Here is a 111242-nt window from a genome sequence, read left to right as displayed (position 1 = left end):
CGCCGGCCCGACATCTCCGGACGCGACTGGTCGCTGCTCACCGGCGTGGTCACCGGCGCGCTGGCGCTGGGGCTGGCGGTCCCGGCGTTCGCGTTCGACCGCGACGTGCACGCAGCCGCGGACTGGACGCGGTTCTGGGGCATGGCGATGGTGCTGGCGGTGTTCGCTTCAGTGATCGGCAACGCCTGCTGGAACCGCGCCAGCCGGCTGCTGCCGTTGACCCTGGTCGGGCAGATGATCGTGCTCGAGACCGTGTTCGCGCTGCTGTACGGCTTCGCCTGGGCCGCGCGCTGGCCGACCGCGCTGGAGGCGGGGGCCATCGCCTGCCTGCTCGGCGGCGTGCTGTGGTGCGCCTCGGTGCACGTACAGCGGCGCCCGGCCGCGGCGCTGCCCGGGCCGTGAGCGCCGTGGCCGTGCCCGCCGCGAACGCCGGGCACGGCGGCACGGGCTATCCAAATCGCGCCGACAGGCCCTAGGATCGGCCAGCACCTCCATAGGAGTCCGCGATGAAACGCTTGGTCCTGCCCCTGCTGTTGCTGCTGGCCGCCTGTGCCGGCCCGATCCCGAGTTCCACCGCCAACCCGCCGGTCGCCGACACCGGCGCTCCCCCCGCCCGCGGCCTGCCGGTGAAGGTGGACGGCAGTTGCCGCAGCGACGCCGACTGCGCGGTCAAGAACGTCGGCAACTGCTGCGGCGCGATGCCGGCCTGCGTCAACCGCGACAGCCCGACCGACCCGCAGGGCGTGCTGGCGCAATGCCAGGCCAGCGGCCGCATGAGTGTGTGCGGCGCGCGCGCGATCGCCGGCTGCCAGTGCGTGGCCGGGCAATGCAGCGCCCGAGGCGCGCCAGCCGATACACTGCGCGCCCCCGCAGCTGCCGAACCCGTCCACTGAATGCTCTACGCGCAAGTCCACATCGCCCTGCCCGCCTGGATCCACGACGCGGTCGATCCGCAGGCCGTCTATCCCGACGACGCCGACAAAGTGGCGCTGGCCGTGGAACTGTCGCGGCTGAACGCGGAAGCCGGCAGCGGCGGTCCGTTCGGGGCGGCGGTGTTCGGGCCGGACCACCGGATCATCGCGGCCGGGGTGAACCGGGTGGTGCCGCAGACCACCTCGCTGGCGCATGCCGAGAACATGGCCTACATGCTCGCCCAGCAGCGCCTGCAGACCCCGCGGCTGAACGCGGTGCTGTCGCCGGTGACCCTGGCGACATCGGCGCAACCGTGCTGCCAGTGCTACGGCGCCACCATCTGGGCCGGCATCGATCGCCTGCTGATCGGCGCCAGCGCCGAAGACGTCATGGCCTTGACCGCGTTCGACGAAGGCCCGCTGCCGGTGGACTGGATCGGCGAACTCGAGCGCCGCGGCATCGCCGTGGTGCGCGGCCTGCATCGCGATGCCGCCTGCGCGGTGTTGCGCCGCTACGGCGAACTCGACCGCCCCCGCTACTGACGCCGCTGGCGAAGGCCGTTTCCGCATGTCCTCCCTGAACGGCTTGCTGTGCTATTGCCGGCAAGGCTTCGAGCCCGAACTGGCGGCCGAACTGAACGACCGCGCCGGGCGTGCCGGCCTGGCCGCCTACGCGCGCACCGAGCGCAACAGCGGCTACGCGCTGCTGGTCTGCGACGCGGCCTTGCCACCGCGCGCGCTGCCCTGGCGCGGGTTGATCTTCGCGCGGCAGAAGCTGCGCCTGCTGTGCGAACTGCACGACCTGGATCCGGCCGACCGGATCGGTCCGATGCTGCAGGCGCTGGCCGGGCGGGCGCGCTTCGGCGACCTGTGGGTCGAACACCCCGACTCGGACGAAGGCAAGCAGCTGTCCGGCCTGGCGCGCAGTTTCGGCAACGCGCTGCGCCCGGCGCTGCGCAGGGCCGGCCTGCTCAGCGACGAACCGCAGCCGAAGCTGCCGCGCCTGCACGTGTGCTTCCTCGCCGGCACCCACGCCTTGCTGGCCATCGCCGACAGCGACGACAGCGCGCCGTGGCCGCTGGGCATCCCGCGCCTGAAGCTGCTGTCGGAGGCGCCCTCGCGCTCGGCGCTGAAGCTGGAAGAGGCGCTGCTGGCGCTGCTGACCGCAAAGGAGCGCGAGGCGCTGCTCGTGCCCGGCATGCGCGCCGCCGACCTGGGCGCCGCGCCCGGCGGCTGGACCTGGGTGCTGACCCGCCAGCGCCTGCACGTGACCAGCGTCGACAACGGCCCGTTGCACCAGCGCGTGCTCGACAGCGGCCTGGTCGAGCACCTGCGCGCCGACGGCTTCCACTGGAGGCCGCCGCAGGCGCTGGACTGGATGGTCTGCGACATGGTCGAGCAGCCGCGCCGCGTCGCCGAACGCATGGGCACCTGGTTCCGCGAGGGCTGGTGCCGGCATGCGATCTTCAACCTCAAGCTGCCGATGAAGAAGCGCTGGGACGAGACCCGACTGTGCCTGGACCTGTTCGCCGAACGCGCCGACCGCCCGCTGCAGATCCGCGCCAAGCAGCTGTATCACGATCGCGAGGAGATCACCGTGCTGGCGATGCCGGCCTGAGATGGCGAGAGATCTCTGCGCCTGATGCCTTTGTAGAAAGCGACTTCAGTCGCGACGAACGCAGCGGCGGTCCCACCGGTATCGGACAGCGGTCGGGGCCGAAGCCCGTCCTACAAGGCATCCTGCCGGCTGACTGCAGTTCCCCCGCAGGCGCGATGCCGGGCCTCGGGCCAGCCAGCCTCACGCGCTGCTGTTCCCTATGCGCCCGACGCGCGCTTCCAGAACCCGTGCATGAGCATCGGCAGCCTACCGGCCAGGCCCAGCAGCGGGCCGCGCAGCAGGGTCAGGTGCATCTCGTCGTTGGAGAACAACCGGTTGATCGCATCGAACCCGTAGGCCGCCACGGTGTTGTCGCTGCGGCGGCCGCGCGCCCAGCGCGCCAGCCGGTGCGGCGCCGACCAGTCGACCCGCCGCGCCTGCGCCTGGCGCACCTGCGCGGCCAGCGCGGCGACGTCGCGCAGGCCGAGGTTGACGCCCTGCCCGGCCAGCGGATGCACCACGTGCGCGGCGTCGCCCAGCACCAACAGGCGGCCGCGGTGGTAGTCCTGGACCAGTTGCCGACGCAGCGGGAAGCCGATCCGCGGCGACAGTGCGCGCACCGCGCCCAGCCGCGCGCCGAAGGCCTGGGTCAGCTCGGCGCCGAACGCGGCATCGTCCAGCGCCAGCACCCGCGCCGCCTCGGCCTCCGGTAAGGTCCATACGATCGAACTGCGGCCGTCGGCGAACGGCAGGAACGCCAGCGGCCCGCCCGGCAGGAAGCGCTGCCAGGCGGCGTCCTGGTGCGGCAGCTCGGTATGCACGAAGGCGACCACGCCGCGCTGGCCGTAGTCGTGCGCCGGCGCGTCCAGCCCGGCCAGGCCGCGCAGCGTGGAATCGCCGCCATCGGCGGCGATGGCCAGGCGCGCATCGAGGCGGCTGCCGTCGTCCAGGCGCAGGCGCACACGCGCCTGCGCCGATTCCACCGCCTCGACCCGCGCCGGACAGTGCAGTTGCACCCCGGCCGCCGGCAACGCCGCCCACAGTTGTTCCACCAGCAACGCGTGCTCGACGATCCAGCCCAACTGGTCGCGGCCCAGCGCATCGGCGTCGAAGGCCAGCTCACCGCCGCCGCCGGCATCCCAGACGCGCATGCGCCGGTACGCACAGGCACGCCGCGCCAGCACCTGCGGCCACACGCCGAGCGTCTGCAGCAGCGCTGCATTGTCCGGGGCGAAGGCGTAGACGCGCAGGTCCGGCGCGGCCGGCGCCCAGCGCGGCGGCTCACGGCGCTCGACCAGCGCCACCGCCAAGCCTTCGCCGGCCAGCGCCAACGCGCAGGCGGCGCCGACCACGCCGGCGCCGGCCACCACCACGTCCAGCGGGCCGCGCCAGCTCATGGCCTCCCCTCCCGGCACAGTTGCGGTACTTCGCCGCGGAAGCCCATCGCGCCGCCGACCAGGAACGACTGCAGCGGCGCGGCCTGCGCCGCCGCCAGCAGGCCCAGGCTGCGCAGCGGGCGCAGCAGCGGCGCCGGATTGGCGGTCAGCCGCGCCAGCCCGCCGGAGAAGGCGACGGTGCGCTGGCGGTCCTGCTCGCGACGCTGCACGTACTGCTGCAGCAGCGCCGGCGCGCCCGGATCGGCGCGGTCGCGCTCGATCAGCTCGGCCAGGGTCAGCGCATCGCGCAGGCCCAGGTTGAAGCCTTGCGCGCCGAGCGGATGCAGGGTCTGCGCGGCGTTGCCGAGCAGCACCGCGCGCGCATCGGTCAGGCGCTCGGCCAGCACCTGCACGATCGGGTAGGCGCTGCGCTCGCCGCTGCCCAGCAGGCGGCCGACGCGCCAGCCCAGCGCGTCCTGCAGGCGCTGCAGCCAGGCGGCCTCGTCGAGCGCGGCCACCGCCTCGGCCTGCTCGGCGGCGACCGCGTGGACCGCGCCGTAGTGGCGGTCGCCGCGCGGCAGCAGCGCGGTCGGGCCGTCGTCGCGGAAACGCTCGTAGGCGGTCCCGTCGGGCTGGCGGCTGCCGCGCACCTGCGCCACGAACAGGGTCTGGCGGAAATCGTGGCGGCCCGCGTCGATGCCCAGCGCGCCGCGCACCACGCTGGCGCTGCCGTCGGCGCCGACCAGCAGGCGCGCCTGCAGCACCTGGGCGGCGCCGTCCTGGACGATGCGCAGATGTCGCAGCGACGGAGCGTCGCCGGCGTCCAGCGCCAGGAACTGCGCCGGCCGGTAACGGCGCACGTGGGCCGCCTCGGCCAGCCGCGTCTCCAGCGCCTCGCCGAAGTCGCGCGCCACCACCACCTGCCCGAACGCCTCGCGCCCGTAATCGGCCGCGGCCAGCGGCACGCGGCCGAAATCGCCGGCGCGGCTGACGTGGATGCGACGGATCGGCCCGGTCGGCGCACGCAGCCGCTGCATCACTCCCAGCGCGCCGAGCGCGTTGACCGTGGCCGCGGCGAAGCTGAGGTTGCGCTGGTCGAACACCGGCGGCAGCGCGCCCGGCGGCGCGGCCTCGACCAGACCCACGTCCACCGCCAGACGGTCCAGCGCGATGGCCAGGCTGGCGCCGACCAGGCCGCCGCCGACGATCACTACGTCGTGTGGTTTGCTCATCCGGTCATGATACGACCGGCACCCGCATCGCCGGTGATCGGACTGCGGCGCCCACGCCATCGGACCGGCACCAGCGCCGATCCGTCCATGATCGAGCGGAACGCCCAGCAATGGCCGGGCGACTGGCTGGCGACCAGGGAAGAGGTGCCGGGCTGGGCCTGACCCTGGCATCGACCGATCTCGAGAGCGACGTCGACCGGGCCCTGCTGTCGTATTGCGGACGCGCCACGCGTGCGCCGCGGCGCACGCGGCGCACGCGGACGCGCCGTCTCGCTTCCGTGCGCCGCGCTTCCAGTAGAATGGCGGTCTCCGCACCGGTGCCCGCCCGCCATGACGCCCTCCAGTCACCGCCTCCCCGCCCTGCTCCTGCTGGCATCGCTGCTGGCCGCGACCCGCATCAACCACTTCGGCGCGATTCCGGACGCCTCCTGGGCGGTGTTCTTCATCGGCGGCTTCTACCTGCGCGGCTGGACCCGCTGGGCGTTCCCGCTGCTGATGGCGCTGGCGGTGCTGGTCGACTACCTGGTGATCCGCGGCCAGGGCCTGAGCTTCTGGCAACACTATTGCGTGTCGCCAGCCTACTGGTGCCTGATCCCGGCCTATTTCGCGCTGTGGTCCGGCGGCAATTGGCTGGCACGGCGCTACCGTGGCGCCGACTGGCGCGCGCTGGGCCTGGCGGCGGCCAGCCTGGTGCTCGCGGTGGCGGTGTGCCACCTGATCGCGCAGGGCAGCTTCTATTGGATCAGCCGCAGCGTGCCGAACCCGACCGTGGCCGGCTGGTGGCGGAACTACAGCGACTGGCTGCCGCCGTATCTGGGCAGCGCGGCGCTGTACACCGCGCTGGCCGCGGCGATCCAGTCGGGCGTCGAACAACTGGCGCGGCTGGGCCAGCGCGGCCAGCCCGTCGGCCACTGAGCCGGGTCATCGCCGGCGATGGGCAACCGTCTTTCCAAGATCTATACCCGCACCGGCGACGACGGCAGCACCGGCCTGGGCGACGGCAACCGGGTCGGCAAGGATTCGGCGCGGGTGGCCGCCTACGGCACCGTCGACGAGGCCAACTCGGCGATCGGCGTGGTCCTGGCCAGCCCGCTCGCCGACGACGTGCGCAGCCTGCTGACCGCGATCCAACACCAGTTGTTCGACCTCGGCGGCGAGCTGTGCATCCCCGGCCACGCGGCGATCCACGACGCCGACGTCGACGCGCTGGAACGGCACCTGGACCGCTACAACGACACCTTGCCGGCGCTGCAGGACTTCATCCTGCCGGCCGGCGGCGACGCCGCGGCGCGCTGCCACTTGGCCCGCACGATCGTGCGCCGCGCCGAGCGCGAGACGGTGGCGCTGGCGCGCCAGGACACGGTACGGCCGCAGGCGGTGCGCTACCTCAACCGACTGTCCGACCTGCTGTTCGTCTTGGCGCGGGTACTGGCCAGGGCCGACGGCCAGGGCGAAGTGCTGTGGCGCCACGACCGCCGCCAGGCCTGAGCGACAGCGGCGGCGCGCGGACCGGGGGGGGCATGCTGATCTACACCCATCCCGCCTGCCTGGGCCATGAACCGGGCCCGGCGCATCCGGAGCGGCCGGAGCGGCTGCTGTCCATCACCGCCGCGCTGCGCGAGGCCTTTCCGGAACTGGAATGGCGCGAGGCGCCGCTGGCCAAGCGCGGCGACCTGGCCCGGGTCCACGAACGCGAGTTGATCGACAACGTCCTGGCCGATATCGACGGCAAGCGCATGCTCGACGTGGACACGGCGATCTCGCCGGGTTCGCGCGCCGCGGCGCTGCGTGCCGCCGGGGCCGGGTTGGCCGCGGTGGACGCGGTGATGCGCGGCGAGACCGACACCGCGTTCTGCGCGGTGCGCCCGCCCGGCCACCATGCCACCGCCGCCACCGCGATGGGCTTCTGCCTGTTCAACAACGTCGCCGTGGCCACCGCCCATGCCCGCGACACGCACGGACTGGAACGCATTGCCATCGTCGATTTCGATGTGCATCACGGCAACGGCACCCAGGCGATCTTCGAGCGCGACCCGCGCGTGCACTACCTCAGCACCCACCAGTCCGGACTGTTCCCGCATTCGGGCGGGGTCCACGACCGCGGCGTCGGCAACGTGCACAACGCGCTGCTGCCGCCGGGCAGCGGCGGCTTCCGCTTCCGCAACACCTGGGCCGACCAGATGCTGCCGCTACTGAACGCGTTCAAGCCGCAACTGCTGCTGATTTCGGCCGGCTTCGATGCGCACATGCGCGACCCACTGGCCGACCTGATGCTGGAAACCGAGGACTTCGTCTGGCTCACCGCGGAACTGCGCGCAGTGGCCGAACGGCATGCGCGGGGCCGGGTGGTGTCGTTGCTGGAGGGCGGCTACGACCTGCAGGCGCTGCGCGAATGCAGCATCGCCCACGTCGACGCGTTGCGCTGAACCCGCGCGGGGGGCGGGGGATGAATCCGGCCCGCTGCCCCGGGGCACGCCTTCATTGCCCCCATGCATGGGATGGGGCAAGCTAGCGGTCGTTTTAGCCCGATACCTGACGCGCGTGCGCCGAGCCCTCCGCCTGCTCCCCCTTCCGTTCAGCATCGCCCTCTGCCTGCCGGCGATGGCGGCCGACAAGCCGCCCAACTGGGGCCTGTGTCCGACCGCGGACGTGCTGCCCAAGTTCGACGATGCGCCGCGGATCGATCCAAAGCTCGCGGCGACCCGCGACCAGCAACCGACCGATATCGAGGGCGACCAGCTGTCGGGCACCACGACCGTCCCGAACTACACGGGCAACGTGGCACTCAAGCGCGGCGATCAGTTCATGGGCACCGACAGCCTGCGCGTGGACACCGAGACCGGCAACTACATCGCCGAGGGCCACGTGCGCTACCAGGACGCGTCGATCCGCTTGGTCGCCGACCGGGCTGAGGGCAACCAGGATACCGGCAGCCACAAGATCAGCAATATCCGCTACCAGCTGATCAACCGCCGCGGCAACGGCAAGGCCGACTCGGTCGACCTGCAGGGCGCGCTGGGGCAGATGCACAGCTCCACCTACACCACATGCGATCCCTCGCAGCGGGTGTGGGAACTCAATGCGCCGGAGATCGACGTCGACAACGACGAAGGCTTCGGCATCGCGCGCAACGCGATCCTGAGGATCGGCAACGTGCCGGTGCTGTACGCGCCATACTTCAAGTTCCCGATCGACGATCGCCGCACCAGCGGCTTCCTGTTCCCGGCGATCGGCTTTTCCGGGCGCAACGGCTTCGACTACCTGCAGCCCTACTATCTGAACCTGGCGCCGAACTACGACGCCACCCTGTATCCGCGCTACATGAGCAACCGCGGCTTCATGTTCGGCGGCGAGTTCCGCTATCTGTACGACGGCGGCAAGGGCGAGATCCAGGCCGCGTACCTGCCCAGCGACAAACTACGCGACAAGGACCGCGGCAAGTTCGAGTACCAGGGCTATCACAACCTGGGGACGCACTGGCAGGCGCGCGGCTCCATCGCCTGGGTCAGCGACGAGCGCTATACGGAAGACTTCTCCAGGCGCCTGCTCGGCAACTCGGTGTCCAACCTGCAGAGCACGGTCGGCGTCTACGGCACCGGCGAGACCTGGACCGGCGGGGTGATGGCCGACCGCTGGCAGCTGACCGACTACACGCTGACCGAGGACGCGCTGCCGTACAACCGTCAGCCGCGCGCGTTCTTCAATTGGGGCCAGCCGCTCGGCACTTTGTTCGAAACCGGTATCTACGCCGAAGCGGTGCGCTTCGTGCACGACGACATCCATGCCAAAACGCAAGACGGCACCTACGAGCGCACCGGCGTAATCACAGAGAAGCCCGGCGGCACGCGCCTGGACCTCAAGCCCTACATCGCGCTGCCGCTGGCCGGCGCCGCCTGGTTCCTGAGGCCGGCCCTGGCCTGGCGCTACACCGCCTACCAGTTGGACAAGGACCTGGCCGCGACCCTGAACGGCAGCACCACCCCGTCGCGCAGCCTGCCCATCACCACCGTCGATGCCGGCGTGTACTTCGACCGCGACACCGCGTTCCGCGGCACCCGCTACCTGCAGACCCTGGAACCGCGGCTGTTCTACCTGTACACGCCGTACCGCAACCAGAGCGACCTGCCGATCTTCGATACGCGCGAGTTCACCTTCAGCTGGGGCCAGCTGTTCCGCGATTCGCGCTATACCGGCGCAGATCGCCAGAACGACGCCAACCAGATGACGCTGGCGCTGAGTTCGCGCCTGCTGCGCGAGGACGACGGCAGGGAAAAACTGTCGGTCAGCGCCGGCCAGATCCTGTACTTCAGCGATTCCAGGACCAGCCTGCCGGGCAGCGACACCACCATCGAGCAGGGCAAGTCGGCCTGGGTCGCCGACGCCAACTATATGATCAACGATCGCTGGACGCTGGGCACCACCTACCAGTGGGATCCCAAGTACCGGCGCAAGGACCTGGCCAGCTTCCGCACCCGCTACCTGTTGCCGGGCGACGGCATCGTCAACCTGAGCTACCGCTTCCGCCGCGATCTGCTGGAGCAGACCGACCTGTCGTTCCTGTATCCGATCAACCCCACCTGGAGCGTGGTCGGCCGCCACTACTATTCGCTGGCGGACCACAAGCCGCTGGAAGTCATCGCCGGCGTGCAGTGGGACAGCTGCTGCCTGAGCGTGCGCGCGCTGGCGCGGCGCTACGTGCGCAACCGCGAAGGCGACCTGGACACCGCGCTCCAGCTCGAGTTCGTGCTGAAGGGACTTTCCTCGCTGGGCCAGGACACGAATCGCGTTTTGCGTCGTGCTATTCTCGGCTACAACCGCGACGATCTGTACTTGGTCCCGCCCGGCAACACCACGACCAATCCGGACGATTACGATCCGAACCTGATTCCATGACCGATACCCTTTCTGCTGTCCTCGCCGCCTTCCTGGCGATCGTCGGCGTATCCGCTCCGGCCGCTGCGCAACAAACCCAACCGCTGGACCGCATCGCCGCGGTCGTCGACGAAGATGTCGTGCTGCAGAGCGAGCTGGATCGTGCCGTTCGCAACGTGAAGGCGCAATATGCCGGCCGCGAAGCGCAGCTGCCGCCGGACAACGTGCTGCAACGGCAGGTGCTCGAGCGCCTGGTGCTGGTCAAGCTGCAGGTCGCCCGCGCCAACAGCACCGGCATCCGCGTCGGCGACGACGAGCTGAACCGGGCCATCGGCAGCATCGCCCAGCAGAACGGCGCCGACGTGGACGGCCTGCGCAAGAAGCTCGCCGCCGACGGCATGTCGTTCGACGATTTCCGCAATTCGGTGCGCGACGAGATCACCGTGCAGCGCCTGCGCCAGAGCTTCGCGCAGAGCCGCATCAACGTCAGCGAGAGCGAAGTGGACGCGGCGCTGGCGCAGCAGGCCGCCACCGGCACCCAGTACCACCTGGCGCACATCCTGGTCGGCCTGCCGGAAGGCGCCACCGCCGACCAGATCAAGACCGGCCAGGGCAAGATCGACGGGGTCAAGAGCCTGATCGACAAGGGCGAGATCGATTTCAGCGCGGCCGCGGTGCGCTATTCCGACAGCCCCAACGCGCTGGAAGGCGGCGACCTCGGCTGGCGCAGCCTGGACGAGATCCCGAACGCCTTCGCGCAGCTGATCCGCGACATGAAGCCGGGCCAGGTCGCCGGCCCGCTGCGTGGCCCCAGCGGCTTCCAGCTGCTGAAACTGGTCGAGGTCCGCGACGCGTCGGCCAACCCGGAAAAGAAGACAGTCACCGAATACCACGCCCGCCACATCCTGGTGCGCATCAACGAAGCGCAGCCGGACGCAGCCGCCAAGGCCAAGATCGACACCCTGCGCGCGCGCATCGCCGGCGGCGCCGACTTCCAGGCGGTGGCCAAGGAGTCCTCCGAGGACGCCAACAGCCGCGGCCAGGGCGGCGACCTGGGCTGGTTCCCTGCCGACGCGTTCGGCCCGGATTTCGGCCGCCAGATCGAAGGCCTGAACGACGGCCAGATCTCGCCGCCGTTCCGCACCGAGGCCGGCTGGCACATCGTGCAGCGCGTGGCCACGCGCCAGACCGACGTGACCAGCGACACCCAGCGCGCCCAGGTCCGCGAGACCATCGGCCGCCGCAAGCTCGAAGAAGAGTACAATCGCTTCCTGCAGGAAATGCGCGGCGAAGCCTATGTGAACCTGCGCGTCGGCGCCGACAATGCCGCCGCGCCGGCCGCGGACAGCACCGCGCCGGCCGCACCGGTGCCGGCCGCCACCAAGCCCTGAGCGGTGCCGCCCTCGCTCGCGCTGGTGCCGGGCGAGCCGGCCGGAATCGGCCCGGAACTGTGCGTGCGGCTGGCCCAACAGCCGCGACGCGATTGCCGGTTGCTGGCCTTCGCCGATCCCGCCACCCTGCGCGGCGCCGCCGCCGCGCTGGCGTTGCCGCTGCAGTTGCTGCCCGAATCCGCCCGCGCCCAGGTCCCCGGCGACCTGCGCCTGCGGCCCGTCGACAACCGCGTACCCAGCCGCTTCGGCCGCACCGAACCGGCCAACGCCGCCGCGGTGATCGACGCGCTGACCCAGGCCGCCGACGCCTGCCTGCGCGGCGAATTCGCCGGCCTGGTCACCGGCCCGGTGCACAAGGCCGCGATCAACGCCGGCGGCATCGCCTACACCGGCACCACCGAGCTGCTCGCCCGCCACGCCGGGCGCGAGGTGGTGATGATGCTGGCCAACGACGTCGTGCGCGTGGCCCTGGCCACCACCCACCTGCCGCTGCGCGCGGTTGCCGATGCGCTCACCCCCGCCTTGCTGGAACGCTGCCTGCGCATCACCCACGCCGCGCTGCGCACCGAGTTCGGCATCGCCGCACCGGCCATCGCGGTGCTCGGGCTGAATCCGCACGCCGGCGAGGACGGCCATCTCGGGCGCGAGGAGATCGATGTCATGCATCCGGTGCTCGACGCATTGCGCGCCGAAGGCATGCGCCTGCGCGGTCCGCTGCCGGCCGACACCGCGTTCCTGCCGCAGAAACTGGCCGGCGTCGATGCGGTGCTGGCGATGTACCACGACCAGGGCCTGCCGGTGCTCAAGTACAGCGGCTTCGAGCAGGCGGTGAACCTGACCCTGGGCCTGCCCTACCCGCGGGTGGCGGTCGACCACGGCACCGCGCTGGAGTTGGCCGGACACGGCGTTGCCGATCCGTCCAGCCTGTTCGCAGCGGTCGCGCTGTGCGCGCAGTTGGCCGCGCGCAGGTCGCTTCCGTAGGAGCGGCTCCGGGTGGCCTCGAGCCATCCCCGCCCCCCATCCCGATAAGATGCACGCATGACTTCCTCCCTCGGCTTCGACGCCCCGGCCAAGAAATCGCTCGGCCAGCACTTCCTCAGCGACCGCCACTACATCGACAGCATCGTGCGCGCGGTCAATCCCAAGGCGGGCGACCTGCTGGTCGAGATCGGCCCCGGCCAGGGCGCGATCACCTTCCCGCTACTGCGCCGCCATGGGCGCCTGACCGTGATCGAATTCGACCGCGACCTGATCGCGCCGCTGACCGCCGCGGCCGCCGGGGTCGGCGAACTCACCCTCCTCAACCGCGACGTGCTGTCGGTGGACTTCGCCGGACTGGCCGGCGCCGGCCGGATCCGCCTGCTCGGCAACCTGCCCTACAACATCTCCTCGCCGATCCTGTTCCATGCGCTGGACCACGCCGCGGCGATCGCCGACATGCACTTCATGCTGCAGAAGGAAGTGGTCGAGCGCATGGCCGCCGCGCCGGGCAACAAGGTCTACGGCCGGCTCAGCGTGATGCTGCAGGCGTACTGCGAGGTGACCGCGCTGTTCGTGGTGCCGCCGGGCGCGTTCCGGCCGCCGCCGAGGGTGGATTCGGCGGTGGTGCGGCTGGTGCCGCATGCGCCGCAGGACATCGGCATCGCCGATCCGCGGCGCTTCGCCGACGTGGTGCGCGCGGCCTTCGGGCAGCGCCGCAAGACCTTGCGCAATGCGCTGGGCGGGGTCTGCGATGCCGCCCAGTTCGAGGCGGCCGGGGTGCGCCCGGACGCGCGCGCCGAGCAGCTGGAGGTCGCCGATTTCGTGCGCCTGGCCAACGTGGCGCAGGCATGAAGCGCGCATCGCACCGGCGTCCGTGTGCGCCCCGACCGCCGCCACGAGACAGTCGATCCTGCGCAGGGTCGCCGCACGATCGAACGCGCTGCCGGACTGCGCCGCGCGCGTGGACGGCCGCAGGTCCCTTCCTGCGCCAGCTTTGCTTACACTGTGGGCATGAACGATGACGCCCCCTACCGGATCGAGGTCGAAGTCTCGCCCCGATTCCTCGACAACCAATCGGTGCCGGAGGACGGACGCTACGCGTTCGCCTACACCATCCGCATCCACAACCGCGGCCGCGTCGCTGCGCGGCTGATCGCCCGGCACTGGGAAATCACCGACGGCAACGGCCGCGTGGAACGCGTGGACGGCGACGGCGTGGTCGGCGAACAGCCGCGGCTGCGGCCCGGCGAGGACTTCCGCTACACCTCCGGGCTGATGCTGGAGACCGAGCACGGCACGATGCGCGGCCACTACGACATGCAAGCCGACGACGGCACCCATTTCGTCGCCCAGGTCGCGACATTCGTGCTGACCGTGCCGCGGACCCTGCACTGATGGCGTCGGCATGAGCGTGTGGGCCATCGGCGACCTGCAGGGTTGCTACGACATCACCCAGCGGCTGCTGGAGAAGATCCGCTTCGACCCGGCGGTGGACCGACTGTGGTTCTGCGGCGACCTGGTCAACCGCGGCGGGCAGTCGCTGGAAACCTTGCGCCTGGTGCACTCGCTGCGCGCGCACAGCGTCGTGGTGCTGGGCAACCACGACCTGTCGCTGCTGGCGATCGGCGAACGCAGCCCGGACGAGCAGCGCAAGGTCAATCCGGACCTGCAGCGCATCGTGCTGGCCGAGGACCGCGACGAGCTGCTGACCTGGCTGCGCATGCAGAAGCTGCTGCATGCCGACCGCGAACTGGGCTGGATGATGATCCACGCCGGCCTGGCGCCGAAGTGGACCACCACCCTGGCCGAGAAGCATGCGCGCGAGGTCGAGCAGCAGCTGCACGGCAGCGGCTACCGCAAGCTGTTCCGCAACATGTACGGCGACCGCCCGGCCTGGTCGCCGGGGCTAACCGGCTATGACCGCGCGCGCGCGATCATCAACCTGTTCACCCGGGCCCGCTACTGCACTCCGCGCGGACGTATCGCGTTCGAGGAGAAAGGCACCCCGGGCACCCAGGCGCAGGGCCTGTACCCCTGGTTCGAAGTGCCTGGCCGCGCCGAGCGCGACCTGAAGATCGTCTGCGGCCACTGGTCGACGCTGGGCCTGACCATCACCCAGAGCGTGCACGCGATCGACACCGGCGCGGTGTGGGGCGGCAAGCTCACCGCGCTGCGGCTGGACGGCGAAGACCTGCAGATCGTGCAGGTACCGGGACGCCCGGTCGAAGGCCCGCCGCCGGTGCCCCGCGCGCGGCCGCCGCGGCGTCGGCCCGGCCCCGGACGCGGCGCGGGTGCTGCGGCAGCCACACCGCCATCGCCCGCTCAGGACTAACAGCTGCTCGCGGCAAGCGGGCTGCGCATGACCACCGCACATTTCGGTCCAGATCCGACCTCTGCAGGAGCGGCTTCAGCCGCGACGGGCACTACCGGTAAAGCCCGTCGCGGCTGAAGCCGCTCCTACAAAACTCGGCTCAAGACTGCGCCGACGGCAAGAACCTGCCCCGGAAACTTCCTGCCGCTACTGCGATGCCAGCTGTGGCAGAAGCCCCGCAACAGCCTCACGGCCCTCCAAGCACCAACACGACTGCGCTACGGCGCGCCGCGCCGGCACCGGTAATCCACGAACTCGAACGCCAGCGCGTGCCTGGCATCGGCCGCGTGCGGCTGCCGCGCCACGACCTCCCACTGCGCCGGATCGAACGCCGGGAAATGCGCATCGGCGCGCTCGACCAGCGTGTCCACGTGGGTCAGGTACAGCATGTCGGCGCGCGGCAAGGCCAGGGCGAAGATGTCGCCACCGCCGATCACCGACAGTTCTTCCGCCCCGCTCGCCTGCGCCACCGCGATCGCCGCCTGCAGCGAAGCCACCGCCTGCATGCCCGCGAACGGCACCTGCCCCGAGCGCGTCATCACCAGGTTCAGGCGCCCCGGCAGCGCGCGCCCCAGCGACTGCGCGGTCTTGCGCCCCATCAGCACCGGCTTGCCCAGGGTCAGCGCCTTGAAGCGCTTCAGGTCGTCCGGCAAGCGCCACGGCAGGTCGTTGTCGCGGCCGATGGCGTTGCCGCGGTCGAGCGCGGCGATCAGGCTCACTCGGGCCCCGGGACCGGGGACCGGGGACTCGCACACATCCGTCTCTACCGAGACCGCGGCTTTTTCCGGGTCCCCAGTCCCCAGTCCCCAGTCCCGGCGACTCATACCGCCACCGGCGCCTTGATCGTCGGATGCGGGTCGTAACCCTCGATCGCGATGTCGTCGTAGGTGAATCCGAACAGGTCGGTGACCGCGGGATTCAGGCGCAGCGTCGGCAGCGGCCGCGGCGTGCGCGCCAGCTGCTCGCGCGCCTGCGCGACGTGGTTGGAATACAGGTGCGCGTCGCCCAGCGTGTGCACGAAATCGCCCACGCCCAGGCCGGTGGCCTGCGCCACCATGTGGGTCAGCAGCGCATAGCTGGCGATGTTGAACGGCACGCCGAGGAAGATGTCGCCGCTGCGCTGGTACAGCTGGCAGCTGAGCCTGCCGTCGGCCACGTAGAACTGGAACAGGCTGTGGCACGGCATCAGCGCCATCTGCGGCAATTCGGCCACGTTCCAGGCACTGACCACCAGCCGCCGCGAATCGGGATTGCGCTTGATCTCGTCCACCAGCCATTGCATCTGGTCGATCTCGCGGCCGTCCGCACCGGTCCAGCGCCTCCACTGCTTGCCGTACACCGGGCCGAGTTCGCCCTGCGCGTCGGCCCATTCGTCCCAGATGCCGACCTTGTTGTCCTTCAGGTAGGCGATATTGGTCTCGCCCTTCAGGAACCACAGCAGTTCATGCACGATCGAGCGCAGGTGCAGCTTCTTGGTGGTCACCAGCGGGAAGCCGGCGTCGAGGTCGAAGCGCAGCTGCCAACCGAACACGCTGCGCGTGCCGGTGCCGGTGCGGTCGGATTTCTCCGCGCCGTGGTCGAGCACGTGGCGCAGCAGGTCCAGGTAGGCCTTCATGCCTTGCCCTCCGCCGCCGTGGGCGCCGGCTGCAGCACCGGCGCGCGGCGCGAGCGCCACAACAGGAACAGGCCCAGCAGGATCAGCGGCGTGCTCAGGATCTGGCCCATGGTCAGCCACTGGAACGCCAGGTAGCCGATCGGCGCATCCGGCACGCGCACGAACTCCACCGCGAAGCGGAACACGCCGTACAGCAGCGCGAACAGGCCGGACACCGCATAGCGCGCGCGCGGCCGCAGCGAGAACGCCCACAGCACCGCAAACAGCACCAGACCTTCCAGCGCCGCCTCGTACAGCTGCGACGGATGCCGCGCGAACCTGTCGAGCGCGCCGCTCGCGTACTGCGCCTGGATCCGCGCCAGCGGCCAATCCTGCAGCTCCGGCGTCCGCGGGAAGATCACGCCCCAACCGGCCTCGGTGAACTTGCCCCACAGCTCGCCGCCGACGAAGTTGCCGACGCGGCCCAAGCCCAGCCCCAGCGGCACCAGCGGCGCGACGAAATCCATCGTGTCGAAGAAATGCAGGCGCGACTTGCGCGACCACCAGGCCGCGGCCGCCAGCACGCCGATCAGGCCGCCGTGGAAGCTCATGCCGCCGTCCCACACCTTGAAGATCAGCAGCGGGTTGGCGAGGAAATCGCCCAGCGCGTAGAACAGCATGTAGCCGATGCGCCCGCCCAGCACCACGCCGAGCATCGCGTAGAACAGCAGGTCGGAGAACCCCTCCATGTCCACGCCGGGCAGGCGGCCAGCACGGATGCGTCGGCGTCCCAGCCACCACGCCGACGCAAAGGCGGCCAGGTACATCAGTCCATACCAATGCACCTTCACCGGGCCGAGCGAGAAGGCGATGGGGTCGATCTGGTGGAGATAGGTCATGCGGGAACGTCGGCCGGGGGTGAAGGGCGTCTATTCTGCCATCGGCACCGGCCACTGCCGCGGTCGCGATCCACACGGGCGACGCTAGGCTTCATCTGCCGGCAGGCGCAAGCGTCTGCCATCGGCGCCGGCCACTGCCTCGATGGCGGCCGGCGCCGATGGCGCTGCGCTTCATCTGCCGGCATGCCCGGCCGCCGCCGGCGCGGCGCCATGCCGCGCCGGCACTCAATCCAGCCGTTGCGGTCGATTCGGCAGTTCGTCGCGCTCGGCCTGACCCGGTTGCGCCGGAAAATGCGCGGCCAGCAGCGCCGACACCGCCGCGACCCCGGCGATCACTGCCTGCTCGGGCTGGCCTGCGCGCATGTCGCGTTCGATCACCGCGCAGACCTGGCGCCATTGCGCCGCGTCGACGCATCCATGCAGGCCGCGGTCGGCCACGATCTCGATGCGATGCTCGGCCAGCAGCAGGTAGATCAACACGCCGTTGTTGGCCTGGGTGTCCCAGGTGCGCAACTGCGCGAAGGCTTGCTCGGCGCGGGTGCGCGGCGCCATGCCGCGCAGCGCCGCCGCCGGCGCCAGCGCCGATTCGACCGCGAACATCACCTGCCCGCGGTGCAGGCGCTCGCCGGCGGCGATCGCCGCGCCGATGCGCTCCAGGCTGGCGTCCGGGAACAGGGTGTGCGCCGGCGGCGCGAACAGATGGCGCAGCAGCCGCATCACCAGCTCCCCGAGGCGCCGCCGCCTCCCGAACTGCCGCCGCCACCGCCCCAGCCGCCGCCCGAACTGCCACCGCCGCCCCAACCGCTCCCACCCCAGCCGCCGAAGCCGCCACCGAAGCCACCGCGTCCCCAGCCACCGCCGCCGACCGAGCGGCCCGGGGACATGCCCGACAGCAGGCCCAGCACCAGCCCGATCGCGCCGGTCAGCACGCCGACGAACAGCGACAGGCTCAACAACAGGCCGACGCCGCCGCCGGCGACCGTGGCCAGCACGCCGCGCAGCGGCCGTGGCGCGCGTGCGAACAGCAGCTGCGCGACGAAGGCGGCGAACAGGCCACCGAAGAAACCGAGCGGCAGCCTGCTGTCCGAACCCGACGCGGGCGCATGCGTGCTCACCGGGGCCGGCAAATGCTCGCCGTCGATCAACTTGACCAGCATCGCGGTGGCCTCGGCGATGCCGCCGCCGTAGTCGCCGGCACGGAACCGCGGCGCCAGATACTCCTGGATGATGCGATTGGCGGTGGCATCGGGAATCGCGCCTTCCAGGCCGTAGCCGGGCTGGATGCGCACGCGCCGGTCCTCCTTGGCCACCACCAGCAGCACGCCGTCGTCCACGCCCTTGCGGCCGATCTGCCATTGGTCGAACACCCGCTGGGTGTACTGCTCGATCGTGTCCGGCGCGGTGCTGGCGACCACCAGCACCTGCAACTGGCTGCCCTTGCGTTGCTGCAACTGCAACGCCTGCTGCTCCAACTGCTGGCGCTGGGCCGGCTGCAGGGTCCCGGTGGTGTCGACCACCGGCGTGTCCAGCGGCGGGATCGCCGCCTCGCCGGCCGCCTGCGCCCAGGCCAGCAACGGCAGCAGCGCCAGCAGCAGCGTCCCGATCCAGGCGCGCCGGCCACGGCGCGCCTGGCGGAGGTGGATCGTCGCATCGCTCATTGCAGACTCCTGCCCCGGCATAGGCGCGCGGCGGCATCGAAGGGAAGAAACCGCCGCGGCGGCCAGCGCCGCGCTGCGGTGCCGGCCGCCGCGGCGTGCTGCGCCTACTGCGCCGGCGCCGGCTGCGGCGATGGCCGCAGTTGCGGCGGCGCCGGCCGGGGGCCGAAGTTCACCGCCGGCGCCTCGCTGATCTGCGCCTCGTTGGCCACGCTGAAGTTCGGCTTTTCCTTGTAGCCGAAGATCTTCGAGATGATGACCTGCGGGAACGAGCGGATGTAGGTGTTGTAGTCCTGCACCGTCTGGATGTAGCGGCCGCGGGCCACGGTGATGCGGTTCTCGGTACCCTCCAACTGCGCCTGCAGATCGCGGAACGACTGGTCGGACTTGAGGTTGGGATAGTTCTCGGTGACCACCAGCAGCCGCGACAGCGCGCCGGACAATTCGCCCTGCGCCTGCTGGAACCGCTGCAGCGAGGCTGCATCGTCGGCGTTGACCTGAACCTGGCCGACCCGCGCGCGCGCATTGGTCACGTCGGTCAGCACCTGGCGTTCCTGGTCGGCGTAGCCCTTGACCGTATTGACCAAGTTGGGGATCAGGTCGGCGCGGCGCTTGTACTGGTTCAGCACCTCCGACCAGCCGGCCTTGACCGCCTCATCCTTCTGCTGGATCGCGTTGTAGCCGCACCCGGACAGCAGCGCCGCGACGGCGGCGAGGAACAACGAGCGGGACAACAGGCGCATGGCGGTCTCCGGCAGCAAAGGGGCGCAGCTTGCCACGCCTGCCGTGAAAACGCAGCCGCCAGGCCGCGCCAGCGCTTACCGCGCACTACGCCGCCGGGCCGATCACCACTGGCCGGCGCCGGGCACGTCGTGCGCGGCGGCGCGGCGGCGCATCAGCAGGTTCAGCCACTCCACCAGCACCGAGAAGCCCATCGCCGCGTAGATGTACGGCTTGGGCACGTGCACGTCGAGGCCGTCCAGGACCAGCACCACGCCGATCATCAGGATGAACACCAGCGCCAGCATCTTCACCGTCGGGTTGGCGTCGATGAAGCGGCCCAGCGGGTTGGCCGCCAGCAACATCACCGCCACCGCCAGCAGCACCGCCGCCACCATCACCGGGATGTGCTGGGCCATGCCGACCGCGGTGATCACCGAGTCCAGCGAGAACACGATGTCGATCACCGCGATCTGCGCGATCACCCTCCAGAACACGCCCGAGGCCTTGCGGGTGGTCGGGTCGGCGTCTTCGCCGCCGGTGATCAGCTCGCGGATCTCCAGCGTGCCCTTCACCAGCAGGAACGCGCCGCCGACCATCAGCACCAGATCGCGCACCGAGATGCCCATGCCGGCGACGCTGAACAGTTCGCCCTGCATCCGCGCCAGGAACGCCAGCGACACCAGCAACGCGATACGGGTCAGGCACGCCACCGCGATGCCGAACTTGCGCGCCGCCGGGCGTTGCGCCTCCGGCAGCTTGCCCACCGCGATGGAGATGAACACCAGGTTGTCGATGCCCAGCACGATTTCCAACGCGCTCAGCGTCAGCAGCGTCAGCCAGGTGTTGGGGTCGGCAAGGAGCTCTAAAACCATGGAGTCGAATCCTTTAACGGTAAAAAAGACAGGCTGGCGTCACAGCAGGCGCGGCAGCAGGATCAGTCCCCAGCACAGCAGCACATTGGCCAGCATCAGCAGCACCGCGGCCGAGCCCATGTCCTTGGCGCGCCCGGCCAGTTCGTGGTGCTCCGGCCCGTAGCGCTCGATCACCGCCTCGATCGCGGAGTTGAGCAGTTCCACCGCCAGCACCAGCAGCAGCGAGCCGATCATCAGCGCCTGCTGCACCGGCCCCTGCCCCAGCCACAGCGCCAGCGGCGCCAGCACCGCGAACAGGCACACTTCCAGCCGGAACGAGGATTCGTGCAGCCAGGCGGCGCACAACCCCTGCCAGGACCAGCGCAGCGCCATCAGCATCCGGCGCGGACCGCGCGGCAGGTGTCCGAATTGGTCGGCCATGCGTCAGCCCCGGCCTGGGGAACGGGGACGCGACAGCGACGGCCGGAAGAGATCGGTCATGAGGGCGATGGCGAAGCGGGCTGAACGCCGATTTTGCCACAAGGCCCGGCGCGGCACTGCGCCGCCTCGGCGCGCCGGACGGACTTGCCTGCGGCGCATCGCCCGCGGCACCATCGCCGCTCCGTCGCACCCAGGAGGCATCCCATGTCCAGTCCGCCGTTGCGCGCCGCGCTGCTCGCCATCTTCCTGCTCCTGCTGGGCCTGCAGCCGGGCCTGGCGCGCACCCCGCCCACCACGCCGAAGATCCCCGAACAGGTCTCCAGCCCGGCCTGGGAAGCGGACATGCAGCGCTTCGCCCAGGCCGATGCCGCGCATCCGCCCAAGCCCGGCGGCGTACTGTTCGTCGGCAGTTCCTCGATCCGCTTCTGGCAGTCGCTGGGCAGCGACTTCCCCGGCGTGGACACGCTCAACCGCGGCTTCGGCGGCTCGGAGATCCGCGACAGCAGCTGGTATGCCGAGCGCATCGTGGTGCCGTACCGACCGCGCCTGATCGTGTTCTACGCCGGCGACAACGACCTCAACAGCGGGCGCAGCCCGCAGCGGCTGCGCGACGACTTCCTGGCCTTCGTGGCGCGGGTCCGGCGCGACCTGCCGGGCGTGCGCATCGCCTACATCTCGATCAAGCCCAGCCCGGCGCGCGCCGCGCTGCTGACGCAGGCGGCCGAAGCCAACGCGCTGATCCGCAAGGCCGCCGCCGGGCTGAAGCAGGTGGACTTCATCGACGTGTACACGCCGATGCTCGACGCCGACGGACAAGCGCGGGCCGAACTGTTCGGCAAGGACCGCCTGCACATGAACGCCGCCGGCTATGCGCTGTGGCGCGACATCGTGCGGCCGTACCTGAAGCGCTGAACCGCGGCGCGCGCGGCGGACGTCCGCGATTCAACCGGTCCGGCCACTCACCCGACCGGATCGAAGCGCACGGTGGCGGTGGTGCCGCCGCCCTCGGCGCTCTCCAGCCCGATCCGCCAGCCGAAGCGCTCGCACAGCCGACGCACGATCGACAGGCCCAACCCGGTGCCCTGTGGGCGATCCGGCTCGGCGCGGAAGAACGGCTCGAACGCGCGCCGCAAGGCATCGTCGGACATGCCGATGCCGGTATCGCGGATGCGGATGCGGTCGGCGGCGACCTCGACCTCGATGCTGCCCGCGTCGGTATAGTTGCAGGCGTTGCGCAGCAGATTGCTGACCACCACGTGCAGCACCCGCGGCGGCGCGTGCAGGCGCGCGGCGTCCAGTACCTTGACGGTCAGGGTCACCGGCTTGGCGACCAACAGCTCGCGCGCGTTCTCGGCCTCGTACTCGACCACGTCGGCGACCTCGAACGTCTCGCTCTGCGGCTCCACGTCGGCCTCGCGGGCCAGGATCAGGAACGCATCGATGACCGCCTCCATGTCGCGGCCGGCGCGCTGGATGCGCTGCAGGCTGCGGCCCAGCCGCGGCGGCAGGTCGGGGGCGGTCATCGCGATGTCGCTGGCGACACGGATCACGGTCAGCGGCGTGCGCAGCTCGTGGCTGGCGTCGCGGGTGAAGTTGCGCTCGCGCGAGACGTGGCCGGTGACGCGCAAGGCCAGCGCATGCAGCGCCGCGGCCAACTGCCGCGACTCGCCCTGCACATCGGCCGGCAGGTTCTCCGGCGCCAGGTCGGCGGCGCACGGATGCCGCGGGTCCCACTGCGACACGTGCCGCGCCAGCCAGTTCACCGGCGACAGCAGGCGCCGCGAGGCGCGGTGGGTCAGCCATCCCACCACCACTACCGCGATCAGGGTCAGCAGCGCCGGCACGATGCCGAACCAGAACGCCAAGCGCTGCGCCTGCGCGCGCAGGAACACCAGGTACAGCCGCCCGGCCTTGGTCTCGTCGACCAGCACCATCTCGCCGTCGGGGCGGTGCTCGTGCAGGCCCAGTTCCAAGCCGCGCAACTCCGCCGGCACCGCCGCCTCCAATCGCCCGGCCGGCACCAGATAGCCGCGCAAGGTGTGGCTGTTGGGCGGCGGCTGCGCCGGGGATTGCGCGTACAGGCGCCAATAGTGCGTGGCTTCCTGGCGCATCACCGAACCCACCAGCGAGTGCTGCACGACCGCCACCACCAGGTAGCTGCCAAGCGCGACGACGCATCCCGCAAATACGATGCGGGCAATCAGGGCGAGGCGGATTTTGCGCGGCAAACCGTGCGGCATTACAGCTTCCGTGTTTTTGCCGCCATTATAGAAATGCGGACGCTGAATCCGCCGTGCAAGCAGGCCCCGCTCCTGAGGCCCGCCTGCCACATGGCACGGACGGCGGCGCTCAGCCCATCGGCTGCGCGATGTCGGCGATGCGGTAACCGGCGCTCTGCACGGTGTGCAGCAGCGGCCGGTCGAACGGCTTGTCGATGATCTTGCGCAGGTTGTACAGATGGCTGCGCAGGGTGTCCGAATCCGGCAGGCCGTTGCCCCAGATCTCGCGCTCGATCTCCTGGCGGGTGACCACACGCGGCGACTCGCGCATCAGGATGGTCAGCAGGCGCAGGCCGATCGGCGACAACTGCAGTTCGGCGCCGGCGCGGGTCGCGCGCATGCTCACCGGATCCAGCACCAGATCGGCCACCTTCAGCACTTCCGAGCCCACTTGGCGGCGCTCGCGGCGGATCAGCGCACGCAGGCGCGCTTCCAGTTCCTGGATCGCGAACGGCTTGGTCAGGTAGTCGTCGGCGCCGAAGCCCAGGCCGGTGAGCTTGTCGTCGAGCGTGTCGCGCGCGGTCAGCATCAGCACCGGCGTGGACTTGCGTGCGTCGTTGCGCAAACGGCGACACACTTCGATGCCGTCCAGGCGTGGCAGCATCAGGTCCAGCACCACCACGTCGTAGCTGTTCTCTGCCGCCAGGCGGTAGCCGTCCAGGCCATCGCAAGCGTAATCCACTTCGAATCCGCGGCCTTCCAGGTACTCGCCGATCATTTCGGAGATGTTGCGGTTGTCCTCGACGACCAGAACGAGCCCGGAGGTTTCCTTGGTCTGACGCATAGAGCTTCCTCAGTCTTCAGCTTTGTGAAACATGCCGGAAACCGAGTGGTGACAGTGTGAAGAACGCTTCATGTGCCTGACCAGGGAAAAATCACTCGTCGATCAACGGCTTGAGCTTGGGCCACACGTTCTCCAGGACCTTCGGCTGGCCGGCGGCAGTGGGATGCAGGCCATCGTCCTGCATCAGTGCCGGATCGAGCGCCACGCCCTCCAGCAGGAACGGCAACAACCCGGTCCGGTACTGCTTGGCCAGGTCCGCATACACCGCGCGCAACCGCTGCCGGTAGGCCGGTCCGTAGTTCGGCGGCACGTCGATGCCGAGCAACAGCACCTTCGCGCCGGCGTCACGGCTGAGCACGATCATCTTCTCCAGGTTGCCGCGCAGTTCCGCCGGCGTCAGCCCGCGCAGCGCGTCGTTGCCGCCGAGTTCGATCACCACCACCGCGGGCCGGTGCTTGAGCAGCAACGCCGGCAGCCGGGTCAGCGCGCCGGAGGACGTCTCGCCGCTGATGCTGGCATTGACGACCGCCGGCGGCGCCTGCATCTGTTGTCGCAGGCGGCGCTCCAGCAGCGCCACCCAGCCGGACTGGACCGGGATGTTGTGCGCGGCACTGAGGCTGTCGCCGACCACCAGCACCGGCCCCGTCGCACCTTTGGCACAGGCGATGGCGGGCAGCAGCAGACACCATGCCAGACAGGCCAGGAGCCAGGCGCTGCGCGTCCAGGCAGGCGTTCCTTTCGTATCGTTGCCACGCATCCGGAGATTTCCTCATCGACAGTCTGGCCCCCACTCCGCGCACCGGCATCGCGATCGACGTACGCGATGTCGGCAAATCCGTCAGCGGACCGGAGGGCACGGTCCACATTCTCGACAAGGTCGGATTGACCATCGGTGAAGGCGACAGCGTCGCCATCGTCGGCGCCTCCGGTTCCGGCAAGACCACCCTGCTCGGCCTGCTCGCCGGCCTGGACCTGCCGACGCGCGGGGAGATCGTGCTCGCCGGGCAGTCGCTCAACGCGCTCGACGAAGAAGCGCGCGCCGCCCTGCGCGCGCGCGAAGTCGGCTTCGTGTTCCAGAGCTTCCACCTGCTGCCGTCGCTGACCGCCGCGGAGAACATCGCGCTGCCGCTGGAACTGGCCGGGCGCGAGGATCCGGTGCGGGTGCGCGAGGTGCTGGAGGCGGTGGGCCTGAGCGCGCGTGCGCGGCACTACCCGCGGCAGCTGTCCGGCGGCGAGCAGCAGCGCGTGGCGCTGGCGCGCGCGTTCGTGGCACGGCCGCGGATCCTGTTCGCCGACGAACCCACCGGCAGCCTCGACCAGGCCACCGGCCAGCAGATCGGCGACCTGCTGTTCGCGCTCAACGCCGGCAGCGACACCACGCTGGTGCTGGTCACCCACGACCTGCGTCTGGCGCAGCGCTGCGAGCATCGCTACCGGCTCGACCGCGGGCGCCTGCTCCAGGCCGAAGCGGTGGCCGACGCATGAACGTGCTGCGCCATGCCGCGCGCGCGCTGCGCCGCGAGCTGTTCGCCGGCGACCTGCTGACCGTGTTCGCCGCGCTGGTGCTGGGCGTGGCGGTGATGACCGCGGTCGGCACCCTGGTCGATCGCGTCACCCTGGCGCTGACCGGCAGCGCCGCCGAGGTGATCGGCGGCGACCTCGGCGTCACCGGACGCCAGGACATTCCTGCCGCATTCGCCGAGCAGGCGCAGCGTCGCGGCCTGCGCAGCGCGCGCCTGGTCAGCTTCTCCAGCGTGTTGTTCCATGGCGACGCCAGCCAGATGGCCAACATCAAGGCGGTCGGCGCGGGCTATCCGTTGCGCGGCGAACTGCTGGTGGCGCGCCACGCTGCCGGCGCCGGCAGCGAACGCGCCGGCCCACCGCCGCGCGGCCAGGCCTACGCCGATCCGCGGCTGCTCGAGGCGCTGGGCCTGAAGCTCGGCGATGCGCTGGAATTCGGCGCCGGCACGCTGCGCGTGACCCGGGTGCTGCGCGCCGAGCCGGACGCCTCCGGCGAACTGATGCAGCTGTCGCCGCCGCTGCTGGTCAATCGCGCCGACGTCGATGCCGCCGGCCTGCTCGGCCCCGGCAGCCGCGCCTCGTACCGGTTGATGTTCGCCGGTACGCCGGGCGAGATCGCGGCGCTGCGCAAATGGCTGGCGCCGCGCGCCAAGGCGTTCCGTCTGGTCGGCATCCAGGACACCCAGCGCGGCGTGCGCGGCGCCTTCGACCGCGCCGGCCGCTTCCTCGCCCTGACCGCGTTGCTGGCGGTGCTGCTGGCCGGCGTCGCCACCGCGCTGGCCGCCAACCGCTTCGCGCTGCGCCGCATCGACACGGTCGCCGTGCTGCGCTGCCTGGGCGCGCGCCAACGCGACATTCTCGGCGCGCTGGCGCTGCAATTGCTGCTGCTGGCGATCCCGGCCTGCGCGCTCGGCGTGGGCCTGGGCATGCTGGCGCAGATCGGCCTGGTCGAGGCGCTGGGCAGCCTGATCCCGAACCGGCTGCCGCTGCCGCAGGCGACCCCGGCGTTGGCCGGCGCCGGCATCGGCCTGTTGCTGCTGCTCGGCTTCGGCCTGCCGCCGCTGCTGCGGCTGCGCGACGTACCGCCGATGCGGGTGCTCAACCGCAGCTTCGCCGCGCTGCCGCCGACCTCGCTGCTGGTCTACGCCGCCGCGTTGCTGGCGACCGTGGTGCTGGCGGTGTACGCCACCGGCGACGGCGTGCTCGCGGCCTGGGTGCTGGGCGGGCTGACCCTGCTGGCGGCGCTCGCCGCGGTGGTCGGCAGCCTGCTGCTGGCGCTGCTGCGGCGCCTGCAGTCACGCCTGCGCGGACCGTGGAAGCTGGGCCTGGCCGCACTGACCCGGCGCCGCGCGCTGAGCGTGGTGCAACTGGTCGGCCTGTCGCTGTCGCTGTGCGCCTTGCTGCTGCTGGCGGTGATCGGTCCGGGCCTGCTCGGCCAGTGGCGCGACCGGCTGCCGGCGGACACGCCGAACTACTTCCTGATGAACATCCAGCCCGACCAGGCCGAGCACGTGCTCGGCACGCTGCGCGGGCTCGGCGTGACCGACCCGGCGGTGGAGCCGTTCAGCACCGGCAAGCTGGTGGCGATCAACGGCAAGCCGCCGCAACGCCAGGACCAGGGTCCGGAAAACGACGGCGAGGGCGACGCCGCCGACCGGCCGATCAACTTCTCCTGGCGGCATGCGTTTCCCGCCGCCAACCGCTTGCTGTCCGGGCGCTTCTGGGCGGCCGGCAGCACCACGGCGGAAGCCTCGGTGGAGGAAGCCTGGGCGCAGCGCTACGGGCTCAAGCTCGGCGACCGCATCACCCTGCTGCTCGGCGAGCAACAGCGCAGCTTCACCGTCACCAGCGTGCGCAAGGCCGACTGGGATTCGTTTCGGGTCAACTTCTTCCTGCTGCTGAACGCCGGCGCGGTGCAGGACGCGCCCTACAACCTGATCTCCGCGTTCCACCTGCCGCGCGGTTCCGCCGCGCAGCTCAGCGGCCTCAGCCGCACCTATCCGAACGTGTCGCTGCTGGACATCGACGCGATCCTGGGACGAGTGCGCGAGGTGATCGACCAGGTCGCGCAGGCGGTGCAACTGGTGATGGGCTTCAGCCTGCTGGCCGGCGCGCTGGTGCTGCTGGCGGCGCTGCAGGCCACCGCCGGCGAGCGCCGCTACGACAGCGCGGTGCTGCGCACGCTGGGCGCGCGCCGCGGCCAGCTGCACGGCGCGGTGCTGGTGGAATTCGGCGCGCTCGGCCTGCTCGCGGCGATCCTGGCGGTCGGTGCGGCGGCGGGGATCGGCGTGGTCGTGGCCAAGCAGGCATTCGACCTGGCGCTGGCACCGCCCTGGCCGGCACTGCTGCTGGGCGGGGCCGGCGGCGTGCTGCTGAGCCTGCTCGCCGGCTGGTCGGGCACGCGCCGCATCCTGCGCACGCCGCCGGCGCTGGCGCTGCACGAGCCGTGAGCGCGCCGGCACGGACACGGCGGGGGCGCTGATTCCGGTCGCCGCAGCGACCGGCTGCCTGCGATGCCGGTTGCGTTCACTGCGAAGGCCTTGTCGATCTGCGCAGCGGTCGCCGGCTTGCCCGGCCGCAACGCCTCGGCCGATCGCCGCTCCGGGGCTTCGCTCGCGGTTGCGCATTGCAATCGGCGACATGACCAGGCCGCATACGCAGGGCCTTGTTTGTGCGGACAGGGCGATGGATTCCGGCACTGCTGGACGCTGCATTTGCAATGCGGCGGTTCAGCCTGTCCGAACGCACACCCGGACGAAGGGTGCGTCGCCACGCGTGCCAACCTCGAGAGGCCAGCTGCATTTCAATGGCGACGACCAGCCATTGCGCGCGGAACATGGGCCTGCTTGCTTACCAGGGCATGCGATCGCTCGACCTGATCGGGCCGCTCGACGTCTTCGGCATGGCCAACAGTCCGGCCGCAGGCGAACTGTCTTATCAGCTGCATGTCGTCGGCCTGGATGCTGCCCCTGTTCGCGCTGAAAACAACCTCATCGTCCTGCCCACCTGCACGCTCGAGACGCGCCACCGCTGGACACCTTGCTCATCCCCGGCGGCATCGGCAGTCGCCGTTTGGACAGCGATACACGGCTGCTTGCATGGCGGCGCCAACGCGCCGCCACGACACGCCGCATGGTCAGTGTCTGTACGGGCATCTACATCCTCGCGGCGACCGGCCTGCTCGACGGCCGTCGCGTCACCACCCACTGGCGCTATGCCAGCGAAGTGGCACGCCGCTATCCGGCGCTGGATATCCAGCCGGATCCGTTGTTGCTCCGCGACGGCCGCTTTGCCACCTCCGGTGGATTGACTGCCGGCATGGACCTGGCGCTCGCCCTGGTCGAAGAGGATCTCGGTGCGGCCGTTGCGATGGAAGCGGCGCGCGACCTGGTCATGCACGTGAAACGCCCAGGCAATCAGGCGCCGTTCTCCATGCTACTGGCCGCGCAGATCCGCGGCGCCGGACGCATGGCCGGCTTGCTCGAATGGCTACTCGATCATCTCCCTGAAACGCTTAGCGTGGAGCGCATGGCCGAATTCTTGGCGATGAGCCCGCACAATTTCCGCCGCGTGTTTGCTGCCGCGTTTGCCACCACGCCGGCACGTTTCGTCGAACGGCTGCGCCTGGAACAGGCGCGTCTGCAGCTGACGTCCAGGGAGGGATCCATCCAACGCATCGCCAGGGTGGTCGGCTTCAACAGCGCGGACACGTTCCATCGTGCATTCCGCAATCGCTGCGCCATCACGCCTGGCGAGTATCGGCAACGCTTCGGCAGTGAAGCGATTGGCCGGATCTGTCGGCCATTTGGTTGCTCTCCGCCAAGCATGCCCCTAGACTCCTGCGCATGCATCCGACGCGCCGCGTCGTGGGGCGCGTGCGGGCGCATGGCGCCGTGCGGATGATTCCGCGGAACGACCAGGATGAATGAATGAAGTGGGTTCTCGCTTTTTGCCTCTTGGTGGTCTCGGCTGCGGCCGGCGCCGTGATCATCAGGGCGGACGTGGAGGATGCCGGCTATCGGGTCCCGACGTCGGCGTTGCCCGCCCTGGTCGACTTGCCTGGTGAGGGACAGGGCGTTCTGATCGCGCCGCAATGGGTGGTAACCGCCGCGCACGCGGCGCCCATGCAGAGGCAAGGCATGGACGAGCAAGTCTCCATCGGCGGCGCGGCACGCGAGGTCAAACGTGTCGTGACCTATCCCGGCTACGAGAAACTGCCCGACCGGCTGATCCAGGAGGCCCTGTCAACCGGCGACCTCTCCAAGTTGGCCGCCTTTCTCGCATCGTCCAACGATATCGCGCTGATCCAGCTCGCATCGCCGGTGACGGATGTGGCCCCCATCGCGCTCTATCGCGGCGACCAGGAAGTGGGAATGACCGCCGAACTGGTGGGCAAGGGCGCCTCGGGCAATGGCAGCGCGGGACAGGAACTCCGCAGCCCGCATCGCACCGTCCTGCGCCACGCCTTCAACGTGATCGTCGGCGCCGACCAGCGCTATGTCTGGTATCGGTTCGACTCGCCACCGTCCGCCCTGCCGCTCGAGGGCATCACCGGAAGCGGCGACAGCGGCGGTCCCCTGCTGATCGGCGACGGGAGTTCGAGGCGCCTGATCGGCCTGGCGTCCTGGAGCAAATACCCGCCGGATCATCCCTTCTGGAAGACATGGACACCGGATCGTCCATTCGTGGAAGGCCTCTACGGTCAGATTGTGCATGCCGTGCGCATCTCTCGCTACATCCCATGGATAGAAAGCGTGATCTCCGCATCTGCCGGTCCCCGTCCCCAGCAGCAGGCAGCGGAGGCCAACAGCCCATCCAGCGCAGTCGCTACGCGAACCCCTGATCTCTGACGCTGCAAACGACCTTCCAGAACGCTGCGGCCCGGCGCGCCGGGCGCGCTGCATATGCCGTTGCGTATAAGCATCATCCGAATCGTTGCTTCAGCGCGCGCCTGGCGCTGCCTGCAGTGAGATCGACGCCGCGTGCGATACACGCGGCGTCGCATCCTTCGTAGACCAGGCCAGAGCATGGCGCGCGCACCCACCGCAACACGGCCTGCCCCCGCCGCGGCGCCGGCGGTCCGCATCGAACCGTTCGCCGCGCCGTTGGGTGCGCAGGTGCTCGGCCTGGACCTGTCGCAGCCGCTGGATGCGGCCACGTACGCGCTGCTGCATCGCGCGCACCGGCACTACCACGTGCTGGTGTTCCGCGATCAGCGCATCACCCCCGGCGCAGCAGGTGGCCTTCAGTCGCCGCTTCGGCCCGCTGCAGCTCCACGTGCTGCGCCCGTTCCAGTTGCCCGAGCAACCGGAAGTGCTGGTGGCGTCCAACGTCAAGGAGAACGGCCAGCCGATCGGGCTGGGCGACGCCGGGCACTGCTGGCACTCGGACCTGTCGTACAAGCCGACCCCGAGCCTGGGCTCGATGCTGCTGGCGCAGGAGTTGCCAGCCGAGGGGGCGGCGACACCTCGTTCGTCAACCAGCACCTGGCCTGGGACACGCTGCCGCCGGAACTGCAGCGCGGTCGACGGGCGCCTGGCCAAGTACGAGGAACGGCGTGCGCGCAATCCGTGGCGCCCGGCGCTGACCCAGGCGCAGATCGACGCGGTGGCGCCGGTGCGCCACCCGGTCGTGCGCACCCATCCGCAAACCGGGCGCCGCGCGCTGTTCGTCGGCGAGCCTTTCACCACCCGCATCGTCGGCCTGCCGCAGCACGAAAGCGATGCGCTGCTGCAGGCGCTGTTGCACACACAGCGCCGATCCGCTGGTCTACCGGCATCGCTGGCAGGCGCACGACATGGTGTACTGGGACAACCGCTCGGCCACCCACCTGGCCGGCGGCACCCCGGACCAGCTGCGCCGGCGCCTGCACCGCACCACCATCGAAGGCGACGTGCCGTTCTAAGCCAACGCCTACACCAACACAGCGCATACGACGCTGTCCCGCAACGTCGCCCTCCCCCGCAACGGAGCGACGCATGACTGCTTTCGATTCGCCCGCTTTCCTGGCCGCCGCGCTGCTCGCCATCGCGCTGCTGCATGGCCAGCCCGTGCAGGCCGAAGACCGGCTGCGCATCGCCGAGCAATACGGCATCGTCTACCTGCTGCTGGACATGGCCCAGGCGCAGAAGCTGATCGAGAAGCACGGCAAGGCCGCCGGCATCGTCAGCGCAGTGGAGACCGTGCAGCTGTCCGGCGGCGCGGCCGCCAACGATGCGCTGCTGTCCGCTTCGATCGACGCGGCCGCCGCCGGCGTCGGCCCGCTGTTCACGCTGTGGGACCGCACCCGCGGCCGCCAGAACGTGCACGGCGTGGCCTGACTGGGCAACTTCCCCTACTCCCCGATCAGCAACGATCCGCGGATCAAGACCCTGAACGACTTCGGCCCGCGCGACCGCATCACGGTGCCGACGGTCGGCGTATCGGTGCAGCCGCGCGTGCTGCCGATGGACGAACCGTTCGCCGCGCTGGACGCGCTGCCCCGCCAGCCCATGCAGGAACAGGTGCTGGAGCTGTGGGACCAGGCCCGCTTCACCCTGCTGTGCGTGACCCACTCGATCGACGAGGCCTTGCTGGTCGGCAACCGCATCGTGTTGCTGTCGTCGCATCCGGGCCAGGTCCGTGCCGGACTCAACAGCCATGGCTTCGGCTCCGCCAGCGTCGGCAGTACGCCGTTCCGGCATGCCGCGCAGCGCATCCACCGGCTGTTGTTCGATCCGCCCGGCGACACCGGCAGCGAGGCCGATGCCGATGTCCAGGCAACGGCGGTCGCCAGCAACGTGGCGCTGTTGCGCCGGCGCGCGCCGTTGCGCGAGGCCGCGCCATGAGCGCAGCCGCCCGATCCGCACCGAATACGAACGCCCGTGGCGCCCTATGTCGCCGCCGCGCCGCGGCCGCTGGCGCGGCGGTAGTTGCCGGACGGGTTGCGCCAGACGCTGGTGCTGGCCGCGCTGGCCGGGCTGTGGGAAGCAGCCGCGCGCTGGCTCGGCGACGACCTGCTGCTGCCAGGCTTCGTGCAGACCGCGCGCGCGTTCGCCGAGGGCCTGTGGTCGGGCGAGTTACTGGGCTGCGTCGGCGCCTCGCTGCGCCTGCTCGCGCAAGGCTATGCGCTGGGCGTGGTGCTGGCACCGCGCTGGCGGTCTCGACCCGGATCGGCCGCGACCTGCCGGGCACGCTGACTGCGATGTTCAATCCGCCGCCGGCGATCGCCTTGCTGCCGCTGGCCTTGCTGTGGTTCGGCCTGGGCAACGGCAGCCTGGTGTTCGTGCTGGTGCACGCGGTACTGTGGCCGCTGGCGCTGAACACCTATGCCGGCTTCCAGGGCGTGCCGGAAACGCTGCGCATGGCCGGGCGCAACTACGGCCTGCGCGGCCTGCGCGGCCTGCGCTACGTGGTCGCGATCCTGGTGCCGGCCGCGCTGCCGGCGATCCTGTCCGGGCTGAAGATCGCCTGGGCCTTCGGCTGGCGCACGCTGATCGCCGCCGAACTGGTGTTCGGCGCCACCTCCGGCCAGGGCGGCCTGGGCTGGTACATCTTCCAGAACCGCAACGAGCTGTACACCGACCGCGTTTCGCCGGGCTGGCCATGGTGATCCTGCTCGGCCTGCTGATAGAGGGCGCCGGCTTCCGCGTGCTGGAACGGCTGACCGTGCGCCGCTGGGGCATGCAGCGCTGAAGCGGGGGACGACCCGCGCCGGCCCGATCCGTGCAGGCGCGCGGAACTTGACTGGCGGCGCCGGCTTCGCCCAGCATCGTGGCGACTGCCGCTGGCGCACCGTCGTGCCCAGGTCGGCCACCGCCCGGTCAGCATCGGCGAGCGCAAGAATCATGCCGGCGAGCGACAGCCCACTACAGAGCGTACCTGAGCGGTGAGCGAGATGCTCGCCCGCAACGGCGTGCCGTACCTGGCATGCATCCTGGCCGAGACCCGCAGCGACCCGTACTACATCGCCACCGCACCGACCCCGCAGGCGCTGGATGGGCTGGGCAGAAGCCTGCGCGAGCGCAACAACGTGCGCGGGCAAACGGAAGACCCGGTCGCGATTCTTGCGGTGTGGTACGAGGAGTGCGAGAACGAAGTCGCCGCGTTGCTGCGGGCCGCGGAGATCTCCCGGCTCAGCCACTGCTGGCAGCGCGGCCTGATCGAGTCGCGCAATCCGCAATGGTTGGACCTGAGCGGGCTGTCCATCGGCTTCCCGCTGATCGTCACCCTGCCCGAGCACAAGGGCTTGAGCTACCACCTGGTGACCGACCTGTAGGCCAATGCCGCAGCGCAATGCGTGCGTTGGGCAACGAAAAAGGAAAGGCGCCAATCCCGGCCGCCTTCCCACCCCCTGGCGCTGCGCCGGCAGCGGCGTTCAACGCTCGGCGGGCGCCGGCTCCACCCATTGCGCGAACACCGCGGCGACCCTGGCATCGGCCACCGGCTTGCCCTGCTGCACCGCCTCGGCCTGATCGAACAGCGGCACGATCATCGCCATGCCGTCGAGCTTGCTCTTCAGGTGCACGCCCGGCGGCTTGCCAAGGGACGCGTCCCAGTGCGCGCGCACCTTGGCCCAATAGCCCTGCGTCGCCTTCCAGTAGGCGTAGGCGGGTTTGAAGTCGACATCGCTGGTCTTGACGTAGTCGTTGAAGCCGAATTCGCGCGCGATCGGCTGCTGGCTGCCGTCCGGCTTGCGCAGCACCTTGGTGTTGAACTGTTCGTGGGTCCAGCCGGCCGGGGTCAGCGTATGCCGGTTGATCACCGCCAGCGCGTTGTAGTCGCTGCGCTTGGTGTATTCGCGCCGCGGCAGCGGACGCCAGCTCAGGTCGCTGGTCCAGGTCGGGTGGCCGTCGGCGTAGTCCCAGCGGCCGGTGCCGCAGTAGCGCGGCGCGTCGCTGACTTCGTACACGCACTGGGTCCAGGCGCCGCGGGTCGCCGCGGCGGCGAGCGGGCGCACCTGCCAGGTCTGGTCGGCGCTGAATTCGAACCGCTGAGGCGCCTCGTAGCTCCAGTCCTGGCGCCAGTGCTTGGTCACGTGGCCGCTCTTGCTGTCGACCAGCAGATGCTGCAGCACCACCTTGCGCGGGCGGTCCTCGACCACGATCACCACTTCGTTGGCGCCGCTGCGCATCGCCGGCGCGCGCTCGTAGCCGGGCTTGAGCAGCACGGTCTCGTCGAAGGCGAAATCGACCAGGTACTCGCCCTGCATCGCCAGGATGCTGGCGCGGTCGCGCTGCGGATCGGCGTCCTGGGCGTGGGCGAGGCGGGTACCGGCGAGCAGGAGCAGGAACAGGAGCGGTGATTTCATCGTCGTGGTTGGTTGCGGTGGCTGAGGAAGGAAGAAATATGCATTACAGGCGCAGCAGCGGCCATGGCCGCTCCGGATCGGGGCGCGCGGCGGGCCGGCCGGCGCGGGCGCAGCAGCAGTCGTCGACCAGCACTTCGCCTTCGGCCGCTTCCAGCCGCGCGATGCGCCGGGCGATGCTGGCGCCCAGCGGCGACACGCTGGCGACGCTGGCCGCCAGTTCGCCGTCGCTAGCGTGCAGGCGCAGCGCCCGCGCGCGCCAGTTGTCGCCGCTCAGGCGGCCGGCCACGCGCCGCCACAAGCGTTCGGCGACACCGGCATCGGCACTGCCGCCGTGGATCGCCGGCAGCGCCGACAGCAAGGCGTCCCAGGCCACGAAATCGCTGTCCGGCAGCAGGTACAGGCGCCAGCAGCAGCGCTCCTGGCGATCGTAGAAGCACAGGCTCTCGAGCAAGCCGTCGCTGTCCACGCCCAGTTGCGCGCCGACGCGCAGCGCGTGGTTCCAGCCCATCAGTTCCGCGCCCAGCTGGGCGCGGTACAGGCACAGCACGGTGCCCAGCGCCGCCAGCTGCGCCGGACGCGGCAGCGGCGCGGATGCGGCGATCCGGGTCGCGTCGGTACACGCTGGCGAGGCCCTGCGCATGCGCCGCTACCAGTCCAGCGCCAGGCTGACCGAGACGTTGCGCCCGGCGCCGGTATAGCGGTCGAGCACCGCGCTGCTGGCCAGGGTCGCGCTGGGCAGGTTGTTCCAGTCGATGTAGCGGCGATCGGCCAGGTTGAACACGCCGACGTTGAGCCTGGCGCCGGGGGTGAAGTTCCAGTGCGCGAGCAGGTCCAGCGTCGCGTAGCCGGCCGGCGCGTAGTAGCTCGCCAGCGCCGGGCGCTTCTTCTTGGCCACGAAGGTGCCGACCAGCTGCGCGCCCCAGCTGTCGCGATCGTAGGCCAGGCCGAACACGCCGCGCAGCGGATCGATCGAGTTCAACGGCGCGTCGTCGGTCTTGTTGTCGCCGCGCGCGTACGCGGCGCTGGAATGCAGCGACCAGCCGGCCCAGCGCGCGGCCAGCGCGCCCAAATCAACCCCGGCCTTGGCCTCCACGCCCTCGATCACCACGTGGTCGACGTTGCGCGACTGGTACAGCATCAGGCCGTCGGCGTTGTAGCCGACGAAGCTGTAGGACTCGATGAAGTCGCGGTAATCGTTGTAGTAGCCGCTCAGGCCGACATACCCGGCCGCGGCGGTGTAGCGCAGGCCGAGCTCGGCGCCCTTGCTGGTCTCCGGCTTCAGGTCCGGATTGGCGATCGCTGTGTAGCCGAACTGCAGGTTGGTGAAGCCGATGTTGACATCGTTGTACGGCGGCGCGCGGAAGCCGTGCGCATAGTTCGCGTACAGCGACCACGCGTCGTCGATGCGCCAGATCGCGCCGAGCTTGGGCGAGACGTTGCGGTCGGTGACCTTCTCCGCGGCCACGCCGGGGTTGTCGACCGCGAAGATCGCATCGACCTGCGGCGAGAGCCGGTAGTCATCCACGCGCAGCCCCGGGATCAGGCTGAAGCGGCCGTCGGCCAGGCGCATCTCGTCCTGCAGGTAGGCGCCGGCCTTGGTGGTCTCGGTGACCGGGAAATCGCGCACCGGGAACGTCTCCACGCCCACGGTCTTGCTGATCGCCCCGGTCTTCAGGTTCTGCGCGTAGCCGTCGCGCTTCTCGTGGGTGTCGCTCCACGACAGGTCGATGCCGTAGCTGACATCGTGGACCACGCTGCCCTGGTCCACCTGCTTGTGCAGGTTGGCCTGCAGCCCGTACAGGCGCTGGTCGAAGTCGTGTTCCATGTGCCGCAGGGTGTTGTTGCTGCGGCGCTCGTCGGTGCGCTGCAGGCTCTCGCTGTCCTGCCGGTACAGCTGCCACTGCAGGTCGTCGGCGAGCGGCGCGTCGAGCTGGTCGATCTCGTGCCCGAACGACACGCGGGCGCGGGTCTGGTGGTCGCGGCCGCGCTGCGACAGGATGCTGGCGGTGACGTTGCTCAGCGCATCGATGCTCGCGTAGTCCTCGTTGCCTTCCACGGTCAGCTTGAAGCGCTGGTTCGCACTTGGCGCATAGACCAGCTTGCTGAGCAGGCTGCGGCCGTTGCTGCCGAGCGGATTGGGCGCGGTGCGCGCCGCGCCGGTGCTGCGGTTGTCGCTCTGGTTCTCGGTTTCCTGGCCCTGGCGGTGGCTGACCGCGGCCATGCCGCTCCAGCGCTCGCCGCCGAACGCGACCAGCGCGCCAGCGGACAGGCCATCCCATTCGCTCTCGTAGCCGAACTTCAAGCCCACGTAGCTGTCCTTGCCCGGCGCCAGGTAGTCGGCCGGATCCTTGGTCACGTAGGCGACCACGCCGCCGAGCGCGTCCGAGCCGTACATCGCGCTGGCCGGGCCGCGCACGATCTCGACCCGCTTGAGCGTTTCCATGTCAACGAGGTTGCGGTTGGCGTTGAGATAGCCGCCGAAGCTGAAGGTGTCCGCGACCGGGATGCCGTCGGTCTGGATCAGCACGCGGTTGCCGTCCAGGCCGCGGATGCGGATGCCGCCGATGCCGCTGAAGCGGCCGCTGTTGCCGGTGACCGAGACGCCGGGGGTATAACGCAGCAGATCCTTCAGGTCGTACACCAGCTCCCGGTCCATCTGCTCGCGGTCGATCACATCGACGCTGCTGGGCACCTCGACGATGGCGCGCTGGGTGCGCGTGGCGGTGACCTGCAGCCGGTCGAAGTCGCGCGGCGTGGCGGAACTGCCGGCATCGGCGGCGGGGGCGGCGTGCGCGCAGCCAGCCAGGGCCAGCCACAGCGCGCCGGTGAGCGGAGCGGTACGGATCATGGAAGTCATCGGTCAGTGGCGAAAGACCACGGCCCGCGCCGGCACGCAGGCCGGCGCACGCGCCGAGGGGACAGAAAACGGTGGCGACTGCGGGCGGCCGCGGCGGACCCATCGGGTCCAGCCAGGTGGCGGCAGTGTCGAGCGGGTGGCCTGGCCGCGCGCTGCGCGGCCGGGCGGGTCACTTGGTCAGGATCAACTTGTCGTTGCTGGTATGGCGCAGGCGGTAGACGCGGTCGCCGTGCTGGATCAGCACCTCGCGGCGCCCTTTCAGCAGCGCCTCGCTGCCGATCGTCTCTTCGGCCGGGACCGCGCGCGGCAGCGCGCGCCCGCGCAGGCTCAGGGTTTCGGGGTGACGCAACAGGACGGGTTGATCGGTCATGGTCGAGCTCCGTACACAGGGGTCGATACGGATGATAATGATTCTCAATAATTGCGCAAGAGCCTTCTCGTTTGCGGCGATTCAAGATACGAATCGAACGGCAGATTTCGACAGTTACAACAAATGATATGTCGCACGCGCTTCGGCCAGCGGCGTTCCTCCCGCTCCCCACTCGCGCCTGGGCCAGCGCTGCGCTCAGGCCACCGCAGCCTCGACCTGCGCCCACCACGCCGGGTCCTCGCGCGCGCCCAGTTGCAGCGCATCAAGGTTCTCCAGCAACTGGGCGACGCGACTGGCGCCGAGGATCACCGTGGACACGTGCGGGTTGCGCAGACACCAGGCGATCGCCAGCGCCGCCGGCGCCACGCCCTGCGCGGCAGCCAATGCGGTGAAGCGGCGCGCGCGTTCCACGCGGCGCTGCGCCGGCGGCCCGATCACCTCGTCGTGCAGCCAGGCGTTGCTCGCCTGGCCCAGCCGCGATGCCGGGTCGATGCCGTCGTTGTACTTGCCGGTCAGCAGGCCCGAGGCCAGCGGCGACCAGATCGTGGCGCCCAGGCCGAGTTCGGCGTACAGCGGTGCGTATTCCTGCTCCACGCGCTGGCGGTGCAGCAGGTTGTACTGCGGCTGCTCCATCGACGGCCCCTGCAGGCCGAGCGCCTGCGCCACCCGCGCCGCCTCGCCGATGCGTTCGGCCGGCCACTCGGAGGTGCCCCAGTACAGCACCTTGCCCTGGCGGACCAGCGCGTCCATCGCACGCACGGTTTCCTCCACCGGTGTGTCGGCATCGGGGCGATGGCAGTAGTACAGGTCCAGATAGTCCACCCGCAGCCGCTTCAGCGCGGCATGGCAGGCATCGGTGACGTGCTTGCGCGACAGCCCGCGCTGGGTCGGACGCGGCGTGGCGACCGCGCCGAAGTACACCTTGCTGGACACGCAATAGCCATCGCGCGGCAGCCGCAGGTCGGCGATCACATCGCCCATCACCTGCTCGGCGCGGCCCTGCGCGTAGACCTCGGCGTTGTCGAAGAAGTTGACCCCGTGGTCCCAGGCGGCGGCGATCAGGTTGCGCGCTTCGTCGCGGCCGATCTGCCCGCCGAAGTTGATCCAGGCGCCGAACGACAGCGCCGACAGCTGCAATCCGGTGGCGCCGAGGCGACGGTAGTGCATGCGAGAACTCCTTCCTGCTGTATGGGCCGGCGCGCGGCCGGCGGAGGGCCACACAGTGTAGCGAGGTCGCCGCGACCGCAGCGGATCGGCGCAGCCCGTTGATCCGGCGCCGATTTCGCGCGTTCGACCGGTTTGCCTTGCCGCCCGTCACCCCCTGCACTAGGCTTCCTTCTCTTTGGTCCGGCGATCCAGGGGAAACAGATGGTCGAAGGTTTCGGAAGGATCGGCTTCGGCCTGTTCGGCTTGGCGGTGCTGATCGGGATCACCTGGCTGTTCTCGAGCAACAAGCGCGCGGTCGATTGGAAGCTGGTCGCGACCGGCCTGATCCTGCAGATCGGCTTCGCCTCGCTGGTGCTGCTGGTGCCGGGCGGGCGCCAGGTCTTCGACTGGCTGGGGCAGCTGTTCGTAAAGGTGCTGAGCTTCGTCAACGCAGGTTCCGGCTTCATCTTCGGCAGCCTGCTGGACGCCAACACCTACGGCTTCATCTTCGCCTTCCAGGTGCTGCCGACGATCATCTTCTTCTCCGCGCTGATGGGCGTGCTCTACCACCTGGGCGTGATGCAAGCGGTGGTGCGGACGATGGCCTGGGCGATCACCAAGGTGATGCGCGTGTCCGGCGCGGAAACCACCAGCGTCTGCGCCAGCGTGTTCATCGGCCAGACCGAGGCGCCGCTGACGGTGCGCCCGTACATCCCGAAGATGACCGAGTCCGAACTGCTGACGATGATGATCGGCGGCATGGCGCACATCGCCGGCGGCGTGCTGGCCGCCTACGTGGGCATGCTCGGCGGCACCGATCCGGTGGAACAGGCGTTCTACGCCAAGCACTTGCTGGCGGCGAGCATCATGGCCGCGCCGGCCACGCTGGTGGTGGCCAAGCTGCTGCTCCCGGAGACCGGCACGCCGCTGACCCGCGGCACGGTCAAGCTGGAAGTGGAGAAGACCACCAGCAACCTCATCGACGCCGCTGCCGCCGGCGCCGGCGATGGCCTGCGCCTGGCGCTGAACATCGGCGCGATGCTGCTGGCCTTCATCGCGCTGATCGCGCTGGTCAACGCGCCGCTGACCTGGATCGGCGAGGTCACCGGCCTGGCCGCGGCGATCGGCCGCCCGACCAACCTGTCGACCATCTTCGGCTACGTGCTGGCGCCGATCGCCTGGGTGATCGGCACGCCGTGGGCAGATGCGACCACGGTCGGTTCGCTGATCGGGCAGAAAGTCGTCATCAACGAATTCGTCGCCTACAGCGAACTGGCGCAGATCGTCAAAGGCCAGGTCCCGGGCATGCGCCTGAGCGACGAAGGCCGGCTGATCGCCACCTATGCGCTGTGCGGCTTCGCCAACTTCAGCTCGATCGCGATCCAGATCGGCGGCATCGGCGGCCTGGCCCCGGAGCGCCGTCACGACCTGGCGCGGTTCGGCCTGCGCGCGGTGCTGGGCGGTTCGATCGCCACCTTCATGACCGCCACCATCGCCGGCGTGCTGTCGCACTTCGGCTGATGCAGTTCCCCTTTCCCCAGTACCCGTTGAGAAGCAGCACATGCCTATGAGTTCGATCATCGTCGTCGGTTCGTTCAATGTCGATCACATCTGGCGCTGCGAAACCCTGCCCGCCCCGGGCGCGACCATCGCCGGGCGCTACAGCACCGGCCCCGGCGGCAAGGGCTTCAACCAGGCGGTGGCGGCGGCGCGCGCCGGCGCCGCCGCCACCTTCGTCTGCGCGCTCGGCGACGACGCCGGCGGCGCGATGGCGCGCGCGCTGGCGGCGCAGGACGGCATCGACCTGGCCGCCGAGGCCAGCACCGAACCGACCGGCACCGGCGGCATCTACGTCGATGGCCACGGCCGCAACACCATCGTCATCGGCGCCGGCGCCAACGCCGCGCTGAGCCTGGACTTCGTGCAGGCGCAGCGCGCGCTGCTGGGCGCGGCGCGGGTCCTGCTGGCCCAGTTGGAGTCGCCGATCGAGACCATCGAGGGCGCCCTGGCGCTGGCACGCGAGACCGGCCTGACCACGGTGCTCAATGCCGCGCCGGCGAATGCGCAGACCAGCATCGGCCTGCTCAAGCTGGCCGACGTGCTGACCCCGAACGAAACCGAGTTCGCCGCGCTGCTGGCGCGCCACGTCGGCGAGCGCGTGGACGCCGACGACGTCGCCGCCACCGACGGCGGCAGCCTGCACGCGCTGTGCCGCAAGCTGTTGCCCGGCGGCACCGTGGTGGTGACGCTGGGCGCGGTTGGCGCGTTCATCTCGCACCCCGACGAGCGCCTGCGCGGCGATGCCCAACCCTACTACCGCATCGGCGCCGAAGCGGCGCACACCGTGGACACCACCGGCGCCGGCGATGCGTTCAACGGCGCGCTGGCGGCCTCGCTGGCGCAATCGCCGAACGCCGGCTTCGCCAGCCACGTGCGCTTCGCCAACCACTACGCGGCGCGTTCGACCGAGGCCGAAGGCGCCGCGGCGTCGATGCCGCGGCTGGTGCCGGACATCAACTGAGCGGGCATGCCCGCGCGGGCGACAGCCACCGCCGTCGGCGCCACGGCGCCCGGCGCTGCGACCGGCGCGCATGCCGATACGGAAGTCGCGATGCGTCTTTCCTCGATCCCGTTCGCCGCGCTGTGCACGCTGCTGGCGCGGCCGTCCGCGGCCGCCGCACAGCGCGGCGACTGGAACAGCATCGCCGCCGCCGTCCGCGCGACGGCGACCGGACGAATCGCTGCTGATCCTGGACGGCAACGCCGACGGCTTCGAGCCGTACCAACTGGTCCGCTGATCCGGCGCGGCGCACGGTTGGCAGCGGCCGCGGCGGCGACGACAATGCGCGCATGCGCATCGGCCCCTACACGATTGAACCGAACGTGATCCTGGCGCCGATGGCCGGGGTCACCGACAAGCCGTTCCGGCTGCTGTGCAAGCGCCTGGGCGCCGGTCTGGCGGTGTCGGAAATGACCATTTCCGACCCGCGTTTCTGGCAGACCCGCAAGTCGCTGCAACGCATGGACCACGCCGGCGAACCGGACCCGGTCAGCGTGCAGATCGCCGGCACCGAACCGCGGCAGCTGGCCGAAGCGGCGCGCTACAACGCCGACCGCGGCGCGCAGCTGATCGACATCAACATGGGGTGCCCGGCGAAGAAGGTGTGCAATGCCTGGGCCGGCTCGGCGCTGATGCGCGACGAGGCGCTGGTGGCGCGCATCCTGAGCGCGGTGGTGCAGGCCTCGCCGGTGCCGGTGACGCTGAAGATCCGCAGCGGCTGGGACTGCGACCACCGCAATGGCCCGGCCATCGCGCGCATCGCCGAGGACTGCGGCATCGCCGCGCTGGCGGTGCATGGGCGCACCCGCGACCAGCACTACCGCGGCCAGGCCGAGTACGCGACGATCGCGCGGATCAAGGCCGCGCTGCGCATCCCGGTGATCGCCAACGGCGACATCGATTCGCCGCACAAGGCCGCGCAGGTGCTGGCGGCGACCGGCGCCGATGCGGTGATGGTCGGCCGCGCGGCGCAGGGCCGCCCGTGGATCTTCGGCGAGATCGCGCATTACCTCGCCCACGGCACCGTGCAGCCGGCGCCGTCGCTGACGTTCGTGCGCGACACCCTGCTCGGCCACCTGCACGCCCTGCACGATTTCTATGGCGAGGCGCAGGGCGTGCGCATCGCGCGCAAGCACCTGGGTTGGTACGCCAAGGACCGGCCGGAGAACGCCGCATTCTGCACCGTGGTCAACCGCGCCGAGAGCGCGCAGGCGCAACTGGCGCTGACCGCCGACTATTTCGACAGGCTGATGGAAAACGCGGCGCCGCCGCAGGCCGCCTGATCGCGGCGATTCACAACACGCAGCCGGCGACGTCCTAGTCATCGGGAATGGTCGGGAGCTGCCGGTCTGAAGACCAATACGATGCGCCTGCTATACCTGCTCGGCGCCCTGCACCGCCCCGATCCCGCTCGCGCTCGCCCAGCCCGGCCACCCATCGCCGCACCGGCTCCGGACGCGATCTTCCAACGCCGCAGCCAGGAGCAGCCCATGCCCAACGATCAGGATTTTCTCAGGAAACACGACAGCGCTGGCGATGCGGACGACGCAGTCCAGGCGGCGCTGGCGCGCCTGGCCGGCTCACCGTCGCACATCACCGCCAGCAGCGTGATCCACGGCATCGCCTGGACGGATCTGTTGAAGCGGATGTTCGTCGCGGTCATCAACGCCGACGTCGCTGCCGATCCGGATGGTATGGCCTATGCGATCAAGCTGTTTTCAAAGGAACACGGCGAACAGTGGAACATCGTGTTGACCGATCTCGACTATGTGGACGTGACCCGCCAGGCCACCGACTCCGGCGCGACGTACAAGACCGGCAAATACCGCAACGGCAACGTATTCATCACGGCCATTGCGGCGAAGAACGATCCGGGTCTGCTCGGCGAAGTCGTGCATCTGGTCACCGCTTTTGGTTCGCCAGCCGAGCTGTCGCCCTGAGTGACTGCCGCGGCAATGCGCCCGTCTGCAGGCGCCGGCCGGGCGTAGGCAGATCTCGCCTGACACGGTGGCCTACGTTGTTGTCGTCACTCCAGCATCCGGCGGCTGTTGCCAGATCCTGCGCCACATTCGCGCCAGCGCCACGCCGATCCGCCCGCGCGCCACCGGCGCGCGGTACGCTGCCTGCAACTGGCGCGGCGCGATCGCCTGCCAGCCGCCATCGTGCTGGCGGGCCACCGCGAAGTTGAAGTTGTAGTCCGGCTCCAGGCCCATGCGCAGGTCGCTGAGCACCAGTTCGCCGTCCTTGGCCTGGGCGCGCATGAAGCCGCGGTTGAACCAGGTCAGCCGCTGCACCGCCGGCAGCGCGCGCGCTTGGCCCAGCGCCTGGGTGTTGGACGCGAACCCCTGGAAGCGCATCGGCCCGCTGTCGGCGACCAGCGAACGTTCGCCGATCACGTAGCCGCGCGGCGTCATCGCCACCACCCGCCACAACAGCGTGTTGAACGGCATCGGCACCGAGAAGCGCGGCGCCTGCTGCAGGCCCATCGCCGCCAGTGCGCGGTCGGCCTGGCGATCGACCAAGTGCTTGGCCAGCAGCGACCAGCCCAGGTAGGCGCTGCTCAGGATCAGCCCGGCCAGCAGCGCCTGCTGCGCCAGGCGCCGCGCACGCCCCCACCAAGCGATGGCGCAGGCCAGGAGCAACCACAGGCTATAGCCCGGATCGATGATGAAGACGCTGGACCACATCGCCGGCGGCGGCCGCAGCGGCCACCACAGCTGGGTGCCGTAGACGGTGAACGCATCCAGCAGCGGATGGGTGACCAGGGCCAGCTGCATCGCCCAGAACCAGCGCTGCGGCGCTGCCGCCACGCGGCCATGGCCGCAGCGCCGGTACAGCCACCAGATCAGCCAGCCGAGCAACGGCAGCACGAACAGCGAATGGCTGAAGCTGCGGTGCACCGTCATCAGCGTGACCGGGTCGCGGGTCAACGGCATCAGGATCAGCGAATCGAGATCGGGCACGGTGCCCAGCACGGCGCCTGCGAGCAGCGCGGCGCGCCGATGCTGCGCAGGGGCGATAGCGGCGGCGACGGCGGCGCCGAGCACTATCTGGGTGAGGGAATCCATCGACCGATGCTAGCAGGCATGGCCGTCGCGGCCCTGTGCGCGGGCTTGGTCGCCGGGTGCGGTCGCGCCGCTGCTCATGCGAAGACGTCAGGGCATGCCGGTTTTCGCATGTGGGGCTTCAGCCGCGACACCATCCGAGCCCGGCGAACGCACCGCTTCGTTCGTTGCGACTGATGGCCCAAGGCCGCCCAGAGCCGCTCCCACAAGGGGTTTGCGGCGCGCTGGCTGGGTGCACTGTGGGAGTCAACCGTCATGCAGAAGCGAGCGTAGGAGGCGCGTACGTCGCTCGATCGCGCGCGATGGCATTGAGCCACCGCAGGTATTTGTGCATGCACGCGACGATGGCGACCTTGGCAGGCTTGCCGGCGGCAATCAGGCGCGCATAGGTGTGGGACAGCGGGGAGCCGGCGCGGATCCAGGCCCAGGTGGCCATGGACAACACCTGGCGCACGTCGGCGCGCCCGCCCTGGATGCGGCGTTGGCCGCGCCAGCGGCCGCTGGCGCGATTGAACGGGGCCAGCCCGACCAGGAGCGGCGATCTTGCGCAGGTGTACGGTGCCCAGTTCGGGAAGCCGGGCCGCCAGGGTGGCGCGCAGGATCGGGCCAAGCCCGGGTACCTTGGGTAGGCTGGAACACGCCGCTCCTGCCTGTGCGATCTGTCCGGACACTTCGCGGATGCGCTGTTGCAGCAGCGCGATCGCCTCGACCCACTGGCCGCGCACGGCCTGGCAGGTGACCTGTGCCAGGCAGCGGCGCTGCGCATCGCGCTGGGCGAGCAGGGTGCGGCACAGGTGACGCCGTTCGCGCCGCGCCTGCAACGGCGCAGGGAGCACGGCGGTGGGCGGGGCGTGGATGCACTGGGCCGCCATGGCCAGCAAGCGCGCTCCAGGGCATCGGTCTTGGTCTTCAGGCTCAACGCATGCGCCAGCGCCCGGGGGCGATGGGCAGGCAGCCGGACCGCGGGCAGGCCGACCTGCGCCAGCGCCTGCAGCACGGCCTGTTCGCCGCCGCCGCTGGCTTCCAGCACGATCGGCTGGCATTCCATCGGTGCCAGGCGTTCGACCAGCAAGGCATGCTCCTCGGGCGTAGTGGCCTGGATCCAGGCCAGGACGCCCGGCAAGACATGCGTGACGCGTTCGGCCTTGGCGACATCGATCCCGACAAAACGTGGCATGGACGTGGACGTCCTCCGCAGTCGACTCAGGGGCCAGAGATCTCCTGCCGATGCCCATGCTTGTCGGTTCGAACTCGAAGCTCAGGCAACGGTTCGGGCTTGTAGGGCAGGAGAAACGCAGTGCGGCGGTCCTGACTCCCACGCGTGCTCGCTTGGCACTGCGGCTTAACGGCCTGCCGCACTCCGCTCTCACCTCAACGATAGACCCGTATAAGACACAAGCGGCTTCAGCCGCGACACTTTTCTACGAGACCGAGTCGCGGCTAAAGCCGCTCCTACAACGTATCCGCCATCGCAATCGCAGAGCAACAGCAAAGCTTTCGCCTTGCGGCGAGTTACTTTTCTTTGCTTGTGCAAAGAAAAGTAACCAAAAGAAAGCACACCCTGCCTCCGCGCCCTCCGCGCTACGCGCTCCGGGTGCGCGAATAGGACGGGATTCGCGGAAGGGGCATCCTGCCCCTGCCGCGAACGGCGCACGTCCATGTGCGCCGCCCCTTCGGGGTTTTTCCCGCCCCATTCGCCGCTACGTAAGGGAACCCGGTGAATCAAAATCAACAACACAGCGACAGCGACAGCGACAGCGACGGAAGATTCATAGATGTCGGTAGCGACCGCCGCTTAGGGAACCCCTGAACAACGCGTCCAAGATGCGCGACACTGCAGGCTTACGTTGAGGAGGCATCCCCATGCAACTGACGTTCGGTGACGCTGAAGGTCTGGGCAAGCGCAAGCAAACCCGCCGCGAGATCTTCCTGGCCGAGATGGAGCGCATCGTTCCGTGGAAACAATTGCTCGCGCCGATCGAGGCGCACTATCGGGTGTCGGGGCGTCCCGGTCGGCAGCCCTATGCGTTGGCAACGATGTTGCGGATTCATCTGCTGCAGCAGTGGGACGCGTTGAGCGATCCGGTGATGGAAGAAGCGCTGCGCGAGATCCCGACCTTGCGCCGTTTCGTCCAGCTTGGCGGCCTGGACAGCATTCCCGACGAGACCAAGATTGTGAACTTCCGGCGTCTGCTGGAAACCCACGGCATTGCCGCGCGGATGTTGCAGGCGATCCATTCGCATCTGGCGCGCAAGGGGCACAAGGGGCACAAGCTGCGTACCGGAACGATTGTCGATGCGACCATCATCGCCGCGCCCCGCTCGACGAAAAATGCCGATCATGCGCGCGACCTTGAGATGCATCAGACCAAGAAGGGCAAGCAGTGGCATTTCGGCATGAAGGCGCATCGTGGGTGGATGAGTTTTCCGGGCTGGTCCACCACGTCCACTGCACGGCGGCCAACGCGGCTGACGTCACGGTGACGCATGCGTTGCTGCATGGGAAGCAAGACAGCGTGTTCGGCGACAGCGGCTACACCGGTGCGGACAAGCGCGAAGAACGGCAGGCCTGCCAAGCCGCCTTTTTCATCGCCGCCAAACGATCGACGATTCAAGCCATTGGCAACGAGCGCGAGCGTGCGCGGGAAGCGCGTTGGGAACGCTAAGGCCAGCGTGCGCGCGAAGGTGGCGCATCCATTCCGCGCGATCAAGCGCCAGTTCGGCTACACCAGGTCCGCTATCGTGGGTTGGCGAAGAACACGGCGCAGGTGCTGACGTTGTTTGCGCTGTCCAATCTGTGGACGGTACGCCGGCACTGGTTGCCGGCCAGGGGATAATGCTGCCTGCCGGCAGTCAAAGCGGCCAGGCGACAGGGGAAATCGCATCATACGCATCAATGTTGCGCGTTATTGAAACGCAGAGGCTGGAATTTGAGAGATCTGGTGGATTTTCAGACCTTCTTTAGAGACCACGGCGCTCGCCAGATCAAATCGCAACCAGCCAGCTCTGTTGCACCACTCACAGCCGCCATGCCGGCCTGCAATCGCACCACCACCCGCGCGTGCCGTCACCGCGCCGGCGGTCTGCGCACGACCGGCGCCGCGTGCCGGACAACTGCTGTAACGTTGCAACATTGCAGCACCCGCTCGACGTCGTGCGGGTGCCGCTGTCCGCACCACCCCTGACCGCCGCCAATGGGCGGCGAACCTGGAGCGGGTCCAACCCCTGCTCCAGGCCCGATCGCGACCGGAGATGCGCATGCCGAAGTTCCCATGGTTGTCCGCCCTGAGCCAGACCGGCGCCATCCGACGCACCTGGCTGGCGACGCTGACGCTGCTGTGTGCCACAGTCGCCGGCACCTGCCCGGCCGGCACCGGCAACACCGCACCGCCGGCACTGCAGCAGGCGCGCCAACTGATCCTGGTGCTGGCACCGGACTGGGACAGCCCGCGCGGGCAACTGCAAGCCTTCGTACGCACCGCGCAGGGCTGGCGCGCACACGGCCAGCGCTTCGACGTGGCGCTTGGCCGCAACGGCAACGCCTGGGGCCTCGGCCTGCACCCGGCGCAGACCGACGGCCCGCAGAAACGCGAAGGCGACGACCGCAGCCCGGCCGGAATCTTCGCCGTCGGCGAGGCCTTCGGCTACGCGCAGCGCATCGACAGCGCGCTGCCATACCAACCAATGCGGCAGAGCAGCTATTGCATCGACGTGCCGGATTCGCCGCTGTACAACCGCATCGTCGACGCCGAGCGGGTCGGCGCGGACGCCGTGGCCGGCGCGACCGAGCCGATGCGCCTGGACTTGCACCACGATGGCGACCGCCGTTACCGCGAGGGCTTCGTGATCGGCCACAACCCGCAGGCCCGGCCCGGCGCCGGCAGTTGCATCTTCGCCCACCTGTGGCGTATGCCGGGCGAAGCCACCGCCGGCTGCACCGCGATGGAACCGGTCGACATGCAGCGCCTGCTGGCATGGCTGCAGCCGGCCGCCGCGCCGCTGTTCGTGCTGCTGCCGCAAAGCGAGTACCAGCGCCTGCGCACGGCATGGTCGCTGCCCGCGGTGGAGCCGGCGCCATGAGCACCGCGCCCGAGCCGCGCCTGGTCCGCGCGGTCAGCCGCTGGCAGATCGTCGGGTTGTCGATCAACGATGTGATCGGCAGCGGCATCTACCTGCTGCCGGCCGCCACCGCCGCACTGCTCGGGCCGCTGAGCCTGTGGGCGGTGCTGCTGGCCGGGCTGGCGGTGGGGTTGCTGGTGCTGTGCTACGCGCAGGCGGCCAGCTACTTCGACGAGCCCGGCGGCAGCTACCTGTATGCGCGCGAGGCGTTCGGCCGCTTCGCCGGCTTCGAGATCGGCTGGATGATCTGGCTGACCCGGGTCAGCTCGGCGGCCGCGCTCGGCAATGGCCTGGCCGATGCGGTGGTGCGCTTCTGGCCGGCCGCGGCCGGCGGCGCCGCGCGCCTGGCGATCGTGATCGGCGCGCTCGGCCTGCTCACCACGATCAACGTGGTCGGGGTGAGGTCGGCCGCGCGCACCGGGGTGGCGCTGGTGATCGGCAAGCTGGTGCCGCTGCTGCTGTTCGTGGCCATCGGCCTGTTCTACGTGGACTGGTCGTGGGCATTCTCCGGCCAGGTGCCGGACCCGGGCGACGTCGGCAACATGGGCGAAGCGGCGCTGCTGTTGCTGTTCGCCTACGCCGGCTTCGAGAACATCCCCGCCGCCGCCGGCGAGTACTGCAATCCGCGCCGCGACGTGCCGTTCGCGCTGATCACGATGATCGTCACCGTCACCCTGATCTACGCCGCGGTGCAGGTGGTCGCGCAGGGCACTCTGGCGAACGTGGCGCAGTCGGCGACGCCGCTGGCCGACGCCGCCAGCGGCTTCGGCGGCGAGGCGCTGGCGCTGGTCCTCACCGTCGGCGCCACCATCTCCATCCTCGGCACCACCAGCAACACAGTAATGCTCGGGCCGCGCTTCCTGTTCGCGCTCGCGCAGGACGGCTACGGCCCGGCGTTCCTGGCGCAGGTGCATCCGCACTTCCGTACCCCGGCCGCGGCGATCGTGCTGCAGGGCGTACTGTCGCTGGCCCTGGCGCTGTCCGGCTCGTTCGTGCAGTTGGCGCTGCTGTCGATGGTCACCCGCCTGCTCGCCTACATCGGCACGGCCGCGGCGGTGCTGGTGCTGGCGCGGCGCTATCGCGACCGCTCCGGCGCGCTGCAACTGCCGGGCGGCCCGCTGATTCCGCTGGCGGCGCTGCTGCTCGCATCGGCGCTGCTGCTCAGCGCCAGCTGGCAGAACCTGGCCGCGGTGGGCGCGGCGCTGCTGGTCGGGGCGCTGTTCTACCGCTTCCCGCGCACGCCTGCGGCGTAGCGCCGGCCGCCATGCGCCGCGGACGCGCCCGGCGCGGCGCCGGCCGAACCCGGCCGGCCTGCCGCTTCATGCACCGATCACGCAATGCTGGAACGGCATTAACGGCGCCGCCGCTAAGGTCGCAACTACATCCACACGGGAAACGCGCATGAGCGTTCCATACCAGATTCCCGGCCGCGAACCCAACGACGACGACCGCCGCCTCGTCTCGCAGTATTGGCGCGAGCGCTTTATCGAAGAACCCTACTACAGCGAAGGCGAGCGCTTCGAGGACTACGAACCGGCGTATCACGCCGGGCACGAGGCGCGCGTGCGCAACGTCAACCGCGCCTACGAACAGGTCGAAGCCGAACTGCACCGCGACTGGGACAGCACCAAGGGCTCGCAGACGCTGAGCTGGAGCAAGGCGCGCCACGCGGCGCGGCGGGCGTGGGAGCGGGCGGGTCAGGACTGAGGTCCTGCATCGCCGGGGACCGCAGCTGCCGCCCTAGCGCATGCGCCGGCGCGCGCCTTCGGATTACCAAGGATGCCATTCGAATGGCCGGACATCGCGCTGGGTTCAGGCTCGCGCTGGATTCAAGCTGGTGTTGGTTGCCGGAGATTTCGCTCCCGACCATTGCGGACACCTCTGGTCGGGACTGAAGTCTCTCCTACAAGGTGCTTGGCGCAGGGGAACTTGGGCTGATCGGTCCAATCTCGTGTAGGAGCCGCGCTCCAGCCGCGACCAGCTTCGTACGAGCCGTCGGCGCGCCGAGCCGCCGGCGCGCCTTCGATCCGATCGCGCAGGCTCAGCCCTCCAGCGGCTGCAGCTTCAGCAGGCGCCCGCCATTGCCGTCTTCCAGCAGCCACAGCGCGCCGTCCGGCCCCTGCTCCACTTCGCGGATACGCTTGCCCATGTCATAGCGCGCCGCTTCGCGCGCGTTCTCGCCATTGAACTCGATCCGCACCAGCGACTGCGACGACAAGCCACCGATGAAGCCGTTGCCGCGCCACTGCGGAAATTTGCCGCCGCTGTAGATCACGAAGCCGGCCGGCGAGATCACCGGCGTCCAGCTGACCTTGGGCGCGGCGAATTCCGGACGCGTGTCGTGGTCGGGGATCGGCCGCCCGTCGTAGTGATCGCCATTGGAGACGATCGGGTAGCCATAATTGGCGCCGCGCTGGATCAGGTTCAGCTCGTCGCCGCCGGCCGGACCCATCTCGTGCTCCCACAGCAGGCCGTTGGCGTCGAAGGCCAGGCCGAGTACATTGCGGTGGCCGAGCGACCACACCTGCGCGGCGACGCCGCCGCGGCGCGCGAACGGGTTGTCGGCCGGCACGCTGCCATCGGCGTTGAGGCGCACGATCTTGCCCAGGTTGCCGCTCATGTCCTGCGCCGGATCGAACTTCTGCCGCTCGCTGGAACTGATCCACAGCTTGCCGTCGGGCCCGAATGCCAGGCGGTGGCCATAGTGGCCATTGCCGGAGACCTTGGGCTGCTGACGCCAGATCACCTTCATCTGCGACAAGGCGCCGCCGCCGTTGCCGTCCAGGGTCAGCTTGGCGCGCGCCACCGCGCCGCCGCGGGTATCGCCGCTGCCGGCCTCGGCATAGCTCAGGTACACCCAACCGTTCTGCGCGAACCCCGGATGCGGCAGCACGTCGCCCAGGCCGCCCTGGCCGCCGTAGGCGACCGCGGGCACGCCGCCCACCGCGCCGGTACGGCCGCTGGCTGGGTCGAAGCGCTTCAACGTGCCGCCCTTCTCGCTGATCAGGGCGCTGCCGTCGGGCAGGAAACTCATCGCCCAGGGTTCGTTGAAAGTGGCGAACGGGGTCGCCGAGAACGGCCAGTCGCCGCGCCGTTCCGCGGTCTTGGTCGCCGGCGCCGCCTGCGCCGCGGACAGCGCCAGGCCCATTGCCAACGCGCAAGCCAAACCCAGGGGAGAACGTTTCATGACGTGCACCTATCGGATGGGGTCGAAGGCCGAACCTAGCAAACTGGGTGTGGACGGCAAGCATACAACGGCCAAGCCGTGGCCGCAGTCACGCGCCGCCATTGCAAGCGGAGACAACGCGTGACATCCATCCCATGCAGGTTGCGCCGCGCGCGCTCGGGCAGACGGGCGCCGGGCACGGCGCGCACCCAGACCACCGGCCCGGGGCGCGGCCTGCCCGGCACGGATGGCGCGCTAGGCCTGCGCCAGCAGCTCGAAGCCGACCGGCTCGCCGCTGGCCGAGGAGGCGCACACCCACAGGTCGAACATTCCCGGCTCGGCCTCGAAGCGACCGTCGCGGCTGCTGAAGGCCAGCGTGCGGCGGTTCAGGGTGAACACCACGTCCATGCCCTGTCCTGGCGCCAGCCACACCTTGCGGAAGCCCTTCAGTTCGCGCACCGGGCGCACCCGGCTGGCGACGCGGTCGTGCAGGTACAGCTGCACCACCTCCTCGCCGGCGCGATCGCCGACGTTGTCGATGCGGGCGGTCACCGTCAGCGTGTCGTCCCAGCCCAGCCGGGTGCGGTCCAGCCGCGGCGCGCCGTAGGCGAAGCGGGTGTAGCTCAGGCCATGGCCGAACGGATACAGCGGCGCATTCGGGATCTCGCGCCAGCGCGCCTTGAACTCGCTCATCGTCGGCAGTTCCGGCCGGCCGGTGCGCGGGTGGTTGTAGAAGTACGGCTGCTGGCCCGGGTCGAGCGGGAAGCTGACCGGCAGCCGCGCCGACGGATTGTAGTCGCCGAACAACACGTCGGCTACCGCCGGGCCGGTCTGCGTGCCCAGGTACCAGGTCACCGCGATCGCCGCCGCGTCGCGCACCGCGCCCTGCAGCGCCAGCGCGCGGCCGTTGCGCAGCAGCACCACCAGCGGCGTGCCGCTGGCGGCGACCGCCTCGGCCAGCGCCTGCTGTGCCGGCGGCAGCACGATCTGCGTGCGCGACTGCGCCTCGCCGCTGTAGCGCTGCGGTTCGCCCAGCGCCAGCACGGCCACGTCGGCGCCGCGCGCGGCGGCCACCGCGGCCTCGATGCCGCCGTCCAGCGGCGCTTCCAGCGCGCAACCCGGCGCCACGGTCAGCGCGCCGGCCGCGTCCAGCGCCGCGCGCACCCCGGCCTCCAGGGTCACGTAGCGGGTGGTGTCGCCGAACAGCGTCCAGCAGCCCTCGATGTTCTCGCGGTCCTGCGCGAACGGCCCGATCAGCGCGATCTTCTGCCCGCGCTTGCGCAGCGGCAGCACCGCGCCATCGTTCTTCAGCAGCACGATCGAGCGCCGCGCCGCCTCGCGCGACAGCGCATCGTGCGCGGCGATGTGCGCCTGGTCGGCCTCGCGTTGCGGGTCCAGCGAGCGGTACGGATCGTCGAACAGGCCGATGGCGTCCTTCAGCGCCAGCACCCGCCGCACCGCTTCGTCCAGCGCGGTCACCGGCACTTCGCCGTCGGCCACCAGCGAGGGCAGGTGCGCGGCGTAGAAGCCGCTCTGCATGCTCATGTCCATGCCGGCCAGGAACGCCTTCCTGGTCGCATCGCGCGCGTCGGCCGCATAGCCGTGCGCAATCAGTTCCATGTCGGCGGTGTAGTCGGAAACGACCACGCCGGGAAACTTCCATTCGCCGCGCAGGATCTCGGTCAGCAGTTCATGGTTGGCGCTGGCCGGCACGCCGTTGATGTCGTTGAACGAGGTCATCACGCTCAGCGCGCCGGCGCCGAATGCGGCCTGGAAAGGTGGCAGGTGCACGTCGCGCAGGGTCTGCGGGGCGAGGTCCACGCTGTTGTATTCCATGCCCGCGGCGACCGCGCCGTACGCGGCGAAGTGCTTGGGCGTGGCCAGCAGCGCGTCGTGCGCGCGCAGGTCCGGGCCGTGGAAGCCGCGCACGCGCGCGGCGGCGAACGCGCAGCCCAGCACCACGTCCTCGCCGGCGCCCTCGGCGCCGCGGCCCCAGCGCTGGTCGCGGGCGATGTCCACCGCCGGCGCATAGGTCCAGTGGATGCCGGCGGCGGTGGCCTCGATCGCGGTGGCGCGCGCTGTGCGCTCGGCCAGGTCCGGCTCGAAGCTGGCGGCCTCGCCCAGTGGGATCGGGAACACGGTGCGCATGCCGTGGATCACGTCCGCGGCCAGGATCACCGGAATGCCCAGCCGGCTCTCCTGCAGCGCCACCTGCTGGATGCGCCGCCCCAGCTCGGCGCCCACGCCGTTGAACAGCGAACCGACCAGGCCGGCGCGCACCTGCTGCAGCACCTCGTCGGCATTGCTGACGTTCGCCTCCGGATTCACGTCCGGCGCGAACGGGCGCACCATGTCGGCGAAGACGCCGAGCTGGCCGACCTTCTCTTCGACGGTCATGCGGGCGATGAGCGATTCGATGCGATCCGAAGCCATGGGGTCCTTGAGAAAACGTTTACATGGCCGTCGATTCTAGCTCTCCGGCCAGCAGAAGGGGCAAATGCCGGGACCGGCCTGGCCTCATCAGGAAACTGTCTACCAGCGCCCGCGCGCCGCCGCCGGCGCTTCCCCTGCCGCCGCACCGTGCCGCCCGGCCAATGGCGGCAGCGTGAACCGCAGCCCGTCATGAGGATAGCGCCGCGCCAACCGGCGGCCGCGGCAAGACGCCCGGCCGGGGCGCAGGCCATTGCGCCTCACCCTTCTGGCGACGGCCCGGTGCGTTGCTCCACCGCGACCCGGACGCCGTGGCGACGGCCACGGCGTCCGGGTCGCGCTACGAACTGAAGTAGGCCTCGGCGATCGCAGTATGCAGGTAGCCGAGGTGGGTCTGGATCTCGTCCATGAACCCGGCCGGATTGTGCCGCGCCAGATGCGCCGGGTCGGCATTGCGCACCAGTCCGTTGATCCGCATCAGCGCGCGCTCCACGCTCGGCCGCGGCGGCATCGTCGGCAGGATGTGCTGGGCGCGGCTCAGGCAGAAATGCACGCTGCGCGGGAAATCGTGGTGCTGCAGCAAGAAGCGCAGCGCGTGCTCGCCGGTGACGCGCTGGCGCACGTGGCGCCGGTACATCTGATAGGCGGCCAGCGCGCGCAGCACGCTCATCCACTGCATGTTCTGGTACGCCTCCAGGTCGTCGGCCTTGCGCGGGGTGATCAGGCCCGAGGCGCCGGCATCGATGATGCGCGTGGTCATGTCGGCCTGCTCGATCGCCGTGCCCAGGCGCAGGAACTGGAAGCCGATGTCGCGGCTGACGTTGGCGGTCAGCAGGCCGGACACCTTCAGGCAGGCGTCGGTGACGTGGCCCAGGAATTCCATCCGGTAGCGGCGGCCGACGCTGCGCTCGCCATTGGCGTCGATGTACAGGTGCAGGTCGTTGACCGCCTCCCACACTTCCTGCGGCAGCGTGTCGCGGATGCCGCGCAGCAGTTCGCGCGCCTGCCGCGCCGAGCTGCGCAGCGAGGACGGATTGCGTTCGTCGAGCAGCAGGAAGCGCACCACGTCGGTGTCGCCGACATCGTCGCCGGCATGCGGGAACCAGATGTTGAAGATCTCGCCGGCGCCGACCGTGTCGATCATCGGCCGCCAGGCGAAGCGCACCGAGCGCGGCAGGTCCAACTGCAGCAGGCTGCCCACGCCGACCAGCCGCGCGGTGGTCTCGGCGCGGCGCACGTAGCGGCTGAACCAGTAGAGGTTGTCGGCGACGCGGGACAGCATCAGTCGAACTCCTCGTCCAGGTCCACAACCCAGGTGTCCTTGGCGCCGCCGCCCTGCGAGGAATTGACCACCAGCGAACCTTCCTCCATCGCCACCCGGGTCAGCCCGCCGGTGGTGACGTAGACGTCCTCGCGCGACAGGATGAACGGGCGCAGGTCCAGGTGCCGCGGCGACGGCCCGGTCTCGGTCACGATCGGCGCGGTGGACAGGCCCAGCGTCGGCTGCGCCATGTAGTTGCGCGGATCGGCCTGGATCAGGCCGCGGAACTCTTCGCGCTGGCGCTCGGTCGAGCGCGGCCCGATCAGCATGCCGTAGCCGCCGGATTCGTTGGCCGGCTTCACCACCAGCTGGTCGAGGTGCTCGAGCACGTACTGGCGGTCCTTGTCGTCGTGGCACAGGTAGCTGGGCACGTTGGGCAGGATCGGCTCCTCGTCCAGGTAGTAGCGGATCATCTTCGGCACGTAGGCGAACACCACCTTGTCGTCGGCCACGCCGGCGCCGGGCGCATTGGCCAGCGCCACCTTGCCGGCGCGCCAGCTGCGGATCAGCCCGGGCACGCCGAGCACCGAATCGGGGTGGAACACTTCCGGGTCGATGAACAGGTCGTCGACCCGGCGATAGATCACGTCGACCCGGCGCGGCCCGTAGATGGTGCGCATGTAGGTGCAGTCGTCGTCGGCCACGAACAGGTCGTCGCCCTCGACCAGCTCGATGCCCATCGCCTGCGCCAGGTAGGCGTGCTCGAAATAGGCGCTGTTGAAGATGCCCGGGGTCAGCAACGCGATCACCGGCTGGGCGCCCGGGCGCGGCGACAGTGCGGCCAGCGTGTCGTACAGCTGCGCCGGATACTCGTCCACCGGCAGGATCGCGCTGGTCTCGAACAGCTCGGGAAACACCCGCTTGGCGACCATGCGGTTTTCCAGCATGTACGACACGCCGCTGGGAATGCGCAGGTTGTCCTCCAGTGCGTACAGCGTGCCGTCGGCGTCGCGCACCAGGTCCGAGCCGCAGATATGCGCCCACACGCCCAGGGCCGGGGTGACGCCGACGCACTGCGGACGGAAGTTCACCGAATGCTCCAGCAGCATCGCCGGGAACACCTTGTCCTTGACGATGCGCTGTGCGCCGTAGACATCGCCGATGAACAGGTTGAGCGCGCGCATGCGCTGCTTCAGCCCGGCCTCGGTGCGCTGCCATTCGCGCAGCGGGATCACCCGCGGGATCAGGTCGAACGGCAGCGTGCGGTCGACGTTGCGGCCGTCGGAATAGACGGTGAAGGTGATGCCCATGACCCGTGCGGCGACATCGGCGGCGAGCTGGCGCTCGGACAATTCGCGGCCGGACAGGCTGGACAGGTATTCGATGACCCGGCGGGCGGCGGGACGCGGCTGGCCATCGGCCTGGATCAGCTCGTCGTAGGTGGCCGTGCGGTACTTGCTCCAGTCCATCGTGCCCCGTCGGTGTACGCCACCGAGCGCGAGCGGCCAAGTGTTGCGTTGCACAGCAACATGCCCGTAACCGGAATGAGCGTCAAGCGGCGGCGGCGATGCCGCGGCGGGCCGCGCTCAGCGGGCGTCGCGGCTGCGTTCGATGATCACGCCCACCGCCTGCGCGCCACGCACCGCGCCCGGCTTGCTCAACTTCAAGCGCAGCCAGCGCACGTGAAACTCGGCCAGCACCGCGGCCGCGCAGCGCTCGGCCAGCGTCTCCACCAGGCCGAACTCGGATTGCTCGACCAGTTCCACCAGGCGCTTGCTAACCGCCTTGTAGTTGAGCGTATCGGCGATGTCGTCACTGGCCGCCGGCACGCGGTTGTCGAAGCCCATCTCCAAATCGAGGCGCAGCGTCTGCCGGATGCGCCGCTCCCAATCGTAGATGCCGATCAGCGCGTCGATTTCGAGACCTTCGATGAAAACTTTATCCATGTTCGGGACTCGGGACAGGGGACTCGGGACTCGGAAACGCGGGAGTCGAAGGCTGTACCGGGTCCCGGGTCCCGGGTCCCGAGTCCCGCGCCGCCAACGGCGGCAGCAAAGCCATGTCCCACCGCGGCGTCACCCGCACCGCCGCGCCGCTGCGCTGGCCGGCCTGCAGGCGCAGCGCGCCGGCGAAGGCGATCATCGCGCCGTTGTCGGTGCACAGCGCCGGGCGCGGGAAGCAGGCGCGGCCGCCGCGCGCCTGCGCCATCGCCTGCAGCCTGGCGCGCAGGCGCAGGTTGGCGCCGACGCCGCCGGCGACCACCAGGGTGCCGCTGCCGGCCGCCTGCAGCGCGCGCTCGCACTTGATCGCCAGCGTCTCCACCACCGCGTCCTCGAAGCCGCGGGCGATGTCGGCGCGCGTGCCCTCGCTCTGGTCGCTGCCGCGCCAGGCCAGCAGCACCTGGGTCTTGAGCCCGGAGAAACTGAAGTCCAGCCCGGGACGGTCGGTCATCGGCCGCGCGAAACGGAACCGCCCCGGCGTGCCCTGCGCGGCCAGCGCGGCCAGCTGCGGGCCGCCGGGGTACGGCAGGCGCATCATCTTGGCGGTCTTGTCGAAGGCCTCGCCGGCGGCGTCGTCCAGGGTCTCGCCGAGCAGCCGGTACTGGCCGATCGCCTCCACCGCGATCAGCTGGGTATGCCCGCCGGACACCAGCAGCGCCACGAACGGCGGCGCCGGCACGCCGTGCACCGGATCCGGATCCTCCATCAGCGGCGCCAGCAGGTGGCCTTCCATGTGGTGGACGCCGATCGCCGGCACCTCCAGCGCCCAGGCCAGCGCGCGGGCGACGCCGGCGCCGACCAGCAGCGCGCCGACCAGGCCCGGGCCGGCGGTATAGGCCACCCCGTCCAGGTCGCGCACGCCCAGCCCGGCCTCGGCCAGGGTCTGGCGGATCAGCGGCAACAGCTTGCGCACGTGGTCGCGGCTGGCCAGTTCCGGCACCACCCCGCCGTATTCGGCGTGCAGCGCGATCTGGCTGTACAGCCCGTGCGCGCGCAGCGCGGCCGCGCCGGACAGGGCGGTGTCGTAGACGGCGACGCCGGTTTCGTCGCAGCTGGATTCGATGCCGAGGACTCTCATGGCTGCCATTGTGGGGCCGAATCGGCGGCAGGCAAACGCCCTGCTTGCAGCCAGGAAATCCGTCGCTATAATGTGCGGCTCGCCGGGCGTGACCCGGTCACCCTTGTGTCCCGGAGATTCCATGCCCAGCGTCAAAGTCCGCGAGAACGAGCCCTTCGAGTTTGCGCTCCGTCGCTTCAAGCGCACCTGCGAAAAGGCCGGCGTGCTGGCCGAAACCCGCAAGCGCGAGTTCTACGAAAAGCCGACCCAGGAACGCAAGCGCAAGGCCGCCGCCGCGGTGAAGCGGCAGCTGCGCCGCACGTCTCGCGACGTCACCAAGCGCCAGCGTCTGTACTGAGGATCACGGTTTGCGGTAGCAGGATGTGCCGATTTCGGCATCCGCTGCGGTAAGCCCACGAAGCCGGCACGCGCAAGCGTGGCCGGCTTTTGTGTGTCCCGTTCCACCGCTGCCGCGCCGGGGCCGATGCGGCGCAGCGCCTAGCCAGAATGCCCCCCGTTCCTTCCTTTCCCCCTGGAGCCCCCCATGCCCCTCAAGCAGCAGCTCACCGACGACATGAAGGCCGCGATGAAGTCCGGCGACAAGCACAGCCTGGGCGTGATCCGGCTGATCAACGCCGCGATCAAGCAGAAGGAAGTGGACGAGCGCGTGGAGATGGACGACGCCGCGGTGCTGGCGGCGATGGACAAGATGGTCAAGCAGCGCAAGGACTCGGTGAGCCAGTACGAGGCGGCCGGCCGCGAGGACCTGGCGGCGATCGAGCGCGAGGAGATCGTGGTGATCGAACACTATCTGCCGGCCAAGCTCGGCGAGGGCGAGATCGTCGCCGCGATCCAGGCCGCGATCGCGCAGACCGGCGCCAGTGGCCCGGCCGACATGGGCAAGCTGATGAGCGCGCTGAAGCCGGCACTGGCCGGCAAGGCCGACATGGGCCAGGTTTCGGCGCTGGTCAAGCAGCAGCTAGCCGGCTGACCGCGACGGCGGGTTTCACCCGCCTTTTGGCGGCCGGCTGCTACAACACCGCAGAGCCCGCGCCACGTCTGCGCACCGCGGGACCGGCAGTTGTCCTGCCGCGCCCTGTGAAGGCCGTGCCCGACCCCATGTCCCTGTCGCTCTCCCCCGCCCATCTGCACAAACACCTCGACCGCCTGCAGCAGAGCCTGGCGGCGGCGTTGCTGCGGCGCTTCGTCGAAATCGACGTGATGAGCCAGGCCGCATCGCTGTCGTTCTACGCGCTGCTGTCGCTGGCGCCGCTGCTGGTGCTGCTGCTGTGGCTGACCGCCTCGCTGTATCCGCAGGCGCAGCAGGCCTTCATCGAGCAGATCGGGCAATTGGCCGGGCATGGCGCGCGCGAAGTGGCGCAGACCATCATCGACAACGCCAAGAACCAGCCCAGCATCGGCTCGCTGGCCGGGCTGTGGAGCACGCTGCTGCTGTTCGTCGGCGCCACCGCGGTGTTCGCGCAGTTGCAGAACGCGCTGAACCTGATCTTCCGCACCGACAAGCAGCGCCTGGAAGGCATCGTGGCGTGGCTGAAGAAGCGCGTGTTCTCCTTCGGCGTGGTGTTCGCGCTGGGCTTTTTGCTGCTGATCTCGATGATCCTCACCACGGTGCTGCAGGTCGCCTTCGCGCGCCTGCCGTCGCTGCTGCCGGCGGTGGGCTATACGTCGACGCTGGCGATCTACATCCTGGCCTTCGCCGTGCTCTACCACTACCTGCCGGACCGGCGCGTGGAGTGGCGCCAGGCGGTGATCGGCGGCGCCATCACCGCCTGCCTGTTCGTGGCCGGGCGCTATGCGATCGGCCTGTACATCGCCACCGCCGCGCCGGGCAGCGCCTACGGCTCGATGGGCGCGCTGGTGATCCTGCTGGTGTGGATCTACTACGCCACGGTGGTGTTCTTCGTCGGCGCGCTGATCACCGCGGTGATCGACGAACGCCTGCGCTCGCGGCGCAAGCTGGCCGCGGCCGGGATCGACGCCAGCGCGATCGCCGCGGTTCCGCCGCAGCCCTAGCGCGCTCGACAGCGCAACAGCAGGTTTCGCAACGCGACCCGTGGCTGCGGCGCGGGCGCATGGCATCCTATCGCCCATGGCCCGCATCCCCGACGCATTCATCGACGACCTGCTCGCCCGCACCGACATCGTCGAGGTGGTCGGCGCGCGCGTGCCGCTGAAGCGCCAGGGCAAGGAGTATGCGGCGCGCTGCCCGTTCCACGACGAGCGCTCGGCGTCGTTCACGGTGTCCCCGACCAAGCAGTTCTACCACTGCTTCGGCTGCGGCGCGCATGGCACCGCGATCAGCTTCCTGATGAACTACGACCGCCTGGAGTTCCTCGACGCGGTCGACGAACTGGCCAAGCGCGCCGGCATGGAAGTGCCGCGCGACGCGCAGCAGCGCGGCGCCGCGCAGGCCGCCGGCGACGACCACCGCGACCTGTACGCGGCGCTGGACGCAGCGACCAAGTTTTTCCAGCGCCAGCTCGAATCCAGCGACAAGGCGCGCGGCTATCTCGACGGCCGCGGCGTGGACGCGGACAACCGCGTGCGCTTCCAGATTGGCTATGCGCCGGACGGCTACAGCGCGCTGAAGGACGCGCTGGGCACCGACGAGCGCCGCCACACGCTGCTCGAGCGCGCCGGGCTGTTCTCCAAGAACGACCGCGGCCATGTCTACGACAAGTTCCGCGACCGGGTCATGTTCCCGATCTTCGACCGCCGCGGCCGGGTCATCGCCTTCGGCGGCCGGGTCATGGACAAGGACGACGGCCCCAAGTACCTCAACTCGCCGGAGACCGCACTGTTCCACAAGGGCCGCGAACTGTACGGCCTGTGGCAGGTGCGCCAGGCCAACCAGAAGATCGAGCGACTGATCGTGGTCGAGGGCTACATGGACGTGGTGTCGCTGTTTCAGTTCGGCGTCACCCAGGCGGTGGCGACGCTGGGCACCGCGACCACCTCCGAGCATGCCGAGCTGCTGTTCCGCAACGCGCCGGACGTGTTCTTCTGCTTCGACGGCGACGGCGCCGGCCGCCGCGCCGGCTGGAAGGCGCTGGAGTCGGTGCTGCCGCGGATGAAGGACGGGCGCCAGGCGTTCTTCCTGTTCCTGCCCGACGGCGAGGATCCGGACAGCATCGTGCGCAAGGAAGGCGCCGACGGCTTCGGCGCGCGCCTGCAGCAGGCCACGCCGCTGTCGCAGTTCTTCTTCGACGAACTCTCGCGCGAGGTCAACCTGGGCACGCTCGACGGCAAGGCGCGGCTGGCCGAACGCGCGCGGCCGATGCTGGCGCAGATCCCCGACGGCGCCTTCGGCGACCTGATGCGCCAGCGCCTGACCGAGATCACCGGCATCGGCGGCGCCGCGTCCGCCGCCGCGCAGCCGGCCAAACCGCCGCCGCGCGCGCTGCGGCCGACGCACAAGCGCAGCCTGGTGCGCGAGGCGATCATGCGCCTGCTGCACACACCCGCGCTGGCGCTGGACCTGGCCCCGCCCTACCCGTTCGCCGACCTGCGCCTGCCGGGCATCGCGCTGATGATCGAACTGCTGGAGATCGTGCACGCGCGCCCGGACATCAGCACCGGCGCGCTGCTCGAGCACTTCCACGAGCGCGAGGAACTAGCCGCGCTGCAGCAGCTGGCGGTGCAGGAGATTCCCGGCGAGGCCGCCAGTTGGCGCCAGGAACTGCACGACGTGGTGGTGCAGCTGGAGCGGCAGACCCTGCAGCAGCGGCTGGAGGAACTGCAGGCCAAGCAGCGCGCGCAGGGCCTGGACGAGACCGACAAGTACGAACTGCGCGAACTGCTGAAGACGCGCGCGGCATTGTGCTGAGCGATCGATCTCAGGCCGCCGCAACAGCCGCGCAATCTCGCCGATCGCTTCGGATGGCCTACCAGGCTCACGCCATCCATCCAGATCAACCGAAAGAAGCGCCGTGCCGCGCCCCGTGGACAGGATCGCCTATTTGTTGCAATGAAAAGGCAGAAGACGCAAACGACATGGAGTGCCGGCGCAGCGCCGCAAGGCGTGCGAGGCCTTGTTGAATTTCCCTTGAACCCATGGTAGAGAGTGCGGCACTGGGCCCAGGCGCGGCGGGGTCCCGAGATCGAAACCGAAACTGGGGTCGCCATGAAAAAGGAATTTTGCTGCAAATCCGTGTGCGCCCTTCGCCTCCCGATCCTGGCCGGGATGGCGCAGTTCGCAGTCGTCGCTGCGGCATCGGCTCAAAGCGCGATCGAGCCCTATGTGGAATACGCGAAACTGGTCAGAGCGACGGAGCAGACCGCCCCTCTGGACGATGACCTGATGGGGGACAGCGTCAGCCTGTTCGATGGCCAGACCTCGTTCCGCAACGTCGATATCCAACTGAAAGGCAACGATGCATTGCCTGTGGAACTGGCACGCAGACTTGCCGTCAAACCCAGGCCGCTGGGCGACTTCTCCAAGGAATACGCCGGCTTGGGAAACTGGGAGATCGACGTTCCATCCATCAGCGGCACCTTCGATGCCGCCTACAAGTGGAATACGGACGTGCTGAACCGGCCGAAGGCACGCTGTTCGGCCGTGTTCTACCCCACGGTCAGGTCCGGCGTCAACAGGCGCGAGGTCTGGCACGGCAATTCGGTGCATGTGCCCGGCCGTGGCGACCAAGAGATGCTCCTGCTCGACGGTTCGCCCCTGGCCCCCACCAATGGGCGGGCGCATCTGTGGACCACGTCGGCAATGGACGCGTTCGAATGCAAAGGTTCGACGGCAAATGGCTACCCCGGCGAAGGTTTTGTCATGACGACCGCGGCCGGGACGAAATACACCTTCGACGTCGCGGTCGAACGCGGTGGCAGCGTGATTGAGAAGAACCAGGTCCGTGTGCCGCGGACGACCGTCTACCTGCTGGCCAGCCGGATCGAGGATCGGTTAGGCAACCATGTGACCTACCGCTACAACGGCAACGGCCATCCGGTATCGATCGCCTCGAGCGACGGCCGGTCGATTTCCTTGGACTATGACGGCGAACGATTGGTCCGCGCCTCGGCCAACGGCAGGGTGTGGAGCTACCACTACGATGGCAACGGACAACTCGCCACTGTGGTGCGGCCGGACCAGTCGCGCTGGCAATATCAATATGGCGGCAGCCGGGTCATCGTTTACGAGGCGTGGGATGCCGCGATCCCCCCCAGTTGCGGCGGCCCGGAGGTCGCCAGCGGGCAGTACTCGATCACGGTGACGCATCCGTCCTCCGCGGTGGGGACATTTTCGTTCGACCATCTGCGCCATTATCGAAGCGGCGTTCGCTTGAGCAACTGCCAGCCCCGCCCGGCGGGCCCAGGGGAAACCATCAATCACCAGTTGCTGCTCGCCAATTTCCACGAAGTCTTCAGCCTCGGAACCAAGACGATCAGCGGACCGGGGCTGCCGCCAGCGATGACCTGGAAGTATGGCTACGAGCAGAAGCCCTATCCGTTGTGGGGCACCAGTCAGCCTATGGCTGGACTATGCCCCGCCGACACCTGCCCTCGGTCCAAGACCGTCTCGGTGTTGCAGCCTGGCGGGCACTACCAAACCTATGAATTCGGCGTGCTCTGGGGGCTCAACGAGGGCAGGCTGCTGGCCGTCAGGACCGTGGCTGCCGACGGTACCAGCGTGGTACGGGAAGAGCGCAACGACTTCCTGCAGGAGGAAGAAGTGGCCGGACATGCCTTTCCGGCCAAGTACGGCATCCTGCCGGGCGGCGATGAACCATCCGCCGCGCATGTCCGTCCCATGATCAGGAAAACCATGACCCAGGATGGAACGTCTTTCGTGTGGCAGGTCGCCACTGGCTGCGGTTCCGGCCGCTATTGCCTGGATGGATTGGCCAGACCCCTCCGCGTGGAACGCGCCAGTTCGCTGGGCTACTCCAAAACCGAGGACACGGCTTATTTCGATCAAACCAATACGTGGGTGTTGGGCAAGACCGCATCGGTGGCGCAGACAGCGCCAAGATCGGTGCCCATGTACAGCGCTTCGTACGGCCCCACCGCCTTGCCGTCGGAGGAATCGGTTTTCGGCGCTTTGAAGCACAAGCTGCAGTGGAATCCCGACGGCACCCTGGCCGCGTTCACCGATGCCAAGGGCGCAACCACCGCCTTGTCCGGCTGGAAGCGCGGCGTGCCCCAGCGCATCCAGCATCCGGCGACGGCCGATCAACTGGCCGGCACGGCCGAGACCGCCACCGTCGACGATAACGGCTGGATCCGCTCTTCCACCGACGTCAATGGAACCACCAGCACGTTCGACTACGACACGATGGGGCGGATGACCCTGCGAACCCATGCCGAAGGCGACACCGTCTCATGGAACGCGACCACGCAGGCGCTGGAGCAGGTTCCGGCGCAGGAATACGGCATCGGTGCCGGGCATTGGCGACAGACCACCAGCACCGGCAACCATCGCAAAGTCGCTTATCTGGATGCCATGTGGCGGCCGTTGCTGGTGCTCGAATACGACGCATCCGATCAGGCGGGGACCCAGCGCTTCGAGCGGTTCGGCTACGACGCCGAAGGCAGGACGGTGTTCATGTCCTACCCGTCCAGCGACAGCGCCGCCGCCGCCGGAACCTGGACCGAGCATGACGCGCTGGACCGCCCCACGTCGGTATCGCAGGATTCCGAATGGGGCCTGCTGGTCACCCGAACCGCCTACTTGAACGGCTTCAAGCGCGAAATCACCGATCCGAAGGGCCGCAAGCAGAGGCACTGGTTCCAGGCCTACGACACACCGACCTACGACTGGCCGGTGCGCATCGATCAGCCGGAGGGGGTCTCCACCAGCCTCCTCAGGGACGCGTTCGGCAAACCCGAAACGATCCATCGAGGAGGGCCCGCAGGATGAGCATCGCCCCCGCACGAGGAACGCACAAGGCGCGCGTGCTGCGCAGAGGGTGCCTGCGGGTGGGCGCCGTTCTACTCGCATGCGCCACCGCGCCGGCGTGGGCCCAGACCTACATCAGCATGCAATCGCCGGCCGACAACACCAGTTTCACCGCGCCGGCGACCTTCACGGTTCTCGCCGAGGCACTGGACATCGTCCCGGTCGGCGAGGTCGCGCTTTATCAAAATGGCCAGGTGATTGCCCGCAGTTCCGGCGCCGGGCAGATCGCCACAACCGTGTCCAACCTCGCCCCGGGCGATTACCAGTTTCGGGCGACCGCCGTGCGGCTGGACAAGCGCACGACCCAGGCCACCCCGGTCCAGACCATCCATGTGGTGGCGCCGGGCAATCTGCGGCCGACGGTGCAGCTGCATGCACCCGTGGGCGCGCCCTTCATCGGCCCGGCCACCGTGACCTTGACCGCCGACGCCAGCGATCCCGATGGCACCGTGACGCGGGTGGAGTACTCCGCCGACGGCCGCCCGGTGGGCGCCGCGGCCTCCGCGCCCTACACGGTCACATGGCGCAATGTCGGGCCGGGAACCCACACCATTCGGGCGGTGGCCACCGACAACAACGGCAACACCGGGAGTTCCCAGACGGTATCGCTCTCCATCGCACAATCGGTCATCCGCGGCAACATCGACGGCTTGTCCGGCCACGCGGACGGGCGCTATGTCATCGGCGGCTGGGCATGCTCCAGCGGCTGGGCGGCTTCCATCGACGTCCACCTGTACGTGGGCGGCGCTGCGGGAACGGGCACGTTCGCCACCGCGGCCAGGGCCGACCTGGCCAGCGAACCCGCCGTTGCCTCGCACTGCGAGGCGAGCGGGACCGCGTATCGCTTCTCCATCCCGATCAGCGATGCGCTGCGCACCGCCTACCCGGAACAGGCGATCTTCATCCACGGGCTGTCGCCGCTTGGCGCATCGCACGCTCTGCTGGCCAATTCGGGCAAGTTCCTGCTGCCGCGGATGCCGCCGCCGCTGTCCCAGACGCGCCGCTACGTCTACGACGCCCAGCAACGGCTGTGCAAGACCATCGAGCCGGAAACCGGCGCAACCGTGCTCGGCTACGACGAGGTGGGCAACGTCCTGTGGTCGGCGGCCGGATTGAACCTGCCGGACCCTGCGGCCTGCGACCGCGATGCCGCCTACACCAGTGGCCGTCGCGTGGACCGCCGCTACGACGCCTTGGGCCGCCTGAAGCAACTCCGGTTCCCCGATCGCAACGGCGACCAGGACTGGCAGTATGCGGCGGACGGTGTTCCCCTGCAGATCGTCACGTTGAACGACGGCGGCGCGGCCCGGGTCATCAATCGCTACGTCTACAACAAGCGGCGCCTGTTGACGGGCGAGTCGATCGAACAGCCCGGCTGGTACACCTGGAGCATCGGCTATGGCTACGATGCCAACGGCCACCTGGCCAGCCAGACCTATCCGACCGGCCTCAGCGTGACCTACGCGCCCAATGCGCTGGGCCAACCGACCTCGGTCCGCGACACCGCCGGCGGCCTGTATGCCAGCGGCTTGCAGTACGCACCCCATGGCGCACTGCGGCAGTTCACCTATGGCAACGGCGTGGTGCACACCCTGGAGTCGAACGCGCGGCAGATGCCGCTGCGCGTGCGCGACGCCAACGTCAGCGCCTACGAGTACCGCTACGACGAGGTCGGCAACGTCACCGCGATCTACGATCAGCAGCAGGGCGAGGGCGATACCCGGGGCATGCACTATGACGGCCTGGACCGGCTGAGCTCGGCCACCTCGCCCCGCTTCGGCGGCGACCAGACCCATCGCTACAGCTACGACGCGCTGGACAACATCACCTCCTCGCGGCTGGGAGGGGTGCGCCAGCACCGGTATTGGTACGACGCCAGCAACCGCCTGACCAGCGTGGTGGACGGCAACGGCGCGACGATCGCCGGGCTGGCCTACGACGTGCAGGGCAACCTGCTGAAGAAGAACGCGCAGGGCTACACGTTCGACTACGGCAATCGGTTGCGCGCGGTGCCGGGCAAGGCGTCCTACCGCTACGACGGCCACGGCTTGCGGGTGAACGCACTGGATGCCGCCGGCGCGCAGTTGAACGCGTTCTACACCCGGGCCGGGCAGCTGCTGTACGAAGAGCGCCGCGGCCGCGGCCATGCCGAGTACCTGTACCTGGCCGGCAGCCTGCTGGCCACGCGCAGCAACGGCAACGTGACCTACCAGCACACCGATGCGCTCGGCAGCCCGGTGGCCACGACGAACGCGGCCGGCCAGGTCGTCGACCGCACCCACTACGCGCCCTACGGCGCGGCGATCGGCAAGACCATCGACGGCATCGGCTACACCGGCCATGCGATGGACGCCGGCACCGGGCTGGTGTACATGCAGCAGCGGTATTACGATCCCGCGTGTGGTTGCTTCCTCAGCGCCGATCCGGTAGCGGTGAATACAGTCCTCGGATGGAACTTCAACCGCTACAATTATGCTGCGAATAACCCTTATAAATTCAAAGATCCGGATGGTCGCGATTGCAAGTCAAAGGACGGGACAACTGCTTGCACGATTCCAGTTACAGGTAGCAGGATTCCTACGAAGATTTCATTTCCAACCCCGCAGGGTGTTTCCGGAAGTCAAGATCGTGCGAGTCCTGCCTATCATCGCTACGGTGTCGGTACTCGCCATAACAAATCTGATCGTTCTGTACAGAAGGCGATAGCGAATGATCCTACGCCGGGTCAGGATAGGCCGGCCACTCCGACAGGAACGCCCAACAATGCGACGCCTGGCGGTGCACGTGGCCTGTTGGCAAGGTCTGGCGCTGTATGGGGCCACGATCCAGGTAGCCCAGTTAAGAGCTATACCGCGATTGATCGCAATGGCCACACTTGGACCATCAATGTCACCCAGCCCGGACATGGGCTGCACTTTGGCTATGTATTACGCGGATCTGTGGATAGCACCGCCGTTTCTATCGGTGAAGGCTGGGCGGTTCCACAGGTCATCCCAGGATTGAGTGAGTACATCAACAATGTCTGGATTAGTCACAACCAAAAGAACATCGACGATGCAAAGTAAAGCACTCCGATCCCTCGTTGCTGTCGCGGCAAGTTTCCTTCTGTTTGTTCCCGGCTTGGTGATGGCTTTCGCGCTGGGTGGGACCTTGAATCTGGAGGTTGCTATCGCGGCGACACTTATCTTCATCATGGTAGCTAGGTGGCTACCTAGGTTGAGATGGGCCATCGCGGTTGTTGCAGCTCTGGTCATTGCAGTGCCTCCATATCCTTACTGGACCAATTGGGATGAAAGCCGCGGACAGTATTTGCACTTTTTCCATGGCTTTAACTTACAGAATCTCCCAATCGCAGCCTTTGTTGTTGTCTTTGTGTTGGCGCTACTGCTTTTTGTAGCGATCTTTTGGGCCGTTCGCAGAAGGGAGACAAGCCGTGACTCCCCCGGTTAGGGTTCACTTTCAGCTGGGGTGCTTCACGAAGGCTCTCATGGATATGATCAGAGAATGCGAGCTAAAAATGGCTTTGGTGCCATGACCAGAAGTAAGCATGAATATTTGCAAGGGGAAAGGAGGGCCTATCGCGCGGAAGCAGCTTTCTACAAGGCTCTACGGGTTGATTCTCCTTGGGGGTTGTGGACCAGGCAGCATGGATTTAATAATAATGAAATTGAAAGACAGGCGAACGAATCGGTAGATATTACTTGCTCTACTGGAAGGTGTGCGCTATGAGAAATATATCCATAACGACTTTCTCATTTATTGCCATCTCATTTGCGGGTTGCACGACGAAAATAATAATGGATGTTCGTACCATTCTGACGAGTGGCCATTCAAATCAGTCAGTGGAAAGGCTCGAATCATGTTTTTATCTGGGCGACATGGCATTTCATTAAATGATTGTGATGATCCAAAGATAATGATTTCAGCTCAGCTTTCAGATGAAGTGATGGCATCGCCTAAAGGGAAAGAGCTTCTCCGATTGGGCTACAGCCAGTGGCCGCCTGGGCATGAAATGAAGATAGAGGTCAATGTGAGTGGAGTTGTTAAATCAATAAGCACTAATAGACAGGGAGAGGATTTTATTGTGACCAAGGTTAACTCCATCAGGTCCGATGATCTATAGCCGGAGTGCCTTTTCTTTGCATTGTTTATATTCTCTGATTATCTGAGCTTGGCGACAGGGCGATGGCAACCCGGGGCATGCACTATGACGGCCTGGACCGGCTGAGCGCGGCCACCTCGCCCCGCTTCGGCGGCGACCAGACCCATCGCTACACCTACGACGCGCTGGACAACATCACTTCCTCGCGGCTGGGAGGAGTGCGCCAGCACCGGTATTGGTACGACGCCAGCAACCGCCTGACCAGCGTGGTGGACGGCAACGGCGCGACGATCGCCGGGCTGGCCTACGACGTGCAGGGCAACCTGCTGAAGAAGAACGCGCAGGGCTACACGTTCGACTACGGCAATCGGTTGCGCGCGGTGCCGGGCAAGGCGTCCTACCGCTACGACGGCCACGGCTTGCGGGTGAACGCACTGGATGCCGCCGGCGCGCAGTTGAACGCGTTCTACACCCGGGCCGGGCAGCTGCTGTACGAAGAGCGCCGCGGCCGCGGCCATGCCGAGTACCTGTACCTGGCCGGCAGCCTGCTGGCCACGCGCAGCAACGGCAACGTGACCTACCAGCACACCGATGCACTCGGCAGCCCGGTGGCCACGACGAACGCGGCCGGCCAGGTCGTCGACCGCACCCACTACGCGCCCTACGGCGCGGCGATCGGCAAGACCATCGACGGCATCGGCTACGCCGGCCATGCGATGAACGCCGGCACCGGGCTGGTGTACATGCAGCAGCGGTATTACGATCCGGCAATACCGCGGTTCTTGTCGGTTGATCCGGTGACGGCGGACTCTGCGACTGGAGGGAATTTCAATCGGTATTGGTACGCCAACAACAATCCATATAGATTTTCTGATCCGGACGGCAGGGAAGTGGTCTATGTGCATCGAAAGGGTATTTCTGAGATGGATGGTAAAAGATATATCGTCTCTCTTGTTATGTCGCCGACTACGCGGGGTGAAATGCGGCAGCTAGAAGGGTCTAGCGAGACATATTACGTCGTTATTAACAATGACGTAACTCCTGGTTACGACCCAAGCACACGAACTGTTAATTTAAATCCATCATATGGCTTTAAGATCAGACCGTCAGGCCAAGTGCAATCGCCAAAAGTAAATGGTGGCCATGATATTAGCCACGCTGCTGAGCATGATCGTGTGGGTGATCAGGCGCTGGCAAAAGCATTGGAAAGGCCAATAAATCCAGATGGTTCTAGAGGAGTCAGCCGGGAAAAGGCCAGAGCCACCAGTGCTGAACAGGAAATTGGAAAAGATTTAGGCGAGCCCACTAGGAAGGATTATAGAGATGCTGGTGGTTCAGTAAAATGCAATCCTAAAGCTGCGTCAGGATGCAAATAATGAAAATAATGGCTATTTTATTAATATCTTTTCTCATGAATGGCTGTTCGTTTAAAGCGAGCGACGAGATAATGCCTGGTGATGGGCTTAATTCCGAAGCTTGTTCTCAAGCGGCCTTCAAAACGAGGAATGTTTCGATTGCAGAATTAATATCAGATCCAAATAAATACGAGGGAGAGGAGATTTCCGTCGCTGGATTTTATTATTCTGGCTTTGAGCGAAGCGTCATTTATCCGAGTCGGCGCAATCCGGACTCATCCTCCTGGCGGGATGGACTGTGGGTATATGGCATATCTCCCTTCTTGGATTTAAATGACAGAAAGATTGTTATGTCTGGAATATTTTCTGAGCGGAGGAAGGGGCATCTTAGTCAGTGGCCTGGCTCGATTTGTGCCACGAGTTTTTCATCTTACCCATAGCAAATTATCCTGAGTAAATATCCCCCGGCAAAGCCGGGGGCTTTAGAGATGTGAGCCGCTCAAAGCGGCTGCGGGAGCGCTACGCGCCTCCCTTGTTAGGGCCACCTGAAGGTGGCCGACTACCTCAGCAACTGCAATTGGTCCAAGCACCGATCTTCCGCCTCTTGGTTCTGGATGTATGCCCCGATCAACCCTTCATCCCGACCTACCCTCGTAACGAAGTAACCTCGCGCCCAGAAGCTCTGCCCTACAAAGTTCCGCTTCCGCTCCACATACACCCGCGCTAGGTGGATGGCGCTCTTGCCCTTGATATAGCCCACCACCTGCGACACCGCCTACTTCGGCGGAATCTTCAACAGCATATGGACGTGATCTGGCATCAGATGGCCCTCCTCGACCCGGCTCTCCTTCTGCTCGGCCAATCGCCGGAACACCTCTCCTAGATGCTTCCTCAGACCCACATACAGTGTCTTACGGCGACACTTCGGTATGAACACAACGTGGTACAGACACTCCCACCCGGTGTGACTTAAGCTCTCAAACTCATCCATCTCGGTTTCTCCGTCTCGTGTGCTTGGCCGCTCACGTTGCGGAGTCTCCGGGATGGACTCCCGGATACGTCAAACTTCTACTGCCTCCCCGGCAGAGCCGGGGGAACTCTCAGGTTGGTTTAGTCCTATTCCTCAGCGACCAGTCGTCGCAGGATTTGCGAAGGCGTGGTCGGAGACTGGCTCCCTCCGAGCGCAGTGGAGTTCGGACATGGGCATCAATGCCATGCGATTTCAGTCGGGGTTGTCGATGAACGAATTCAAGGATCGCTACGGGACCGAAGCCAAGTGCTACCGGACTCGGTTGCGCGCGGTGCCGGGCAAGGCGTCCTACCGCTACGACGGCCACGGCTTGCGGGTGAACGCACTGGATGCCGCCGGCGCGCAGTTGAACGCGTTCTACACCCGGGCCGGGCAACTGCTGTACGAAGAGCGCCGCGGCCGCGGCCATGCCGAGTACCTGTACCTGGCCGGCAGCCTGCTGGCCACGCGCAGCAACGGCAACGTGGACCGGCCAGATTTCCGTAGACACTCAGTCGCCGCTCTGCGCGTAGCGCCTTTCAAACTCTACCGGTGACACGCCGCCAGCGGAACCATGCCGGCGGATCGGGTTGTAGAACATCTCGATATAGTCGAACACGTCCGATGCCGCCATGGCGCGTGTCGGGTAGATCCGACGCTTGATACGTTCCTTCTTCAAGACGCTGAAGAAGCTCTCGGCCACGGCGTTGTCATGGCAGTTCCCGCGTCGGCTCATGCTCGGCACCATCCGGTGCGCCTTCAGGAACGACTGCCAATCGCTGCTGGTGAACTGCCAGCCCTGGTCGGAGTGCACCATCACGCCAGGACCGGGCTTGCGCCGCCACGCCGCTGCCACCAGTGCCTGCAGCACCAGATCGCTGGTCATTGTCGAAGCGGTTGCCCAACCCACGATCTGGCGCCAATACAGCTCCATTACCGCTGCCAAGAACAGCCAGCCCTCGTAGGTGCGGAGATAGGTGATGTCCGTGACCCAGACCTTGTTCGGGGCCTGCGGAATGAAGTCCCGGTTGAGCACATTCGCCACCACGCCGACCGGACCTCCCCGCTAACGCGGCTTGCTGCCGTAGCCAACCTGCGCTCGCAAGCCTTCGGCCTTCATCAAGCGCCGCACCCGGTGACGGCTGCAACGCTCGCCGGCCTCACGCAGATCCAGGGTGAGCTTGCGATAGCCGTACACCGCGCCGCTGGCCAGCCAGTGGTGCTTGATCAGGCCCAGCAAGCGCTGGTCCTCGCGTTCGCGGACGCTGGTGCCGTTGCGCAGCCAGGCCTAGTAACCACTGCGATGCACGCCCAGCACCCGGCACATCGTCGCCAGACGAAACTCCCGGACGTGCGCACGCATGAACGCGTACTTCGCCCTTACCCCTTGGCAAAGTACGCGGCGGCTTTTTCTAGGATGTCGCGCTCCTCGGTTACCCGCCTCAGTTCGGCCTTGAGCCGGCGAATCTCCGCTGAGTCGGTCGACGCCGCTGCAGCGCCGGCTGCCGGCGCCATCTTCCTGGCGGCCTGCACCCACCCGTATAGCGTGTGCTTGGGAATCCCGATTCGGGAGGCCACATCCACCACCGTGAAGCCGCGTTCGATCACCTGCTTCACCGCCTCGGCCCGGAACTCATCCGTGTACTGCTTGCTGTTGCCCATAAACACCTCGGTCATTGCCATCAATTATGGCGTCCGGATGTCTACGAAAGGCTGGCCGGTCCAAACTGGCACTTCCGACACACTCGTCCTGTCAAGTTATAAGCGAGGCATCCAATGGGAAGGTCGTTCGTGGGATCGCATTCGAGCAAGGCTTAAATCGGATGGATCATGCGACCTCGAAGTGTTGGTGCCAGTCTTCGATGGGGATCAAATGGAATGGGCGTTCGCGACTGGACTTATGCTCATCAGGGCATGTACAGATGAGAAGTGTACGGGGCCAAGCTTATCGGAATTTAAGCCGACGTTTGAGGAGCAGTTCCGCAAGAAGCCATAGAACTTGCAGGATGGATTCCGCCTATACATCAAGAGCCGAAGCCATGATGAGTCAACCGCAAGATTTTGAGTCATCTTCTCTCCTTCGTCGCATCAAAGAACGACTTGATTCACTTCCGCCACATGCGATTTGCGCTGTCGAACCTGTGGATGAAGCCAAAGCAGTTGATGCCTGTCGTGGGGAGGGTGTGCCTGTAACCCGGGCAATACCCCGAAAATGCGCCGGAGACGGCGAAAACCAAGGGCTGAGTGCCGTCAGCGTGGCCGATTTGGATTGCCTCATCCTCTGACGGCGTTGTTCAGACCTTCCCTTAGTTCCTGATTCAGTTCCAGCCGCGCCTGAGTCTGCCGGCGTTCCTGGAGCGCTACGGCAGCCAAGCCGGCAGGCGCTGTGGCAGCAGTGCGGGCCGCAAGGCTTCGTGTGCCCGGCCTGCGGGCATCGCCGCGGCTGCCATCTGCACAGCCGCGACCCGTTCCAGTGCAACCGCGGCAAGCACCAGAGCTCGCTCACGCGCGGCACGTTTGTTGGCCGACACCAAGCTGTCGCTGCCGATCTGGTTTTTAGCCATGTCTGTGCTCACCCAGCACAAGAACGGCATCCCGGCGCTGGACCTACGGCGGCAGCCTACAACACCGCCTGACTACTCAGGCACAAGCTGATGCAGGCCATGGTCGAACGGGACGCCGGATCACGCAAACGGATCCTGCAACACCATCGTGTGGTCCCGATCCGGACCCGTCGACACGATCGAGACCGGGCACCCCGCCAGTTCCTCCAGCGCGCGCAGGTAGGCGCGCGCGGCCGGCGGCAGCTCGTCCCACACGGTGATACCGTGGGTGTTCTCGGTCCAGCCTGGAAACTCCAGGTACACCGGGGTGCACTCTTCCCAGCCCTGGGCGTCGAGCGGGGCGTACTCGGTGCGCTTGCCGCGGTATTCGTAGGCGATGCAGATCTTCAGTTTCTCCATGCCATCAAGCACGTCGAGCTTGGTGATGCACAGGCCGGAGATGCCGTTGATGGCGACGGCGCGCTTGAGCGCGACGATGTCCATCCAGCCGCAGCGGCGCGGGCGGCCGGTGGAGGCGCCATACTCGGCGCCGCGGTCGCGGATGCCCTGGCCGATCTCATCGTCCAGTTCGGTCGGGAACGGGCCGCCGCCGACGCGGGTGGCGTAGGCCTTGGCGATGCCCAGCACGTAGTCGATGGCGTCGGCGCCCACGCCGGTGCCGGCCAGCGCGCCACCGACGGTGGTGTTGGAACTGGTCACGTACGGGTAGGTGCCGTGGTCGATGTCCAGCAGTGCGCCCTGCGCGCCTTCGAACAGCACGTGCTTGCCCTGCTTGCGCAAGTCGTGGAGGATCCCGGCCACGTCGTACTTCATCGGCTGCACGTACTCGCCGAAGGCCAGCGCCTCGTCGAAGGTCTTCTGGAAATCGACCGCGTCCACGCCCAGGTACTGGGTCAGCACGAAGTTGTGGTAGTCCAGCGCGGTGCGCAGCAGCTCTTCCAACTGCGGCGGGTAGTGCAGGTCGGCGATGCGGATGCCGCGGCGGGCGACCTTGTCTTCGTACGCCGGGCCGATGCCGCGGCCGGTGGTGCCGATGGCCTTGCCGCCGGCGGCCTTCTCGCGGGCCTGGTCCAGGGCGATGTGGTACGGCATGATCAGCGGCGCAGCCGGGGAGATCTTCAGGCGCGAACGCACTTCCACGCCGGAGGTCTCCAATTCCTCGATCTCCTTGCGCAGCGCGGCCGGCGAGATCACCACGCCGTTGCCGATCAGGCACAGCGCGTCTTCGCGCAGGATGCCGGACGGGATCAGGTGCAGCACGGTCTTCTTGCCATTGATGACGAGGGTGTGGCCGGCGTTGTGGCCGCCCTGGAAGCGCACGACGGCGCCGATCTCCTCGGTAAGCAGATCGACGATCTTGCCCTTGCCTTCATCGCCCCACTGGGCACCGAGCACAACAACTGACTGACCCATGACGGGGTAACTCCTGGTTTGCTGCGCGGCCATCGGGGCCGCACGGATGTGGTGGCCGCGCATGGGCGCTTGCCGGCACCGCTGCAGCCGCTCCATCGGGGAAGGTCCAGGCGGCGGCAGGCCCATACACGGAAAAAGCCGGCCGAGACGCTCGCATGGAGCAGGCCCGGCCGGCTTTTGTGCATTCTCCGGGTTTTGGGCGACCGTCACCACCCCCTCGGGCGGCGCGTTCAGCGGACGCGGGCAAGCACGGCGGATCGGCCGCCGCTCAGCCGCGGACCCACCACAGGGCCAGCAGCCCCACCGCCAGGGCGACGCCGCCGGCCAGGCGCAGCTGCGCGACCGGCATGGCCAGCATCTGCTGCACCAGCCGCCTCCAGGCCTCCGGCGCCACCAGCAGGAACAGGCCCTCGAGCATCACGATCAGGCACACCGCGGCGATCAGATCGTGCATGGGGGTTCTCAGGAAAGGGCGGATGGGCCGCCGCGCGGCCGGACCGAAGCGGTGTGCACCCGCATTCCTGCTTTTCTTTGGGAGGGGCCTCGGCACCGACACGTGATCGGCAAGGCGTCGGGGCTGAAGGCCTTCCTACTAGAGAAAGCGGGTGGTCTGGAATTGCAAAAAAGCTTTTTTCGAGAAAGCGGCACTTTTTCGCCAATCGCTTGACCGCGATTTGGGCCGGGATCCCATCCCTGCAGTCCCGAGTGCCGAGTCACACCCTCAGCGCTCGCTCTTGAGGTACTGCAGGAACGGGTCGTTCTTGTCCAGCACGATCACCGCGTTGCCGTCGGCCATCGCGCCGCGGTAGGCCTCCAGACTGCGGTAGAACGCGTAGAACGACGGATCGGCCGAGCCGGCCTTGCCGTAGACGCTGGCGGCCCCGGCGTCGCCTTCGCCGCGCAACTTCTGCGCGTCGCGCTCGGCCTCGGCGACCAGCACCGTGCTCTGGCGGTCGGCCTGGGCACGGATGGTCAGCGCCTGCTCCTCGCCCTCGGCGCGCAGTTTGCTGGCCTCCTGCTTGCGTTGCGCGCGCATGCGCTCGTACACGTCGGTGATCACCTGACTGTCGGTGGGCAGGTCGATCTGCTTGATGCGCAGGTCGGTGATCTGCATGCCCAGGGTCTTGCCGGCGGCGTTGATCGCGCTCAGCTGCTGGGCGATCAGTTCGCCGCGGTCGCCGGACACCAGCTGCTGCAGGGTGCGCGCGTTGATCTGGTTGCGCAGCGAATCGATGATGATCGGCGCCAGGCGCGCGTTGGCCACTTTCTCGTCGCCGCCGGTGGCGCGGTAGAAGGCGCGCACGTCGGAGATGTAGCCGATCGCGAAGAAGTCGACGCTGACATCCTTCTGCTCGGCGGTGAAGTAGCGCGCCGGCGGCGTGTCCAGCACCTGGAAGCGGCGATCGAACACACGCGCCGTCTCCACCAGCGGCAGCTTGAAGTGCAGGCCCGGCTTGAGGTCGGCGCGGGCCACGCGGCCCAGGTTCAGCACCATCGCGGTCTGGTCCTCGCGCACCACGAACACCGAACTGAGCAGCGCGAACAGCACGATCACCGCGACGCCCGCCCACAGGGACATTCTCATGGCTGCACCTCCTCACGGCCGCTCGGGCGCGGCGTGCGCTCCGGACTGCGGATACTCTCGGCCGCGCTGCTGGACAGCGACGGCATCAGGACGCCCTGCGGCAGCGTCGGCACGCCACCGCTGCTGGATGGCGGCGGCGCGGCGCTGCCGGCGCTCTTGCCGCCATCGGCCGGCATCGGCACGTAGATCAGCTGGCGGCCGTCGCCGCCGACGACCTTGCGGTTCTCCGACAGCACCTTCTGCACGGTTTCCAGCCACAGCCGCTTGCGGGTGACCTCCGGCGCGTTCTGGTACTGCTGCTGCAGCAGGCTGAAGCGCTCGGCGTCGCCCTGCGCGCGGGCGATCGCCGCTTCCTTGTAGCCCTCGGCGACGGTGCGGGTGCGCGCGGCCTGGCCGCGGGCCTCCGGCACCACCTTGGCGGCGTAGGCCTGGGCCTCGTTGATCAGCCGCTCCTTGACCTGCTGCGCGCCGTTGACCTCGTCGAAGGCAGGCTTCACTTCTTCGGGCGGACGCGCGTCGGGCAGGGTCAGCCCGGTCACGATCAGGCCGGTGCGGTAGGCGCTGAGCGCGGCCTGCAGTCGATCGCGGGCGGCGGTGGCCATCGGCCCGCGGTTGTTCAGCACCACGTTGAGGTCGGCGCGGCCGACCTGCTCGCGCACCGCGCTCTGCGCGGCCTGCTCCAGCACCTGGTCGGCGTCGCGCGAGCCGAACATGTACATGCGCGGGTCGTCGATGCGGTACTGCACGTTGAGCGAGACGCTGACGATGTTCTCGTCGCGGGTCAGCACCGGCACCTGGTTGGAGAAGGTCTTGATCTCGGTGGCATTGACCTTGCGCACCGACTCGATCGGCCACGGCAGCTTGAAGTTCGGACCCGGCTGCAGGATCCGCGAGTACTGGCCGAAGCGCAGCACCACGCCGCGCTGCTGCTCGCCGATCAGCTGGAAGCTGCTGAACAGCAGCAACACCACCACCGCGCCCAGCACCCAGCGGCCGATGTCGCCGCCGTCGCCGCCGAACAGATCTTTCAATGGACCGGGCATCCCGCCCCACCTGCCGCCGCCGTTGCCTTCACGAGGCTTCCAGGGATTGCGCCCGTGATTGTCCGGGCCGTCTCCGCCCTTGCCGCCGGGTGTATTCCAGGCCATGCATGCTCCAAGATGGGAAGGTGGCGGTGCGTGGATCCGCGCCGTTCACCGTAAGTGAGTCGCCGATTCTACAAGTATGGGGCAGATCCGACGGTTCGAAAGGGCTATCTTGGTGCATTGCTTCGCGTCGACCAAGGTCTCCGCCATGTCGCTCCCTGCCAGCTTCCCCGCCTTCCACATCCACCAGGACGCCGCGGGCCACCGCGCCGCGGTCGAGCCAGTGACGCTGGACCAGCTCAGCCCGGGCGAAGTGATGGTCCGCGGCGCCTGGTCGTCGGTGAATTTCAAGGACGCCCTGGCCGGCACCGGCCAGGGCAAGATCCTGCGCCGCTTCCCGCTGGTGGGTGGGATCGACGTGGCCGGGCACGTGGTCGCCTCCAGCAACCCGGCGTTCAAGGAAGGCGATGCGGTACTGGTCACCGGCTGCGGCCTGAGCGAGACCCGAGACGGCGGCTACAGCGCATACGCGCGGCTGGAGGCGAAATGGGTCGTGCCGCTGCCGGCTGGGCTGAGCCTGCGCGAGAGCATGGTGCTGGGCACCGCCGGCTTCACCGCAGCGCTGGCACTGCTGCGCCTGCTCGACAACCGTCAGACCCCGGCGCACGGCCCGCTGTGCGTGACCGGCGCCACCGGCGGGGTCGGCTCGCTGGCGATCGACATCTTCAGCCGCGCCGGCTTCGAGGTGCATGCGGTGAGCGGCAAGGCCGACCGCGCCGAGCAGTTGCGCGCCTTGGGCGCCACCCGGGTACTGGGCCGCGACGCGCTGCAGACGCAGCGCCCGCTGGAGTCGGTGCGCTTCGGCGGCGGCCTGGACAATGTCGGCGGCGCGATGTTGACCAGTCTGCTGGCGCAGACCGCGCCGTACGGCAACGTTGCCAGCGCCGGGCTGGCCGCCGCCGCGGGGCTGGACATGACGGTGATGCCGTTCATCCTGCGCGGCGTGTCGCTGCTGGGCATCGGCTCGGCCGGCGCCGCCCGCGACCTGCGCGACCGGATCTGGCAGCACCTGGGCAGCGACTGGAAGCCGCGCCACCTGGAGGCGATCTGCACCCGCGAAGTGGACCTGTCCGGGCTGCCCGAGGTGTTCGCGACGATGCTCGCCGGGCAATCGTGCGGTCGCACCGTGGTGCGGCTGGATCCGGCGGCGTGACGCGCAGTGCTTTCCGCGCGCGCGCAACTGCCACTACACTCGGGCATCCAAGGGGAAACGCATGGCACGCATCCTGATCGTCGACGACTCGCCGTCGCAGTTGCTGGGCATCCAGCGCATCGTCGAAAAGCTGGGCCACGCAACGATCACCGCCACCGACGGCGCGGCCGGCGTGGAAGCCGCCAAGGCGGCGCTGCCGGACCTGGTACTGATGGACGTAGTGATGCCGAACCTCAACGGTTTCCAGGCCACCCGCACCCTGCGCCGCGAGCCCAGCACGCAGCACATCCCGGTGATCCTGGTCACCACCAAGGACCAGGACACCGACCGCATGTGGGGCATGCGCCAGGGCGCGCGCGCCTACATCACCAAGCCGTTTTCCGAGGACGAACTGTCCGAGGTGATCGAGCGGGTGTTCAGCGGTGAGGAGGGGCCGACGGGGTGAGAAGGACTCGGTCCCGAGTCCCGGCTGCTCAGACCGTCTCGCCGAACGCCTTGGCCAGGTTGCGATACGCCTTGCGCTGCGCCTCGGTCTCCGGGGTCGGCGCCAGCACTTCCAGTTCGACGATCTGGTCGCCCGGCGGCGTACCCGGCAGGCCGCGACCGCGCAGGCGCAGCTTGCGCCCGGCCTCGGAATCCGGCGGGATCTTCAGTTCCACCGCGCCGCCCAGGGTCGGCACGCTGATGCTGGTGCCCAGCGCCGCCTGCCATGGCGTCACCGGCAGGGTGTACAGGATGTTGCGCCCGTCCACCTCGAACTGCGGGTGCGCGGCGTACTCGATCTCCAGCAGCAGGTTGCTGCCGCCGTTGCCCTGTCCGCTCAGCCGGATCACCTGGCCGGGGCGCACGCCCTTGGGCACGCGCACGTCCAGCTGCCGGCCGTTGATGGTGATGCGCACGCTGTCGCCGCTGTGCACGGCCTCCAGCGGCACCGCCAGCTTGGCGCGGGTATCGCCGCGCGGCGCGGCGCCCGGGCCGGGACCGGCGCCCTGGCGCGCGCGCTGCTGGCGCGCGAACAGGCTCTCGAAGAAATCGCTGAAGCCGCCGCCGGCGCCGCCGTTGCCGAACACTTCCTCGAAGTCGTAGCCCTGCCCGCCACCGTAGCCGGGCGGGGCCTGGACCTCTTCGCCGGGCCGGTAACCCTGCGCGCGCAGTTGGTCGTAGGCGGCGCGCTTGGGTGGATCGCGCAGCGCCTCGTAAGCCTCGTTGATGGCCTTGAACCTGTCCTCCGCGCCGGCTTCCTTGCTGACGTCGGGATGGTACTTGCGCGCCAGCCGCCGGTATGCCGTCTTGATCTCGGCGTCGCCCGCGCTGGGTTCCACGCCCAGGGTGGCGTAGTAATCCTTGAATTCCATCCATCACCTCAAAAAGAGTCGGCCCGCCGCCTTGCGGCAACGGGCCGGTTGCACGCTCTGCACCATCGCCCGGCCATTCTACTGGCCGGGCGCGCAGGCGCGGCATCGCCGCGGCGACGCCGGCGGGCACTACTGCACGATCGTGGCCCCGCTGCCGACCTGGATCCGGCGCGGCGTGCTGGCCGGGCGCTTGGGGATGTGCACCTCCAGCACCCCATGGTGGCCGGTGGCGGCAATGTTGTCGGGATCGGCGCTGTCGGGCAGGGCGAAGCGGCGGTGGAAGCTGCCGTAGCGGCGCTCGATGCGCGAGAAGCGCTCGCTGTCGGCGGTCGCCTCGCTCTTGCGCTCACCCTTGATCGACAGGATGCCCTTGTCCATCGACACCTCGATCGCGGACGGGTCGATGCCGGGCAGATCGGCATACAGGACGAAGCGCTCCGGCTCCTCCTTGATGTCCACGCGCGGCACCCACTGCGCGGTGACGACGGCCGACTCGTCGGTGCCGCCGCCGGGGTCGAAGAAGCGGTCGAACACCTGCTTGATCTCGTTCTGGAACGCGGCCTGGGCCGGCAACTGGCGATAACGGACGATGCTCATCGTAGTCTCCTGCAACGTGAATGGGACGGACCCTTCGCGGGTGGATGGCGGCGGGTCCGACCCGCCGCCTTGCCTGCCAGATAGGAATGGACCCATGCATTTCAAGGGCCTTGACGTTGCCTTTCCATGCGCATTTCTAGACTCGATTCATTCTTAGGAGCCAGACATGCCCATCCAGCCCGGCGAACGCATTCCCGAAGTGGTCCTGCAACGCATTCGCGAAGGCGTGGAAGCGGTCGACACGCGCAGCCTGTTCGACGGCCGCCGGGCCCTGCTGTTCGCGGTGCCCGGCGCGTTCACCCCGACCTGTTCGGAGAAGCATCTGCCCGGTTACGTGGAACACTTCGAGGACTTCCGCAGGCGCGGCATCGAGGTGTACTGCATGGCGGTCAACGACCCGTTCGTGATGCAGGCCTGGGGCAAGAGTCAGCTGGTGCCCGACGGCCTGCAGATGCTGTCCGACGGCAACGGCGAGCTAGCCAGGGCGCTGGGCCTGGAAATGGACGCCAGCAGCTACGGCATGGGCGTGCGGGCGCGGCGCTTCGCGCTGTACGCCGAGGACGGCGTGGTGCGCGCGCTGTTCGCCGAGGCGCCCGGCGAATTCAAGGTCTCCGCTGCCGACTACGTGCTGCAACATCTTCCCGACTGATCTTCCCTTCTCCCACCACACAGGAACCGGCCAGCCATGTCCAACAACAAGCCAGCCAACGACGCCAAGCCGCTGCAGAACAGCAGCGGCCTCACCGACACCGCCACGCTGCGCGCCAACGCCCGCCAGAGCATCGAGGACGGCGCGATCACCAAGAGCTACAGCGCCGACCGCGAAGCGGTGATCAAGCTGCTCAACGATGCGCTGGCCACCGAATATGTGTGCGTGCTGCGCTACTACCGCCACTATTTCATGGCCTCGGGCATGCTTGCCGACTCGGTCAAGGCCGAGTTCCTGGAGCACGCGCAGCAGGAGCAGGAACACGCGCACAAGCTGGCCGAGCGCATCGTGCAGTTGGGCGGCGAACCGGACCTCAATCCCGACACCCTGACCGCGCGCTCGCACGCCGAGTACAAGGAAGGCGAGGACCTGCGCGACATGGTCAAGGAAAACCTGATCGCCGAGCGCATCGCCATCGACAGCTACCGCGAGATGATCAACTTCGTCGGCGACAAGGACACCACCACCAAGCGCATCCTGGAGCAGATCCTGGCCCAGGAGGAAGAGCACGCCGACGAGTTTTCCGACCTGCTGGAAGGCTGGATCGGGAAATAGGCCGCCGAGCCGCACGCAGTTCGACTCCAGCGCCCGGCACCTGCCGGGCGCTTTTTTGTAGGAGCGGTTTCAATCGCGACAGAATCTATCGGCAAGGCCTGTTCGCGGTTGAAACCGCTCCTACAGGGGTCATGCACTTGTGGGAGTCAACTGTCATGCAGAGGCGATCGCAGGAGAGTCGTAAGGAGCCTGATCGCGTGCGATGGCCTTGAGCCAGCGCAGGTATTTGTGCATGCAGCGACGATGGCGACCTTGGCGGGCTTGCCTGCGGCGGTGAGGCGCGCATAGGTGTGGGACAGCGGGGAGCCGGCGCGGATCCAGGCCCAGGTGGCCATGGACAACACCTGGCGCACGTCGGCGCGCCCGCCCTGGATGCGGCGTTGGCCGCGCCAGCGGCCGCTGGCGCGATTGAACGGCGCCAGCCCGATCAGGGCGGCGATCTTGCGCGGATGCACAGCGCCCAGCTCCGGAAGCCGAGCCGCCAGGGTGGCGCGCAGGATCGGGCCAAGCCCGGGCAGTTTGGGCAGGCGAGAACACGCCGCCCCCGCCTGTGCGATCTGTCGGGACACGTCACGGAGAGGCTGTGGCAGCAGCGCGATCCCCTCGACCCACTCGCCGCGCACGGCCTCCCGATCTTCCCGACAATCGACGCGAGCGCCGCCCACGGCGAACTGTGCTCGCCTTGATGCTCCAGCACCAGCCCAACTGCCCGCTCCCGCACGTCCGGGCAATACGTCACTGCCTGCTTGCTCATGACGCCATCCTCTCAACAGTTGGAGATTCCAAGTATCCCGGGGCGGTTCCGTCTGCGCGCGCACCGGCAACCCGGCATGGCGCGGGACAAACGCGGCGGCGACGTGCTCCTGCGGTCTTCCAGCGAAGCGCCCCTGCATTTTCAGCAAAAGTGCTGCCCGTGCGGGCGGGATCACCATCTGTGGGCTTGACCCACCGCCGCATCCGGCCTATCGTGCGCTGGCCGAAGGTATCCATCGCTTCATTCGGATGAAGGGATGGACTTAAACGGGAATCCGGTGAAGGCCAGGCGCCGCAAGCGCCTGGCCCATTCCGGAGCTGCCCCGCAGCGGTGAATGGAAACGACCTCCGTCAATGGCACTGGGCCGGCGCATGCCGGCCTGGGAAGCGGCGGACAGTAGGCGCGCAGCCGGCATGGTGCGCTCGTCCATCAGCCCGAATACCGGCCCCGGCCGGAGGACCTGTGGTCTTCCGATTCGACCTGGCGCTTCCGCGGGGAGGCGGCCGGAAGCCGTGCCGTGGCCGTGCGCCGCGCTGCGTGCTTCCGCCTGCCCGCGCGGCGCCGGCTCGCCCGCGGGGGCGGAGGTCGCTGGCGTGGCGGGCGTCCCGTGCAAACGGGCGGACGGTGCGCGGTTCCTTCGTTCCTCAATGCCCTTGAACGCAATGAGGAAACGCAAATGACGATCGTGACCAACCTGGGCTTCCCGCGCATCGGTGCGCGGCGCGAGCTCAAGCGTGCGCTGGAAAGCTACTGGCGCCGCGACACCGACGGCGCAAGCCTGCAAGACACGGCGCGCCAGCTGCGCCAGCGGCACTGGCGACTGCAGGTCGAGGCCGGGGTGGACCTGCCGCCCAGCAACGACTTCAGCCTGTACGACGCGATGCTCGACACCGCGTTCCTGTTCGACGCGATCCCGCAGCGCTACCGCGCACTGGCCGATGCCGATCCGCTGGCCGGCTACTTCGCGATGGCGCGCGGCACGCAGGAGGACGGCCTGGACCTGCACGCGCTGGAAATGACCAAGTGGTTCGACACCAACTACCACTACCTGGTGCCGGAACTGGCGCGGCGCCAGCATTTCCGCCTGCGCGGCGACAAGCCGCTGGCCGAGTTCCTGGAGGCCAAGGCGCTGGGCATCGCCACGCGGCCGGTGCTGATCGGGCCGGTGAGCTTCCTGCTGTTGTCCAAGACCGTGGACGGCAGCGATCGCTGGGCGCTGTTGGACGGCCTGCTGCCGGTCTACGCCGAGCTGCTGCAGCAGCTCGACGCGGCCGGCGCCAGTTGGGTGCAGATCGACGAGCCGGCGCTGGTGCTGGACCTGGACGACGCCGCGCGCGACGCCTACCGCCGCGCCTACGCGTTCCTGGCGCAGGCGCCGCGGCCGAAGCTGCTGCTGACCACGTATTTCGGCGAACTGGGCGACAATCTGGAGTTGGCGGCGGCGCTGCCGGTCGACGGCCTGCACGTGGACCTGGTGCGCGGCGTGGCGCAGCTGGACCCGGTGCTGCAGGCGTTGCCGGCCGACCGCGTGCTGTCGGCCGGGCTGGTCAACGGCCGCAACGTGTGGCGCACGCCGCTGGACACCGCGCTGACCCTGGCGCGCTACGCGGCCGGGCATGTCGGCCGCGAACGCCTGTGGCTGGCGCCATCGTGCTCGCTGCTGCACGTGCCGGTGGACCTGGAACAGGAAAAGGCGTTGGACCGCGAGCTGTACGCATGGCTGGCCTTCGCCAAACAGAAGCTGCAGGAACTGCGCACGCTGGCCGATGCGCTGCAGGAACTGCCGCACGCGCAGGCCGAGCTGGACGCGGCGCGCGAGGCGCTGGCGACACGGCGCGCGTCCGCGCGCGTGCATCGCCCCGACGTGGCGCGGCGGGTGGCGGCGCTGGGCGAGGATGCAGGCCGCCGGCAGTCGCCGTATCCGCAGCGCCGCGAGGCGCAACAGGCGGCGCTGCGGCTGCCGGCCTATCCAACCACCACGATCGGCTCGTTCCCGCAGACCGCGCAGGTGCGGCAGGCGCGCGCGCAGCACAAGGCAGGCAAGCTCGGCGACGCCGAGTACGACGCGTTCCTGGCCGCGGAGACCGAGCGCTGCGTGCGCGCGCAGGAGCAGATCGGGCTGGACGTGCTGGTGCACGGCGAGTTCGAGCGCAACGACATGGTCGAGTACTTCGGCGAGCAGCTCGACGGCTTCGCCTTCACCAAGCACGGCTGGGTGCAGAGCTACGGCTCGCGCTGCGTGAAGCCGCCGATCATCTTCGGCGACGTGCAGCGCCCGGCGCCGATGACGCTGCGCTGGACGCAGTACGCGCAGTCGCTGACCGATAAGCCGATGAAGGGCATGCTGACCGGGCCGGTGACGGTGCTGCAGTGGTCGTTCGTGCGCGACGACCAGGAACGCGCGCAGACCTGTCGGCAGATCGCGCTGGCGCTGCGCGACGAGGTGCGCGACCTGGAGGCGGCCGGCATCGGCGTGATCCAGATCGACGAGCCGGCGATCCGCGAGGGCCTGCCGCTGCGCCGCGCCGACTGGCAGGCGTACCTGGACTGGGCGGTGCAGTGCTTCCGCATCGCCGCGGCCGGGGTGCGCGACGCCACCCAGATCCATACCCACATGTGCTACTCGGAGTTCAACGACATCATCGAGGCAGTGGCGGCGATGGATGCGGACGTGATCTCGATCGAGACCTCGCGCTCACGGATGGAACTGCTCGATGCGTTCGTGCGCTTCCGCTATCCGAACGCGATCGGCCCGGGCGTATACGACATCCACTCGCCGCGCGTACCCGGCACGCAGGAGATGCTGCAACTACTGGACAAGGCGCGGGCGGTGCTGGATCCGCAGCAACTGTGGGTCAATCCGGATTGCGGGTTGAAGACCCGCGGCTGGCCGGAAACGCGTAGCGCGCTGGACGCGATGGTGGCCGCGGCGCGGCAGCTGCGCGCGCAGCAGGCGCAAGCGGCGTGAGCCGACGATGCCCGGCGTGCTGCACGCCGGGCATCGTCGCGGCAACCGCGCGCGGCATCCCAGTTCCACCGCATTGCTGCACTGCGTCGTTGTCCCGCAAACTGCCCTGGCTGTAACCGGCATGCATCTTCGCGGCGAGTGGGCGCCGCGTCCGGCGGACGTGCCGCCGTCGCTGCGCGATGCCGCGATGCCGCGATGCTCCGGCCGCGCCGGTCCGCTTCTTCGCAACGTCAAGGAGCGCGCGTCATGCCGAAGCTGTCGAGAGTCTCCGCCGTCTGCGTCCTGCGCCTGGCCGTTCCCGTCGCTGCGCTGGATGCGGCCGAACCGATCCCGAAGCAGTTGGCCGGACCGCCGGAGGAGTTCGCGCAGATGCGCACGCCGGCACCGGCCGAGGCGGCGATCCTGTCCAAGCGCGCGCAGCTGCCGGGCGGAGTCAACCGCGGCACACCACCGCCCAGTGCCGTACCACCGGCATGCGCGATCCGGCGCAGTCCCTGGACGCCGGCCGCAACGCGACGATGGAGGGACGCGGCGGCGGCGCGGCAGCGGAGGGCCGGGATGGGGGAGCCGGAATTGGGGGGTTTGCAACGGCACTGCCCGGGCATGGGCGCCTGGTGCAGCGCCGATGCCCCCATGTGCCGATGCTGCGACTGGTACAGTTTCGACCCAGGTGCTGTTCTTTGTAGGAGCGGCTCTGGGTGGCCTCGGGCCATCAGCCGCGACCGGTACCGCCATGGGCTTGCGGATGTCCCGCGCTGTTGCCAATCCCCAATCCCGGACTCACCTAAACACGACAGTTCGATGCCCGTTGAGCAGGATGCGATGCTCGACGTGGCGGCGCACGGCGCGGGCCAGGACCAGCGATTCGGTGTCGCTGCCCAGGCGCACCAGCTCGCGCGGGGTCATCGCATGGTCCACGCGGGCCACGTCCTGTTCGATGATCGGGCCTTCGTCGAGGTCGCCGGTGACGTAGTGCGCGGTGGCGCCGATGATCTTGACCCCGCGGGCGTGGGCCTGATGGTACGGCTGCGCGCCCTTGAAGCTGGGTAGGAAGCTGTGGTGGATGTTGATCGCGCGCCCGGCCAGCGCGGCGCACAGCGCCGGCGACAGGATCTGCATGTAGCGCGCCAGCACCACCAGGTCGATGCGCTCGCGCTCGACCAGCGCCAGCAGCTGCGCTTCCTGCTCGGCGCGATTGGCGGCGCCGACCGGCAGGTGGTGGAACGGCACGCCGTAGGAGCGCGCCAACGCGGCGAAATCGGCGTGGTTGGACGCCACCGCGGCGATGTCCACGCGCAGTTGCCGGCTGTGCGCGCGGAACAGCAGGTCGTTGAGGCAATGGCCCTGCTTGCTGACCAGCACCAGCAGGCGCGCGCGGCGCCGCGCATCGTGCAGTTGCCAGTCCATCGCGTAGTCGGCGACGAGCGGCGCCAGATGCTCCTGCAACGCCGTGGCAGTGCAGGCGGCGGGCGCGTCGAAGTGCACACGCAGGAAGAAGCGGCCGCTCTCCTCGTCGCCGAACTGCTGTGCGTCGAGGATGTTGCAGCCGTGCTCGAACAGCAGGCCGCTGACGCGGTAGACGATGCCGGTACGGTCCGGGCAGGACAGGGTCAGGATGTGATCGGCGCGCATCCGCCCAATGATATTGGAAGAGCCGGGATTGGGGATTGGGGATTGCGATGCGGGGTGCCGGCGGGCGCCTTCCCCGCTCACTCCGGGCGCAAGCGCAGCGCCAGGCGGCGGTTGACCTTTTCCAGCCGTGCCAGCGAGTCGGCCGCCGACATGCCCACCGCCTCGTGCGTGGTGATGCGCGCGCAGGTGCGCCGGGTCGTCCAGGTCGCCGCGTACCCGGAACACGTTCTCGCCGTGCTCCACCTCGCCCAGCTCGCGGCTCAGCACCACGTGATCGACCTGGTCGAACCCGTACTCCTTCGCCAACGGCAGCAGCCGCGCGACCATACGCTCGCCGATCGCATCGAGCGCGCGCCCGCAGGTGGCGTCCAGCGCATGCACGCCTTCGCGGATCTGCGCGTACAACAGGTGATCGGGATGGTCCGGATGCTAGGGGCCAAGCACGGCTTCGCGCGCGACGGCGCGCGGCGGCTGGAAGGGCATCATGGCGCCGGGATCGAACGAATTCGGGCACACGGCATCTTCCTGTGGTGCGCTGCAGGCCACCGCACCTTAGAACCTGTTCACGATCTTTTGAGTAGTAGTGTCAGGCATGCCAGGTGGATGAACTGCAAGCTGGTGTTGAGCTTGCGCTCGCAGTTCTTCCATAGCCTTCGGTTCTTTTCCAGCCACGCAAAGCTGCGTTCGACGCTCCAGCGCTTGGGCATGACCTTGAAGGTGTGCAGTCCGCTGCGTTTGGCGATCTGCACCGTGACTTGCTTGCCCAGGATCTCTCGTACGCCTTCGGCGAACGGTTCTGCGGTATAGACGCTATCGCACAACAGGCTTTGCACGTGTCCCAGGTTCGGCTTGCAACGATCCAGGGATTGGAGCGCGCCTTTGCGGTCGGTCACTTCCGCCGTCGTCACCGCGACCGCATGCGGCAGGCCTTGGGTATCGACGGCGATGCGACGCTTGATCCCCGAGACCTTCTTGCCCGCGTCATAACCCTTCTGGCCAGCCGTGTCCGTGTTCTTCACGCTCTGTGCGTCCACGATCAAGAACGTGCTGCAAGCGTTGCGCCCCTGTCCCTGGCGGGCCGCGCCACCCTGATTTTTTGAGCGCCCGCTCCAGCAGGCTCACTCCTTCATCGTCTGGTTCGCTCCACTTGGCAAAGTAGCAGTGCACGGTGCGCCACTTCGGGAAGTCGCTGGGCAGCGCTGGCCACTGACAGCCGGTGCGCAGCAGGTACAGCACCGCGCACCACACGTCCTACAGATCCACGGTCCGTGGCTTGGTACGCTTGCGCGCCTGCTCCAGAATGGGGCGGATCTGCTCGAACCGCTCCCGGCTCATGTCACTCGGATACGTCTTTGTTCGCGTCCGCAGAGTTTGCACTACCCGGGAAAGATCGTGAACAGGTTCTTAGCGGGAAGCATGCGGCAAGCTCAAGCGTGGCGCGCAAGTCTGCGCCACGCCTCGGCGCCTGCCGCATTGGCGGGTCCATCGGGGACCCGCGGGGTGCCGGCATCGCCGGGGCCCACTCAGGCCTGCCCGGCGCGGCGCGCGGCGACCTTGGCCAGCGCCGACCAGTCCAGCTCGCCGTCGCCGTGCGCGATCGCGTCGATGAACTGGTCGCGCAGCACCGCCGCCAGCGGCATCGGCACCTGGCGGGTCTCGCCGGCGCTCAGCGCCAGGCGCACGTCCTTGAGCCCCAGCGTGGTCTTGAAGCCGGCCGGGCTGTAGCGCTGCTGCGCGATCATGCCGCCGTAGGTCTGGTAGGCCGGTGCGGCGAACACGGTGCTGCCGAGCATGCCCAGGAAATCGGCCGCCTCCACGCCGTGCCCGCGCACCAGCGCCGACGCTTCGGCCATGGTGCCGATCGCGCTGGCCAGGCACAGCTTAGACTCAACTTCCAAGCGCAGCAGGTTGTGCGCGATCGGCTGGCCCATCGTGCCCAGGCCGAGAAATCCGATGCTCATTGCCAACTCCCTGGACGGCGCAAGCTGGAAGCCACGCTGCGTGCGGCGCTGCGCGGACCGCTCACGCGGCGAACAGGCCGCGCGCCGAACGCGGCTCGCAACGCAGGTACTGCGGTGCCGGTTTCAGCGTGGCACCCAGCGCCGCGGCGGCGTGCCACGGCCAGCGCGGATCGTAGAGGATGCCGCGCGCCAGCGCGATCGCATCGGCCTGGTCGCCGGCCAGGATCGCCTCGGCATGCTGCGGTTCGGTGATCAGTCCGACCGCGATCACCGGCATGCCCACTTCACGATGGATCGCCTCGGCATGCGGTACCTGGTAGCCAGCCGCCAGCGGGATCTGCTGACGGCGGTCGAGGCCGCCGCTGGACACGTGCAGGTAGTCGCAGCCCTGCGCCTGCAGCGCCTGCGCCAGCACCACGCTCTGCGCCACGTCCCAGCCGCCCTGGACCCAGTCGGTGGCGGAGATGCGCACGCCCACCGCGACCGACGCCGACACCCCCGCGCGCACCGCCGCATGCACGCGCAGCAGCAGGCGCATGCGGTTGTGCAGGCTGCCGCCATAGTCGTCCTCGCGCCGGTTGCTCAGCGGCGACAGGAACTGGTGCAGCAGATAGCCGTGCGCGGCGTGCAGTTCGATCAGCTCGAAACCCAGCCGCTCGGCGCGCCGCGCGGACGCGACGAACGCCTCGACGATGGCGTCGATGCCGGCCAGGTCCAGTGCCCGCGGCGGCGCGCCGTTGGCGGCGAAAGGCTGTGCCGACGGCGCCAGCGTCTGCCAGCCGTCCGGCTGCGTCGGCGCGATCGCGCCGCCACCGTCCCAGGGCTTGTGCGTGGACGCCTTGCGCCCGGCGTGCCCGAGCTGGATCCCCAGCGGCATCGGCGACCAGCGCCGCACCACGGCCAGTATGCCGCGCAGCGCGGCTTCGGTGGCGTCGTCCCACAGGCCCAGGTCGGCATAGCTGATGCGCCCGCGCGGTTCCACCGCGGTGGCTTCCAGGATCAGCAGGCCGGCGCCGGACTGCGCCAGCTGGCCGAGATGAATGCTATGCCAGTCACTGGCCTGGCCCTGCACGGCGGAGTATTGGCACATCGGCGCAATGACGATGCGATTGGACAACCACAGCGGCCCCAGTGCAAGGGGCGAAAAGAGACGGCTCAAGGTGGGGTTCCGTGGGGACGCCCGCCGCGAGGCGGACAAGGCGCCATTGCACTCCTGGCGCGGTTGCCGATCAACCCTGCGGATGGATCAGTTCGTGCCCGGATTCGCAACGCATACCGCGCCGGGTCTATGCGGCGGCCGGCGCCAGCAGGAACTGCAGCGCCTGCGCGCAGGGCTGGGCCAGCTTCAGGCTCAGCAGGTCGTCGCCGCGGGTGCGGCCCAGGTTGACCGCGGCGATCGGCAACCCCGCCCTGGCCGCGGCCTGCACGAAGCGGAATCCGGAATAGACCATCAGCGACGAGCCGACCACCAGCATCGCATCGGCGCGCTGCAGGTGCGCGAACGCGGCGGCCACCCGCTCGCGCGGCACGCTCTCGCCGAAGAACACCACATCCGGCTTGAGCACGCCGCCGCACTGGGTGCATGCCGGCACCGCGAAGGTGGCGAAGTCCGCGTCCTCCAGGTCGGCGTCGCCGTCGGGCGCCTGCCCGGCCTGCAGCGTCGCCCAGCGCGGATTGTGCTGCAGCAGGCGCTGCTGCAAGTCCGCGCGCGGCAAGCGCCGTTCGCAGCCCATGCAACGCACCGCGTCCAGGCGCCCATGCAGGTCGATCACCGCGCTGCTGCCGGCGGCCTGGTGCAGGCGGTCCACGTTCTGGGTCAGCAGCAGCTCGACCTGGCCGCGCGCTTCCAGCTGCGCCAGCGCGGCATGCGTGGCATTGGGCCGGGCCTGGCCGAAGCGTGGCCAACCGACCAGGCTGCGCGCCCAGTAGCGCTGCCGCGTGGCCGGTTCGCCCATGAACGCCTGGTAGGCCACCGGCTGCGCGCGCTTCCACTCGCCGGTGGCGTCGCGGTAGTCGGGAATGCCCGAATCGGTGCTGCAGCCGGCGCCGGTCAGCACGAACAGGCGCCGGTGGCGCGCGAGGAATTCGGCCAGCGATACGGTCGGCGCGGCGCCGCAGCGCGGATCGGCTGCCCGCAACGGCTCGTTCATCGCGCCGCGGCCAACGCGGCGTGCGCCCGCGCCGGCAGCGGCGCGGGTGGGCGCAGGGCATCGGTCGGCAGGGGCATGCGTGTGGATCCCGGGAACGCGGCGATGCCGGTTATTTTGGGTGCCGGTCGCGGCAACGCAAGCGCCGCGTGCACTCGCCGCGTTCACGCGCGCCGCAGCGCATTGAAAGCGCCGTGGAAACTGACTACTGTCGGGGCGCAAGCCGAGCCGATGGCAGGCCGCATGGCGCCGCACATCCTCGGGACCGCACGCTGCAGTCGTGAGGAATGCCGCTTCTTACCCGATCCCGCGTCGTGAGCAGACTTTCCGATCCCAGTGGCCTGCCGACCTCAACCGCCAACCTCGCGCTGCGGGTGGCGTTGCTGGAAGACGACGATCTGTTGCGCGACCGGGTCCTGGTTCCCGGACTGCGGCAGCACGGCATGGCGGTGACGCCGCTGCGCACCATCCAGGCGCTGTGGACGGCGCTGGACGGCGACGGCTTCACCCTGATCGAGCAATTGCAATCGCTGCGGCCGGCGTTGGGCATCATCGTTCTCAGCGGACGCGGCGACCGCCCCGATCTGTTGCGCGGCCTCAACCAGGGCGCCGACGCCTATCTGGTCAAGCCGGTGCAGATCGAGATCCTGGCCGCCACCTTGTTCAGCGTGGCGCGGCGCCTGCACTATCCGCAACCGGCCGCGAGCGAGGATTGGCAACTGCAGGACGATGGCTGGTGCCTGTTCGCGCCCGACGGCAACGCCGTGCCCTTGACCGGCTCCGAGCGCAAGGTGATGCAGAGCCTGTGGAGCGCGCGCGGGCGGCTGGTCACCCGCGACGCGCTGGTCGGCATGCTCGGCGGCAACCTCGGCATGGAGATCGACCCGCACCGGCTGGACGCGCTGCTGCACCGGCTGCGCCTGAAGGTGCAGGAGCGTACCGGCGTGCCGCTGCCGCTGAAGTCGGTGCGCGGCGAGGGCTACCTGTTCATGCCGCAGGAGCGCTGAGCACGGCGGCCAGCGGCAGGCGCAGCACGAAGCGGGTACCCGCGCCTGGCGCGCTGTGCACGTCCAGGCTGCCGCGCGCCTGCCGCGCCATCTCGAACGCCACCGCCAGGCCCAGCCCGGTGCCCTGCCCGGCCGGCTTGGTGGTGAAGAACGGCTCGAACACCTGCCGCTGCACCTCCGCGCTCATGCCGATGCCGGTATCGGCGATCTCGATGCGCGCGGACTCGCCGTTGCGCTGCAGCCGCACCGAGAAGCCGCCGCCGCCGGGCATCGCATCGCGCGCGTTGGCGGCGAAGTTGAGCATCGCCAGATCGAGCTGGCTGCGGTCCAGGAACAACGCCATCGGTTCCTGCGCCAGCTCCAGTTGCAGCCGCACCGCCGGCCCGAACAGCTGCCGCAACAGCGGCTGGATGCCGCGCAAGGCCTCGTTCGCATCGAAGCGCTCGGGCGCGCTCAGCTTGCGGCTGATCGCCACGCCGCGCTGCGCGGCCAGTTCGATGCCCTCCAGCGCCTCGGCCATCGCCAGCGCGTCGGCGTGCGGCGCGAAGTCCAGTTCGTGCACACGGTGGCGCTGCGCGCAGTAGCCGACGATCGCGGCGAGGATGTTGTTGAAGTCGTGCGACACCCCGCTGGCCAGGTGCCCGACCGACTCGATCTTCTGCAGGTGCAGCAGCCGCTGCTGCGCCTGCGCGCGCTCGCGCATCCCCACGCGCAGCCGCGCGGCGTTGCGGCGCGCGCGCCACAGGCTCTCGCGCAGCGACGCGACGGTACGGTCGAGTACCAGGGCGATCATCAGATAGCTCAGCGCCAGCGACGGCAGGTTCTGGAACGGACTGCGCGCGGCGTCCGGATTCTGGCCCCACGGACTCGCCATGCCCAGCCAGAAGACCAGCGTGATGCACAGGTATACCAGCCACAGCGCACGCCGCCCGATTACCAGCGCAGCCAGGGTCAGCATCATCATCGGGTAGGGATCGAAGGCCTGCAGCTGGTAGCCGAACGCCAGGTTGGCAGCCACCGCTGAACACAGCACCACCGCGACGAACGCGGCGGCCGCCTGCTTCAGCAGGCCGCGGTGGATCATCTACACCCCGGTCCAGGCGGCCAGGGATCGCCATGTCGGTGCCCACGTCCACTGCCAGTTGGCCGGGGCTCATCTGGATCTGCGGCGCGGTCAGCAGGTGATAGAGCTTGTTGAGCGGGATCTCGCTGCCGAGGAACACGAACAGCGCCTGCACAGCGCAGGCGCGTTGCGCCGATCCACCGGATCGGCGATAGGGACGCGGCGCAGCCATGCCAAGCAGCGTCGCCAGAGCCGCGCGCCCAAGGCGGCGAGCGAATTCTGCGGCATGCGTCGCACCCGGGATGCCATGGCCGTGAGTCTACCGTGAGGTTGGGGTGAATTTTCGCGCATTGAAGCAGGCCGGGGCTTGCTGCCTTAATCGGGCTTACCCCCCCCACGGCCGCGGCTCCCTGCGCCCGCCCTGGACCCGATCATGCCCGTCTCCCCCGTCTGCGCACGTTCGAGCCATAGGCTCGCCCACCCTTCCATCTTGCCGCACGCGTCTTACCCCCTGTTGACCGCCGCATTGCTGTTGGCGATGGGCGCGCTGACGCCGCTGGCCGCTTCGGCCAGCGCGAACGATGCCGAGGACACCGGCAGCGCCGACGCAGCCGCGTCGCCCGACGCGGTCCAGCCCGGCAGCCAGAACACGCTCGGTTACTTCGTGGCCGAAGGCCTGAACCACGGCAACGACTTCGCCACGGCCGCGGGCCTGCGCGCCGTGGCGATGGGCGCCCGTTCCGATGCGTCCGGCGCCTTCGCCATCGCCATCGGCCACCACTCCACCCGCGGCCATCGCGATGGGCGACGGCGCGGTGGCCAGCGGCACCTCGGCGATCGCGATCGGCGGCAGCTTCTTCGGCAGCGGCTTCGGCGATTCGGAAAGCGCAAGGAGCACCGGCTTCGGCGCGCTGGCGATCGGCACCGCCTCGCAGGCCACCCAAGCCAACGCCACGGTGGTGGGCTGGAATGCAATGGGCAGCGGGGCGAGCGCATCGGTGTTCGGCGCGGCCGCGCAGGCGACCGGCGATTCCGCCACCGCGCTAGGGCGCTCGACCATGGCCACCGGCGAACATTCCGCGGCGGTCGGCTATGCGGCCGGCGCATCCGGGACCGGCGCCATCGCCAGCGGCGGTTTCAGCAAAGCGTCCGGCTTCTTCAGCATCGCCAGCGGCTACGGCGCCCAGGCCAGCGGCAACGGCGGCATCGCCATCGGCGCCGGCGCCTGGGCGCTGTCCGACCACGGCACCGCGCTGGGCTTCGGCAGCCATGCCGACGCGCTGTACAGCATGGCGCTGGGCGCGCAGGCGCTGGCCACCCGCAGCAATGCCGTGGCGGTGGGCGCCCAGTCCTTCGCCGATGGCGCCGACGCCAGCGCCTTCGGCAGCACTGCCAGCGCCAACGGCAACGGTGCCAGCGCGGTCGGCAGCGGCGCCACCGCGCTGGCCGCCAACACCGTCGCACTGGGCTACAACAGCGCGGCGACCGGCGCCGACAGCGTGGCCATCGGTGCCGGTTCGGTCGCCGACCGCGACCACAGCGTTGCCTTCGGCAGGGAGGGCGCGGCACGCCAGCTGACCTACGTCGCCGCCGGCAGCGCCGACACCGATGCGGTCAACGTCCTGCAGCTGCGCGGCATCGCCAGCATCCTGGGCGCGGGCAGCGTGGTGGGCAGCGACGGCAGCATGGGCGGCGGCGCCTATCTGGTCCAGGGCAGCGCCTACGCCAATGTGGGTTCGGCGGTTTCGGCGCTGGATGGTGCGTTGACGGCACTGGACACCCGCGTCGGCAGTCTTGCCCAGGGCGGCGGCGGCGTCGCGGTGGGCGCTAGCGTCGGCGCGGGCACCAACGCAGTGGCGGCCGGCGCCAGCGCCACCGCCAACGGCGAGAACGGCACCGCGGTCGGCGCCAATGCGCTGGCCTTCGGTCCCAACGACACCGCGCTGGGCGGCAATGCGCGGGTCAACGCCGACAGCAGCACCGCGGTCGGTGCCAACGCCAGCATCAGCGCCAGCGCCACCAACGCGGTGGCGGTCGGCGAGAGCGCCGCGGTCACCGCCGCGTCCGGCACCGCGCTGGGCCAGGGTGCGTCGGTCTCGGCGGACAACGCAGTGGCGCTGGGCCGCAACTCCAGCGCCAGCCGCGCCAACACCGTCTCGGTGGGCAGCGCCGGCAACGCACGCCAGGTCACCAACGTGGCCGCCGGCAGCGCCGCCACCGATGCGGTGAACGTCAGCCAGATGCAGGCCGGCGACAGCGCCACGCTGAGCAGCGCCAGGGCCTACACCGACAGCCGCCTGTCGGGCTGGGACGACACCCTGACTACGCTGCGCAACGACACCGATCGCCGCTTCCACGACGTGGACCGGCGCATCGGGCGCATGGGCGCGATGAGCGCCGCCTACGCCGGCATGGCGGTCAACACCTCGGGGCTGGCCGGCGCCAACCGCGTCGGCGTGGGCGTCGGCTCGCAAGGCGGCGAAAGCGCGTTGGCAGTGGGCTATCAGCGCGCGATCGGCCAGCGCGCCAGCGTCTCGCTCGGCGGCGCGTTTTCCGGCAACGACAAAAGCGTGTCCGCCGGCGCCGGCTTGAGTTGGTGACCGCGGCGGCCGGCGCTGCGCCGGCCGCACCCCCGCACGCGGCGATTCCTCCGCCGGCACGCCGACGCGCGCTGCCGACGCTCCCCACTCACCCTCCCATCGAGATCCGCGCATGACGACCATCACCTCGCTTCCTCGCACCCTGCTGTCGCTGAGCCTGGCGCTGGCGGCCACCGCCCACGCGCAGACCGCGCCGCGCTTCTCCATCCTCGACGCGGGCGTGCCCGGCCAGTCCAAGGTCTACGACGGGCTGATCGTGACCTACCGCGACGGCAGCAGCGAGCGCCGTGACACCGCCGCTGCCGCCGCCAAGCTCGGCACGATCATGGCCGCCCCCAGCACCACGAATGCATGGCCGCGCGGCTACCGGCAAAGCGCGCCGGCGTTGCGCCGGGCGCGCCGGCTCGGCACCGACGCCGACCTGGTGCGGCCCAGCCGCGCACTGAGCCAGACCCAGTTGGAAACGCTGATGGCCAGCCTCAAGGCCGATCCGTCGGTGGCGCATGTCGAACCCAACGTGATGCTCAAGCCGATCCGCAGCGCCACCCCGGCCACCGTCAACGCGGTCGGCGCGGTCGCCGCGCCCAACGATCCGGGCTTCGCCGTGCAATGGCGCCTGCGCGCGCCCGACGGGCACCTGGAAACCCTCGCCCCGGAGCCCACCGGCTACGCCAACCGCGGCGGCATCGACCTGCTGCCGGCCTGGCAGTAGGGCGACGGCAACGGCGTGGTGGTGGCGGTGATCGACACTGGCATCACCGCGCATCCGGACCTGGACACGTCGCTGGCCAATGCCGGCTACGACTTCATCAGCAACGCCTTGGTCTCCGGCCGCGCCATCGCCGGCCGCGCGGCCGGCGGCTGGGACACCGGCGACTGGACCACCGAGGACAGGTTCCTGGTCGCCAACGGCGGCTGCGTGCAGGAGTGGGAGCAGACCGACAGCTCCTGGCACGGCACCTACGTGTCCGGCACCATCGCCATGCTGACCAACAACCGCATCGGCATGGCCGGCATCGCGCCGAAGGCCAAGATCCTGCCGATCCGCGCGCTCGGCCATTGCGGCGGCAGCACCGCCGACATCGCCGACGCCATCGTCTGGGCCTCCGGCGGCCACGTCGACGGCGTGCCGGACAACCAGAACCCGGCCGAGGTCATCAACATGAGCCTGGGCGGCGGCGGCGTCTGTTCGCAGGACACGGTGACGGCCAAGGCCATCGCCAGCGCGATCGCGCGCGGCAGCGTGGCGGCGGCGGCAGGCAACGACAGCGCGGACGCGGCGGCGTCCACCCCGGCCAGTTGCCCGGGCGTGATCAACGTGGCCGCCACCGGCATCACCGGCGGCCGCGCCTTCTACTCCAACCACGGCGGCACCATCACGCTGGCGGCCCCTGGCGGCGGCGTCTACCTGAACGATGCGTCCAGCGGCACCCGGGTGCGCGCGGGCCTGATCTGGTCCACCCTCAACAATGGTGCGCACAGCGTGGGGCAACCGGCCTACGTCGGCTACAACGGCGCCTCGATGGCCGCCCCGCACGTGGCCGGGGTGGCGGCGCTGGCGATCAGCGCCGCACTGAACGCCAATCGCCCGCCCCCCCCCCACCCCGGCGCAGATGCGCGACATCCTGACCCAGACCTCCACCGTCTTTCCGGTCAAGCCGACGCTGCGCATCGGTGCCGGCATCGTCAACGCCGGCAAGGCCGTGGCGCGCACCGCCGGCGTCATCGGCGCCGGCGAAGAGGCCAACGCGGTCGGCATCGGCCGCGGCACGCTGAGCAAGCTGGCGGCCAGCGCAGGACCAGGGCTGCTGTACCGCCTGGACGTGCCGGCCAACGCGCGCAACCTGCAGATCCGCACGCTGGGCGGCAGCGGCCAGCTCAAGCTGTACGTCCGCGCCACCCGCGCCCCCGGCGCGGACGGCCGCGACGCCGACTACAGCTCGGCGCGCAACGGCGCCACCCAGAACGTGCCGCTGGCGCTGCCGGCCGGGGACAGCTACTTCGTGCGCCTGCTCGGCGGCACCGGCGGCTATGCCAACGTGACCTTGTCGGTGAGCTACTCCACGCAGTGAGGCGGCGCGGACAGGCATGTTGCCTGCGCCGCCCGATTCGCAACGCGTTCCTGCCTCGATCGGATCGCGCTCCGGATCGCGCAGTAGGCCGCCAGATCGGGCCGCCGGCCGAAGCGCCCGTTGCCCTTGCCTGCGCGCGCAAGGGGAAAGCGCGCGGGCGGATGGCGCACAGCGTACCCGCCGGCTATTCGCCGCGCGGTGGGTGCGGTGCGAAGCGGCCGTACCGGCGGCTGTCGTCGGCGCCGCGGCGCAGCACCTGCGCCGCGCACAGCGCGATGCCCAGCAACAGCAGGCAGCAGCCGGCCAGCGCGTTCCAGCCGCCGTGCTGCCAGGCCACGCCGCCGAGCGAGCCGATCAGGCTGGCGCCGCTGTAGTAGGCCAGCAGGTACAGCGATACGGCATGGCCTTTGTTGCGCCCGCCGAGGCGGCCGACCCAGGCGCTGGCCGCCGAATGCGCGACGAAGAAACCGATGGTCAGCAGCACGATGCCGGCGATGACCACCGCCAGCAGGTGCGCCAGGGTCAGCGCCACGCCGAACGCCGCCACCGCGATGCCGGCCACTACCACCGGGCCGCGGCCGAAGCGGTCGGAGGCCGCGCCGGCCACCGACGAGGACACGATGCCGAACACGTAGGCGCTGAAGATCAGCCCGAGCTGGCTCTGGCTGAGCCCGAACTCCGGCCCGCCCAGGCGGAAGCCGGCGTAGTTGTAGACGCTCACGAACACGCCCATCGCCAGGAACGGGATCGCGAACAGCCACGGCAGGTAGCGATCGCGCAGATGCCCGTCCCAGGCCTGCAGGTGGAAGCGCAGGTTGATGCCGCGACGGCGCACGAAATGGCGCGAGGGCGGCAGCAGCAGCACGAAGCCGACCGCGGCCAGCAGGTCGACGCCGGAGAACACCGCCAGCGCGGTGCGCCAGTCGAAATGGTCGGTCAACACGCTCATGCCGATGCGCCCGACCATGCCGCCGAACGCGTTGCCGGCCACGTACAGGCCGGTGGCCGCACCGAGCCTGGTCGCCGGCAATTCCTCGGCCAGGTACACCATCGCCACCGCCGGCACCCCGCCCAGGGCGACGCCGGACAGCGCGCGCGCCACCACCAGCGCGCCCCAGTGCAGCAGGCAGGCGGCGAGCAGGTTGAGCAAGGCCGCCAGCGCGATCGACACGAACATCAGCCCGCGCCGGCCCAGATTCTCCGACACCGCGCCGGCGCAGAAGATCGCGATCGCCAGGCCGCCGGTGGCCAGCGACAGCGGCAGCGAACTGGTCGCCGCATCGACCCCGAACTCGCGCGCGAACGCCGGCAGCAACGGCTGCACGCTGTACAGCAGCGAGAAGGTGGCGAAGCCGGCTAGGAACAGCGCCAGGCGGATGCGCAACAGCGGCGCATCGTCCACGGCCTGCAACGGCGGGCATTGGATGGAAGTGGTCACGGTGCCGGACAGCAAAAAGGGCGGCCAGTATTTGCCTGCACCGATCCGGTGTCCAATATATGATCCAGGCATTCTCCATATCTTTTGAATATGACATGGAACTGCGCCATCTGCGCTATTTCCTGGCCGTGGCCGAGGCCGGCCATTTCACCCGCGCCGCGGCGCAGCTGGGCATCCAGCAGCCGCCGCTGAGCCAGCAGATCCGTGCGCTGGAACAGGAACTGGGCACGCCGCTGTTCCTGCGCACCCCGCGCGGCGCCGAGCTCACCGAGGCCGGCGGCGCATTCCGGGTCGAGGCCAGGCGCGTGCTCGCCGACCTGGAGCGCGCCGGCGACGCCGCCCGCCGCGCCGCACGCGGCGAGAGCGGCGTGCTGCGGCTGGGCTTCACCGCCTCGGCCGCGTTCAACCCGATCGTGCCGACGCTGGTGCGCAACTTCCGCCGCGGCTGGCCGGCGGTGGCGCTGGCGCTGGAGGAAACCAACACCGCCGGCCTGCTCGCCGCGCTGGTGCAGGGCCGCCTGGATGCGGCGTTCATCCGCTACGGCGTGGTCACCCCGCCCGAGCTGCAGCTGCTGAAATTTCCCGACGAACCAATGAAGATCGCGGTGCCGGCCGCGCACCGCCTGGCCAGGCGCCGGCGCGCGCCGCTGTCGGCACTGGCTGGCGAGCCGTTCATCCTGTTCACGCGCAGCTTCGGCACCAGCCTGTACGACGAGATTTTGGAGGCCTGCCGGCAATCCGGCTTCGAGCTGCGGATCAGCCAGGAGGCACCGCAGATGTCGTCGATCGTGAACCTGGTCGCCGCCGAACTCGGCGTGTCGGTGGTGCCGGCCTCGACCGCCCAGATGCAACTGCTCGGCGTGCGCTACCTGGACATCGAAGGCCGGGTGCCGCTGGCGCGGCTGGCGCTGGCGGCGCTGCCGGCCACCGCGCGGGCGATGCCGGTCGTGCGCCAGCTGTGGCAGCTGGCGCTGGCGCATGCGGCGGGCAAGCGCGGGTAACGGCGGATCGGACGCTGGACTGCGCCGACAGACTCATTGCGACACTACCTCCCATCCCGCCGCGTCGCGCAACACCTGCCCGCCGCGCACGCCTTCGACGACCACCCCCACTCCCTGCGCGAACGGCCGCTGGCGTTGCTCGGGAAACCAGCGCCGCTGCGTTTCGACCACGATCAACAGCCTTCATGGTCGCCGAGCGGCGCGAACGCGTCGGACACCGGCGCGAACGGCGGCAGCCCCATCCGCTCCTGCGCCGCGGCGGCGACCGCGGATACCTGCGCGCTGGGCAATCCGACCTCGCTGACGCACAGCGATTCGGCCGCGGAGAACGCGCCGGCGGCGAGGGCCCGCGCCCGCAACGGCCTGCGTCCGATCAGTTCGAGCACCGCGCCGGCGGGCCCGGCGAAATACGCCGACTGCCACTGCCAGGCGGCGCCAAGCGTGAAGCGCGATTCGCCCAGCGGATCGCGCAGCAACGGCACGCGTTGGACAGCCAGTGGCAGGCTCCGACGTTGTCCGAGATGCGCAGCCGCGGCCTGCAAGTGAATCCTGTGGGAGCGACTTCCGTCGCCAGGGAAGTCGCTCCCACGAGGATGCTGCGCGGCGCAACGAGCAGACTGGCAGTTGCCTAGGAATTCAGCGCGACAGCGCCATGAGCCGCAAACCCACTGCTTCGTCCATTGGCCGATGGCCCGCCGCCCAGGCGATTGTTCATGCGCGCTCATCGATGCAGGCGCCGGCGCGAACGCAGACTGGCTGATCGACGCACAGCATCGGCCGCAGCGACCGCACTCAACCCAGATGCGTGCGCACGGCTTCGTCGATCTTGGCCGGCGGCACGAAGCCCGGCACCCGCGCCACTTCCTCGCCCTGGCGGAACAGCATCAGCGTCGGCGTCTGGCGCAGGCCCTGGGCGCGGAAGAAGTCCTCGCCCACGTCTTCCATCTTCACCTTGAGCAAGGTCACGCCCTGCGCGCTGTCGCCCTCGGCGAAGCGCTCCAGCGACTTGTCGAGCATGCGGCAGCCGGGACAGTTGTCCTTGTTGAAATCGGCCAGCACGCGCGGATGCGCGGCGATGGCGTCGGCGAACTGTTCGGCGGTGGCGACGGTGATGGTGGTGAACATGCAGCGGGACCTTGTCTGATGTCGGAGGACGCCCGGCGCGGAATGGTGCGACGCCGGCGATGCCAGGAAGAACGAATGGACGAAATGCAGCGTCAGCCGTTGCCGTGCAGCGGCAACGCCATCGAAGCGAACCCGGCCGCGCTGGTGGACGCGCGCTCGGCAGCGGCCGGTTCGGCCGCCGGCGCGGCGCCTGTCGGCAGCGCACGCGCGGCGCGCAGCGCCAGCACCTGCCCGCACCAGGCGTCGATCGCGGCGGTGTCGCGCTCGCCATGCGGCATCTGCTCGATCTCCAGCAATGGATAGGCGCTGTCGAAGAAACGTGCGATGCGCTTGACCGCGCCGCAGTAGTACTCCAGCCCCCACTGCGTCTCACCGGTGCCGAACGCCGCCACCTCGATCGCCTTGCCGGTCGCCTCGACCAGTTCGGCGATGTAGCGCTTCATCTCTGCCGGGGTGCGCCCGGCGTTGTCGGTCCAGCTGCCGAGCAGGTGCAGATCGAAGTCGGCCGCGCGCGCCGCGTCGCCAAGCGCGCCGCGCAGGGTCTGCAGGTCGGTATGGATCCAGGTCGCCTGGTGCCCGGCGGCCTCGCACTGCGCATGCACGCGACGGGCGACGTCGCGAGTGTTGCCGCTGAGCGAAGCGTAGGCGAGCAGGATGCGCATGAGGCTGGGATTGGGGTTCGGGATTAGGATGACCAGCCATTCGGCTGTTGGAAAGCTGGAAGAGCAGGCTCGGCGTTGCTGTTGCTCATCACCAATTGCCGATCCCGAAAATCCCGGCTTTCCACCAGCCGAATGGCTGGTCATCCCTGCTGCTTACAGATCGTCGAAGCCGTTGTCCGAGTTGGTCTTCTTGTAGCTGGCGTTGCGCATCTCGAAGAAGTCGGTCTTGGTCTCGGTGAAGTTGTCCGCGTAGGCCTTGATCCACGGCATCACGTTGTCGCTGGCCTCGGTGTACAGCTTCTCGATGCCGAGCATGCCGGACATCTTGTTGGCGCGGTACTTCACGTACTGGATCATCTCGTCCACGTCGATGCCCTCGATGCCGTCGAGCACTTCCGAGGACCACTCGGTCTCCAGCCGGATCGCATGCTCGAACGCCTGGTGCACGTAGTCGGTCAGCTCGTTGGTCTGCAGCGCGGCGTTCTCGCCGACGATGGCGCGGATCAGCTCGCTGATGAACTTGGTGTGCGCCAGCTCGTCGCGGTTGATGAAGCTGATGATCTTGCCGGTGCCGGTCATGCGGTTCTGCCGCACCAGGTTGTAGAAGTAGGCGAAGCCGGAATAGAAGTTGATGCCTTCCAGGATCGAGGACTGGATCAGCGAGCGCAGCAGGGTCTCGGCGGTCTTCTCGCGCATGAAGTCGTCGTAGGCCTGCATGATCGGCTGGTTGCGCGCGATGATGGTCGGGTGCGTGCGCGCGATCTCGAACACGCGGTTCTGGTCGGCCAGCCCGGCGATGGAGGCCAGCACGTAGGAATAGCTTTCGTTGTGGATCACTTCCTGCTGGCCGATGATCGCCGCGTTGGCGTGCGCGGCCGGGTCGGTGATGTATTCGGCGACGTTGTAGATGAAGCGCGTCTGCGGCGAATCCAGCGTGGCCAGCAGGCCGATGATCGAGTCGTAGGCGTTCTTCTCGCGCGCCGACAGCTCGCCGTACTGCTTGGCGTCGCCCTTCATGTCCACCTCGTCGGGGATCCAGAAGTTGGTCGACAGCTCCTTGTAGGCGCGATAGAACGACGGGTACGGGATGTCGTTCCAGTTGAGGATGCCGCTGGTGGTGCCGTTGATGATCCCGGTGGAACGGTTGGGGTGCAGCGGTTCGAGGATCTTGATGCGGTCGAGCGCGATGGCCATGGGTCGGGTTCGGTAGTCGGTTGAACGGCGCCGGCGAGCGGGACGGCGATGCGGGACGGCGATGCGTCCGCATGGCGCCCCGGGGGGGGGGGCCATGCGGACGCGGGCGCCGCTACGGGGTGGCGATCAGCTCGAGCACCACTCGCATTCGCTGATGTCGATGTCGTTGGAACGCACGTAGTAGGTGGTCTTCAGGCCTTCCCTCCACGCGGTCATGTGCAGGTCGAGCAAGGTGCTGGCACGGATGGTGCTGGGCACGTAGAAGTTGAAGCTGATCGACTGGTCGACGTGGCGCTGGCGGCGCGCGTTCTGGCGCACGCTGGCGAACTGGTCGACCCGGTAGGCGCCCTTCTCGTAGTACGGATAGGTGTCCACGGTCAGGCCCGGCGCCACCACAGGACGGCGGAAGTCCTTCTTCTCTTCGTAGTAGAACGCGCTGTAGATCGGGTCGATCGAGGCGGTGGAGCCGGCGATCTGCGCGGTGCTCATGTTCGGCGCCACCGCGATCATCCACGCGTTGCGCACGCCGTTGATGCTCACCTGCGCGGCCAGTTCCTGCCATTGCGCGCTGTCGTAGCCGCGCTTGCTGAAGTATTCGCCGTTCTGCCAATCGCTGCCCTTGAACACCTTGTAGGCGCCCTTCTCCTTGGCCAGCGCCAGGCTGGCCTGGATGGTCAGGTAGTTGATGCGCTCGTACAGTGCGTCGCAGTAGTCCTCGGCCTGCCTGGAATTCCAGTCGATGCCCTTCTGCGCCAGCAGGTGGTGCCAGCCGAAGGTGCCCAGGCCGATGGCGCGGTACTTCTGGTTGGTGATGGTGGCCTGCGGCACCGGCAGGTCGTTGAGGTCGATGACGTTGTCGAGCATGCGCACCTGCACCCGGATCAGCCGTTCCAGCACGTCGGGCGAGAGCAGGTCCGGCTGCGCGGTGACCGCGCGGCCCAGGTTCACCGAGGACAGGTTGCACACGACGAAGTCGCCGGCCTGCTTGGTGGTCACGATCTGGTCGCCGCTGATCATCTCCTGGATGACCCGGGTCGGACTCATGTTCTGCAGGATCTCGGTGCACAGGTTGCTGGAATAGACCATGCCCTGGTGCTTGTTCGGGTTCATGCGATTGACTTCGTCGCGATAGAACATGAACGGGTTGCCGGTCTCCAGCTGGCTGACCATGATCCGCTTGAGCATGTCGATGGCCTTGACCACCTTGCGGCCGATGCGCTCGTCGGCGACCACGTCCTCGTAGCGGGCGCGGAAGCTGCCTTCGCCGCGCTTCTCGTCGAAGAAGTCCTGCAGGTACCAGCCCTTGACCTCCTTCACCTCGTGCGGGTCGAACAGGTACCACTCGCCGCGGCGTTCCACCGCTTCCATGAAGATGTCCGGCACGCAGACCGCGGTGAACACGTCGTGCGCGCGCAGGCGCTGGTCGCCGTTGTTCAGGCGCAGGTCCAGGAACGCCTCGATGTCGCGGTGCCAGATGTCCAGGTACACGGCGATGGCGCCCTTGCGCTGGCCGAGCTGGTCCACCGACACGGCGGTGTTGTTGAGCTGCTTGATCCACGGCACCACGCCGCCGCTGGAGTTCTTGACCCCGCGGATCGCCGAGCCGGACGAACGCACGTAGCCCAGGTAGGCGCCGACGCCGCCGCCGTGCTTGGACACGCGCGCCACGTCGGTGTTGGAGTCGTAGATGCCCTGCAGGCTGTCGTCGACGGTGTCGATGAAGCAGCTCGACAGCTGCCCGCCGATCTTGCCGGCGTTGGCCAGGGTCGGCGTGGCCACGGTCATGTACAGGTTGGACAGCGCCCAGTAGGCTTCGCCGACCAGCTGCATGCGGCGTTCGCGGCCGCCTTTGCCGGACTTGCCCTCGTCCTGCATCAGGTACAGCGCGATGGTCAGCCAGCGCTCCTGCGGCAGTTCGTAGACCTTGTGCGAGTTGTCGGTGGCCAGGTAGCGCGTGGCCAGCAGGTACAGGCCGTTGTAGGCGAACAGCTTGTCGCGCTCGGGGTCGATCATCCGGCCGGCTTCGGCCAGTTCGTCCTTGGAGTAGTTTTTGAGGATGTCGATCGAGTACACGCAGCGGTCGGCAAGGCTTTCCTGCAGGCCGACGTAGGAGCCGTACTTCTCGCCGGCATCGTAGAAGCGGTTTTTGCTGGCGCGCTTGTACAGGCGGTGCAGGTACAGGCGCGCGGCGAAGTACTCCCACTCCGGCGTGGCGATGTCCACGCGCGACTCGGCCTCGCGGATCAGGTAGTCGACCATCTCGTCGGCCGACAGGCTTTCCTTCTTCTCGACGAAGGCGAACGCCTTGCGCTCGTAGTCGGCCACGTCCAGCTGCGGGAACTCAGCGTGGATCCGGTCCAGGGTGCGCTGCAGGCGCGAGCGGTCGAAGGCCATGCGGCGGTTGCCGCCGTCCTTGACGATCCAGGTCACGGCGCGCTGGTCGTTGCTCGGCTCGGATGGGGTCGCGGCCGCGTCGGGCGGCGCAGCGGCGGCGGCAGTCGCGGCGGCGGCGCTGTCGTCGAGGGAGGAAGCGGCCGGCAGGCTGTGGGTCTGGCTCATGAAGGTCTCCAAGCGTGGTGCACCCGGCGGCCTGACCCCCGCAGGCAGCGGTCCGACCGGATCAGCAGGGTGGGGACGCGGCGCCGCAGCGACCGCGAGGCGCAGGTGCGAGCCTGCGGGCGGTCACCGTTGCACCGACCCTCTCCCCCCCGGAGATGCAACGGTCGGCGCCGCGCTGTGTGCTTCGCGCGGCTGTCGGCAGGTCTCGGGCTTATGGGCACGCGGCCGGTGGCCGGTTCCTGGCCCGTCGCTTCCCAGGGCAAGTGCCCCAGTGCGGGTGACGGGTTCGTTCCCAATTACCGCTGCGGGGCAGCGCCGGCCTGAGCACTCGCGCGCCGCACCGGCTTTCCTTTTGATCCCGCGGCCTGGTGGCCGCTGGAACCGACCACCACAAGATAGTGTGGTCGCCTGGCCGCGTCAACGCTAAATGTAGTTAAAAATGGAAAGCCAAGCCTGGCAACGGTTTGCCGCCGCGGCGCCGCCGGATGCCCGATCCAGGCCGCCGCCACGGTCCGGACGCACGCAGCGGAACGCCGCCGCGGCCCCGACGGCGGCGGCGCGCACGCACTGGCCAGCGCTGCGCCCGCTCCAGCGGGCGTGCGTCCATTAACCACTGCAGGCACCGTGCACGTGGCTGGCGGTACCGCACGGGGCATGCCGCAGCCGGTTCCGCCGCGCCGCGCGCGTGGCGCGGCGTCCGGCACGCGCGACTCAGTCGAGGACGACCAGGTTCACGTCGATGTTGCCGCGGGTCGCGTTGGAGTACGGGCAGACCTGGTGCGCCTTGTCGACCAGCGCCCGCAGTTCCTCGCGCGGCATGCCCGGCACGGCGATGCGCAGTTCCACCGCGATGCCGAAACCGTCGGGGATCTGGCCGATGCCGACGCTGCCTTCGATGCTGATCTGGCCAGGCAACTTCTGCTTTTGCTGCCCGGCCACCGCCTTCATCGCGCCGATGAAGCAAGCCGAATAGCCGGCCGCGAACAACTGCTCCGGATTGGTGCCGTCGCCGCCGGCGCCGCCCAGTTCGCGCGGGGTGGACAGCTTCACGTCCAGCGTCTGGTCGGAGGACACGGCGCGGCCTTCGCGGCCGCCGGTCGCGGTGACATGGGCGGTGTAGAGGATCTGTTCGGGTGAGGCCATGGTGGTTGCTCCTGGTGAGGCGCGTCGCGCCGGTTGATTGATAGCTATTTAATAGCACACGACTTAATTAACGAAACGTCATGGAACGGCGTCAGCTTCGTGGCAACGGCGTCAGCCGCCGCCCAGGTTGCCGCGCAAGGTCTCCACTTGCTGCTTGAGCTGGCGCAGGTCCTGCAGCGAGCACGCCGCCGCGCAGACCACCTGCTCGGGCACCGCGCCGGCCTTGCCGCGCAATGCGCGGCCGGCCGTGGTCAGGCGCACCACGACCTGGCGCTCGTCGTCGGCGGACCGCGTCCGGGTCACCAGGCCGCTCGCCTGCAGCCGCTTCAGCAGCGGGGTCAGCGTGGCCGAATCCAGGAACAAGCGCTCGCCGATCGCGCCGACCGTCCGCGCGTCCGTCTCCCACAGCACCAGCATCACCAGGTACTGCGGATAGGTCAGGTGCAGCTCCTTGAGCAGGCCGCGATAGAGCTTGTGCATGGCCAGGTTGGCCGAGTACAGCGCGAAACACAGTTGCTGATCCAGCTGCAGCGCCGCATCGCGGCTGGGGATCTCGGCAGGGGTGCGCTTTTTCGGCATGGGCGCAATTTACATAGTGCACTATTTAATTGCAAGAATCTCAGCTCGCACCGGTCCAGTTGCCTGCCGCTTCGCTCGTCGCAGCTGATGGCCCGAGGCCAACCGGAGTCGCTCCCACAGGGAAAGCCTGGCGCACATCGGGCGTACCGGCACCTGGAAGGGCATTGCCTGCGCGGCGTCGGCACCGCGCTCAGGCGCGGTGCGCGGTGGCCAGGTAGTCGGCGCTCTGCATCTCGATCAGGCGCGAGGCGGTGCGCTCGAACGCACCGGCCAGGCGCTCGCCGCTGTACAGCTGCGGCGGCGGATCCTGCGCGGTGCACACCAGGTTGACCTGGCGGTCGTACAGTTCGTCGATCAGGTTGACGAAGCGCCGCGCCGCGTCCTCGTTCATGCGGTCGAAGTGCGGAATGCCGCCGAGCAGCACGGTGTTGAACTCGTGCGCGATCTCGATGTAGTCCACCGGCCCGCGCGGGCCTTCGCACAGCGCGGCGAAGTCGAACCAGACGATGCTCTTGCCGCGGCTGCGCACCGCGATCTTGCGCGCCTCGATGACGATGTTGCCGCTGCGCGCCGGCGTGTTGCCGCTGAGCTCGCCCCAGCGCCCGTCCAGCCAGGGGTCGGACTGCGCATCCAGCGGCGCGCGGTACACCGACGAGCGGGTCAGCGCACGCATGCGGTAGTCCTCGGCGCCTTCGGCGTACAACTCCACGCAGTATTTCTGCAGCAGCGCGATCGCCGGCAGGAAGCGCTCGCGCTGCAGCCCATTGGGGTACAGGTCCTGCGGCGCGGTGTTGGAGGTGGCGACCAGGGTCATGCCCTCGGCGAACAGGCGCTCCAGCAACCGCGCCAGCAGCATCGCATCGCCGATGTCGGTGACGAAGAACTCGTCCAGCACCAGCACGCGCAGCTGCGCGCGCCATTCCTGCGCGATCCTGGCCAGCGGATCGCTCTGCCCGGCATGCTCGCGCAGGCGTTCGTGCACGCCGCGCATGAAACGGTGGAAGTGGGTGCGGTACTTCTGCTCGATCGGCAAGCCATCGTAGAACAGGTCGACCAGGAAGGTCTTGCCGCGGCCCACGCCGCCCCAGAAGTACAGGCCGCGCACCGGCTCGGGCTTTTTCCAGAACGCGGCCAGGCGATCCAGCCAGCCGTCCTGGGCGCTGTCCACGAGCGCGCCGTGGATGCGGTCGAGCTCGGCCAGCGCGGCATGTTGCGCCGGATCGTCGCGCCAGTCGCCGCGGGCGACGCCCTCGGCATAGCGTTGCGAGGGCGTCGCGGCCGCGCTCACCGGCCGCGGCCCGCGCAACGCCGGACGCGGCGCCGTGCGGCCGCCGCTCGCGACCACGGCGCGCTCAGGCCTGCGCCGTCGGCAACCATGCCTTGACCTCGTGCTGCAAGGCGCCGCGCAGGTCGATCAGCTTGCGGTGGAAGAAATGGCCGGTGTCGGGCATGCGGACCAGCACGGGCCGTTGCTGCAACGTGTCCAGCCAGTCGTACACGGCCTGCGGATCGACGATCTCGTCGGCGTCGCCCTGGATCACCAGCCAGTGCGGCGGCGGCTCCACGCCGGCGAAATCCCAGCGCCCGGCGGGCGGGGCGATCGACACCAGCGCCTGCGGCTGCAACGCGGCGCTGGCGCGCAGCGACACGTAGGCGCCGAAGCTGAAGCCGGCCAGCCACAACGCGTCGCGCGGGCGCTGCGTGCGGACCCAGGCCGCCACCGCGGCCAGGTCCTGCTGCTCGCCGTCGCCGTGGTCGAAGCTGCCGGCAGAGGCGCCGACGCCACGAAAATTGAAGCGCACCACCTGCACACCGAGTTCGCGCAGCGCGCGCACGACCATCGCCACCACCTTGTTGTGCATGGTGCCGCCCTCGGTGGACAGCGGGTGGCAGACGATCGCGGCGACCGGCAAGGCGGCCACCTCGGCATCGGGAAGATCGACCGCGGCCTCGATCGGGCCGACGGGGCCGTCCAGCGTCAACGCGCCGGATTCGGTGGGGAAAGCGGGAGAGGTCATGCGGTCATGATACCGGGGCTGGGTGCAGGCCACATGCCGGCCGTTCGCACGCAG

General features: G+C 68.9%; 101 protein-coding genes, 11 pseudogenes and 2 riboswitches (1 of these 114 only partly in view). Of the genes and pseudogenes, 55 read left to right on the top strand and 57 right to left on the bottom strand.

Annotation, left to right across the window (positions count from 1 at the left end; genetic code table 11):
- From G4Q83_RS21930 to rlmM, 4 genes are all read left to right on the top strand, one after another.
- A protein-coding gene (locus tag G4Q83_RS21930) for a DMT family transporter (RefSeq protein WP_128420410.1) crosses the window boundary here: on the top strand, nucleotides 1-402 show its end. It extends 552 nt beyond the left edge of the window; 402 of the gene's 954 nt are visible here — the last part of the coding sequence; its start codon lies off the left edge, out of view; the stop codon is at nucleotides 400-402.
- A 104-nt stretch (nucleotides 403-506) separates the two neighbouring features.
- The gene (locus G4Q83_RS21925) at nucleotides 507-893 is read left to right on the top strand and encodes a hypothetical protein (protein WP_128420409.1); all 387 of its coding nucleotides are present in this window, start codon (nucleotides 507-509) and stop codon (nucleotides 891-893) included.
- On the top strand, nucleotides 894-1454 hold the full coding sequence (locus tag G4Q83_RS21920; protein WP_128420408.1) for a nucleoside deaminase: 561 nt from the start codon (nucleotides 894-896) through the stop codon (nucleotides 1452-1454).
- Nucleotides 1455-1488: 34 nt separating this feature from the next.
- Nucleotides 1489-2529, top strand: coding sequence for a 23S rRNA (cytidine(2498)-2'-O)-methyltransferase RlmM (gene rlmM / locus G4Q83_RS21915; protein ID WP_128420420.1), 1041 nt, complete (start codon nucleotides 1489-1491; stop codon nucleotides 2527-2529).
- Between the two features lie 197 nt (nucleotides 2530-2726).
- Here rlmM and G4Q83_RS21910 read toward each other — a convergent pair whose 3' ends face one another.
- Nucleotides 2727-3905 (bottom strand): UbiH/UbiF family hydroxylase, encoded by a 1179-nt coding sequence (locus tag G4Q83_RS21910; RefSeq protein ID WP_128420407.1) that lies wholly within the window; start codon nucleotides 3903-3905, stop codon nucleotides 2727-2729.
- Nucleotides 3902-5116: a 2-octaprenyl-6-methoxyphenyl hydroxylase gene (ubiH, locus tag G4Q83_RS21905; protein ID WP_128420406.1), complete on the bottom strand. Its 1215-nt coding sequence runs from the start codon at nucleotides 5114-5116 to the stop codon at nucleotides 3902-3904. The genes G4Q83_RS21910 and ubiH overlap by 4 nt, the downstream gene beginning before the upstream one ends.
- Before the next feature lie 330 nt (nucleotides 5117-5446).
- On the opposite strand from ubiH, the gene G4Q83_RS21900 reads away from it, so the two are divergent.
- From G4Q83_RS21900 to G4Q83_RS21860, 9 genes are all read left to right on the top strand, one after another.
- Nucleotides 5447-6031 carry a hypothetical protein gene (locus G4Q83_RS21900; RefSeq protein ID WP_128420405.1) on the top strand — a complete coding sequence of 195 codons (585 nt, stop codon included), beginning with the start codon at nucleotides 5447-5449 and terminating at the stop codon, nucleotides 6029-6031.
- A gap of 18 nt (nucleotides 6032-6049) precedes the next feature.
- Nucleotides 6050-6604, top strand: a complete 555-nt coding sequence (locus tag G4Q83_RS21895) for a cob(I)yrinic acid a,c-diamide adenosyltransferase (RefSeq protein ID WP_128420404.1) — start codon at nucleotides 6050-6052, stop codon at nucleotides 6602-6604.
- Nucleotides 6605-6636: 32 nt separating this feature from the next.
- Nucleotides 6637-7542: a histone deacetylase family protein gene (locus G4Q83_RS21890; RefSeq protein ID WP_128420403.1), complete on the top strand. Its 906-nt coding sequence runs from the start codon at nucleotides 6637-6639 to the stop codon at nucleotides 7540-7542.
- Nucleotides 7543-7657: 115 nt separating this feature from the next.
- The gene (gene lptD, locus G4Q83_RS21885; protein ID WP_425480295.1) at nucleotides 7658-10009 is read left to right on the top strand and encodes an LPS-assembly protein LptD; all 2352 of its coding nucleotides are present in this window, start codon (nucleotides 7658-7660) and stop codon (nucleotides 10007-10009) included.
- Nucleotides 10006-11379 (top strand): peptidylprolyl isomerase, encoded by a 1374-nt coding sequence (locus G4Q83_RS21880; RefSeq protein WP_128420401.1) that lies wholly within the window; start codon nucleotides 10006-10008, stop codon nucleotides 11377-11379. The genes lptD and G4Q83_RS21880 overlap by 4 nt, the downstream gene beginning before the upstream one ends.
- A 3-nt stretch (nucleotides 11380-11382) precedes the next feature.
- Nucleotides 11383-12360 (top strand): 4-hydroxythreonine-4-phosphate dehydrogenase PdxA, encoded by a 978-nt coding sequence (gene pdxA / locus G4Q83_RS21875; RefSeq protein ID WP_128420400.1) that lies wholly within the window; start codon nucleotides 11383-11385, stop codon nucleotides 12358-12360.
- Between the two features lie 57 nt (nucleotides 12361-12417).
- On the top strand, nucleotides 12418-13212 hold the full coding sequence (gene rsmA / locus G4Q83_RS21870) for a 16S rRNA (adenine(1518)-N(6)/adenine(1519)-N(6))-dimethyltransferase RsmA (RefSeq protein ID WP_128420399.1): 795 nt from the start codon (nucleotides 12418-12420) through the stop codon (nucleotides 13210-13212).
- A gap of 159 nt (nucleotides 13213-13371) precedes the next feature.
- Nucleotides 13372-13755 carry a Co2+/Mg2+ efflux protein ApaG gene (apaG, locus tag G4Q83_RS21865; protein WP_128420398.1) on the top strand — a complete coding sequence of 128 codons (384 nt, stop codon included), beginning with the start codon at nucleotides 13372-13374 and terminating at the stop codon, nucleotides 13753-13755.
- A gap of 10 nt (nucleotides 13756-13765) precedes the next feature.
- A complete protein-coding gene (locus tag G4Q83_RS21860) occupies nucleotides 13766-14692 on the top strand; it encodes a symmetrical bis(5'-nucleosyl)-tetraphosphatase (RefSeq protein WP_128420397.1) in 927 nt (308 codons plus the stop codon).
- A 257-nt stretch (nucleotides 14693-14949) separates the two neighbouring features.
- Here G4Q83_RS21860 and G4Q83_RS21855 read toward each other — a convergent pair whose 3' ends face one another.
- From G4Q83_RS21855 to G4Q83_RS21820, 8 genes are all read right to left on the bottom strand, one after another.
- Nucleotides 14950-15450 carry a dihydrofolate reductase gene (locus G4Q83_RS21855; RefSeq protein ID WP_128420396.1) on the bottom strand — a complete coding sequence of 167 codons (501 nt, stop codon included), beginning with the start codon at nucleotides 15448-15450 and terminating at the stop codon, nucleotides 14950-14952.
- Between the two features lie 101 nt (nucleotides 15451-15551).
- On the bottom strand, nucleotides 15552-16346 hold the full coding sequence (locus G4Q83_RS21850; RefSeq protein WP_128420395.1) for a thymidylate synthase: 795 nt from the start codon (nucleotides 16344-16346) through the stop codon (nucleotides 15552-15554).
- Nucleotides 16343-17224 (bottom strand): prolipoprotein diacylglyceryl transferase, encoded by an 882-nt coding sequence (lgt, locus tag G4Q83_RS21845; protein WP_128420394.1) that lies wholly within the window; start codon nucleotides 17222-17224, stop codon nucleotides 16343-16345. The genes G4Q83_RS21850 and lgt overlap by 4 nt, the downstream gene beginning before the upstream one ends.
- A gap of 225 nt (nucleotides 17225-17449) precedes the next feature.
- The gene (locus G4Q83_RS21840) at nucleotides 17450-17941 is read right to left on the bottom strand and encodes a TPM domain-containing protein (protein ID WP_128420393.1); all 492 of its coding nucleotides are present in this window, start codon (nucleotides 17939-17941) and stop codon (nucleotides 17450-17452) included.
- Nucleotides 17941-18882 (bottom strand): TPM domain-containing protein, encoded by a 942-nt coding sequence (locus G4Q83_RS21835; RefSeq protein WP_185817299.1) that lies wholly within the window; start codon nucleotides 18880-18882, stop codon nucleotides 17941-17943. The genes G4Q83_RS21840 and G4Q83_RS21835 overlap by 1 nt, the downstream gene beginning before the upstream one ends.
- Before the next feature lie 104 nt (nucleotides 18883-18986).
- On the bottom strand, nucleotides 18987-19622 hold the full coding sequence (locus G4Q83_RS21830; RefSeq protein ID WP_128420612.1) for a LemA family protein: 636 nt from the start codon (nucleotides 19620-19622) through the stop codon (nucleotides 18987-18989).
- A gap of 102 nt (nucleotides 19623-19724) precedes the next feature.
- Nucleotides 19725-20474 (bottom strand): TerC family protein, encoded by a 750-nt coding sequence (locus G4Q83_RS21825; protein WP_128420613.1) that lies wholly within the window; start codon nucleotides 20472-20474, stop codon nucleotides 19725-19727.
- Between the two features lie 39 nt (nucleotides 20475-20513).
- On the bottom strand, nucleotides 20514-20894 hold the full coding sequence (locus G4Q83_RS21820) for a diacylglycerol kinase (protein ID WP_128420614.1): 381 nt from the start codon (nucleotides 20892-20894) through the stop codon (nucleotides 20514-20516).
- Nucleotides 20895-21098: 204 nt separating this feature from the next.
- On the opposite strand from G4Q83_RS21820, the gene G4Q83_RS21815 reads away from it, so the two are divergent.
- Nucleotides 21099-21806 carry an SGNH/GDSL hydrolase family protein gene (locus tag G4Q83_RS21815; RefSeq protein ID WP_128420615.1) on the top strand — a complete coding sequence of 236 codons (708 nt, stop codon included), beginning with the start codon at nucleotides 21099-21101 and terminating at the stop codon, nucleotides 21804-21806.
- Between the two features lie 47 nt (nucleotides 21807-21853).
- Here the strand turns inward: G4Q83_RS21815 and G4Q83_RS21810 are convergent, their stop codons facing one another.
- The 3 genes from G4Q83_RS21810 to G4Q83_RS21800 form a co-directional block, all read right to left on the bottom strand.
- A complete protein-coding gene (locus G4Q83_RS21810) occupies nucleotides 21854-23134 on the bottom strand; it encodes a sensor histidine kinase (RefSeq protein ID WP_128420616.1) in 1281 nt (426 codons plus the stop codon).
- 109 nt (nucleotides 23135-23243) lie between these two features.
- Complete coding sequence (locus tag G4Q83_RS21805) at nucleotides 23244-23957, bottom strand: response regulator transcription factor (RefSeq protein WP_128420617.1); 714 nt, start codon at nucleotides 23955-23957, stop codon at nucleotides 23244-23246.
- A 91-nt stretch (nucleotides 23958-24048) separates the two neighbouring features.
- Nucleotides 24049-24714, bottom strand: coding sequence for an arylesterase (locus tag G4Q83_RS21800; RefSeq protein ID WP_128420618.1), 666 nt, complete (start codon nucleotides 24712-24714; stop codon nucleotides 24049-24051).
- Nucleotides 24715-24839: 125 nt separating this feature from the next.
- Between G4Q83_RS21800 and G4Q83_RS21795 the strand changes: the two genes are divergently transcribed.
- Together G4Q83_RS21795 and G4Q83_RS21790 are read left to right on the top strand one after the other, a co-directional pair.
- Nucleotides 24840-25442 (top strand): ABC transporter ATP-binding protein, encoded by a 603-nt coding sequence (locus tag G4Q83_RS21795; RefSeq protein WP_128420619.1) that lies wholly within the window; start codon nucleotides 24840-24842, stop codon nucleotides 25440-25442.
- Nucleotides 25439-27928, top strand: coding sequence for an ABC transporter permease (locus G4Q83_RS21790; RefSeq protein WP_128420620.1), 2490 nt, complete (start codon nucleotides 25439-25441; stop codon nucleotides 27926-27928). The genes G4Q83_RS21795 and G4Q83_RS21790 overlap by 4 nt, the downstream gene beginning before the upstream one ends.
- Before the next feature lie 353 nt (nucleotides 27929-28281).
- Here G4Q83_RS21790 and G4Q83_RS21785 read toward each other — a convergent pair whose 3' ends face one another.
- Nucleotides 28282-28506 carry a hypothetical protein gene (locus tag G4Q83_RS21785; RefSeq protein WP_128420621.1) on the bottom strand — a complete coding sequence of 75 codons (225 nt, stop codon included), beginning with the start codon at nucleotides 28504-28506 and terminating at the stop codon, nucleotides 28282-28284.
- Nucleotides 28507-28517: 11 nt separating this feature from the next.
- Between G4Q83_RS21785 and G4Q83_RS21780 the strand changes: the two genes are divergently transcribed.
- The 7 genes and pseudogenes from G4Q83_RS21780 to G4Q83_RS21750 all read left to right on the top strand — a co-directional run bounded on the left by G4Q83_RS21780 (nucleotide 28518) and on the right by G4Q83_RS21750 (nucleotide 33735).
- Nucleotides 28518-29381, top strand: a complete 864-nt coding sequence (locus tag G4Q83_RS21780; RefSeq protein ID WP_158255026.1) for a GlxA family transcriptional regulator — start codon at nucleotides 28518-28520, stop codon at nucleotides 29379-29381.
- A gap of 26 nt (nucleotides 29382-29407) precedes the next feature.
- Nucleotides 29408-30328, top strand: a complete 921-nt coding sequence (locus G4Q83_RS21775) for a S1 family peptidase (RefSeq protein WP_128420623.1) — start codon at nucleotides 29408-29410, stop codon at nucleotides 30326-30328.
- Between the two features lie 388 nt (nucleotides 30329-30716).
- Nucleotides 30717-31460, top strand: a complete 744-nt coding sequence (locus G4Q83_RS24940) for a TauD/TfdA dioxygenase family protein (protein WP_425480297.1) — start codon at nucleotides 30717-30719, stop codon at nucleotides 31458-31460.
- Complete coding sequence (locus G4Q83_RS21765) at nucleotides 31457-31798, top strand: substrate-binding domain-containing protein (RefSeq protein ID WP_170069171.1); 342 nt, start codon at nucleotides 31457-31459, stop codon at nucleotides 31796-31798. Before G4Q83_RS24940 ends, G4Q83_RS21765 begins: the two co-directional genes overlap by 4 nt.
- Nucleotides 31799-31906: 108 nt before the next feature.
- Nucleotides 31907-32305 (top strand): annotated as a pseudogene (locus G4Q83_RS21760) (ABC transporter ATP-binding protein); the annotation flags it as partial.
- A 46-nt stretch (nucleotides 32306-32351) separates the two neighbouring features.
- Nucleotides 32352-33152, top strand: a pseudogene (locus G4Q83_RS21755) (ABC transporter permease).
- 202 nt (nucleotides 33153-33354) lie between these two features.
- On the top strand, nucleotides 33355-33735 hold the full coding sequence (locus G4Q83_RS21750) for a GIY-YIG nuclease family protein (protein WP_246432204.1): 381 nt from the start codon (nucleotides 33355-33357) through the stop codon (nucleotides 33733-33735).
- 99 nt (nucleotides 33736-33834) lie between these two features.
- Here the strand turns inward: G4Q83_RS21750 and G4Q83_RS21745 are convergent, their stop codons facing one another.
- The 5 genes from G4Q83_RS21745 to G4Q83_RS21725 all read right to left on the bottom strand — a co-directional run bounded on the left by G4Q83_RS21745 (nucleotide 33835) and on the right by G4Q83_RS21725 (nucleotide 39161).
- Entirely contained in the window at nucleotides 33835-34767 is a 933-nt protein-coding gene (locus G4Q83_RS21745) for a DUF6607 family protein (protein ID WP_128420625.1), read from the bottom strand.
- A gap of 43 nt (nucleotides 34768-34810) precedes the next feature.
- Nucleotides 34811-35407, bottom strand: coding sequence for a ChuX/HutX family heme-like substrate-binding protein (locus G4Q83_RS21740; RefSeq protein WP_128420626.1), 597 nt, complete (start codon nucleotides 35405-35407; stop codon nucleotides 34811-34813).
- Between the two features lie 6 nt (nucleotides 35408-35413).
- Nucleotides 35414-37615 (bottom strand): TonB-dependent hemoglobin/transferrin/lactoferrin family receptor, encoded by a 2202-nt coding sequence (locus G4Q83_RS21735; protein WP_128420627.1) that lies wholly within the window; start codon nucleotides 37613-37615, stop codon nucleotides 35414-35416.
- Between the two features lie 178 nt (nucleotides 37616-37793).
- The gene (gene hemP / locus G4Q83_RS21730; protein WP_128420628.1) at nucleotides 37794-37994 is read right to left on the bottom strand and encodes a hemin uptake protein HemP; all 201 of its coding nucleotides are present in this window, start codon (nucleotides 37992-37994) and stop codon (nucleotides 37794-37796) included.
- Nucleotides 37995-38189: 195 nt separating this feature from the next.
- Nucleotides 38190-39161, bottom strand: coding sequence for an aldo/keto reductase (locus G4Q83_RS21725; RefSeq protein WP_128420629.1), 972 nt, complete (start codon nucleotides 39159-39161; stop codon nucleotides 38190-38192).
- Between the two features lie 201 nt (nucleotides 39162-39362).
- On the opposite strand from G4Q83_RS21725, the gene G4Q83_RS21720 reads away from it, so the two are divergent.
- From G4Q83_RS21720 to G4Q83_RS21700, 5 genes are all read left to right on the top strand, one after another.
- Nucleotides 39363-40661, top strand: a complete 1299-nt coding sequence (locus G4Q83_RS21720; protein ID WP_128420630.1) for a NupC/NupG family nucleoside CNT transporter — start codon at nucleotides 39363-39365, stop codon at nucleotides 40659-40661.
- Between the two features lie 46 nt (nucleotides 40662-40707).
- Complete coding sequence (locus G4Q83_RS21715; protein ID WP_128420635.1) at nucleotides 40708-41661, top strand: ribokinase; 954 nt, start codon at nucleotides 40708-40710, stop codon at nucleotides 41659-41661.
- Between the two features lie 6 nt (nucleotides 41662-41667).
- On the top strand, nucleotides 41668-42027 hold the full coding sequence (locus G4Q83_RS21710; RefSeq protein WP_128420631.1) for a hypothetical protein: 360 nt from the start codon (nucleotides 41668-41670) through the stop codon (nucleotides 42025-42027).
- On the top strand, nucleotides 41991-42983 hold the full coding sequence (gene dusB / locus G4Q83_RS21705; RefSeq protein WP_128420632.1) for a tRNA dihydrouridine synthase DusB: 993 nt from the start codon (nucleotides 41991-41993) through the stop codon (nucleotides 42981-42983). Before G4Q83_RS21710 ends, dusB begins: the two co-directional genes overlap by 37 nt.
- Before the next feature lie 207 nt (nucleotides 42984-43190).
- Nucleotides 43191-43640 carry a hypothetical protein gene (locus tag G4Q83_RS21700; RefSeq protein WP_128420633.1) on the top strand — a complete coding sequence of 150 codons (450 nt, stop codon included), beginning with the start codon at nucleotides 43191-43193 and terminating at the stop codon, nucleotides 43638-43640.
- Between the two features lie 72 nt (nucleotides 43641-43712).
- On the opposite strand, the gene G4Q83_RS21695 is transcribed toward G4Q83_RS21700, so the two are convergent.
- The 3 genes and pseudogenes from G4Q83_RS21695 to G4Q83_RS24935 form a co-directional block, all read right to left on the bottom strand.
- Complete coding sequence (locus G4Q83_RS21695; protein WP_128420634.1) at nucleotides 43713-44768, bottom strand: metal-dependent hydrolase; 1056 nt, start codon at nucleotides 44766-44768, stop codon at nucleotides 43713-43715.
- A gap of 250 nt (nucleotides 44769-45018) precedes the next feature.
- Nucleotides 45019-45201 (bottom strand): hypothetical protein, encoded by a 183-nt coding sequence (locus tag G4Q83_RS23915; RefSeq protein WP_246432203.1) that lies wholly within the window; start codon nucleotides 45199-45201, stop codon nucleotides 45019-45021.
- A gap of 9 nt (nucleotides 45202-45210) precedes the next feature.
- Nucleotides 45211-45531: pseudogene (locus G4Q83_RS24935) on the bottom strand (hypothetical protein); the annotation flags it as partial.
- A 1097-nt stretch (nucleotides 45532-46628) separates the two neighbouring features.
- Between G4Q83_RS24935 and G4Q83_RS21685 the strand changes: the two are divergent.
- The 4 genes and pseudogenes from G4Q83_RS21685 to G4Q83_RS21665 all read left to right on the top strand — a co-directional run bounded on the left by G4Q83_RS21685 (nucleotide 46629) and on the right by G4Q83_RS21665 (nucleotide 50591).
- A pseudogene (locus G4Q83_RS21685) lies at nucleotides 46629-47602 on the top strand (IS5 family transposase).
- A gap of 421 nt (nucleotides 47603-48023) precedes the next feature.
- On the top strand, nucleotides 48024-48845 hold the full coding sequence (locus G4Q83_RS21675) for a L,D-transpeptidase family protein (protein ID WP_246432202.1): 822 nt from the start codon (nucleotides 48024-48026) through the stop codon (nucleotides 48843-48845).
- The gene (locus G4Q83_RS21670; protein WP_128420911.1) at nucleotides 48842-50137 is read left to right on the top strand and encodes an APC family permease; all 1296 of its coding nucleotides are present in this window, start codon (nucleotides 48842-48844) and stop codon (nucleotides 50135-50137) included. Before G4Q83_RS21675 ends, G4Q83_RS21670 begins: the two co-directional genes overlap by 4 nt.
- A 148-nt stretch (nucleotides 50138-50285) precedes the next feature.
- The gene (locus G4Q83_RS21665) at nucleotides 50286-50591 is read left to right on the top strand and encodes a hypothetical protein (RefSeq protein WP_128420910.1); all 306 of its coding nucleotides are present in this window, start codon (nucleotides 50286-50288) and stop codon (nucleotides 50589-50591) included.
- Nucleotides 50592-50925: 334 nt separating this feature from the next.
- Here G4Q83_RS21665 and G4Q83_RS21660 read toward each other — a convergent pair whose 3' ends face one another.
- The 6 genes from G4Q83_RS21660 to tsaD form a co-directional block, all read right to left on the bottom strand.
- Nucleotides 50926-52071, bottom strand: a complete 1146-nt coding sequence (locus tag G4Q83_RS21660) for a PQQ-dependent sugar dehydrogenase (protein ID WP_128420909.1) — start codon at nucleotides 52069-52071, stop codon at nucleotides 50926-50928.
- 234 nt (nucleotides 52072-52305) lie between these two features.
- Nucleotides 52306-54483, bottom strand: a complete 2178-nt coding sequence (locus tag G4Q83_RS21655; RefSeq protein WP_128420908.1) for a glycoside hydrolase family 3 N-terminal domain-containing protein — start codon at nucleotides 54481-54483, stop codon at nucleotides 52306-52308.
- 337 nt (nucleotides 54484-54820) lie between these two features.
- Complete coding sequence (locus tag G4Q83_RS21650) at nucleotides 54821-55762, bottom strand: alpha-E domain-containing protein (protein ID WP_128420907.1); 942 nt, start codon at nucleotides 55760-55762, stop codon at nucleotides 54821-54823.
- Nucleotides 55762-57210 (bottom strand): circularly permuted type 2 ATP-grasp protein, encoded by a 1449-nt coding sequence (locus G4Q83_RS21645; protein WP_128420906.1) that lies wholly within the window; start codon nucleotides 57208-57210, stop codon nucleotides 55762-55764. Before G4Q83_RS21645 ends, G4Q83_RS21650 begins: the two co-directional genes overlap by 1 nt.
- Nucleotides 57211-57327: 117 nt before the next feature.
- Nucleotides 57328-57687, bottom strand: coding sequence for a dihydroneopterin aldolase (gene folB / locus G4Q83_RS21640; protein WP_128420905.1), 360 nt, complete (start codon nucleotides 57685-57687; stop codon nucleotides 57328-57330).
- Nucleotides 57680-58819, bottom strand: coding sequence for a tRNA (adenosine(37)-N6)-threonylcarbamoyltransferase complex transferase subunit TsaD (tsaD, locus tag G4Q83_RS21635; protein ID WP_128420904.1), 1140 nt, complete (start codon nucleotides 58817-58819; stop codon nucleotides 57680-57682). Before tsaD ends, folB begins: the two co-directional genes overlap by 8 nt.
- Before the next feature lie 121 nt (nucleotides 58820-58940).
- Here tsaD and rpsU point away from each other — a divergent pair, with 121 nt between their 5' ends.
- From rpsU to G4Q83_RS21590, 9 genes are all read left to right on the top strand, one after another.
- Nucleotides 58941-59156 carry a 30S ribosomal protein S21 gene (rpsU, locus tag G4Q83_RS21630; protein WP_003465342.1) on the top strand — a complete coding sequence of 72 codons (216 nt, stop codon included), beginning with the start codon at nucleotides 58941-58943 and terminating at the stop codon, nucleotides 59154-59156.
- Between the two features lie 186 nt (nucleotides 59157-59342).
- Nucleotides 59343-59789, top strand: a complete 447-nt coding sequence (locus G4Q83_RS21625; protein ID WP_128420903.1) for a GatB/YqeY domain-containing protein — start codon at nucleotides 59343-59345, stop codon at nucleotides 59787-59789.
- 128 nt (nucleotides 59790-59917) lie between these two features.
- A complete protein-coding gene (locus tag G4Q83_RS21620; protein ID WP_128420902.1) occupies nucleotides 59918-60832 on the top strand; it encodes a YihY/virulence factor BrkB family protein in 915 nt (304 codons plus the stop codon).
- A 76-nt stretch (nucleotides 60833-60908) separates the two neighbouring features.
- The gene (gene dnaG / locus G4Q83_RS21615) at nucleotides 60909-62645 is read left to right on the top strand and encodes a DNA primase (protein ID WP_128420901.1); all 1737 of its coding nucleotides are present in this window, start codon (nucleotides 60909-60911) and stop codon (nucleotides 62643-62645) included.
- Nucleotides 62646-62942: 297 nt separating this feature from the next.
- Nucleotides 62943-65684 (top strand): RHS repeat domain-containing protein, encoded by a 2742-nt coding sequence (locus tag G4Q83_RS21610; RefSeq protein WP_246432201.1) that lies wholly within the window; start codon nucleotides 62943-62945, stop codon nucleotides 65682-65684.
- Nucleotides 65681-68788, top strand: a complete 3108-nt coding sequence (locus G4Q83_RS21605) for an RHS repeat domain-containing protein (RefSeq protein WP_185817297.1) — start codon at nucleotides 65681-65683, stop codon at nucleotides 68786-68788. The genes G4Q83_RS21610 and G4Q83_RS21605 overlap by 4 nt, the downstream gene beginning before the upstream one ends.
- Entirely contained in the window at nucleotides 68778-69173 is a 396-nt protein-coding gene (locus tag G4Q83_RS21600; protein WP_128421950.1) for a hypothetical protein, read from the top strand. The genes G4Q83_RS21605 and G4Q83_RS21600 overlap by 11 nt, the downstream gene beginning before the upstream one ends.
- Nucleotides 69174-69923: 750 nt before the next feature.
- A complete protein-coding gene (locus G4Q83_RS21595; RefSeq protein WP_246432200.1) occupies nucleotides 69924-71201 on the top strand; it encodes an RHS repeat domain-containing protein in 1278 nt (425 codons plus the stop codon).
- Nucleotides 71201-71620, top strand: a complete 420-nt coding sequence (locus G4Q83_RS21590) for a hypothetical protein (protein WP_128421992.1) — start codon at nucleotides 71201-71203, stop codon at nucleotides 71618-71620. The genes G4Q83_RS21595 and G4Q83_RS21590 overlap by 1 nt, the downstream gene beginning before the upstream one ends.
- A 119-nt stretch (nucleotides 71621-71739) precedes the next feature.
- Here the strand turns inward: G4Q83_RS21590 and tnpA are convergent.
- A pseudogene (gene tnpA, locus G4Q83_RS21585) lies at nucleotides 71740-72171 on the bottom strand (IS200/IS605 family transposase).
- A 247-nt stretch (nucleotides 72172-72418) separates the two neighbouring features.
- Between tnpA and G4Q83_RS21580 the strand changes: the two are divergent.
- Entirely contained in the window at nucleotides 72419-72745 is a 327-nt protein-coding gene (locus tag G4Q83_RS21580; protein WP_170069215.1) for a hypothetical protein, read from the top strand.
- Here the strand turns inward: G4Q83_RS21580 and G4Q83_RS21575 are convergent.
- A pseudogene (locus tag G4Q83_RS21575) lies at nucleotides 72701-73851 on the bottom strand (IS3 family transposase). The gene G4Q83_RS21580 and the pseudogene G4Q83_RS21575 sit on opposite strands and share 45 nt — an antisense overlap.
- Before the next feature lie 344 nt (nucleotides 73852-74195).
- Here G4Q83_RS21575 and G4Q83_RS21570 point away from each other — a divergent pair.
- Nucleotides 74196-74474: a hypothetical protein gene (locus tag G4Q83_RS21570; RefSeq protein WP_128421253.1), complete on the top strand. Its 279-nt coding sequence runs from the start codon at nucleotides 74196-74198 to the stop codon at nucleotides 74472-74474.
- 75 nt (nucleotides 74475-74549) lie between these two features.
- On the opposite strand, the gene G4Q83_RS24930 is transcribed toward G4Q83_RS21570, so the two are convergent.
- The 5 genes from G4Q83_RS24930 to hflK form a co-directional block, all read right to left on the bottom strand.
- Nucleotides 74550-74753 (bottom strand): hypothetical protein, encoded by a 204-nt coding sequence (locus tag G4Q83_RS24930; protein WP_128421254.1) that lies wholly within the window; start codon nucleotides 74751-74753, stop codon nucleotides 74550-74552.
- A 120-nt stretch (nucleotides 74754-74873) separates the two neighbouring features.
- Nucleotides 74874-76166 carry an adenylosuccinate synthase gene (locus tag G4Q83_RS21560; RefSeq protein ID WP_128421255.1) on the bottom strand — a complete coding sequence of 431 codons (1293 nt, stop codon included), beginning with the start codon at nucleotides 76164-76166 and terminating at the stop codon, nucleotides 74874-74876.
- 268 nt (nucleotides 76167-76434) lie between these two features.
- Nucleotides 76435-76620: a DUF2065 domain-containing protein gene (locus G4Q83_RS21555; RefSeq protein ID WP_128421256.1), complete on the bottom strand. Its 186-nt coding sequence runs from the start codon at nucleotides 76618-76620 to the stop codon at nucleotides 76435-76437.
- Between the two features lie 267 nt (nucleotides 76621-76887).
- Nucleotides 76888-77751: a protease modulator HflC gene (hflC, locus tag G4Q83_RS21550; protein WP_128421257.1), complete on the bottom strand. Its 864-nt coding sequence runs from the start codon at nucleotides 77749-77751 to the stop codon at nucleotides 76888-76890.
- Entirely contained in the window at nucleotides 77748-78899 is a 1152-nt protein-coding gene (gene hflK, locus G4Q83_RS21545; protein WP_128421258.1) for an FtsH protease activity modulator HflK, read from the bottom strand. Before hflK ends, hflC begins: the two co-directional genes overlap by 4 nt.
- Before the next feature lie 145 nt (nucleotides 78900-79044).
- Here hflK and G4Q83_RS21540 point away from each other — a divergent pair, with 145 nt between their 5' ends.
- A complete protein-coding gene (locus tag G4Q83_RS21540; protein WP_128421259.1) occupies nucleotides 79045-80049 on the top strand; it encodes an acrylyl-CoA reductase family protein in 1005 nt (334 codons plus the stop codon).
- A gap of 61 nt (nucleotides 80050-80110) precedes the next feature.
- Nucleotides 80111-80494, top strand: coding sequence for a twitching motility response regulator PilH (pilH, locus tag G4Q83_RS21535; protein WP_128421260.1), 384 nt, complete (start codon nucleotides 80111-80113; stop codon nucleotides 80492-80494).
- Nucleotides 80495-80522: 28 nt separating this feature from the next.
- Here the strand turns inward: pilH and G4Q83_RS21530 are convergent, their stop codons facing one another.
- Together G4Q83_RS21530 and G4Q83_RS21525 are read right to left on the bottom strand one after the other, a co-directional pair.
- The gene (locus tag G4Q83_RS21530) at nucleotides 80523-81404 is read right to left on the bottom strand and encodes a DnaJ C-terminal domain-containing protein (RefSeq protein WP_128421261.1); all 882 of its coding nucleotides are present in this window, start codon (nucleotides 81402-81404) and stop codon (nucleotides 80523-80525) included.
- Between the two features lie 129 nt (nucleotides 81405-81533).
- Nucleotides 81534-82001 carry an Hsp20/alpha crystallin family protein gene (locus G4Q83_RS21525; RefSeq protein WP_128421262.1) on the bottom strand — a complete coding sequence of 156 codons (468 nt, stop codon included), beginning with the start codon at nucleotides 81999-82001 and terminating at the stop codon, nucleotides 81534-81536.
- Between the two features lie 166 nt (nucleotides 82002-82167).
- Here G4Q83_RS21525 and G4Q83_RS21520 point away from each other — a divergent pair, with 166 nt between their 5' ends.
- On the top strand, nucleotides 82168-82650 hold the full coding sequence (locus G4Q83_RS21520) for a peroxiredoxin (RefSeq protein WP_128421263.1): 483 nt from the start codon (nucleotides 82168-82170) through the stop codon (nucleotides 82648-82650).
- Nucleotides 82651-82686: 36 nt separating this feature from the next.
- Nucleotides 82687-83265, top strand: a complete 579-nt coding sequence (locus tag G4Q83_RS21515) for a ferritin-like domain-containing protein (protein ID WP_128421264.1) — start codon at nucleotides 82687-82689, stop codon at nucleotides 83263-83265.
- Nucleotides 83266-83411: 146 nt separating this feature from the next.
- On the opposite strand, the gene G4Q83_RS21510 is transcribed toward G4Q83_RS21515, so the two are convergent.
- Complete coding sequence (locus tag G4Q83_RS21510; protein ID WP_221893098.1) at nucleotides 83412-83834, bottom strand: transposase; 423 nt, start codon at nucleotides 83832-83834, stop codon at nucleotides 83412-83414.
- A gap of 393 nt (nucleotides 83835-84227) precedes the next feature.
- Nucleotides 84228-84483, top strand: a riboswitch (cobalamin riboswitch).
- 212 nt (nucleotides 84484-84695) lie between these two features.
- Here G4Q83_RS21510 and metE point away from each other — a divergent pair.
- Both metE and G4Q83_RS23900 read left to right on the top strand, forming a co-directional pair.
- Nucleotides 84696-86987 (top strand): 5-methyltetrahydropteroyltriglutamate--homocysteine S-methyltransferase, encoded by a 2292-nt coding sequence (metE, locus tag G4Q83_RS21505; protein WP_128421266.1) that lies wholly within the window; start codon nucleotides 84696-84698, stop codon nucleotides 86985-86987.
- Nucleotides 86988-87233: 246 nt separating this feature from the next.
- A pseudogene (locus G4Q83_RS23900) lies at nucleotides 87234-87413 on the top strand (hypothetical protein); the annotation flags it as partial.
- 354 nt (nucleotides 87414-87767) lie between these two features.
- Here G4Q83_RS23900 and purU read toward each other — a convergent pair.
- The 6 genes and pseudogenes from purU to G4Q83_RS21475 form a co-directional block, all read right to left on the bottom strand.
- On the bottom strand, nucleotides 87768-88619 hold the full coding sequence (purU, locus tag G4Q83_RS21500) for a formyltetrahydrofolate deformylase (protein WP_128421267.1): 852 nt from the start codon (nucleotides 88617-88619) through the stop codon (nucleotides 87768-87770).
- Nucleotides 88620-88696: 77 nt separating this feature from the next.
- A pseudogene (locus G4Q83_RS21495) lies at nucleotides 88697-89102 on the bottom strand (XVIPCD domain-containing protein).
- A gap of 80 nt (nucleotides 89103-89182) precedes the next feature.
- Nucleotides 89183-89954 (bottom strand): annotated as a pseudogene (locus G4Q83_RS21490) (IS5 family transposase).
- Nucleotides 89955-90142: 188 nt separating this feature from the next.
- Nucleotides 90143-90499, bottom strand: a pseudogene (locus G4Q83_RS21485) (NAD-binding protein); the annotation flags it as partial.
- Nucleotides 90500-90641: 142 nt separating this feature from the next.
- Entirely contained in the window at nucleotides 90642-91739 is a 1098-nt protein-coding gene (locus G4Q83_RS21480) for an NADH:flavin oxidoreductase/NADH oxidase (RefSeq protein ID WP_128420217.1), read from the bottom strand.
- Between the two features lie 127 nt (nucleotides 91740-91866).
- The gene (locus G4Q83_RS21475) at nucleotides 91867-92730 is read right to left on the bottom strand and encodes an NAD-dependent protein deacetylase (RefSeq protein WP_128420218.1); all 864 of its coding nucleotides are present in this window, start codon (nucleotides 92728-92730) and stop codon (nucleotides 91867-91869) included.
- A gap of 311 nt (nucleotides 92731-93041) precedes the next feature.
- On the opposite strand from G4Q83_RS21475, the gene G4Q83_RS21470 reads away from it, so the two are divergent.
- Nucleotides 93042-93734: a response regulator transcription factor gene (locus G4Q83_RS21470; protein ID WP_246432199.1), complete on the top strand. Its 693-nt coding sequence runs from the start codon at nucleotides 93042-93044 to the stop codon at nucleotides 93732-93734.
- On the opposite strand, the gene G4Q83_RS21465 is transcribed toward G4Q83_RS21470, so the two are convergent.
- Both G4Q83_RS21465 and G4Q83_RS23895 read right to left on the bottom strand, forming a co-directional pair.
- On the bottom strand, nucleotides 93715-94818 hold the full coding sequence (locus tag G4Q83_RS21465) for a sensor histidine kinase (RefSeq protein WP_246432198.1): 1104 nt from the start codon (nucleotides 94816-94818) through the stop codon (nucleotides 93715-93717). The two genes, G4Q83_RS21470 and G4Q83_RS21465, sit on opposite strands and share 20 nt — an antisense overlap.
- Nucleotides 94819-95301: 483 nt before the next feature.
- Complete coding sequence (locus G4Q83_RS23895; protein WP_246432197.1) at nucleotides 95302-95448, bottom strand: hypothetical protein; 147 nt, start codon at nucleotides 95446-95448, stop codon at nucleotides 95302-95304.
- A gap of 149 nt (nucleotides 95449-95597) precedes the next feature.
- Here G4Q83_RS23895 and G4Q83_RS21460 point away from each other — a divergent pair, with 149 nt between their 5' ends.
- The 4 genes and pseudogenes from G4Q83_RS21460 to G4Q83_RS23880 all read left to right on the top strand — a co-directional run bounded on the left by G4Q83_RS21460 (nucleotide 95598) and on the right by G4Q83_RS23880 (nucleotide 99469).
- On the top strand, nucleotides 95598-97397 hold the full coding sequence (locus G4Q83_RS21460) for a YadA family autotransporter adhesin (protein WP_246432196.1): 1800 nt from the start codon (nucleotides 95598-95600) through the stop codon (nucleotides 97395-97397).
- 112 nt (nucleotides 97398-97509) lie between these two features.
- A complete protein-coding gene (locus G4Q83_RS23890) occupies nucleotides 97510-98109 on the top strand; it encodes a hypothetical protein (protein ID WP_246432195.1) in 600 nt (199 codons plus the stop codon).
- A gap of 15 nt (nucleotides 98110-98124) precedes the next feature.
- Nucleotides 98125-98910, top strand: a pseudogene (locus G4Q83_RS23885) (S8 family serine peptidase); the annotation flags it as partial.
- A 100-nt stretch (nucleotides 98911-99010) separates the two neighbouring features.
- A complete protein-coding gene (locus G4Q83_RS23880; protein ID WP_246432424.1) occupies nucleotides 99011-99469 on the top strand; it encodes a PPC domain-containing protein in 459 nt (152 codons plus the stop codon).
- Nucleotides 99470-99653: 184 nt separating this feature from the next.
- On the opposite strand, the gene G4Q83_RS21450 is transcribed toward G4Q83_RS23880, so the two are convergent.
- Nucleotides 99654-100907 (bottom strand): MFS transporter, encoded by a 1254-nt coding sequence (locus G4Q83_RS21450; protein WP_128420220.1) that lies wholly within the window; start codon nucleotides 100905-100907, stop codon nucleotides 99654-99656.
- A gap of 95 nt (nucleotides 100908-101002) precedes the next feature.
- Between G4Q83_RS21450 and G4Q83_RS21445 the strand changes: the two genes are divergently transcribed.
- On the top strand, nucleotides 101003-101908 hold the full coding sequence (locus G4Q83_RS21445; RefSeq protein ID WP_128420221.1) for a LysR family transcriptional regulator: 906 nt from the start codon (nucleotides 101003-101005) through the stop codon (nucleotides 101906-101908).
- 33 nt (nucleotides 101909-101941) lie between these two features.
- On the opposite strand, the gene G4Q83_RS21440 is transcribed toward G4Q83_RS21445, so the two are convergent.
- From G4Q83_RS21440 to G4Q83_RS21395, 10 genes are all read right to left on the bottom strand, one after another.
- The gene (locus G4Q83_RS21440; RefSeq protein ID WP_185817294.1) at nucleotides 101942-102085 is read right to left on the bottom strand and encodes a hypothetical protein; all 144 of its coding nucleotides are present in this window, start codon (nucleotides 102083-102085) and stop codon (nucleotides 101942-101944) included.
- A complete protein-coding gene (locus G4Q83_RS21435; protein ID WP_211288293.1) occupies nucleotides 102082-102384 on the bottom strand; it encodes a hypothetical protein in 303 nt (100 codons plus the stop codon). Before G4Q83_RS21435 ends, G4Q83_RS21440 begins: the two co-directional genes overlap by 4 nt.
- 316 nt (nucleotides 102385-102700) lie before the next feature.
- Nucleotides 102701-103033, bottom strand: coding sequence for a thioredoxin family protein (locus G4Q83_RS21430; RefSeq protein WP_128420222.1), 333 nt, complete (start codon nucleotides 103031-103033; stop codon nucleotides 102701-102703).
- A gap of 92 nt (nucleotides 103034-103125) precedes the next feature.
- A complete protein-coding gene (locus tag G4Q83_RS21425; RefSeq protein ID WP_128420223.1) occupies nucleotides 103126-103695 on the bottom strand; it encodes a flavodoxin in 570 nt (189 codons plus the stop codon).
- Between the two features lie 153 nt (nucleotides 103696-103848).
- Complete coding sequence (locus tag G4Q83_RS21420) at nucleotides 103849-104889, bottom strand: ribonucleotide-diphosphate reductase subunit beta (protein WP_128420224.1); 1041 nt, start codon at nucleotides 104887-104889, stop codon at nucleotides 103849-103851.
- A 126-nt stretch (nucleotides 104890-105015) separates the two neighbouring features.
- Nucleotides 105016-107448 (bottom strand): ribonucleoside-diphosphate reductase subunit alpha, encoded by a 2433-nt coding sequence (locus tag G4Q83_RS21415; RefSeq protein ID WP_128420225.1) that lies wholly within the window; start codon nucleotides 107446-107448, stop codon nucleotides 105016-105018.
- 180 nt (nucleotides 107449-107628) lie between these two features.
- A riboswitch (cobalamin riboswitch) is annotated at nucleotides 107629-107849 on the bottom strand.
- 310 nt (nucleotides 107850-108159) lie between these two features.
- On the bottom strand, nucleotides 108160-108591 hold the full coding sequence (locus tag G4Q83_RS21410; protein WP_128420226.1) for an organic hydroperoxide resistance protein: 432 nt from the start codon (nucleotides 108589-108591) through the stop codon (nucleotides 108160-108162).
- Nucleotides 108592-108702: 111 nt separating this feature from the next.
- On the bottom strand, nucleotides 108703-109170 hold the full coding sequence (locus G4Q83_RS21405; RefSeq protein WP_128420227.1) for a MarR family winged helix-turn-helix transcriptional regulator: 468 nt from the start codon (nucleotides 109168-109170) through the stop codon (nucleotides 108703-108705).
- A 190-nt stretch (nucleotides 109171-109360) separates the two neighbouring features.
- Complete coding sequence (gene zapE / locus G4Q83_RS21400; protein ID WP_128420237.1) at nucleotides 109361-110458, bottom strand: cell division protein ZapE; 1098 nt, start codon at nucleotides 110456-110458, stop codon at nucleotides 109361-109363.
- Nucleotides 110459-110522: 64 nt separating this feature from the next.
- Nucleotides 110523-111188, bottom strand: a complete 666-nt coding sequence (locus G4Q83_RS21395; protein ID WP_128420228.1) for an alpha/beta hydrolase — start codon at nucleotides 111186-111188, stop codon at nucleotides 110523-110525.
- Between the last annotated feature and the right edge of the window lie 54 nt (nucleotides 111189-111242).

It is taken from the genome of Xanthomonas theicola (assembly GCF_014236795.1).
GTDB lineage: Bacteria > Pseudomonadota > Gammaproteobacteria > Xanthomonadales > Xanthomonadaceae > Xanthomonas_A > Xanthomonas_A theicola.
The sequence above is the reverse complement of the archived record's forward strand: the minus strand, read 5'-3'. Positions and strand labels throughout refer to the sequence as shown.

Excerpts from the sequence above, each read along its gene's own strand:
- G4Q83_RS21925 (WP_128420409.1), top strand. The coding sequence starts at position 507 with ATGAAACGCTTGGTCCTGCCCCTGCTGTTGCTGCTGGCCGCCTGTGCC.
- G4Q83_RS21920 (WP_128420408.1), top strand. The coding sequence starts at position 894 with ATGCTCTACGCGCAAGTCCACATCGCCCTGCCCGCCTGGATCCACGAC.
- G4Q83_RS21910 (WP_128420407.1), bottom strand. The coding sequence starts at position 3,905 with ATGAGCTGGCGCGGCCCGCTGGACGTGGTGGTGGCCGGCGCCGGCGTG.
- ubiH (WP_128420406.1), bottom strand. The coding sequence starts at position 5,116 with ATGAGCAAACCACACGACGTAGTGATCGTCGGCGGCGGCCTGGTCGGC.
- G4Q83_RS21900 (WP_128420405.1), top strand. The coding sequence starts at position 5,447 with ATGACGCCCTCCAGTCACCGCCTCCCCGCCCTGCTCCTGCTGGCATCG.
- G4Q83_RS21895 (WP_128420404.1), top strand. The coding sequence starts at position 6,050 with ATGGGCAACCGTCTTTCCAAGATCTATACCCGCACCGGCGACGACGGC.
- G4Q83_RS21890 (WP_128420403.1), top strand. The coding sequence starts at position 6,637 with ATGCTGATCTACACCCATCCCGCCTGCCTGGGCCATGAACCGGGCCCG.
- G4Q83_RS21880 (WP_128420401.1), top strand. The coding sequence starts at position 10,006 with ATGACCGATACCCTTTCTGCTGTCCTCGCCGCCTTCCTGGCGATCGTC.
- rsmA (WP_128420399.1), top strand. The coding sequence starts at position 12,418 with ATGACTTCCTCCCTCGGCTTCGACGCCCCGGCCAAGAAATCGCTCGGC.
- apaG (WP_128420398.1), top strand. The coding sequence starts at position 13,372 with ATGAACGATGACGCCCCCTACCGGATCGAGGTCGAAGTCTCGCCCCGA.
- G4Q83_RS21860 (WP_128420397.1), top strand. The coding sequence starts at position 13,766 with ATGAGCGTGTGGGCCATCGGCGACCTGCAGGGTTGCTACGACATCACC.
- G4Q83_RS21850 (WP_128420395.1), bottom strand. The coding sequence starts at position 16,346 with ATGAAGGCCTACCTGGACCTGCTGCGCCACGTGCTCGACCACGGCGCG.
- lgt (WP_128420394.1), bottom strand. The coding sequence starts at position 17,224 with ATGACCTATCTCCACCAGATCGACCCCATCGCCTTCTCGCTCGGCCCG.
- G4Q83_RS21840 (WP_128420393.1), bottom strand. The coding sequence starts at position 17,941 with ATGCGGCTGCTGCGCCATCTGTTCGCGCCGCCGGCGCACACCCTGTTC.
- G4Q83_RS21835 (WP_185817299.1), bottom strand. The coding sequence starts at position 18,882 with ATGAGCGATGCGACGATCCACCTCCGCCAGGCGCGCCGTGGCCGGCGC.
- G4Q83_RS21830 (WP_128420612.1), bottom strand. The coding sequence starts at position 19,622 with ATGCGCCTGTTGTCCCGCTCGTTGTTCCTCGCCGCCGTCGCGGCGCTG.
- G4Q83_RS21825 (WP_128420613.1), bottom strand. The coding sequence starts at position 20,474 with ATGGTTTTAGAGCTCCTTGCCGACCCCAACACCTGGCTGACGCTGCTG.
- G4Q83_RS21820 (WP_128420614.1), bottom strand. The coding sequence starts at position 20,894 with ATGGCCGACCAATTCGGACACCTGCCGCGCGGTCCGCGCCGGATGCTG.
- G4Q83_RS21815 (WP_128420615.1), top strand. The coding sequence starts at position 21,099 with ATGTCCAGTCCGCCGTTGCGCGCCGCGCTGCTCGCCATCTTCCTGCTC.
- G4Q83_RS21810 (WP_128420616.1), bottom strand. The coding sequence starts at position 23,134 with ATGCCGCACGGTTTGCCGCGCAAAATCCGCCTCGCCCTGATTGCCCGC.
- G4Q83_RS21805 (WP_128420617.1), bottom strand. The coding sequence starts at position 23,957 with ATGCGTCAGACCAAGGAAACCTCCGGGCTCGTTCTGGTCGTCGAGGAC.
- G4Q83_RS21800 (WP_128420618.1), bottom strand. The coding sequence starts at position 24,714 with ATGCGTGGCAACGATACGAAAGGAACGCCTGCCTGGACGCGCAGCGCC.
- G4Q83_RS21790 (WP_128420620.1), top strand. The coding sequence starts at position 25,439 with ATGAACGTGCTGCGCCATGCCGCGCGCGCGCTGCGCCGCGAGCTGTTC.
- G4Q83_RS21775 (WP_128420623.1), top strand. The coding sequence starts at position 29,408 with ATGAAGTGGGTTCTCGCTTTTTGCCTCTTGGTGGTCTCGGCTGCGGCC.
- G4Q83_RS21765 (WP_170069171.1), top strand. The coding sequence starts at position 31,457 with ATGACTGCTTTCGATTCGCCCGCTTTCCTGGCCGCCGCGCTGCTCGCC.
- G4Q83_RS21750 (WP_246432204.1), top strand. The coding sequence starts at position 33,355 with ATGCTCGCCCGCAACGGCGTGCCGTACCTGGCATGCATCCTGGCCGAG.
- G4Q83_RS21745 (WP_128420625.1), bottom strand. The coding sequence starts at position 34,767 with ATGAAATCACCGCTCCTGTTCCTGCTCCTGCTCGCCGGTACCCGCCTC.
- G4Q83_RS21740 (WP_128420626.1), bottom strand. The coding sequence starts at position 35,407 with ATGCGCAGGGCCTCGCCAGCGTGTACCGACGCGACCCGGATCGCCGCA.
- G4Q83_RS21735 (WP_128420627.1), bottom strand. The coding sequence starts at position 37,615 with ATGATCCGTACCGCTCCGCTCACCGGCGCGCTGTGGCTGGCCCTGGCT.
- hemP (WP_128420628.1), bottom strand. The coding sequence starts at position 37,994 with ATGACCGATCAACCCGTCCTGTTGCGTCACCCCGAAACCCTGAGCCTG.
- G4Q83_RS21725 (WP_128420629.1), bottom strand. The coding sequence starts at position 39,161 with ATGCACTACCGTCGCCTCGGCGCCACCGGATTGCAGCTGTCGGCGCTG.
- G4Q83_RS21720 (WP_128420630.1), top strand. The coding sequence starts at position 39,363 with ATGGTCGAAGGTTTCGGAAGGATCGGCTTCGGCCTGTTCGGCTTGGCG.
- G4Q83_RS21715 (WP_128420635.1), top strand. The coding sequence starts at position 40,708 with ATGAGTTCGATCATCGTCGTCGGTTCGTTCAATGTCGATCACATCTGG.
- G4Q83_RS21710 (WP_128420631.1), top strand. The coding sequence starts at position 41,668 with ATGCCCGCGCGGGCGACAGCCACCGCCGTCGGCGCCACGGCGCCCGGC.
- dusB (WP_128420632.1), top strand. The coding sequence starts at position 41,991 with ATGCGCATCGGCCCCTACACGATTGAACCGAACGTGATCCTGGCGCCG.
- G4Q83_RS21700 (WP_128420633.1), top strand. The coding sequence starts at position 43,191 with ATGCCCAACGATCAGGATTTTCTCAGGAAACACGACAGCGCTGGCGAT.
- G4Q83_RS21695 (WP_128420634.1), bottom strand. The coding sequence starts at position 44,768 with ATGGATTCCCTCACCCAGATAGTGCTCGGCGCCGCCGTCGCCGCCGCT.
- G4Q83_RS23915 (WP_246432203.1), bottom strand. The coding sequence starts at position 45,201 with ATGGCCACCTGGGCCTGGATCCGCGCCGGCTCCCCGCTGTCCCACACC.
- G4Q83_RS21675 (WP_246432202.1), top strand. The coding sequence starts at position 48,024 with ATGCCGAAGTTCCCATGGTTGTCCGCCCTGAGCCAGACCGGCGCCATC.
- G4Q83_RS21670 (WP_128420911.1), top strand. The coding sequence starts at position 48,842 with ATGAGCACCGCGCCCGAGCCGCGCCTGGTCCGCGCGGTCAGCCGCTGG.
- G4Q83_RS21665 (WP_128420910.1), top strand. The coding sequence starts at position 50,286 with ATGAGCGTTCCATACCAGATTCCCGGCCGCGAACCCAACGACGACGAC.
- G4Q83_RS21660 (WP_128420909.1), bottom strand. The coding sequence starts at position 52,071 with ATGAAACGTTCTCCCCTGGGTTTGGCTTGCGCGTTGGCAATGGGCCTG.
- G4Q83_RS21655 (WP_128420908.1), bottom strand. The coding sequence starts at position 54,483 with ATGGCTTCGGATCGCATCGAATCGCTCATCGCCCGCATGACCGTCGAA.
- G4Q83_RS21650 (WP_128420907.1), bottom strand. The coding sequence starts at position 55,762 with ATGCTGTCCCGCGTCGCCGACAACCTCTACTGGTTCAGCCGCTACGTG.
- G4Q83_RS21645 (WP_128420906.1), bottom strand. The coding sequence starts at position 57,210 with ATGGACTGGAGCAAGTACCGCACGGCCACCTACGACGAGCTGATCCAG.
- folB (WP_128420905.1), bottom strand. The coding sequence starts at position 57,687 with ATGGATAAAGTTTTCATCGAAGGTCTCGAAATCGACGCGCTGATCGGC.
- tsaD (WP_128420904.1), bottom strand. The coding sequence starts at position 58,819 with ATGAGAGTCCTCGGCATCGAATCCAGCTGCGACGAAACCGGCGTCGCC.
- rpsU (WP_003465342.1), top strand. The coding sequence starts at position 58,941 with ATGCCCAGCGTCAAAGTCCGCGAGAACGAGCCCTTCGAGTTTGCGCTC.
- G4Q83_RS21625 (WP_128420903.1), top strand. The coding sequence starts at position 59,343 with ATGCCCCTCAAGCAGCAGCTCACCGACGACATGAAGGCCGCGATGAAG.
- G4Q83_RS21620 (WP_128420902.1), top strand. The coding sequence starts at position 59,918 with ATGTCCCTGTCGCTCTCCCCCGCCCATCTGCACAAACACCTCGACCGC.
- dnaG (WP_128420901.1), top strand. The coding sequence starts at position 60,909 with ATGGCCCGCATCCCCGACGCATTCATCGACGACCTGCTCGCCCGCACC.
- G4Q83_RS21610 (WP_246432201.1), top strand. The coding sequence starts at position 62,943 with ATGAAAAAGGAATTTTGCTGCAAATCCGTGTGCGCCCTTCGCCTCCCG.
- G4Q83_RS21605 (WP_185817297.1), top strand. The coding sequence starts at position 65,681 with ATGAGCATCGCCCCCGCACGAGGAACGCACAAGGCGCGCGTGCTGCGC.
- G4Q83_RS21600 (WP_128421950.1), top strand. The coding sequence starts at position 68,778 with ATGCAAAGTAAAGCACTCCGATCCCTCGTTGCTGTCGCGGCAAGTTTC.
- G4Q83_RS21595 (WP_246432200.1), top strand. The coding sequence starts at position 69,924 with ATGCACTATGACGGCCTGGACCGGCTGAGCGCGGCCACCTCGCCCCGC.
- G4Q83_RS21590 (WP_128421992.1), top strand. The coding sequence starts at position 71,201 with ATGAAAATAATGGCTATTTTATTAATATCTTTTCTCATGAATGGCTGT.
- G4Q83_RS21580 (WP_170069215.1), top strand. The coding sequence starts at position 72,419 with ATGAACGAATTCAAGGATCGCTACGGGACCGAAGCCAAGTGCTACCGG.
- G4Q83_RS21570 (WP_128421253.1), top strand. The coding sequence starts at position 74,196 with ATGGATTCCGCCTATACATCAAGAGCCGAAGCCATGATGAGTCAACCG.
- G4Q83_RS24930 (WP_128421254.1), bottom strand. The coding sequence starts at position 74,753 with ATGGCTAAAAACCAGATCGGCAGCGACAGCTTGGTGTCGGCCAACAAA.
- G4Q83_RS21560 (WP_128421255.1), bottom strand. The coding sequence starts at position 76,166 with ATGGGTCAGTCAGTTGTTGTGCTCGGTGCCCAGTGGGGCGATGAAGGC.
- G4Q83_RS21555 (WP_128421256.1), bottom strand. The coding sequence starts at position 76,620 with ATGCACGATCTGATCGCCGCGGTGTGCCTGATCGTGATGCTCGAGGGC.
- hflC (WP_128421257.1), bottom strand. The coding sequence starts at position 77,751 with ATGAGAATGTCCCTGTGGGCGGGCGTCGCGGTGATCGTGCTGTTCGCG.
- hflK (WP_128421258.1), bottom strand. The coding sequence starts at position 78,899 with ATGGCCTGGAATACACCCGGCGGCAAGGGCGGAGACGGCCCGGACAAT.
- G4Q83_RS21540 (WP_128421259.1), top strand. The coding sequence starts at position 79,045 with ATGTCGCTCCCTGCCAGCTTCCCCGCCTTCCACATCCACCAGGACGCC.
- pilH (WP_128421260.1), top strand. The coding sequence starts at position 80,111 with ATGGCACGCATCCTGATCGTCGACGACTCGCCGTCGCAGTTGCTGGGC.
- G4Q83_RS21530 (WP_128421261.1), bottom strand. The coding sequence starts at position 81,404 with ATGGAATTCAAGGATTACTACGCCACCCTGGGCGTGGAACCCAGCGCG.
- G4Q83_RS21525 (WP_128421262.1), bottom strand. The coding sequence starts at position 82,001 with ATGAGCATCGTCCGTTATCGCCAGTTGCCGGCCCAGGCCGCGTTCCAG.
- G4Q83_RS21520 (WP_128421263.1), top strand. The coding sequence starts at position 82,168 with ATGCCCATCCAGCCCGGCGAACGCATTCCCGAAGTGGTCCTGCAACGC.
- G4Q83_RS21515 (WP_128421264.1), top strand. The coding sequence starts at position 82,687 with ATGTCCAACAACAAGCCAGCCAACGACGCCAAGCCGCTGCAGAACAGC.
- metE (WP_128421266.1), top strand. The coding sequence starts at position 84,696 with ATGACGATCGTGACCAACCTGGGCTTCCCGCGCATCGGTGCGCGGCGC.
- purU (WP_128421267.1), bottom strand. The coding sequence starts at position 88,619 with ATGCGCGCCGATCACATCCTGACCCTGTCCTGCCCGGACCGTACCGGC.
- G4Q83_RS21475 (WP_128420218.1), bottom strand. The coding sequence starts at position 92,730 with ATGAACGAGCCGTTGCGGGCAGCCGATCCGCGCTGCGGCGCCGCGCCG.
- G4Q83_RS21465 (WP_246432198.1), bottom strand. The coding sequence starts at position 94,818 with ATGATCCACCGCGGCCTGCTGAAGCAGGCGGCCGCCGCGTTCGTCGCG.
- G4Q83_RS21460 (WP_246432196.1), top strand. The coding sequence starts at position 95,598 with ATGGGCGACGGCGCGGTGGCCAGCGGCACCTCGGCGATCGCGATCGGC.
- G4Q83_RS23890 (WP_246432195.1), top strand. The coding sequence starts at position 97,510 with ATGACGACCATCACCTCGCTTCCTCGCACCCTGCTGTCGCTGAGCCTG.
- G4Q83_RS23880 (WP_246432424.1), top strand. The coding sequence starts at position 99,011 with ATGCGCGACATCCTGACCCAGACCTCCACCGTCTTTCCGGTCAAGCCG.
- G4Q83_RS21445 (WP_128420221.1), top strand. The coding sequence starts at position 101,003 with ATGGAACTGCGCCATCTGCGCTATTTCCTGGCCGTGGCCGAGGCCGGC.
- G4Q83_RS21430 (WP_128420222.1), bottom strand. The coding sequence starts at position 103,033 with ATGTTCACCACCATCACCGTCGCCACCGCCGAACAGTTCGCCGACGCC.
- G4Q83_RS21425 (WP_128420223.1), bottom strand. The coding sequence starts at position 103,695 with ATGCGCATCCTGCTCGCCTACGCTTCGCTCAGCGGCAACACTCGCGAC.
- G4Q83_RS21420 (WP_128420224.1), bottom strand. The coding sequence starts at position 104,889 with ATGGCCATCGCGCTCGACCGCATCAAGATCCTCGAACCGCTGCACCCC.
- G4Q83_RS21415 (WP_128420225.1), bottom strand. The coding sequence starts at position 107,448 with ATGAGCCAGACCCACAGCCTGCCGGCCGCTTCCTCCCTCGACGACAGC.
- G4Q83_RS21410 (WP_128420226.1), bottom strand. The coding sequence starts at position 108,591 with ATGGCCTCACCCGAACAGATCCTCTACACCGCCCATGTCACCGCGACC.
- G4Q83_RS21405 (WP_128420227.1), bottom strand. The coding sequence starts at position 109,170 with ATGCCGAAAAAGCGCACCCCTGCCGAGATCCCCAGCCGCGATGCGGCG.
- G4Q83_RS21395 (WP_128420228.1), bottom strand. The coding sequence starts at position 111,188 with ATGACCTCTCCCGCTTTCCCCACCGAATCCGGCGCGTTGACGCTGGAC.